The following is a 115,343-nucleotide window of genomic DNA, read 5'->3' as shown; positions in this document are numbered from 1 at the left end:
GCAGTCAGCGTAAGGGTGCCGGCGAGGAAATAGAGATAAGTTCGATATGTCTTGCGGGGGATCAAGGGACGGCCCTCACCCCGCACGTTAGCACAATTTTGTGTTGATTGTGCAGGTTTTAAGGCCCGGGACTTGCCGTAGTAACTTCTACTATTTGCTTTTAGAGCCGGTGGCTGCTTCGTCAGTGGCTAGCTGGCCCTGGGCTCGGAGCCATGTCTCGAGCAGATTGGGCCATTGATCCATGGATGGATCGCCTAAGCCCAGGCCGCTGCCGTGGGGGCCGTGGGCGAAGATGTGGATTTCGCTGCTCACGCCGGCCTTCAGTTCGGCCTCGTAGAAGCTTAGGGCTTGCTCCACCGGGACGGTTGCATCGTCGGTGGTGTGGTAGATGAAGGTGGGCGGGGTTTCCTTGGTGACGAAGAGATTGGGTGAAAACTTCTTCTGGAAGTCGTCGCATCTGTCCATAATGTCGACGAGTTTGCAGTAGGTCAGGTGTGAGGTGTCGGGGGAGACGCCGCCGATCCAGGGATAGCCGAGGACGAGATAGTCGGGTCGGCTGGAGACGCGATCGATCGGGTCTTCGGCATCGGGCCTGCCGGGGAGGAACTGGGTGCCGGTGAGACCGGCCAGGTTGCCGCCAGCGGAAAAGCCGATGATGGTGATGCGGTTGGGAGCGATGTGATAGTCACGAGCCCGGGCGCGGACAAGCTGCACGGCGCGGCGGGCGTCGACGAGCGGGATTGGAAGCAGGTATTTCTTGCCCAAGCGGTAGCGGAGAACGAAGGCGGTAAAGCCATGGGAGGCGAACCAGTCGGCCACTTCCCTGCCCTCGAGAATGGAGGCCAGCCCCATGTAGGCGCCGCCGGGCATGACGATGACGGCGGAGCCGTTGGCGCGGCCGGGCTGGGGCTGCAGGACGGAGAGCGTAGGGATATCGTCGCAGGCTGTCCCCTTGGCTTCAGGGGCGTCGCCCGGCCATAGGCGGAGCGTGGTGATGCCCAAGAAGGCATTGGTCGCAGAGGTTTCGGTACAGCCTGCTTGCAAAGTTGTCTGAGCTCGGGCGGAGAGGGTAGTAACAGCCAGGAACACAACAGACAACGGCAGACGAAATCTCACGCGTAGCCTCCGGGGATGATGGATCGTGACGGCTGGGAGTTGAAGCAAAAGCATAGCTTTCAGACCGGCGAATTATAGCCGAATGAGCTTGTGGCCCGGACAGCCGTCGCCTGCTTCGACGACTAGCTTTTCGATCAGTGCTGAGCCGTAGCGAGCGAGGTAATAGCCTGCACCGACCTCGCGTTCTTGCAAATTGGCGTGCGGATGGATCGAATTGGCGATGGCCTGGGCGTGGCGTCCGAGGGAGGCTTCTTTCTGGAGTTCGAAATTGGCGGCCATGCGGCGCAAGCGGTTCATCTGATAGCGCATCTTGCTGGCGGAGACCTGAGCGGAGCGGCCAAGGCCTTCGTCGACGGAGGTCATGTAGTCCGTAAGCGCGGTGAGCTCAGCGTCGAGGGCGTTACCGGCGGAGGCGAGGCGCTGTTTTCCCGCAACGGGCATAGCGCGGGCGGCGAGACGCTGGGATAGTGATTCTTCGGTACTGGCGAGGATGGTTTCGAAGGTGAGCTCATGGCGGTCGAGAAGTTCGGCAATTGCCGGCTCGACGAGTGTGGCCGAGAGACGCGGCAGGACTGGGGTGAAGCGGCCGAGGATGCGCTCATACAGAACAGCGGACTGGGCGAAGTAGGCGACTTCTGCCGGTCCGCCTATGTATGCGGAGGTGGGTAGGATCTGATCTTGAAAGATTGGGCGGAGGAGCGCCGATGGCGAGATCCGTTCCGGCTCGGCGGCGAGGATGGCCAGGAGCTCGGCGGTCGTGTACTTGTCGCGACCGGCCTGCCAGAGGCCATCCGGCTCGGAGGGGCTTGCTTCGGTTCTCTTGAGCGCGTTGCGGGTGCCTGCTTCCTTGTCGATCAGGAAAAGGAGACTACCTCGCTCGGCGACAGCAACCTGGGCATGGTAGCCGGCGGCTGCGAGTTCCTTGTTGCGGGCGATGAGTGCTGCATGGAGTTCGTCGGCGCGCTCGATGGCGGCCTGGAGGACGGGTGCACCGAGCGAGTGAGCTTCGCGACCGGCGGCGTCAAGCACGAGAAGACCTTGTTTCGCGAAGACTTTCCTGTAGAAGTCGCCAAAGGCCTGCGCGAGTGTCTGGCCGGGTTTGTACGCAGCAGCCAGCCATTCCATCGCATCTGAATAGCCGAGGAGTTCCCACGCCTGGTCGATGATGGGCAAAATCGTCTTGTCGAGAACGACGCTACCTACAGGGACCGCGTTATTCGGAACGGATGCATAAGTGAGCTTGGTCAGTTCTCTGCGCTTGGGGAAGGTGACGTAGTTGACTTCGGCAAAATCATGATCTTCACTGGCCAGCCAGAAAATCGGCACGTGCGGATTGCCAGAGGCGGTGGCCTGCTGCGCGAGAGCGATAGCGGTGGCTGCCTTGTGCGGCGTGAAGAGCGGACCGCCGAGGATGCCGACCTGCTGGCCGGTGACGACCGCACCAGCGCCGTTGCGCAGGGCCTGGAGAGCATCGGTCGCTTCCGGATTCTGGCTGGCGAGCAACTGGATGAGTTGCTCGCGATGCGCTACCGTGAGCTGGCGCCTTGACTGCTGCCATGCGCGGTCGCGCGGCGCGGCGCCAAACCAGGATGCGACTGGCGCGTGTTCTTCAGGGTCCGAGGAGCAATAGTCCAGGAAGAGCCGGGAGAGGCCGGGGACGACCGAGATTGGAAAACATTCAGCGTTCAAGTGACCTTCTCCGGGATATGGCTCATGACTTCAGGACCGGACAAACGTGATCGGTCCTCATTGAAGTCTAACGTGTTGCAATGCAGATGCAATGTAACGGATGCGCCGATGACTCCATGAGATGCAGGGAGTCATGGACCTATCAAAGAAACTGCAGCGCATCTGATCGGAAGCGGGCGTTCGAACGGATTGGTTGAGTGATACCGTAGGGATGGCGAGCAACGGGTATCGAATCGTGATGTACAGTTCGAATTTGGAGAAGAAACGCATGAAGTCGATCAAGAAGACAGATGAGAAGACGTTGGCCACGGCTGCCGTTGCGGAAAAGCCGATGAAGGCCGCGAAGGCTCCAAAGGCAGCTCAAGCAGGCAAGGCAACTAAAGCCGCCGCAAAGCCAGCCAAAGCCACGGCTACGTCGGCCAAGCCAGCGTCGACTGAAACAAAGCCTATTCCGAAGGCTAAGAAGCTGGTCGAAAAGAAGCCTGCAGAGGCGAAGACAGCGAAGATTCTGGATTCGAAGGTGGTGTACCAGGGACCTCTGTTTCGGGTGATGCACGATCACCTGATTGAGCCGGACGGGACTGAGTCGGAGCGGGACGTGATCCGGCACAACGGCTCGGTGGTGATTCTGGCGGTGGATCACGACAAGCACAAGAAGCACAAGAAGGACCCCTGGATTGTCATTGAGCGGCAGTACCGTCATGCCGCAGGGCAGTATCTGTGGGAACTGCCGGCGGGTAAGCTCGATGCCGGGGAGACGCCGGTCGAGGGAGCCAAGCGCGAATTGGCGGAGGAGACCGGCTACGCCGCAAAGCAGTGGACGCCGCTTGTGGAGTATTTCGCCAGCCCAGGATTTTTGGGCGAGGCGATGAAGGTGTTTCTGGCCGAGGGGCTGGTTGCTGGCGAAGCGCACCCTGAAGAGGACGAGCATATCGACTTCCGGCTGGTGCGGCTTTCGGAGCTGCTGGAAATGGTGGATAAGGGCAAAATCATCGACGGTAAGACGCTGACCACGGTCCTGCTCTATGCACGGCAGTTGGGAGTGAAGAAGAAAAAGTAGACTCAATAGCCACGAAACGGGCCCGGATGCTGCTCTTTTCGGAACAGATGCGCCCCGGCCCGGCCTGAATGCGAAATTCTGTGGAAAATCCTCACGGCAGGGGTTCAACTTTTCGTCGACTTTCTACGTCTTCCAAATTAGCGGCTTCCTCAGACGTCGCAAGTGCAGACAAGGAAGGATGAATTCCGGTGGCTCAATACAAAGGCACAGTCAAGTGGTTCAACAACGCCAAAGGGTTTGGCTTTATAGGCCGTGAAGATGGTCCGGATGTTTTCGTTCATTACTCGGCCATCCAGGTAGATGGTTACAAGTCGCTGAAGGAAGGTGACGAGGTTGAATTTGACATCGTGACCGGCCAGAAAGGTCCTCAGGCCGACACAGTTGTCCGCCAGAAGGATGCTTCAGCTTCCACTTCTGTTGCTGCTTAAGTCGTATCTGCTTTAACTTTTACAATCGTTCATCCATCGGGCCTGCCGGAATCGGGCATGTCTTTGTGTTGCCTGATTCCGGTATTTTGCCTGGTGCAGATCCTCCCTCCATGGGGCAATGGGATGAGTTCCTTGGATTTCTGCGCTCTGGTCGTAACCACCCGGCTGTCTGATCTGGCAAGGTCTCTCGACCTTCTGTTGCATGTGCTTCTAGGCCGCGAACTTGGCCGCCTTTGTAGCGCATGATGCCGCGCCGTGGTGATTCTGGCTTCCAACTGGTGAACTAGAAGATACTGTCCACGGAGAGCTTACGCCCATGGACAATCCCACACTCGCGCGGTTGCTGTCGGAGACGGCCGATTTATTGGAAATCAGTGGCGGCGACGCATTTCGCGTTCGCAGCTATCGCAATGCGTCCGATGCAGTTGAGCAGAGCACTGTGGATCTTGCGGCTGCCGCTGCAGAGACGGCGAGATTGCTAGCTGTTCCAGGCATTGGCAAAGGCATGGCTACCAATATCCAGGCGGCCGTGGCTACCGGATCGATGCCGCTGCGGGATGAACTCCTGGGACGCTACTCGATCACCATTCTGGATTTGCTTAAGCTGCCTGGGATGGGGCCGAAGACGGTTGCCCTGCTATGGGATACAGCTAAAGTATCTTCTATCGATCAACTTGCTGAAGCTATCGATGCCGGACGCCTTGCGGGCCTGCCGCGGATGGGCGAAAAGCAAATTGAAAAGCTGCGTAAGGGGATCGAGGATTTTCGGAAAAGTGCTGGGCGATTCCGGATTGATGAGGCGGAGGAATCTGCCGAGCGAGTCATACAGTATCTGCTGGAGTTTGAGGGCATCGACCGGGTAACACCGGCCGGGTCGCTGCGTCGCGGACGGGAGACCGCCGGCGACCTGGACCTGCTGGCAACCGGCCCGGCATGCGACCCGGCCAATCCTGAGAGAGCCGCGGCCGCCGTGGCATATACGGCGGCTTATCCGGGGATTCGCGACATTATTGCGAAGGGCGAGAACAAGGTCAGTTTCTATCTTGGGAATAGCCTTCAGGTGGATGTGAGGCTATTGCCTTCGGGATCCTATGGGGCCGCGCTACAGTACTTTACCGGGTCGAAGATGCACAACGTGAGCCTGAGGCAGCGGGCGCTGCGGATGGGCTACACGCTGAGCGAGTGGTCGCTGGCGCGGCTGGCGGATGGGCCGGAAGGGCCCGCGGGCTCGGTGGTGGCTGCTGAGACCGAGGAGTCAATCTACGCGGCGCTGGGCATGGACTGGATGCCGCCTGAGATGAGGGAGAATCTGGGCGAGATCGAGGCGGCGGCGAAGCGCCATTTGCCAAAGCTCATTGAGCAAGGCGACCTTCGCGGCGATGTCCACATGCATACCTACGCCACGGACGGGCGGAACTCGATTCGGGAGATGGCCGATGCCGCACTGGAGCGCGGATACGGATATATCGCCATCACCGACCACTCAAAGAACCTCTCGATGACCAATGGGCTGGACGATGTGCGCGCGATGGAGCATGTGCTGCGCATCCGGCAGGTCGATCGCGAGATGGAGGGGCGGATTCGGGTCTTTGCCGGAATTGAGGTGGACATTCTCGGCGATGGCGCGCTGGACCTTTCCGATGAAACTTTAGCGGAGATGGATGTGGTGATTGCCAGCGTCCACACTCTGTTCAATCAGCCGAAGGAGCAGATGACGGAGCGGGTGCTGCGGGCAATTGAGAATCCCTACGTGCGAATCCTCGGGCATCCCACTGGACGAATGTTGCTGCGGCGGGAACCATTTGCGATCGATCTGCCGGCAGTGCTGCGGAGGGCGGCGACGCTGGGAGTGGCTGTCGAGCACAATGCCGCACCGGCGCGGCTGGACTTGAATGATCGGGAACTACGACTGGCGAAAGAGCTTGGTTGCAAAATTGTGATTAACACGGATGCTCACAACAACTCGCATGACCTGGACAAGATGAAGTACGGGATCCGGCAGCTGCGCCGAGCCTGGCTTACGGCTGGAGATGTGCTGAATACGCTGGAGGCGGATGCATTTCTGGCGGCTTTGCGGCCGCGGCCTTAGTCGGTTCCGCATTGGGAAATCGCGGTGAAACCAGTTGGGATTTTGCCGCATTTTTCAGGCTAATTTGCTCGAATCGGAGTAAGATTAGTCCGCTATGAGCCTGCTGCAACTGAAGAACGACAAAATTCACGAAGACGATGCGAGCGCCCACGGCGAAGATTATGCCTCGGGCAGCAGCTACATTCTCTGGGCAGCGATTGTGGCGGCGGTGGTTGTTACAGTCGCTGTCACTCTATTTCTGCTGTCGTCACGGAAGCCGCCGGTGGCGGCCGGCGAGGTGACGCAGATCTGGACGCACTCGGTGCATCAGTTGAACACTCCACACGACGCTAACGGCGTAGTTATGCCGACAGAGCAGTTCGATCAGGTGCTGGTGTTCTCGCACATCCGGGTCCGGAACGAAAGCGATGCGCCGATAGTGCTCAAAGAGATGATGACGAATGTGACGCTGGCGGACGGGCCGCACGTGAGTATCGCGGCCGGCGCGTCTGACTACGGAAGAATCTTCCTCGTGTACCCGGAGTTGGCTAGCCTGCATGGAAAGCCACTGGATCGGGATACGGTGTTGAAGCCGAATGAGGTACTGGACGGGATGATGGTTTCAGCCTTCCATGTGACCAAGGATGAGTGGGCCGCTCACAAGGATCTGAACATCACTCTGCAGTTCAAATACCACCCGGATCTTGTCCTGCTGCCAACCAGCCCAATCACGGAACAGTAGTCGTGCTTGGGCTGGTAGCAGGCGTTGTTGCGGCTAGTTGATGGTGGGTGGTGCCGGTGCACCCTTTGGCGTTGAGATATAGCCGGTGATCTGGTTCTTGGAACCGATGGAGTTCACGACGATCTCGTAGAGGTTGCGGTCTTTGCCTGTGTAGAACTGCAGCGGCTCGTTGATGTTGCGATCCTTCTTCTCGACCTTGATATCGTCGGCGTATACGTTGAGAGTGAAACGGCTCTTTTTGGGATCTGACTTCTTGAGTTCAAGGCTGACCGTGGAGACAGGCTTCTTTTCGCCCTTGTTCAGGGTGAACTCGTAGTAGTTCCGATCGCCTTTGTGCTTCAGGAGTTCGAGCTCATCGTGATTGCGGGCGATGAGGCTGGAATGGCCGCTAATGTCGCCCTGCATGGACGTAAGCTGGCTCACGGCGGTGGCTAGATCGCTTTGGGTTTTGGCAACGTCCGTTTTGACGCCGCCGACGTCCGTCTTTACGTCAGTGACGGCGCTGGAGACACTTGCGATTTGTTGGTTGGCAGCCTTCTGGGCGGATTCGAGGCGTTTGCTGTCAGCCTCTTCGCGACGCAGAATGTCCTGGGACTTGGCCTCGAGTTGCTTTTGCGTGAGGCCGAGGGACTGACCCAGCTCTTCGGTTGTCACCTTGAGGCGGGCGTTTGTTTCGCGCAGGTCGGCCTGGAGCTTCATGTTGCGGTCGTTGGCCGCTGCGAGTTCGGCCTGCTGGTGGGTGAGGTGAGTAGAAAGGACGTAAGTCCAGACCAGGCCTCCGACGGCAAGCAGCAAGGCGGCTGCCACAACGCCTATCAGTGCACCGGAGACGGTTCTAGAAGGAGTAGTTTCGAATTCGCTCATGAGGGAAACCTTTCGTGACAGACTCTTACCTGAAATAGACGGCTGAGATGCCAGTGCGTACAAGCATACTCAAAAGATCTCGCAGCGAGGAACATTTACGTTGCAGGCTGTTTGAGTCTTTCAGGGTGCGGCAAGTGGACGCGGCCTTCCGGACGGCTCCAGCGTCAGAAGAACGCAGAGGGCGCGGGAATAGTTTCGTGAAGCGGGACAAGTCGGGGGTTTCCCCGGTGTGGTGTCTTAAGTGGAAGTGACAATCATGGAATCGCTGCGCTATAAAGAGTTTTGCTGAGTTGTTTCGAGATTGCGTGGCCTGCCCGATTCGGCCCGTCTCTTCCGTATTTCGCACATAACCTGATTGGGAGCATTTGGAATTATGGCCACTGCAGTTGCTGGGAAGGGACTCGAAGGCATTGTTGCTGCCAACTCGGGGATTTGCTGGATTGATGGCGAGGCAGGGATTCTCTCCTATCGCGGCATCGACATTCATGAGCTGGCCGTGCACTCGACCTTTGAGGAAACGACCTATCTGCTTTGGAACGGCCATCTGCCGACGGCTTCGGCGCTGACCGAGTTCAGCGCGCAGCTAGCGGCTTCGCGAGTGATCGATCCGGCGATCGTCACGCTGCTGAAGAGCTTTCCGAAGACTGCAACCCCGATGGAGGTACTGCGCACGGCGGTTTCTGCGCTGAGCATGTATGACGCGGACGAGGCTGACAATCTCCATGATGCAAATGTCCGCAAGGCCTTCCGCCTGACTTCGCAGGTCGGAATGATTGTGGCCCTCTACGACCGGCTGCGCAAAGGGCTGGAAGTCGTCGAGCCGGATCCGACGCTGAGCCATGCTGCGAATTTCCTGTGGATGCTGAATGGCGAGAAGCCTTCTGAAACGGCAACAAAGACTCTGGATGTAGCGCTGATCCTACATGCGGACCATGAGCTCAATGCTTCCACTTTTGCGGCACGGGTGATCGCCGCGACTCTGTCGGATATTCATTCGGCGGTGACAGGGGCGATTGGCGCGCTGAAGGGGCCGCTGCATGGCGGTGCGAATGAGGCCGTGATGCGGATGCTGTTTGCGATCGACAAGGCTGGCGCTGATCCGGTCGCGTACGTGCGGGAGATGTTGGCGGCGAAGAAGAAGGTTTCCGGCTTTGGGCATCGCGTGTATAAGACAGAAGACCCGCGCGCTACGCATCTGCGGCGAATGAGCGAGCAGCTCTCCAAAGACTCCGGCGTGACGAAGTGGTACGACTGGTCGCGAGCGATTGAGCTCTACATCAACGCGGAAAAGAAGCTGAACGCGAACGTGGACTTCTATTCGGCATCAACGTACACCACGCTGGGAATCGATGTGGACCTGTTTACGCCGATTTTTGCGGTGAGCCGCATCTCGGGGTGGGCGGCGCATGTGATCGAGCAACTGGATGATAACCGGCTGATTCGGCCACGTGCGGAGTATATTGGGCCTGCTTATCCTAGGCCGTATGTCGTGCTGGAAAAACGGTAAGCTAACTCTCAGCTACAAAATGGGCGCCGGTTGGCGCCCATTTTTTTTGCGAGAAGAAATTACATGCTGCCGCGGCTGGCCGGGGGGACGATACCGTTCATGCGGAGGTAGACGACCATCTGGCCGTAGTGATCCATCACGTGGGTCAGGCCCATGCTGGCCATGCCGCCGCGGGTGCCGTTGGCGGTGAGAACGAAGACATTCTCGTCAGTAATGCCGTTCATGTAAGTATGCGCGACGGCGAAGGAGTCCTTGATGGCCTTGATGATGTCAGCCTTGCTGGTGAGCTTTTCGATGGCTTCTTCCTTGGCCTGGGCATCTTTTTCCGGCATTCCACCGAAGAAGTAGTAGTTGGCTCCGGCGACGTGCTTGACCTGCGCGGCGAAGGTGCGGACTCCTTTGAATTCGCCTGCGCTGGCGGGAGGCGCGAAGTTGAACTTGTCTTCGGGCATGGCTTCGGCGGCGCTTACGAATTCCTGCTCGATGCCGCTGAGGAGTTTGTCATAGGTCTTGGACGGGGAGACGTGGGTGCCGACTGTAGGCTTTTCGGCGGCCTGGGCGTGGACGAAGGTGGATGGTGCGGCGAGCAGACAACAGCCTAAAAAGGCGATGGTGCGAGGCGAGAGACGCATGGGAGATCCTCCAAAGCGGGCGAACGGAAGTCCGGGCCGCGAGATGACTTTAGCAGTAGGGGTTGGGCCGCCGCCAGTGCATGGATTGCGGCGAATCACCTTTTAGCTGCGGTTTCTCGCCTTTGGCTTTGAAAAATCACCACTTGCGCCTGGGCGGTATCGTCAGAACGCATCTCTACGTATGATGGTAGAAAGGAGAAATCTGCCATGCGCCGAGTCTATATGGATGCCAATGCCACCACACCACTTCTACCGGAAGTGATGGAGGCGATGCGTCCCTACTGGATGGAGCACTTCGGCAATGCCTCTTCGATCCACCAGCAGGGCCAGCGAGCCCGGACTGCGGTGGACCATGCTCGCGAAATTCTCGCTGGGTTCTTTGGCTGTCATGCGGCTGAGGTGGTGTTTACCTCGGGCGGCACGGAGGGCGACAACACGGCGCTCTTTGGATTGCTGCATCCGGGCGATCACCTGATCACGACTTCGATCGAGCACTCTGCGGTGCTGGCAGCTGCCGACCGGCTGGCTCGCGACGGTATCACGACGACCAAGGTCGATCCGCTGCCGAATGGTTTGATCGATCCGATGGACATTCTTCGGGCGATCCGGCCGGAGACTCGGCTGATCTCCGTGATGCTGGCGAACAACGAGACTGGGGTGGTTCAGCCGGTTGAGGAGATTGGCAGGATTGCTGCGCAGACTGGTGTTTTCTTCCACATTGACGCGGTCCAGGGCGCGGGCAAGCTGCCGATGGATGTGAACAAGATTGGCTGTCATGTGCTCTCGATCAGCGGGCACAAGATGTACGCCCCGAAGGGCATTGGCGCGATGTACGTGCGCAAGGGTACGCCGCTGGACCCGCTGTTTGTCGGTGGAAGCCATGAGCGCCGCCGCCGGGCAGGCACGGAGAATGTGCCTTCGATTGTGGGACTCGGTAAGGCTGCCGAGATTGCCATGCATGGGCTGGAGTCTGGCGCGATGTACCGCGTAGCCCAGTTGCGCGATCGCCTGGAGCAGGGTTTGTTGGCGGCGATTCCGGGCACGGGCGTGAATGGCGAAGGAACATCGCGGGCAGCGAACACTTCCAATATCTGGTTTGAGAACCTGGAGGGTGAGGCGCTGGTGATTGCCCTGGACCTGAAGGGGATCGCCGTTTCCGGCGGGTCAGCGTGCCACTCGGGGGCAACCGAGCCTTCGCATGTGCTGATGGCGATGGGTCTGGACAAGACGCGGGCGCGGGCCAGCCTGCGCTTCAGCTTGATGAAGACGGCAACAGACGAGGATATTGATTACGTGCTGGAAGTTGTTCCGGCGGCGGTGAACCGGCTGCGGGAACTTTCGCCGGTTCTCGCTGGGACGTTGGGTTAAGCAATGGCAACTGCAAACGTAGAAACCGGAACGATCGCGGTAGCGATGTCGGGCGGCGTGGATTCTTCCACTGTCGCGGCGATGCTACGCGCCGAAGGCGCTGAGGTGATCGGGCTTACGCTGCAGCTTTGGGACCAAAACCGGCTGGCTGGAAAGCCGGGCGTGCCGGAGGGTCCGAAGACCGGGCGTTGCTGTTCGCTGGACGACGTATACGACGCGCGGCGGGTGGCTGAGACTCTGGATATTCCGTATTACGTGGTGAATCAGCAGGACCGGTTTGAAGCGGATGTGGTGCGGCCATTCGTAAACGAGTACCTGGCCGGGCGGACGCCGATTCCCTGCTCGCTGTGCAACAACCATTTGAAGTTCGACCAGCTCTTGCTGACGGCGCGGCAGATTGGCGCGGAGCGGATTGCCACCGGCCACTATGCGCGCAATGACTACGATCCGGCGCGTGGGCGGTGGATTCTGAAGCGGCCCGCGGATCTTGCGAAGGATCAGACCTGGTTTCTGTTTGGTCTGACGCAGGATCAGCTGGCCCATACGCTCTTTCCGCTGGGGCATCTGCAAAAGCCGGCGGTACGTGAGATCGCGCGGGCCAGCAAGCTGGCGCTGGCCGACAAGCCGGATTCGCAGGAGATTTGCTTTATTCCGGGTGGCGATTACAAGCAGTTCATCCAGAACTATCTGGAGGAGCAGGGCGAGGCTGTGCCTGACTCTGCCGGGGAGCTTGTTACTACTAGCGGCGCGCCTCTGGGCAAGCATGAAGGGATTCACAACTTTACGATCGGGCAGCGCAAGGGGTTGGGTGTCACTTCGCCGAACCCGCTGTATGTCTTGAATATCGACTCGGCCAGCAATCGGGTCACTGTCGGGCCGGAGTCCGAGTTGAATACACGCTCGTTCCGCACGCGGCGGAACAACTGGATCAGCATTGCCGGGCTGGACGCCCCGATGCGGGTGCAGGCGCGGATCCGGCATAGCCAGAGCCCTGCTCCGGCCTGGATCGCGCCCGACGGCGAAGCTGGAGACGGCGCAGTACTGGTCACCTTCGACGAACCGCAGCGTGCTGTAACGCCGGGGCACTCCGCTGTTTTCTACGACGGCGATGAAGTAGTCGGCGGCGGCTGGATTCTCTAGCCACCTGTAACAATCCAACTGAACTATTTCTGAACAGCCCAGGCGAGACCGTCCGGATTGCTGCCGGCATCGATGTGGCCGGTGATCCGCATGGATTTCAGATCGAGGACGGCTACGTAGTCGTCCGGGGTGCAGGCGATGAAGGCGCGTGCGCCGTCGGGCTGGATGAGGATACCGGCGGCGCCGTGGCCGATGGGGATGCGCTTCAGTTCCTTATGTGTGGCGGCGTCAATGACGACCAGATCGCCCGCGCCCAGCATGCTGACGAGAACGAAGCGGCCGTCGGGGGTAAATTTGAGCCGGTTGGCGCTGGCGACATTCGCGGGCAGTGTCGCGGTGACCTTCTTGCTATCGGTACTAACAATGGAGATGGTCCCGTCCTGGGCATTGGCAGTCCAAAGCTCGTGACCATCAGGCGAGACGTCGAAGCCTTCGTCGCCCTGGCCCACCGGAATGACGGTCTGATTCCACTCCATGCGCGGCGGACCTCCCATTCCCGGTGGTGGCGGGCCTGGCGGGGGATCCCCCGGCTGGCCGCTTGGGCCTCCAGGACCGGGCGGCGGCGGACGCATAACCTGGGCCTTCTTTTCCCAGATGGAGACCGTCGCTGAGCTGACATTGGTGGTGTAGATCTTTGCCGCGTCGGGCGTGACCAAGATCATGTGGGTTCGATTCTGGCCGGTACCCATGACCCAATCGATCTTCCCGGTGGCTGGATCGTAGGCGCCGATCACCTTGGCACCTTCGGCGGTGAACCAGAGCTTGCCCGCCTGGAAGTCCAGGCCGTGGGGAGCGTTGAGCACGCCGAGATCGATGTCCGGGAGAGCCTTCTGCGCGACGAGATCGATGACTGAAATCGTATGATAGGCGCCGCCGCCGTAAATGGAGACGTAAGCCGTCTTGCCGTCGGACGAGGCTACGACCTCATGCGGATCGGGGCCAACAGGCGCGCGGGCGACAACTCTCAGCGTGAGCGGATCGACGATCGACAGGGTGTGATCGTGCTTGGAGAGAACCAGCAGAGATTGCTGGGGCGTAGGCTGTGCCACCAGGCAAGAGGCGCTGAAAAGAGTGGCAATGATGAAGAGGCTGATTCGTGCGTTGAGTGAAGCCATCATGATCCTCGTGCAACAGTATTACCTTAGACGGCAACGAGGATGCGACCGAGTACGAATTAAATGCCGGAGCCGGTGCCGGTTTCCTGCGGATAGAGCTCTACCTCCGGAGCAGGAATCACCTGCGGACGGGCGAGCACGGGTTTTCGCGACGGCTTGTAAGAGAGGTAGGTGTCCACGATGGCCCGGGCGGCGGCGGCTATGCCGTTGGCTTGACGGATCGGTCCGGCCATTGCTGTTTCGACGAGCGTGCCTGCTTTTTCTACTGCATTCAAGCCTGTGGTAAGCATGGAATCAAGACGAGCTGTCTGGCGGCTAACGCGCTCCGTGATTTCAGAAACCGAAGTTCGCACGCCTTTGCTCTCGCGATGAACCAGCTCCGTAAGTTCAGCGAGGCCCTGGGAGACTGAGATGACCTGCGGGGTAATCCGTTCGATGAGTTCGCGCGTGGAATGCGCCATAGGGAGAATGGTGGCCTTCAAATCCTCAGTGGCCTGTGTGACCGACTGCGCAGTCTTACGGAGCGAAACAAAAATGGCGAAGAGAACGCAGGCTTGCAGAATCACTGCAGCGCCGGTAAGACCAACAAAGATGATCAGAAGGGTATTCGTATCCATGGATATCTCGCTCAAACGGGCTTTGCTGCAAGTTTCCTGTGCATGAGTAAAGTGCAGGGCGGCAAATGTATTGCTCACCCTGCACCGGGTTCTATGAGATGTCGATCAGGCCAACTCTTGAAAGCGCGCTTGCCTTATGAGAGCGGACCTTCTCCTGGCGCAGCAGTCGTTTCGACGTAGGCATTCTTGCCGGCGTCGACAGCGGCTGCGACCTTTACGGTCTGATCGTTGACGAAGCCCTTGCCGCGATCGACAAAATCTTCCCACTGGGCGCGACCGCGCTCCACGACTTCCTTGCCCTTGGACACATATTCCGCTGCCTGACCCTTGCCGCGCTCAACGAGCACGCCAGCCTGGTCAACGTATTCGCGGGCGCGAACCTTCACAAATTCCGTGCCATCCTTCGCGGTGGCGACGATGTCTTCGCGTGTTTCGCGTCCACTCTTGGGGGCGTACAAGATACCCACCAAAGCGCCAAGTCCCAAACCTGCAAGGAACCATCCGAAAGCCTGCTGATTGTCAGTTGCCATGTAGAAAACTCCTTTCACAAACCTGAAGTAGGACTGAGGGTATCAAATCCTTTGGACGTTGAATGCCAGTCATCTCTGCTCCGATGAGGTTTTGCCAGTGTAGCGCAAAACCCCGATGTGGAGATTGATTGCGAAATCAATTCATCTCAACCCTCCCCATTGGACGCTATGTTGCCGGGCTAAGTTGCTTCATAGTGCTCAAAGGTCCGGGCGTGAGAAACATTCCCGCATGGCGAAGACAGACCTTAAGTCAATCTCCGGCTCTGATACACTTGCAGCAACTTCTGCCGGGTGACGATGGAATGCGCCCTCGATTCGCCGGCGGGATAGACGCCTTCAGGGGAAATGTGCGAAGGTGATCCGTCACGCTAACCTCTCCCGGTCAGAGTTTTGGCCGGATCTTCAATGATATTTCCAAGCCAGTGTGGAGCAGAGCGTACCAATGACTAAAGGTCAACCTTCCGGTTATTTGACATTCACGTTGCATGCTCACTTACCCTACGTGGTGAATCACGGCACCTGGCCACACGGCCTGGAGTGGCTCTTAGAAGCGGCAACAGAAACGTATCTCCCTCTGCTGCGAGTGCTGGGCCGGTTACAAGCGGATGGGATCGCGCTCAAAGCGAATCTGAACATTTCTCCGATCCTGCTGGAACAGCTGGCGCATCCGGTCTTCAAGGCGGAGTTGCCGGAATACCTGAATCGCAAGATTGCCGCAGCGATAGTGGATGAAGAGCACTTCAAGACCACGGGCGAAGAGCACCTGGCGGAGACGGCGCAGTGGTGGCAGGCGTACTTTCAACAGGCGCTGGACGATTTCAACGCGCTGGGCGGCGACATCATCGCGGGCTTCAAGCCGTTCAATGACGCGGGGATGATCGAGATCATCACTTGCGCAGCTACGCACGGGTACTTCCCGTTGCTGGGCACGGACGAAAGCATCGTTGCGCAGATCAAGACTGGCGCGGCTACGCATCGAAAGCACCTGGGCAAACACCCGCGCGGCATGTGGGCTCCGGAGTGCGGCTATCGGCCGGCGGGCTTGTGGCAGACGCCGGTGATCCCCGCTGGTTCGGATAAGAAGTGGGATCCGTTTGAGCGCATTGGCGTGGAAGAAGCGATGTATCAGGGTGGGATTGGCTACTTCTTTGCGGATACTCACCTGATCGAGGAGTCGGTAAGCTACACACCCTACGACCTGCTGCACGGAGCAGAGGGTGCCGAACTCGAGCTGGAGTCTTCTGCATATCTCAAGACGGTTTACAAACCCTATATCGTCGACGGTCCAACCGCGATCGAGCACCACACGATGGTGTTTCCGCGCGATCCACGGACTGGTTTGCAGGTTTGGTCGGGGGACACGGGATACCCGGGCGATGGGGTTTACCTCGACTTTCACAAAAAGCGCTGGCCCGGTGGACACCGCTACTGGCAGGTGACCCACTCCAAGGCAGACCTTGGGATGAAGACGCCCTACTATCCGAAGCGAGCGGCAGCGCGCACCAAGGCCCATGCCGAGCACTTTGCGAATGTGGTGGTTGAAACCCTGAGGCCAAATTTCGGCAATGCCGGAAATCCGCCGATTCTGGTTTCGCCGTTCGATGCCGAGCTGTTCGGGCACTGGTGGCATGAGGGTCCGGAGTGGCTGGAGCATGTGGCTCGCTACATTGCGCGCGAAGATTGCCCGGTAGAGCTGATCAGCTGCGGTGAATACCTGGATAAGTATCCGCCGACAGCCTATCTGGGCATGAAGGAAGGCTCCTGGGGCGAAAACGGCAACAACCATGTGTGGTTGAATCCTGACACGAGCTGGAGCTGGACGCATATCTATCCTGCCGAGGCTTCGACGCGGGATATCGCGACCGAGGGAGCCTGGCGGGCAACGCCTACCGGAACGCGCATTGTGAAGCAGCTATGCCGTGAGCTTTTGCTGCTGGAGTCGTCAGACTGGCAGTTCCTGATTACGACCGGTCCGGCGAGGGACTATGCTGAGGCTCGCATCATGACGCATGTCGACCAGTTCAAGGCAGTGGAAGCGGCGTGGTTTGAGTTCAAGCAGACGGGCGCGCTGACACCTGAAACCGACGAGATACTGACGGCAATCGAAGTGCGGGATAGTATCTTTGCGGATATCGATCCATCGCTGTGGGTCAAGGGAAGCCAGTTCGGACCGCAGTTCTAATCTGATAAGTTAAACCAAATGCGCAGAGGCCATCCCTTCACGGGATGGCCTCTGCGCATTGTGATGACTGCGCCTGCTTACAGGACGTCAACCTGAACCGTAGACGTCTGGGTATTGGTAGAGTCCTTGGAGTCAGTACCTCGGACAGTGAAGGTGTACTTGCCTGCGGTGATCAGCTTTGCCTGGGTGCTGCAGGCGGAGAAGCTACTGAAGGCCACCAGGAGCAGGAAGACCGATACAACAGATTTCCAGCCGCGGCGGCGAGCCGGGATGCCGAAGAAGAAGCAGCATGCGAGCGCTGCTGTTCCCGCGCCGATGCCTATTCCCAGACCAAGAGCATTGGAGTGCATGCCGCCTGCCGTAAGACCCTTGGGAATCTTGGTGCCCTTACCGAACAGGAGAATTTGAGGGTGAATGGTAGCGTCGGCTGCCAGCGCTTCCGAACTCGGGGTGATGAGGCAGAGCGGCGGGGCCTTTGCAGTTGTCGTGCTGGTGAGGGAACACGTGAAGTTGATGGTGCCTGCGTAGCCACCCTCAGAAATCACTGGAATAGCGGCGGCCGCCGTCGTATGTTCGCCGGTAAGCGTCACGCTGATGTCGGTCATCTTGAAGGTTGGCTTGCCTGAGACGGCAACCGCGTTCGAGGTGGAACTCGCGTAGTTCACGTCACCGAGATATACGGCTGTGATTTGCGAATTGACCGGCGGCAGGTTGGAAGTCGCGATGGTAGCCGTTCCAAACGCCAGGTTCGGGCTGGAAGCGGCCGTCCCAACCAGCGGGCCGGTCGCGATGGTGACGCCGTCGGCCACCAACGCGACTGTGCCGGTGGGGGCAGCGGCGATGCTGATGGTGGTCAGGTTGACGGTGAAAACGATCGGCGTACCGGTGTACTTGGTGGCGCTGGCCGAGAGTGTGGTCTTGGTTACACCCTTGGAGATCACGATCGGGAGCGTTCCCACCTGGGGAAGAAAGCTGTTGTCCCCGGAGTAGGCAGCCGTCAGAGTGTAACTACCGGGCGAGATGTTGTAGTTGATGGACTCTGCGACTCCGTTGTAGCCAATCGGATCCGTGCCGAGGCTGTTACTGCCCGCGGAGAACTTCACTGTTCCCGTAGGAATACCATCCGGCTGAGAAGGGCTGGGAGAGTTGTGGCCGTAGGGCTGGGCGTCGTAACCGATGTAGTAGCCATAGGGCAGGCTGGTCCCGGTGGGAGCAGCTCCGGTAATCGGGTTGTAGGCAGTCGTGCTGACCAGGACGATGCTCGGTTCAGGAGTAATGCTCATGGTCGCAGTCGGCGAGACGCTTTGCGCGAACTTGTCCGAGCCGCCGTAGCTGGCCGTCAGCTTGTAGTTGCCGCCGGGCAGGTAATTCAGATCCAACTCGCCGGTCGAGCCGTCCGCAACGAGGGGGTAAACTCCGATGGACTTGGCCAAAGGAGCCGACGGGGGATTGGCGGAAGAGGTGAGAGCTATGTCACCGGTCGGTGTTCCTCCGGCGCTGGTCACGGTCGCGTCGACATGGGCGATGGTGCCGTGTTCAAAGGAGGTTGGGGTTACGGTTAGAGCCGTGGTGGTGCTGGCGAGGCCGGCGCTGGCCCAGTTCGTTACTAGGGCTGAAACATCGACACTCCCCAGACCGGAGGCAAGATCGTAGCCAGCTTTGGCGTCATACCCGGTGAGGTAGTAGGAACCAGCCGCGTTCTTGACACAGTCTGTCGTCCCCGGCGAACAGGGCACGGAGTTATTGCCGGTGGTGACATCGTGATAGACGCCGGGTGCTGCCGACGCGAGATTATAGAGTGCGTAGTCGGCCTGGCCCTGCCGTTCGCCTGTGGATTGGCGGATGAGAGCAAGCACACCTGCGAAAGCCGGGGCGGCTGCCGAGGTTCCGCCGACGCCGTAAATATAGAACTCGTTGGAGGGAAGTCCGTCGGAGCCGGGTGTGCAGTCGTGAATAGGATTCCCTGCGCTATCCTGGTCCTGATCGGTGCAGATGCCCCACGAGGCGGCGTACAGCCCATTCGCGGCAAACATGGATACGTCGGGAAGATCGCGGGCGCTGTCGCTGGCGGTCACGCCCGATTGCCAGGACGGCTTGGGATAGCCCGATTCGCAAATGAGATTGTTGCCATCCAGGTGCGCGACGACACAGTTGCTCTTGCCCCCGCCGGCAGCCACAATGTTGTCGTAAGGTGCAGGCTCGGTTTGTGTCGAGGAGATCGGACCGGGCGGATAGTTGGCGAAGGTGTTGTTCCAGGGAACTTCGGGGATGTAGCTCTTCGCTGAACCCAGGGTGCCGGGATTGCTGTTCAATGAGACGTAGTTGGTAAAGTCCGTGCCGGAACCGTCTGGGCCAACGAGTGCCGCAAAGTCGGTACCGCCGACGGCAATATTAAAAGGCGTCGAGGCGAGGCCGTTGACCTGGAGACCGTTGAAGGCAACAGTCTGTTTGTTGGGATCTTCACACGCGGCCGAACCGCTATCGCCTGTGGAGACGGTGACTGACTGCCCTTGGGCCGCGGCCTGCTCCCAAACACCTTCGTAGTACGTATTCTGGACCTGCCCCAAACCGCCTTCGCACTCGCCAAAGCTGAGGTTGAGGACGTCAGCGAGATTGTCGTTGACGGCGCGGAGAATGGCCAGATCGAGGCCGTAGTTCAGAGAGGTATCGGCGGCGGTGTAGAAGTAGACCTTGGCGCCGGGTGCGATTCCGTTGGCAACTTCCACATCCAGGTAGGCTTCGACAGCGTCCCCGTTTTCGCCGGGATCGGTGCCCCCGTCAATGATCACCGTAGGAACTTTGGGAGTACCGGAGGGATCGTGCGGAGCCAGACCGAAGAGTTTGCGGTAGTTCGCGGCCTGCGCAATGGAGATGTTGGAGTCGCCGATGATCCCAATTTTGGCACCGGTTCCGTCGATGGTCTTCCCGCTGGCGGATGCGTTCAGGTAGGGGATGGGCGAGTTATAAATTGTTGCCGCGTCAGCCGGACCGACGTAAAGGTAGTTCCCGAACGAGCCCGAGGATGTGAGATTCGGGCTGACGGCTGGTCGCGCGGTATGAGTCACCGTGTCGTAGATGCCGAGCTTGCCTTTCTTCGACATCGACTTGGGACGGAAGTCATTCAGCGCAGTGATGCCGGCAACGACCGGGGCCAGCGCCGCGGGAATCTGCGGGTTTGAGGCATTGGCGTGGTGCAGTTCGCCGTTGACCATGTAACTGTGAATCTCGGTATGGAAGGCGGACTGGATCTGGCCTGCGGTACCGGAGAATTCGATGACGGTACGGCCGGTCGAGGGTCCTTTGACTGTGAAACCGTGCGACTGGAGCCATGAGGTTACAGCGGCGATGTCCGAGTCGGCCGCGCCCCACTGGGCGCCGAACTGCTCCGGAGTGAGCCACTTATGGAAGTTCGGGGAATTCTTGTCATGCAGCGACTCGATCTGGGCGCGGAGGGCGAGTTCCTGCTCCGGGCTACGGCGCAGGACGAGAAGCATGCGCTCGGCGGGCATGGAAGCCGGCACGATGCCGCGATCGTTGGCGCGCGTGGCCTGGGGATGCACGTTTCCGGGGAGAACGACTCGCTGGGCTTCATTGACCGGCTGCGATATCTGCCCGGCACGGCCAGCCTGGGCTGAAGCAGAAGCACCGCAGAATAAGCTCAGAGCGGCCAATGCCGACGCGGCTGCGACGTTACGGACGTTGCGACGAGTGGAAGACAGGGCAGAAGAAATAACCAAGGGGAGGGAGACAGGGGGGAGGGAGATCATGAAATTCCTCGATACGGGCGTATTGGGCAAGGAGTTCGCACCTGGCCGTAATCGGTTAGCCGGGCAACTCAAGCCCGGAGGGGATGGCCACTTGTTGAGCCTGATCGCGTGGTGCGCCGCCTGCCTGCAGGCAAGCGACGAACTGCGCAAGAAATTGCTCCGATACGCATTGGTTTTAGTGCACTGCGATGGCGAAGTCAAGAACTTTGGCGTAGGTAGGGATGATCCGATTGGGTCATTGTCTAAAGACGGTAACGACCCAAATTGAGAAAATGGCCGGCGATGGTGCGGTTCAGAGCGATGGTGTCAGCAGGGGTGCTCCTCGTGAATCGGCGCAGAATCGCCAATTGAATGCCGAGCGTATCTCCCTCCGCGGATGCGGTGAGTACGCGGCGGGCGGCCTGCTCGGTGGTGGCAAGAGCTTCTTCTGCGAAGCTGCTGGTCATCGCGGCGGCTACCGAAGCGAGCGAGTGACGGGATCTTGCCAGCTTGCGGGCGCGCAGCAGCCCGGACTCCAGCGCATAGATAGCTGTGATGCAGTCCGCCAGATCAGCCATGAGCTCCTGCTGATCCTGCAGCGCGGCCATGTAGCGCTGCGAGGAAACTCCAGCGGCGAGCAGGAATATCTTCCGCAAATTGCCGAGAAGCTTTTCTTCGCGTTCGAGGAGTTCGCCGGTTTCCTCCGCGCCGAACTCGGGCGGCTGCGTGATTTCATCCATCAACTTCTTGATCGCTAGAAGCAGGGGCAAAGTACCTGTCGGGCTCATGGCCCGCTTCATTAGCCAGCCGGTGATGATGAGGCGGTTGATCTCGTTGGTGCCTTCAAAGATGCGGTTGATGCGAGCGTCGCGGTAGATGCGCTCGGCAGGGTAGTCTTCGACATAGCCATAGCCACCCATGATCTGGACGAGTTCGTCGGAGACCAGCGAGAGCATCTCGGAGCCGAAGACTTTAAGCATCGAGCACTCGACGGCGTACTCCTCGATACGCTTTTGTGTCTCGCGCGGGGAGACAGAGCCGCTTTCCGCCAGCGCGGCGAGGGCAGCGTCGATCATGCCGGAGGTGCGGTAGGACATGGTCTCGGTGATGTAGAGCCGCGTGGCGCAGGCGGCGAGTTTGCGCTGAATGAGGCCAAACTCGGCGATCGGCTTGTTGAATGCGACTCTCTCCTTGGCGTAGCGCAGGGCTTGCTCCAGCGCGGGCGGGCGCCGCCGATGCAGGCCACGCCGAGCTTGAGCCGCCCTATATTGAGGATATTGAAGGCGATGTGGTGGCCTTTCCCTGCCTCGCCCAGCAGGTTTTCGACCGGAATCCGGCAGTCAGCAAAGACGAGCGGACAGGTGGACGAGCCGCGAATGCCGAGTTTGTGCTCCTCGTTACCGACGGTGAAACCCGGGGTGCCGCGCTCGACAAGGAATGCGGAGAACTTCTCGCCATCGATTTTGGCGAAGATGGTGAAGAGGTCAGCGAAGCCACCGTTCGTGATCCACATTTTTTCGCCGTTCAGGATGTACTGCTTTCCGTCTTCCGAAAGCGCAGCGCGGGTGCGAATATTCATGGCATCCGAGCCGGAAGTGCTCTCAGACAGGGCATATGCGGCGACTAGCTCCATGGTGGCCAGCCGGGGCAGGTAGCGCTCTTTCTGCTCTTCGGTGCCGTACCAGACCAGCGGGAGAGTACCGATGCCGACGTGCGCACCGAGCGCCGTCGAGAAGCTGGCGACGACGGAGGTCTGGTCGGCCACGAGCGCTGAGGTCGTCTTGTCGAGGCCGAGGCCGCCGTATTCCTCTGGAATATCGACGGCGGCGAAACCGAGATCGGCGGCCTCGCGCAGCAGATTCCGCATGACGCCGGGTTCCTTTGCTTCGATCTGGGCCACGGCCGGGAGAAGCTGTTCCCGGGCGAAGCGGGCTGCGGTCTCGGCGATCTGGCGCTGCTCCTGGCTCAGGTCTTCCGGAGTGAAAATCTCCTCCGGCTGGCGGCTTTCGAGCAGAAAGCTTCCACCGGATGCGGCAACGATGGACGAAGCGGTGAGCGTGGACATGCGGTGACCTCTGATACGCAGAACGGTACTCTGTTGTCCTCGACAAATGCAACCGGACTCAGACAACTGAATCAGCTTCATGACAAAGCGCAGTATCTCCGTTATTCTGAATATCGGAGATACTGAGATGCAGACTGTATTACTCGGGAAACGTGGGACAGTCGTGATTCCGGCAAAGCTGCGAAAGCGCTACAAGCTGGATGAAGGGAGCAGGATGCTCATCTCCGAGCACGACGGCGGCATTCTGATGCGGCCAGCTGTAACGTCACCTGTTGACGTTGAGACCTATACTCCGGAACGGCTCGCTGAATTCTTCCTGAACAACGTGATGAGCAAGGAAGGCTATCTCGAAGCGCGCAAAGATGTGAAGGCGATGGGCATTGATCCTGACACCGTCGATCACATCCGGTGGCCTGAGTGACAGAGATTTCGCAGGCGGTACTCTTTCTGGACGCCAACATCCTGATTTCTGCCGCATGGAAGGAAAATGCAGAGATTCAACGCATCTGGCAACTGGAAGGAGTGAGGCTGGTGACTTCGATCTATGTGATGGCCGAGGTGCAGCGTAATCTTTTTCAGATTTCGCAGATTGAGCGCCTGCGCCGATACATGACGAACGTTACCGTTCTAGTGCTTCCAGACCTGCCCACCGAGCACGCAGCAACCGCAGAAATCCTGCTTCTGCCAGAGAAAGATCGTCCTGTACTCGCAGCAGCTGTGCAGGCTAAGGCGGACTATCTCATTACTGGAGACAAGAAGCACTTCCAGGCATTCTTTGGCAGAGTGATCAGCGGTGTTCGGGTCGAGCCGCCCAGCAACTTATTGACGATCTTCCAGTTGCGTTCTCTTTAGGCCAACGCGCAGTAAATTGCCGTATCATGATCGAGTAGCGGTTTACGGAAGTTGACGGGAGGTCTGTTCTGATCGCAGCGATTACCAACAGTCTGAATCTCGTCGGCGGCCTGCTGTCGCGCCTCATTACTCCGGTGCAACTGGCCTTGCTGGTACCGCAAAACGGCTGGCGCCACTTCGTCCGCACCCAGTTCAGCGACGACATTTTCAAGGGTAAGGGCAGTTGGAACGCCTTCGATTGGTGGCTGCTGATTCCCTACTTCACGGTCATGATCATCCTGGCCATCTACGGTGTTCACCGCTACCAGCTTGTTTACCTCTACTTCAAGCATAAGAAGGATTACAAGCCGGAGCCGCTGGGATACTTTGACGAATTGCCGCGCATTACGGTGCAGCTGCCCATTTATAACGAGCAATTTGTCATCGACCGCCTGCTGGAAGCTGTCTGCGCCATGCAGTACCCGAAGGACAAGCTGGAGATTCAGCTGCTCGACGACTCGACCGATGAGACGCAGCAGGTAGCCGCAGCGATGGTGGAGCGGTACGCGGCGCTGGGCAATCCGATCGTTTACATCCATCGCGAAAACCGGCATGGATTCAAGGCCGGGGCTCTCGACGCCGGGCTGAAGCTGGCGAAGGGTGATCTAATTGCGATCTTCGACGCAGACTTTGTGCCACCGCCGGACTGGCTGATGAAGGTCGTCCACCACTTTACCGATCCGGCGATCGGCATGGTGCAAACGCGCTGGACGCACCTGAATCGCGACTACAGCCTGTTGACGCAGGTGGAGGCAATCCTGCTCGACGGCCATTTTGTGCTGGAGCATGGCGCGCGGGCGCGGAGCGGGGACTTCTTCAACTTCAATGGCACTGCGGGCATGTGGCGGCGTGAGGCGATTTCGGATGCGGGCGGCTGGCAGCACGACACGCTGACCGAAGACACGGACCTGAGCTACCGGTCGCAGATTGCGGGATGGAAGTTCAAATACCTGCCTGAGATCGAATGTCCGGCTGAGTTGCCCATCGAAATGACCGCGTTCAAGACGCAGCAGGCGCGCTGGGCCAAAGGGCTCATCCAGACCTCGATCAAGGTGCTGCCGATCATCTTCAAGTCCGATGTACCGAAACGCATTAAGGTCGAGGCCGTGTATCACCTTACGGCAAACCTGAGCTATCCGCTGATGGTGCTGATGTCCGCGCTGCTACTCCCGGCGATGATCGTACGCTTCTATCAGGGCTGGTTTCAGATGCTGCTGATTGATGTGCCGCTATTCACGGCTTCCACGTTGTCGATCGCAGTGTTTTATGTGATGAGCCAGCGGGAACTCTTCCCCAAGTCGTGGATGAAGACATTCTTCTATCTCCCGATCCTGATGGCGCTGGGAATTGGATTGACAGTGACCAACACCAAAGCGGTGATGGAGGCTCTGTTCGGCATCAAGAGCGCCTTTGCGCGTACGCCGAAGTACTCGGTTGCGAAGAAGGGCGAGAAGTCGAAGGCGGGCAAGTACCGCAAACGCCTGTTGTGGACTCCGTGGGTCGAGCTGGCGATTGGCTCTTACTTCGCGATGGCGATTGTGTACACCTTCATCAATCACAACTACTTCACTGTGCCTTTTCTGCTGCTGTTTGTGCTGGGCTACTGGTACACCGGTTTGATGAGCCTGCTGCAGGGCCGGTTTGAGCGCTGGAAGAGTGGCGCGAATCCGGAGGAATCCAGCCCGAAGCCGTTCCCGATCGGGATCTAGCTTCGATCTCGTGCAGCTTGCACCGCCATCGGTGGCGGCTGATATCCAAAAGCCTGGTCAAGAATTCCCGCCACAGCCAGCACAGCTTCATCTTCAAACGGACGAGCGACGACCTGCACGCCGATGGGCAAGCCTTCCGGCGAGCGTCCTACGGACACAACGGCAGCCGGAGCGGCCAGCACGTTAAACCATTGCGTGTGCCGCACTACGTCGAGGTAGTCGACCTTTTCGCCATCAATGGACCAGCTTCGCTCGCCATGGCGAAAAGCAGGAATACTGGCCACGGGGCACAGCAGGATCGGATAGCGCTCCATCTCTTCGAGCATCTTGTTGCGCAGTAGATCCAATTCGGCCCATGACTGCAATAACTGCGTCGCACTGAGTGGACCCGATGCCTCCGCGAACGAGAGAAACTCGCGGAAGATGGGACTGAGTTGATCTTGCTTACCGCGAATGGTGGGCTCATAAAACATCGCGCCGCACTGCACAAAGAAGGTCCACCAAAGCCTGCGCAAGAGCTCAAGCGTGCGAGGACGAAATGGTTCGACTCGAAAGCCGGCATTCCGCAGCGCTTGCGCCGCAGACTGAACAGCCAGCCGTGTTTCAGCCGTCACTGGAACGAGCCCGTCGTCTTCGAAATAACCGATTGTTTGAGTGCGCAGATCGGCAAGCGATAGCTTGCGGAGCGCAGTGGGAGCGCTGCTAGGATCATGGATGTCTTGCCCTGACAAAGCCTCGAAGAGCAACGTCACATCTTCGATCGTACGAGCCATCGGACCAATTGCGCCGAGCACTGAGAATGGGCCAACGCAGGGTGGCAGATGGCCGCGGCCAGGCACTCTGCCGGGCGTTGGCTTCAGCGAGCAAATGCCTGTGAAATGCGCCGGTAGACGCACCGATCCGCCGCTGTCACTGCCAAGTCCGGCGGCCGACATGCAGACAGCAATCGCAGCTGATTCACCTCCGCTTGAACCACCGGGAGAGTAGTCTAGATTCCATGGATTCGAGGTGCGGCCATGCAGGAGATTGTCGGTCTCGTAGGCCATCAGAAACTCGGGGCAATTGGTTGTGCCAAGAATCAAAGCCCCGGCAGCACGAAGACGCTCTACGACGACTGCATCCTCCGTCGGGATGTTTCCGCGATGAATCGTGCTGCCGATCTCGCAGCGATAGCCTGCTGTTGCAATCGAGGACTTGATCGTGACAGGAAGACCATGCAATGCGCCCGTGGCATCGGCTACTGCATCAAGTCTGCGAGCCTCAGCACGGACGCGCTCTGCATCGAAATCGACGAGCGCGTTGATCGATGGATTGAGGCGTTCGATCTGGGCGATATGAGCTTCAGCCAATTCCAGAACAGAGACCCTGCCTGCTCGCAAACGATCCAGTTGCCCGGTAGCCGAAGCAAGGACTAACTCACTCATGCGGGCTCGTACCGGGCATTGGATCGTTGGGTGTTGACGGCCGCAGTTGATAGTCAAAGCGGAAGGTGCGGGAAGGATTACCGCTGTCGAAGCGGTCGTTCCAATCCAGTTGATACTCGATCGATTTGTTATCGTCCGGGAACGCTTCATTTGCCGGATACGGATATTTGCTCATGCCATGAAAAGGCAACTGTGATACGGTGAACGGCAAAGCATCGTAGAAGTCCATGTCCTTCACGTAGCCGTTGGCATAAAAGAAGTAATCGCGCTTCCAGTGCGGCGGTAGCGGGGGCAATGCGCTCGCATCGAAGTCCGCAGCTATCTCTTCACCGCTACCGAAGATGGCGAACTGATTGTCGATCCCACTTACCAGCGGAGTTACATCGCCGAAGCGCGTGTAGCTTCCGCGCTGACGCTGAAAGGGCCCTGTAAGACTGACTTCGTCATAGTGATAGTCAAGGTCGCCGGGGCTCTTGCCATCGATCTGCCGCGGATATCCATGGAAACGAAGGCCAGCACGTGCCAGAGGAATCTCAGTTTCGTGGGCAACGGATGCATTGACAGGGGAGTTGTCGATCAGAACCTGGTCCCAGTAAATCTGCAGGTTCGTGACGATGCGGATGCGACGCGAGCCGGCGGGAACCTTCCCCGTCAGGTCCACCACGATCGTGCGCTCGAGGCCTGCCGGAAAGCCCATTTCCTTGTCGATGCGCTGCCAGGAACCGTCGGCAAGTTGCGCTTCGACATAAGGCGAGACAGGCGAAATACCCGCTTGCCATGCGGAGTAGAGCGATGTGGCACTGAAGTATTCAACATATCCTGTGAACAGCAGCCGCAACGGGTTGCCCTGCTGCCACGAGCCTAAGTCAAGGGTAAGCGAATGCTGGTTGGCAAAGCCATCATAGGGCAGCTTGGCGAAGTCGCTGACAAAGATGTGATCTTTCTGCGCGAGGGATGAGAGCACATCCCGGCCTTCGCTATCCCATGCGCCCGAAGCCAAATGCGCTGCCCCCGTAACGATCAACTTACCTGATGCGAAGGGGGGTTCATCGAGGAAGCGCTCATCGGGATAGACCTCTGTGCTTTCGGGATGGTCAACCGCACGCAAGCGTAACTGGTCGACATAATTCACCTCTTCCATCGGCTCGGTGAAGCGCAGACTGAGTCGTCCATTGGCTGAAGCAAGCTGAGACCCGTCGATCTTCACCCATTCATCGGGATCAGGAATATTGCGCCGTGAAGGTGTGAACCAGTGACCAACAACAGCCGCGCCGATGGTATCGGTGACGAGTGTGAACTTTGAGCCGTTCCAAGCGAACAGGACGGGGCAAGAGCTGCCGCGGCGGTCTGCTTCCAGGTAAGTCACGACTGGTTGACGAGCGATATTGATCTCGTCCTGAGGAACGCCGGTAGGCCACAGCAGACGCAGCAGGTCAATGCCATCCGCGTCGCCGAGCCCTACGAGAATCTCCGTCGGGCCCTGGCTCATGTAGCCAGACGCGCCGGCTATCTCCCACTTTTGTCGCAGGCCGTCAGCGAGTGCTTCCACCTTGGTTCCGATGGCTGTCTTGTTATCGGCAAAGCCGGTCAGCTTGAGCCGCACGGAGTGATTGCGATTGCCGCCATCATTGCGCAGCCAAACCGGATCACCGCTTGTCGAAGTCACAAGAAGATCACTGTCGCCGTCGCCATCGATATCCATGGCGATCAGCGCTCGCGGCTTCACGAGCGGGACGCGATCGAGCCCAAGCGACTTGCTTACATCGGCGAAATGACCATCCGCGAGATTGCGTAGAACACGCACTTCAGCGCCACGCTTTGTCTCAACAATGATGGCGAGGTCGATCCATCCATCGTTGTCCACATCGATCGGCGTTACGCCCCACGCACGCGTTGCATCGGAAAGGGGCAGTGCAATACGCTCGAAACCGTTGCCCTGCTTGTTGCGCCACAGCGAAAGCCCTGGTGCTCCGTCCTGCGTAACCACCAGATCCATCCAGCCATCTTTGTCGAAGTCGAGCGCAGCTACGCCCAACGAGCCCTTCAATTCACTTGCTGGCGCCAACGACTGTTCGTTGAATTTACCTTCACGCGGATTGATATACACAGAAGGAGAGCCGCCATCGCCGGTTACGACAAGATCCACAGCCCGGTCGTTGTTGACGTCTGAAAGCAGAGCCGCATTCGTTGTGCCGGAACCGCCCAGACCTTCCTGGTTCGTCCATTCTGTAAACGTGCCGTCGCCATTGTTGCGCCAGAGGACATTGGCGTTTCCGCCAGCCTGCAACGGTGAGCCAGTGAGGAAAAGGTCGAGGTCGCCATCGTGATCGTAGTCGATCAGAGTGATGCCATTCGGGTGATTGCGCGCTGCCATACCAGAGGCCTTGGTACGGTTTTCAAAGTGGCCGTGACCGAGATTGTGGAAGACTTCGAGACGATCTTCGAGAGCGATGATGAGGTCTGGCAGGCCGTCGCCATCAATATCGCCGACCGCGCACGAGACAGCCTTCCCCGAAATCGCCAAGCCTGCGCCTTGGATATCCAAAGGCTGGAAGCGCCCACTAGCCTGATTGCGCAATATCCGAATGGCTGCGTCGCCCGATTGCATCAGCACCAGATCGTTCAGCCCATCGCCATCTACATCCATCACGCATACGCCGCCGCTCGAGGCAACCGGCGTGGCACTTGACTGGCCGGTCAGGGACTGCAAAGAGAAGTGAATCGGAATGATTGCGGGCCGTGGCAGCAGTGGGGCGGATACCGGAACGGCCGTTGAATAGCGCCCCTGGTCACCATAGCTCAGTCCAATCGGAAAGGAAACCTTGGCACCGGTGAGATGTTGGAACCGCTGAAAGTGCACCTTGGCTTCGTCGGCGTGACCAGATCGCTGCAGGGCGCGAGCCAGTGCAAACTCCGAAGAAGCATGTTGTGAATCGATTGCAATGGCGCGCTTAAACACAGCCATGGCCGGCTCGAACTGTTTCTCCTCCTGCAGACATACGCCTTCGAAGTAAAGCGAGTCAACGTCGGTGGGATCGAGCTCCGAAGCACGGCGAAAACTGGCCAGCGCTTCCGTGACGTTGTTGGCCGCGCGTTGCACCAGGCCAAGGTTGTACCATCCACGCGGGTCAGCGGGCTTGAGCGTAACAGCACGCTTCAACGAGGCTTCAGCTTCGGTGAGCTTCTGCATGTAGAGCAGCGCGATGCCGTCGTTCAGCGCTGCTTCTGCCATGGCGGGGTCGCGACGGGATGCTTCCGCAAAAGCTGCCTCGGCACGCTCAGTCTGCTGCTGATTCATCAGCGCAACGCCATTGTTATTGAGCCGGACAGCCTGAGCATCTGGGCCGGCGGCAGCAGAACTATACTGCAGCGAGATGCCGAGAACTGCGGCGGCGAGCGGGAGTCGATATCGTCGAGTCAACATTTCGGATCTTTCGGGCAGGAGATGAGATCAACTCCAAATCCCAGCACCTCTTAGTGTCTCAAATCGCCATACCTCACCGCATCATGCAAATCGGTAATTCTTCAGTGCGCGTTGGTATCGCGAACATCGGCAGACACTCCTGCGATAAGCGCACTCTTCCCTCGTTGGCTCACGCCAGAGCGCTAGTCAAACGACTATACTGAAGCGTGATTTCGCACTTCCCAAAGGCACCGGACGTAACAGCGATCAACTGGTATCCGTTCCTGCGCAGGCCGCGCATCGCGATGCCAGAGGAGGGCGCGCTTGAGACCCTGCTCGGTCGCTCCATTCTCGTTACCGGAGCGGGCGGATCGATTGGCAAAGCTCTGAGTCTTCGCCTTACGGCGTTGGGAGCTCGCCGGCTGGTGCTGCTGGACTCCTCCGAGCAAGCTGTCTACCGGCTGCAGAATGAGCTCACTGCGGCACACGCCGCGACCACGCCTGACGTGGTGCTGGGTAACGTTGCAGACGAGTCACTTCTGGACGAAGTATTCGCGACCAGAAAGGTCGACCTCGTGTTTCACGCTGCGGCTCACAAGCATGTCCCGCTCCTCGAGACGAATCCGTTTGCTGCAATCGCAACCAACGTGTTTGCCACACAAGCGCTCGTCGCTGCAGGTCAACGATATGGGGCGCAAACGATTCTGCTCTCGACCGACAAGGCCGTCGCGCCCACGAGCGTGTTGGGCGCAACCAAGCAGATCGCGGAGCATATCACGCTTGCTGCTGCAGGCGTAGTCGTCAGGCTGACAAACGTGCTAGGCACGGAAGGCAGCGTAGCGGAAACTTTCCTCCGGCAAATCGCTATGGGCGAACCGCTCTCCATTCGTCATCCTGAGGCGGCACGATACTTTCTTACACTGGAGGAAGCAGTGGACCTGCTGCTGATTGCCACTTATGCTGTGCGTTCATCTTCTGTGTTGATCCCAGCAATTGGACAGATGCACAGCATTGTTTCGCTGGCTACCTTCCTTGCGGAGGCTTGTGGTTCGACTTCAGATGTGACGGCGAGCACGGATGGATTGTATCCCTGCGAAAAGCTTCAAGAGTTACTGTGTTCTGCCGAGGAAGATGCAGTCGCGATACACAAGGATGGATACTCGTACATCGTCAAGGAGCCGTTTGACTCAAGCCTTGACCATCGATTGAAAGAACTCTGGAAAGCAGTTGCACAACGTCATCTGAGTGCTGCACTCGATGGATTGCAATCGCTCGTACCTGACTATCAACCGAGTGCAACGATCCTTGCGCTCACAGAACAATCCACAGCGGGAGCATCACAATCGTGAAGCGCCGGATCGCAGTCGTCACCAGCTCACGCGCTGACTACAGCCACCTCTATTGGCCCCTGATGGAGCTGGCGCAGCACCCTGACGTTGATCTTGGCATCATCGTCATGGGTCCGCATCTTTCGCCGGAGTTTGGCCATACGGTTCGTGAGATCGAGCGAGATGGTTTCAGGATTCTCTCGCGTATCGAATGCCTGCTGAGTTCCGACAGCGATACAGGGATGGCCAAAACGATTGGGCTTGCCACGCTCGGTCTAGCGGACGCGCTGAGTGCGTGGCGACCGGATATTCTTCTCCTCATCGCCGATCGCTACGAAATGTTGTCGCCCGCATCGGTGGCGCTCGCGCTGCGTATTCCCATCGCGCATATCGAGGGCGGCGAGGTAAGCCAGGGCGCAATTGACGATGCTGTGCGGAATGCTCTCACCAAGCTGGCGCATATTCACTTTACGTCGACGGCCACAGCGCGTCAGCGCGTCATCTCCATGGGCGAGGAGCCTTGGCGGGTCCATCACGCAGGCGCTCCGTCGCTCGATCATCTTCAGCGCAGTGTGCTGCTCGACCGAGACTCATTGCAGGACCGGCTTGGCATCAGGCTCATGCATCCTGCGATTCTCGTCGCCCTTCATCCAGTCACCATCCATTCAGACACAACCGATGAGGCGGACGCACTCTTCGCTGCTTTGCAACGGATTGAAGGGCAGATTCTCTTTGTGTATCCGAACTCGGATGCAGGCAGCCGCAACCTGATTGAACGCGCGCAGGCATTCGTTACAGCTCGCAAGGATGCTTATATCTTTATCAATCTTGAAGCTGTCGTTTACTGGAGCTTGCTGCGTTGCGTTGACGTGTTGGTTGGTAACTCTTCGAGTGGCATTATGGAGACGGCCTCGCATGCCCTGCCAACCGTCAATGTCGGTATGCGCCAGCAAGGCCGCGAGCGGCCCCCTAATGTGCTCGATGCGGACGCAGAGACCGGCTCTATCCTGCGCATGACACAGCAGGCACTCACGCCTGAGTTCCGTGCCAGCCTGGCCGGCATGAACAATCCATATGGCGATGGCGAGGCAGCAAAGAGGATCGTGAAGGTCCTCGTTGAGACTTCACTCGAAGGCTTATTGATCAAGGCGCCTGTGCCGCTGCGCGAGGTCGGCGAAACAGAATGAGCCAGTACATCCCACTCTCTTCGCCAGATATTACGGAAGTGGAAATAGCCGCGGTTACAGAGGTCTTGCGCACCAATACTCTGAGCATCGGCCCGCGACTGGAGGAGTTCGAAGACCGCCTTGCACAGATGCACGAAGTGCCGCATGCAATCGCTGTCAGTTCCGGCACAGCAGCACTGCACCTGGCTATGTGCGCCCTGGGTATAGGTCCAGGGGACGAGGTGATCGTTCCCTCTTTCACCTTCATTGCCGTCGCCAATGCGGTGCTATACGTAGGTGCTACGCCGGTTTTCGTGGACATCGATCCATTGTCTCTGAACCTAGATCCTGCACGTGTTGAGGCCGCTGTCACGCCACGCACACGCGCGATGATTGTTGTTCATACGTTTGGCATTCCGGCAGAGATGGATGCGCTTCTGGCTCTAGCACGTCGACACTCCATCGCCATCGTGGAAGATGCGTGCGAGGCTATTGGCGCTACGTACAAGGGCAAGCTGGTCGGTGGATTCGGAGACATTTCTACATTTGCTTTCTATCCCAACAAACAGATCACGACTGGCGAAGGCGGTGCAATCCTATGCCGCGACCATCAAATGGCAAGCCGCATGCGTGCCTTGCGCAACCAGGGTCGATATCCTTCCGGCGATTGGCTGCAGCATGCTGAACTCGGTTACAACTACCGGCTGTCTGAGATGGCTTGCGCACTGGGTACGGCACAGCTTGACCGGCTGCAAGAGATACTCGAACGTCGCAGCGCGGTGGCTACAAACTATGATGCCGTGCTTACTCCACTCAGTTCGATTCAGCGTCCGCCGCTGCTGTTGCCCGACCGGACCATCAGCTGGTTCGTCTATGTTATCCGGATTTCGAACGATCATCCTGACGGCTCACGCGACCGCATCCTCGCGTCTCTGCAGGAGCAAGGCATCGGATGCGCTCGTTACTTTGCGCCCATCCATCTGCAGCCGGCCTATGCGAACCATCCGAGTACGAAGGACGTCTATCTTCCGGTGACAGAAATAATTGCGCAGCGCACATTGGCTCTGCCGTTTTTCAACCGCCTCACTTCTGAGGAAATCCAAGTAGTAGCGGATGCTCTTTCGAAGGCTCTGTCTTTGCTCGACCGAGGTCAGGGCTTATCCATCGTGCTGCGCACCAAGTCGGTGAGCTGACGGCTGGTGAACTGATTCCCTTCTAGGTTCGCGGCGATCTCACCCCTACGATTGAGAATCACCGTGTGCATGGAGTGCGTGAGCAGCCCCTCATTGCTCCAGAAGTCCATGCCGAATAGCGCGGAAACCTCTTTGATCCGCGGCAGTGGGCCACTGAGGAAATGCCACACGTTTGGATCGGCGTGAAAGCTCTCCGCATACCTTGCCAGCGCCTCGCCCTTATCGTTATCGGGATCAATCGCGATGGTGAGCAGGACGAGATCGCGCCCCGCGCGGCTGCGTAGCGCAGACTGCACGTGAGCGAGATTATTTGAGAGACGAAAGCAGTAGTTTGGGTTTGGGCATCGTGAATATCCGAACGTAAGCGCCACTACTTTGCCCTGGAATTGCGAGAGACTGACTTCATTGCCTGATTGGTCGGTGAGAGTAAAATCCGGCACCGGCTGGCCAACCTTCACTGCTGCCTTCGCGATCGACGGATTGAGCGCCTTGTGCAACGCTCCGAGGCCCGAGGCATTCATGGGCTCCGGCTCAAAGACTGCTGCGGGTGCCGCATGAATATCTTCCGCGTAGAGTGTCTTGCCATGCTCGCTGATATTGAACGCTATCTTCGCACCAACCGCAAGGCTTGCGGCTGCATCCTGATTACGGAGCTTGAATGACATGGCCATCGCACTCATGTAGCCGGGGATGTCGTCGCAGGATACATCGACCGTATGACGATTTGCATTCACTCTCAGCACGATCCCCGTTGCCGCGTGCTTTGTCTCTTTGATGTGGTTCTCAGCTCGAGCGAAAGAGGCAATTATCAGTGCGAGAACGCAGACCAACAAGACATGGATAGGCACGTGGTAACGAGAGGCGAATCGTCTAGCGTGCGGCAATGCTCTTACCCTCCTTAATGCGAAACGTCTTCTGATCGAGAACGGCATAGTCCTTGGCGAACTCGCGGATGCTGAGCATTTGATTCTTCTTGACCGAAGTGAACTCCTGCGTTGTTCCTGTTGCCGGCCACCAGATTTTGATACTGACAATGCGCGCGTTATGGCCCAGACCAATATGCTGCTCCATCGGATTGCCACCGAAGGAACTGGTAGCACCAACAGTTCTGAAGATTGATCTTGTCTTGCTACCATCATTCTCGACACGCACTTCAATCTCAGCGCCGATCGCGGCACGATTGCTCTTGACGCCCGACAGGCGAAGAGTGATCCAATCATTTGCGTTCCCTGGGTTAAGAAACAGACGCAGTGAGTGTTTTTCAGACGGCACGGCTCCCGCCATATTGGCGACGATATCTTCGTGGCCGTTGCGTTCGAGATCCGCAAAGGCGATGCCATGACCTTTGTGGATCTCACCCAAACCTGAATCTGCAGTTACGTCTGCAAAGTGCTTACCCTCTTCATTGCGCAATAGGATATGAGGCATCATCGACACAAACGACGGATCACCCATGCCGAGATACATATCAAGATAGCCGTCGTTGTCAATATCGCCGAAGTTGGCTCCCATTGGCTGATAGACCTTGTCCAGCCCCACTTTCGCCGTTACATCTTCAAATGTTCCGTCATGCTTGTTTCTGTAGAGCTTGGGTGTCTCCATGGTGAATGGAAGCCCCGTCGCGCTGCGCATCACCTCATCCACGGAACTGAAGTAGTCCGTAACAAAGATGTCGGGCCAGCCATCGTTGTCGTAGTCGAAGAACCACGCGGCAAAGCTCAACAGCGGCGCTTGCACTCCCGCTTGCCTTGCGACATCGGTAAAGGTGTTGTTGTGATTGTTATGAAAGAGAAGATTGGCGTCGCTGATATTGGAAACATAGAAATCAACGTAGCCATCCTTGTCGTAGTCTGCTGCAACTACGCCCTTGGCGAAAGAGGCATGATCGATCCCAGCGGCGTGTGAGATATCTTCAAACGTGCCGTCACCCCGATTGCGAAATAGCTGATTGGGCGTCTTTTCATTGGCGATAAACAGATCGACGAATCCATCGTTATCGATATCAGCCCACACTGCCGTTTGCGATTCGCTAACTGTTGCGCCCAGCCCACTCTGATCCGTCACATCCGTGAAGGTGCCGTCGCAGTTGTTCTTCAGCAGCGACCGGCGCATCGGGAACTCCCAACCACCGCGTAGAATCAGTAGATCCATGCAACCGTCATTGTTATAGTCAGCCTCAACAAGATTGAGGCCGCCAAGTTGTCCAGTAAGTCCAGCCTCCGCGCTGCGCTCGGTGAAGGTGCCATCCCCATTGTTGTGGAAGAGTTGCAGCTGTTCGCACATGTCGTTGCTGGACGCTACGATGTCGAGCAGTCCGTCGTTATCAAAATCATCGACGATGATTCCTCCAGAGCTCTTGAAGGCATTCAGACCAGCCTGCGGGGCAACGTCGGTGAACCTTCCGATCCCGTCGTTATGAGGCTTACCCGAGGTGAATGCGCTTGCAGGAATGAGGTATTTTGCAGGGACTCCCGCGGGATACTGGCCAAGCGTGACATAGGCAAGATTGAGGAGCCATCGGACCTCGTAATCGTCTGGCTTTTGCGCCAGGTATTGATCGAAATACTGAATCGCCTCCTTGGAATGTTCCCGCTTCTCAAAGTGAAGATGCGGGTCAACGGGAGGAAAGATATCAATGTCCCCGTTGTTGCGGAAGACTCCGTTTTCCATCTCAGAAAGATGGAGATAACTGACTCCGATAGTCTCCTGCAGATACGGAATGGACGCCGGAAAATTTGATTCGGCGATCGTATAGGCCTTCTTCCATGCATCGATCGACGGCTCCATTTCACCGCGATATGCCAGCAACTCAGCCAATGCTGTGTAGCCTTCGAGCAGGTTGCGGGGGGGCACTTCTCCTGGCGGCTGCGCGACAGCTTCAGCAAGCAGCTGATTCATCTTCTGGATTGCATCGGGCATAGATTTCCTGCGGATTTCGCAGGGGCCAGCGAGTGTATGGTCCCAGCCTGCCGGCTTGGGGAACTCGTCGAAGACGCTCTTCGCTTCGCCATTGCCGGAGACGACCACACTCTGGCGTACCGCCTTGGAGGCCGCCAGTTGCTGGATCCGCGCCTTTCCAAGGTCGGGACGGTGTGGCGCCTGGGCAAAGACCGTGAGGACCGCGTACCCGTGAGCCGTCGGTACAACTCCGGAAAACTGACCCGCCTTCAGACCATTGAGGCCCTGGCTCAAGTCTGCGCGCAATTGTTGCGGATTCAAACGGCCCATGTATCCGCCTTCATCCGCCGTTGAATCGGTGGAATACTCCTTTGCGATGACGCCAAAATCCATACCCGCGCGAAGCTGTTTCAAAACTTGGCGCGCCTGCGCTTCAGTGCTGGTCACGATGATGCCAATCTCTTCTTCTGAAGATTGGGCGTAAGAAAGCAACGGAGCAGCGGCGCAAAGCACGGCCATCGCCATTCGGATGCCGAAGAGTCGCGCCCAGCTTACCGGGATGATGGTGGCTCGATACAAGGGATCCTTCTGCGCAGGAAGTCTGAAATGAGAATTTTGCGGAACTCTGCGAAGATAAGGAATACACGTAGCGGTTGTCTACCGACCAAAGATGGAGAGCATCCCCGTAACCCTCCGTCGCCGCCGTATTCCTTCGCCGAGGTTTGCTGCATGCGCCGCATTTTCTGTTCCAGTTTGCTCCTCGTATTGGTCTTTCTCGCGGGCGCGTCCCTCGCCTCCGCATTGGAAAAACAGCCCGCCGCTGCATACCACGGGCGCCGCGTTGCGCTGGCGCAGAAACTGCAGGGCGGAGCCGCCATCCTCTTTGCCGCAGAGGAGCCCGTATTGGATTTTGCGCCGTATCGGCAGGATGAGGATTTCTACTATCTGACGGGATGGAACGAGCCAGGCGCGGCGTTGATGATTGTGGCCGATGCCGGCACAGCGCGGAAGTACCGCGAAGTTCTGTTCTTGCCGACGCGCAACCTGCGCATGGAAAAGTACACCGGCATCAAGCTGGACGCGGCCACACCGAACGCCCCGAAGCTGGCGGGCGTGGACGAAGTGCTGCCGATGACAGAGTTGCCGGTGCAGCTCAACACGCTGATCAATGCGGACCGCAGGCTTGCTTACGATTTGTGGATGCAGCCGGATGCCCCTCAAGCCAAGGCTCTTTCCACCTGGACGATGACAACGCTAGGCGCGGGATCCGGCCCGGCTCCGCATGATGTGACCACGCTCACCACCGAGCTGCGAGTGGTCAAGGACGCAGGCGAGTTAGCGCTGCTCAAGAAGGCGGCCGATGCATCGATTGCCGCACAACGCGTAATGATGCGCAGCGCCAGGCCCGGCGTAACGGAACGCACCATCGCCGGCAAGATGATTGCCTCGATGATGGAGAACGGTTGCGAGCGTCCCTCCTATGCGTCGATTGTCGGCACCGGAATCAACTCCACGACGCTGCACTACTCCGACAATTCCGCCACGCTGGCCGACGGCGACATCATGGTCGTGGACGCCGCTGGCGAATACAGCATGTATGCCTCGGACATCACGCGCACTGTCCCAGTCAATGGCCACTTCACTGCACGGCAGCGCGAGATTTACGACGTAGTGCTCGGCGCGCAGCGGGCGGCGATTGCGGCCTTCGTCGCGGGCAAATCCACCATCAACGACCGCGACCATCGTGATCCCAATTCGCTCGATACGGCGGCGTGGAACTACATCAATTCCCACGGCAAGGGTCTCCATGGCGAGCCGTTGAGCGATTACTGGATCCATGGCCTGGGCCACATGGTCGGTATCAATGTCCACGATCCCTCGGGGTATCCTGCGGTGCTGAAACCGGGCATGGTCTTCACCATCGAGCCCGGCGTCTACATTCCAGGCGAGAAGATCGGCGTGCGCATTGAAGATGTCTTCGTCGTTGGCCAGGATGGAAAGCTCATCGATCTCATTGCCGATCTGCCGCACACCGCGGAGGAAGTAGAAGCCGCGATGAAAGCGGAGAAGTAGCACACGTATGACATGGCACGATGAGCGCGAACCCGAATATTACGAGCCTGAGCAGTACGAAGCTGAACACGCCCAGCCAGAGCCGCCGGAGCGCGAGTCTACGAAGTCGCAACTCCAGCCGCTGATTCAGGTCTTCCGCGAGGAGCTGCTGGCTTGCCTGCAAGAATGTGCCGCGGGGCGCAGGGGGCTGTTCTCGGACCTTGCACATCTCTCCGGTGATGCGGACGATGCGGCATGGCCCGAGGCTGCCAAGTTGCGTGAGTTAGCCTTCGCTCTGCAGGCGATCCTCGCGCAATCCGAAGAGCAGGACAAGCTCTGCGATCAGTTCCTCGATCTCTGCTCGATTCATGGCGAGGCCGATCCGGGTGAGCCGCGGCTGGCGCGGGCCTTTCTGGCCGAGATCGCCGGAGGCCGGTAATGGCGCTCATCCTGCGGACATTTCTTTCGCTTGCCGCGGGCTTCGCGGTGATGGCGCTCCTGATCGGCCTTGCATCAGCAGTCGCGCGCAAGCTCGTGCCATCGTGGTCTGACAATCAACGCCGGCTGACCGGCGGATACATCATCTTCAATGTGGGATTTTCCTTCGTAGCAGCGCTGATTGGCGGCTACGTAACAGCCTGGATTGCGGATAGCAACCCCCTCATTCAAACGCTGGCTCTGGCCCTGATCGTCCTGTTGATCGGAGCGCTGAGCGCCGTGCAACAGCGCGGACGCCAGCCGATCTGGTATTCGCTTCTGCTGGTTGCCTCCGCCCCGGTGGGCGTAGTGCTCGGTGGATGGATCCGGCTCAAGGCGACAGGCCTGCTCTAAGCAAAAAGAAAAGGACGGCCTACCACGCTGGGTAAACCGTCCTGGGTGAAACCCGCGATCGTTAGAAGCGAATACCGAAAGTCACAGGAACCAGCTTCGTTCCTGCGGCGACCGTGGTGGTACCAAGGCCGTTGGGCTCAGTCGTGACCGCAGGCGTATCGATGGACAGATAGCGCGCTTCGGCAAATATCCTCGTCCGGCCATCACTCAACTTGCGCGTGAACCCGGCACCCACATTCCAACCACTTTGATTACTGGAGAAGTGGCCCACCACTGTATCTACAGTCGTGATGCCGCAGTAGTAGTAGTCGCAATACTCGGCCTCCTGCGGATCGGTAAAGCTGGTGACCTTACGGTAGAAGCCGCCGCCGCCTGTTACGTACACATCGTTCTTCCGCTTTGGAAACAAGTAAACAACCGGCGAAACAGTAAGCGACCAGATGTGAGCATGACCACCGTTCGCGCCAGCCTCGGAGATGATACGACCGGGTAGCTTGTCATCGATGAACTGGTATTCGGCAAGCAAGCTGAAGTGAGGATTGATCGCATATCCGCCACCTACGGTGAGGTTGCCGCCCCAGGTGATGTAGCTGGAGGAATCGCTGGTCGGCGCATTGACACCGCCACCGGCTTCGATCGCGATCTTGCTCCACCTGTCATCATGCCGGCGGCCATAACGGTCGGAGTCCTGTCCAGCAGCAGAGGGAGCGACAAGATCATCCTTGGCTGCGCTGAGCGCGTCGGCGGAGCTCGAGAAGTTGTCGAAAGATGGAGTGGATGGAGTATCCGCGACTACAGAAGCATCGGAATCGGATTTGCTTTGTATCGATTGCGCTTTTGCGGAAGGCAGAGCGCTCATACCGACAATCAGCAGTGTTGGAAGGACAGTGAAAGTGGCCCGGCGCAGCATGGGCACAACAAAACTATCGAGCATGGGAGAAACCTCGGTTGGGGAAGTGTGTCGTGCTCACGAGGGGGGAAAGCATAGCTTTCTAGTAACACCCCCGTAACAAGTTAGACACGGATTTCCATGAAAAGTTGTCTGGCCACAGCTTCGTGCTTTCCGTGCAAACAACAAGGGCCAGGACAATTGTCCCGGCCCTTGTTGTTTCGGTTATAGATAAATCGGTCTATCCCTGGATGTCGAACTGCTCCGGGTGCAGGGTCGGATCGCTCTTCACCAGCACGTTCTTGCCTGTCAGGTCTTCGAGTTCGGTGAGCCACTTGGCGTTGTTGGACTTGAGCGCCTTGGCAGTCTCCGGGTTCACACGGACCATCACGTCCGTCTGATCGAAGTGCTTGCGCATCTTCCGCATCTCAACGTAGATTTCGTTCGCCACGGTCGCAGCCGACTTCACCATACCGGTTGCCTGGCAGACCGGGCACGGAACGGAGAGAGTGCGCTCGAGCGACTGCTTGACGCGCTTGCGGGTGATTGCGACCAGGCCAAAGTCGTTGAACTGAAGCACCTTGGTTGGCGCGCGATCCTGCTTGAGAGCCTCTTCCAGAGCAGCCATTACGCGGGTCCGATTCTTGCGCTCGTCCATGTCGATAAAGTCGATGACGATGATGCCGCCGAGATCGCGCAGGCGAATCTGGCGAACAATTTCCGGGATCGAGTCGAGGTTCGTCTTGAGGATTGTGTCCTCAAGACGCGCCGTCTTGCCGACGTACTTGCCAGTGTTGATATCGATCGCCACGAGCGCTTCCGTCTGGTTGATGACGATGGATCCGCCAGACTTGAGCCAGACCTTCGACCGCAGCGCCTTGGAGATTTCTTCCTGAATACCGAAGTGCTCGAACAGCGGCACTTCCTTGGTATAGAGCTTCACGCGGCGAACAAGCTCGGGCGAGAAGCGGTTCAGGAAGCGGACAATACGTTCGTAATCGGCTTCAGAATCAACCCAGATATGCGAGAAGTTGTCGCTGACCTGGTCGCGCAGGATGCGCTCGATCAGGTTGAGATCGTGATAGATGAGCGCAGGCGGCTTGGAACTGTCGGCGCGCTGCTTGATGTCGTTCCACAGATTGATCAGGAAGCGAAGGTCAGCGCGGAGCTCTTCTTCCGTGGCTCCTTCCGCAGCGGTGCGGACGATGAATCCGCCCGACGCCTCACCTTTTTCGCTGACCAGGATGCGCTTCAGCCGCTGACGCTCTTCATCCGAGGCAATCTTGCGGCTCACTCCAACATGGCTGACCGTCGGCATGAATACCAGGAACCGGCCCGGAAGCGCGATGTGGCTGGTAATGCGCGCGCCCTTCTTGGCAATTGGTTCCTTGGCAATCTGAACCAGGATTTCCTGACCCGGCTTGAGCAAGTCGCTGATGATCGGCAGATCGGAGGTCTGCGCGGTGCGGCGAGACATACCGGAACCACCGCGACGACCATCACTTCTGCCCTCGCTTCGGCCTTCACTGCGTCCCTCAGAACGAATTTCGGAGCGACCGTCGCCACGGCCCTCACCGCGACCTTCGTTGCGACCACGTCCCCCGCGATCGCCGCGTCCGCGGCCACGATCCCCACGGCCCTCACGGCCACCAGTTCCGGGAGCAGCAACACGGGCTGCCCCAGGAGCGGCCTCGGTTTCGTCATCATCATCGTCAGACTCGATCAGGATGCGATGGTCCAAGTGCGCTTCCTGCAGCATCTCGCCCAATGCTCCCGAGCGAATCTGCTGCTGCAGCGTCTCTTCTTCCATCTCTTCGAGATCGTGCTCGTCGCCGTGGTGCGCCTTGAGCGGAGTGAACTCGTACTCTTCCTCTTCGATAACCTCTTCTTCGACCAGCCCCTCGCCCGGCGAATAGGCGGAGACAGCAGGAACAGTTCGGGGCACCGGTGCCGGAGCAGGCGGCTCTTCCTCTTCCTTCTTGCGGCCACCAAAGAGGTCCTTCAGGCGGAAGCTGCTGGGCGGAAGTGGGTCTACGTTGTGGCTGGCAGAAGCGTTCGGATGCTCCTCGTCCCCGGACGCATGGGGATGCTCGTGCTCGGCGGACGTCTCATCGTGGTCTGCGTGAGCGTCGATCGGTGCTTCCGATTCCTCTTCTTCAAACTCGTCCGACTCTTCAAACTCCCCGGAAGGCTCCTCGATCTCGTGCTGGAGATCGCTCTCGACCAGCGCCTCAGAAAACTCAAAAGTTGCAGGAACGTGAGCAACGTCTTCCGTCGTTTCAGGCACTGGCTCCGGCTGAGCGAGCACTCCGCTCGGCTCGGCGTGCACCGGCGCGGATGGTGCTACAGGTTCAACAGGCTCAGCCTTGCGATGACGTGCGATCGACTCACCGGGAAGCAAGCCTTTGCCGTCCCAGACGATCTCGTGCTCGATCAGCGTCGATGGTTTGGTCACAGTCCGGTCAGGCAGCGGATCGGAAGTATCCGGCGGCAGTTCGCTGAGAACCAGGCGGCTTGGCGCGGATTTGACCGGAGCGGCGTTAGCATACTTCCCAAGCGACTCGCCCGGCAGCAGAAAGGGCGTCGGCGCGCCGGTGGATGAGGCAGGATCGGCCGCGCGGAAAGTCTCGCGAGTTTCGCGGGGAGCCTGATAAGCAGTAGGCTGGGGGGCGGCTGAGGCCGCGGCTTCAAACTCCAGCGGCGATGCTTCGGCTTCTTCAAACTCCTCTTCGACGCCCGCATCGGCGGTGACTTCCGCCTGACCCAAGGGTTGACCGGTGCTTTGGCCCGCAGACTGCCCTGACTCGTCGCGCCCGCGTCCACCTCGACGACGGCGGCGGCCACGCAAACGCCGATTGCCCTGTTCTTCCGTCTCATCCTGACGCACCGTGGCGTCAGCTACCGATGCCGGAATTACGTCTGAACCAAACGAAGAGACGGAACCATCTTCCAGTTGAACGGTGGGCAGAAACTGTCCCTGGAGTTCACCTTCGAGCGGTGCCGGACGGACTTCACCACGATTCTCGCCACGCCCATCGCGGCGTCCTCTGCCGTCTCGTCCATCTCGTCCTCCGCGGCCTTCGCGATCAGAACGGGGCTGTGACTGTGGCTGCGCCTGAGGCTGAGCAGCCTGCGGCACCGGCGGAGCAAGCCGAACCGTATCGCCCTGCGCAGAAGCACGCTCGACCTCGTCGGTATCTTCCTGGTCTTCCATTTCAAGGAAGTCAGTGACATAGAGAAACGCGTCGCGTTCCAGGCCGATGTCAACGAACGCCGACTGCATGCCCGGCAGAACCCGGGTTACGCGGCCCTTATAGACAGAACCCGCGAGGGTATATTCATTTTCCCGCTCGTAATAAATCTCAGCGAGCTGGTCGTCTTCCAAAATCGCAAGCCGCGTTTCGTGCGGCGTGCTGGAGATACAAATTTCCTTGGCCATGTTGCCTTTCCGCCCTGGAGCCTACGCTCATCAGGGTCTGCGGCAAGGCCGACTGCATGGTGCGAGCGGAACGCTGTTCCTGCTCTGAAGCATCCGAAAGGAGGGGAGAAAGTTGCCTGGAAGGCTGTTCGGGAAGGAGTCCTGCGCAGGAAAAATCGAGCGCCGGAGTAGAACCTTGTGTGCAAGCCCACGTCTGATAGGAGGGAACTACACTTCGCGATTCTCTATATCCATTTGACCCATGGCAAAAACGCCATTCACAGCTACGACCGGAGCCCAGAGAGTTTGTGGCCAACTCGACTTTTCCGAGACTCTCGGAAAATGTCGATGCCGTTAAACCCGACGCATTGAGCCGAAACTGCTTCCGCCAAACCGTGACTTCAGCGTCGTGCGACGTTGAAATTGCGGTTCCGGTGAGTTTCGTACCCATCCCTGCCTTATCGGCGGGGCCATGCATGGGGACTACCCGTCTCTGCGTGCTCATTCACCCAATCCTGCCGGGGCTGTTTGCAATCGAAACCCGCCGGCGAAGTGATTGATTTGATACTGCTTGTCTTTCGCGCCAATCGTCGGGCGAAAGTGAAAAACCGCATACTGCTCTGCTGCAACCCTTGGTAAATCTTGACGATAGTGCCAAAACTTCTGGTCCTGCATTCAGTCCTGCGTTGCCAGCCCCAAGTGAAATCGGGTCAGTTCACAAATCGGCGCATACGGACGTTCATCACAACGCCCAGCGCCAGAAATGTGAACAACACCGAAGATCCGCCGTAACTCATTAACGGTAAAGGAATTCCGGTGACTGGCATAAAGCCGATGACCATGCCAACATTGACCGCAATCTGGAAGGTCAACACGGCGACGACACCCATAACGAGCAGCGAGCCGGGCATATCTGCGGCAGTTTGAGCGTTTTGAATCAAACGCATCAATATCACGAAGTATAGCAGCAGTACAAGGAACGCGCCGATGAAGCCATGTTCCTCGCTGAAAGCCGCGAAAATGAAGTCAGCATGGGGGATAGGCAGGAAATCGCCCTGCGTCTGAGTCCCCTGCTGCGCGCCTTTGCCCCACACCCCACCCGAACCTACTGCAATCAGCGATTGCCGCACCTGGTAGCCAGAACCCTTCGGATCATTGTCAGGATTGAGGAAGCTTGTCAGCCTGGCCTTCTGGTAGGGTTTCAAAATCTTCCCGCTCGACCAGACGCCGACGATGGCGACAATTCCAACGGTTCCAAGAATCAAGGCCTGTTTCCAATGGATTCCTCCGAGGAACAAACCGGCCAGCAGAATCGGCGTGTAAGTCAGAGCAGTTCCAAGATCAGGCTGCATCAGCACCAGCACCATGGGAAGACCAACCAGCGCTATCGCCTTCAGCACATCCCGCCACGTGAGGCTTTTGCCACCCAGATTGGCAAAGTACCGCGCCATCAGCACGATCAGCGCCAGCTTGAACCACTCCGACGGCTGGAAGCTGATGGGCCCAAGCTTCAGCCAGCGCTTGCCGCCTAAAGCTCTGTGGCCAAACAGCTTGACCGCAACCAGCGCCAGCAGGAAGAAGCCATAGAGATACCAGACAATGTCAAGAATACGATGGTAGTCAATCATCGACATGATGAACATCGCCACCACGCCGCCGCCGATCCAATACAGCTGCTTGGTATGGAAGCCATGATATTTCGGCGTCAGATGGGTAGCTGAGTAAATTTCCAGAACAGAGATAGCGCAAAGGATGAGCACCATCCCCAGCAAAAACCAGTCGAAATCACGAAAAGTGCCGATGCGGCGCGCCACGTTAACGTCCCTTCGCAGGTAACGCTGTGGCTACCGCGATAGGTTTCGCGGCCAGAAACGTCGGTTTGGCCGCTCGCTCGGGACTGCTTATTCGAGGATTGCCCGGGTCAGGCGTCCTTCCGGCTACTACCTTGCCATCCTGTACCAGGAAATGCCCGGCATGCAGCTTCGCAGGCTGCCCGGCATTCTTTCCATCCGCCGGAGCAGAATCACCATCCGACCAGACCGCAGCCACATCCACAGGAACCGGCTTCACGCCTTTGACCGGCATCAGGTTCCCTTCCTTCCGCCGCTGCTTCTCAACATAAGCCGCAACCACCTGCGCCGAGATACGAGCCGGGTAGTAGCTGAATCCGCCATGCTGCCAGAGCGTCGCGATCACCAGCTCAGGATTTCTCCGCGGCACCACGCCGACGAACCAGACATTGGGGATGGTGTCCCGGGTCTTCGCCATCTTAGCCAAAGCTTCGTGGCCGACCACCTGTGCCGTCCCCGTCTTGCCCGCCAGATCGATTCCCTCAAGATGCGCCGAACCGGCTGTATGAAATGCACCGGGCTGCGTCACTTCGGCCATACCGTCCGTAATGGTGTTCCAACTCTCCGGGTCGATCGGGAAAGTCGCTTCGCCGGTGCCGGGGTAGCTGTCCAGCAATCCTTTGCGGAAACTCTCCGGAAGCTGGTTCGGGAAGACAGCATGCGGACGCATCATGTGGCCTTCCGAAGCAATGCCGCCGATGATGCGCGCCAGCTGCAGCGGCGTCGCTTCCACCGCTCCCTGCCCGATACCGACCGAAATCGTTTCGCCCGCATACCACTTGCGGTGGTAGTTCTTCATCATCCACTGCGGAGAAGGCATGAGCCCCGGCTGTTCCCCCGGCAAATCGACGCCAGTCTTCTGGCCATAGCCAAAAGCCGTCGCGTACTTCGCAATACGATCAATTCCCAGTCGGTCAGCCAGCGTGTAGTAGAACGTGTCGCACGACATCGGAATGGCGTTGTGGATGTCCACTCCGCCATGCCGCTCGTCGCAGTGGTAATAATGTCCGTAAAAATCCGCGCCGCCCGAGCAGTTCACGCGCAGGTTCTGCGCAATCCCCTCTTCGAGCCCCGCCACCGACATCAAAATCTTGAAGGTCGACCCCGGCGCAAGCTGCGCCTGGATTGCCTTGTTCATCAGCGGCCGGTCCGGGTCGGTGATGAGCTTGTTCCAGTCCGTGCGGCCAATGCGCACGGCAAAGGCGTTCGGATCGTAACTGGGGTGCGAAACCAGCGCCAGGATCTCGCCATTGCGCGGGTCCATAATCACAATCGCTCCGCTGCGATCGCCAAGAGCGTTCTCTGCTGCGCGCTGCAAATCAATATCAATGGTGAGCTTCAGGTCCTGCCCAGGAGTCGCAAGCTGAATTCCGCGGCGGCCAACTTCGCGCCCATGGCTATCGACCACCACATCCATCGAGCCATCCGTCCCGCGCAGTAGCTCGTCGTAAGTCTGCTCAATCCCCGCCTGCCCCACCACGTCGCCCGGCGTGTAGTAGGCGTACTTGGGATCGTTGAGCATGTCTTCGCTCACTTCGCCCACATACCCGATCAGGTGAGCCGCAAAGCCGTCGCGCGGATAGAGTCGCCGCTCTTCGTCCACAGTTTCCAGTTCCGGCAATTCATTCCGGTGCGCCTCGATGAACGCCTGCTCGTCTGGCGAAATATCCTGCTTGATCGGAATCGGCTGGTATCCGGGAGCAAGCCGGAAGTGGTGCAACGTGTTGCGCAGATTTTCAAGATCGAGATTCAACCCTTTGGCAATCAGCGGCAGATCGGCGTCGATGTTCCGATTCTGCTCGCGTACCAGGAAGCACGACACGGAAGGGTAGTTGTCCACCAGCAGACGGCCTTCGCGGTCCAGCAGTTTGCCGCGCGCAGCCAGCACCGGCACCTTGCGGATGCGATTCTGTTCCGCAAGCACCCGCCAGTTATCCCCGCCCAGCACCTGCAAACGCCACAGCCCGCCAATCAGGATCAGCATCATCAGCAGAATGCCGTACTGCACCGAGGCCAGCTTCAGCATGGGAAGCTTTTCTTCCCGCCCGGCGATATTGACGCGTTGGACCTTTTCGACTGCCATGAAACTCCAGCTGCCAGCTACTAGCTGCTAACTCTTAGCTTACCTGTTTTTGAATTCCGCATGGTTACCTTGCAGTTGCTCTTTATGCCTATTTTGAGCTGCTAATCACGCATTTGCATCCGGTCAAGTAACGGGAACAAGAACAGGCCGATCACGCCATTTCCTACCGCTTTGAGCAGCTCACTCAACCAGTTCCAATGCAGGTCAAGACCCAACAGGCCGGTCGTGATAAAAACAACAATTGCACTGCCCAGCGTCGTAAACAGAAAGTTCAGCAACATCCGGATAATGTTGTTATCCACCACAATCCGAAGTCCAATTGAGGCCGCCAGAAATCCGCAGACCGAATTCGCAATCCCATGAATCCCAATCGCACCCGACGTCAGCGCATCCTGCGCCATGCCGAGAATGGCTCCCAGAATCGTCCCGTGAATAGGACTGCGCCGGTTCAGCGCAAAATAGATCGTCACCAGCAGCGGCAGGTCCACGTACGCGTACTGACCTAATACCGGCACACGCGGCAACGATGCCTGCAGCACCAGTGCCACCAGCGGCACCAGCACATAGATATAGGACGGATAGCGGCGGATTTCGAAATCGCGCCGGTAGTCGGGAGTCAGCACTTGCGCCATTACTGCGTCCCCCCTTGCGGCTTTGAAGCTGGCTTGCCTGTGTTCGGCTTAGGATTGGCCGCCTTCGGCGCAGGCTTTGTGCCTGGTTTCGTCCCAGGCTTCGGTTGCGCAGGCTTTGCCGCCGGTTTCGCCGTATCGTCGTCGCTCACGGGAGCATCCGGCGAGTCCGGAACGTTGGCCCGAGGCGAAGGCTCCTGCGCTCCGCCCGGCGAAAACCGGTCCGGATGCTTGGCCGCAATCGGCCTTGGCGTTACCGGCGGCAGAGGAGGCCCGTCCGTTGGCTTCGACTCCTCCGCCTTGCCATCGGTTCCCTTGCCATCGGCATCCGGTGCATTCGGATCTTTCAGGCTCGGCAAGCGCTCCGCCATCTCCGCCGCAGCTTTCTTGCGCGCAGCATCGGCAGCCACTTCAGCGCCTTTCAACTGCTCGCTGGTCTGAATATCAGCCATCTGCTCTGGTGAAAGATGGGCATCCAAAGACGTGATCACCAACACTTCATCCAGGTGCTGCAGATTGGCCGCCGGCTTGATGATGACGTTGATAAATGCCCCGCGCTCCTGATCCCGCACCACCTGCTGCACCACACCAACAGGAAGGCCGCGCGGAAAGATCTGATCCCCGCCCGCCGTGAGCACTTTCTCGCCCGGCTGAATCCGCGAATCCGCCAGAATATTGATGACCTGCGGCTGGCCGCCCGCGTTCCCACGCAGAATGCCGCGAATGCGCGTCGTCTCCAGAACCACACCAGCGCCGCTGGTCTGGTCATTGATCAGCAATACCTGCGCCGTATTGGTAAAAACATCCCTTACCTTGCCCACGATGCCGTCCGCAGTAATGACTGCATCGTCCTGCGCCAGACCGTCTTTCGATCCCTTATCTAGCCAGATCACGTGGCTCTGGCTGCTGCCGCTGGTCCCAATCACCTGCGCCGGGGTCGTCTTGTAGATGTACTTCTGCTGAAAATTGAGCAGCGCCTGCAGCCGCTGGCCCTGCAACGCGTCTTCGCGAAGCATCGCCTGCTCCAACCGCAGCCGGTCGATGGTCTGCTGAAGTTCTTTGTTTTGTTCGCGCGTGTGGCGGAGGTCGAGATAGTCGCCCCAGAAACCGGTTGCGCCACTGCTCGTCCCGTGGATCGCGCGCTCGAACGGCGTCACAATCTGCACTGCCCACAGCCGGATCAGCCTTACGCCCTTGCCATCCTTCGTATCCAGACCGGCGTCAAGGCCTGGAAAACCCGCAACCGGCACCGTTTTGCGCACCTGCACCGCTAGACCGATGACCTGCAGCAGCACAGCCGCCAGCAGCACGATCAGGTTGCGATAGCGGCTGAAGAAGGATTCCATCAAGGCTCAGTGTGGGTGTGAAATGTGAGTGTGAGATGCGGATCAAGCGGTTGTCTTTCACACTCGCACTGCACACTCACACTCGACTTTAGTCGATCTTGATCTTGCGCAGGAGGCGGAAGTCGGAGAGCATCTTTCCAGTACCTAGCACCACCGAAGCCAACGGGTCGTCGGCCACCGAAACCGGCAGGCCGGTTTCCTCGCGGATACGCTTGTCGAGATTCTTGATCAGCGCACCGCCACCAGTCAGCACGATACCGCGATCGGAAATGTCAGCCGAAAGCTCCGGCGGCGTCCGTTCCAGGGCCACGCGGATCGCGTTCACGATGACGGCAATGCATTCTGCCAGCGATTCGCGAATTTCCGAGTCGTCAATGGTGATCGTCTTGGGCACGCCCTCGATGAGGTTTCGCCCTTTGATCTCCATCGTGATCGGCTTGTCCAGCGGGTATGCTGAACCGATCTCGATCTTGATCTGCTCTGCCGTGCGCTCACCGATCAGCAGGTTGTACTTCCGTTTGAGGTAGTTGGTGATCGCCTCATCCATCTGGTTGCCGGCCATGCGGACCGACCGCGAGTACACAATACCCGACAGCGAAATGACAGCGATATCGCTCGTCCCGCCACCGATATCGACCACCATGTTGCCGTAAGCCTCGGTAATCGGCAATCCGGCGCCAATGGCGGCCACCATCGCCTGCTCCACGAGATAGACCTCGCTGGCCTTGGCACGGTAAGCCGAATCCTCGACCGCCCGCTTTTCCACTTGGGTGATCTCCGAAGGCACGCCAATGACAATGCGCGGATGCACCAGCATCTTGCGGTTGTGCGCCTTTTGGATAAAGTAGTTCAGCATCTTCTCGGTGACCTTGAAGTCAGCGATGACGCCGTCCTTCATCGGCTTGATGGCGACGATATTACCCGGCGTGCGGCCGAGCATGTCTTTGGCCTCTTTACCGACGGCCTCCACTTCACCCGTGTTCTTGTTGATGGCGACGATGGAGGGCTCGTTGACCACGATGCCCTTGCCTGCCGCATAGACCAGTGTGTTGGCTGTGCCAAGATCGATCGCCAGGTCACTCGAAAACATACTGAACAATGAGCGAAAGCCGTGGGAACGCGAAGGACGCGAAGGATAACCGTTAGATGACATTTTTCGAATAAACTCTCTACCGATTATTGTACGGCCATACAGCCCCTAGTGCGGATAGTGGAGATCCATCTCAAATCGCGGGAGTACTCAGCGGGGTAATGCCCTTAGCAAGGGCGGAGAAAATGTCACCAGAAACGCCACTCCCAGCACAATTCCCAGCGTCATCGGTGCCGGTGAAATCGAAAATACTGACCAGGACACCAAAATCCAGAAAGCCATGTTCGCAGAAGCCGCAAGATAGACCCAATCGGAGAACCGGTGTTGATCGCGAAAGAAATCCATCTGCCCCAGTGCAGGGATCGGTGCCCTGTTGAACCCAACCGCCCGCAACAGCACCACCGGCAGCAGATTCGCGGCCAGCACCACCACGGTCCACACCACCGGAGCGTAAATCTGCGGATACCGGGGCACGAGCCACCAGGTGATCGTCACCGTCATCAGGATGTTGGCCGTCGCGCCCGCATTCACCAGCGCTGGAAAATGCGTCAGGTCGGCCAGACGATCCATCCGGTCAATCGGCTTGTCGGAACTCTTCAACTTCGCACTTCCATCCGCCCAAACAGGAGTAGTCCCAGCATCCGCTGCAACCCGCATCCGCGTCTACAGTGAAAGCAGGGGTCCGCTACGTCATGAAAAAATCCGGCGCTGAAGTTGCAAATCCAGAAGCCAATCCGGCACAAACGGAGTCCGTCTGGGACTACCCGCGCCCGCCGCGCCTCGAATCCACCCCTCGCCGCCTTCGCATCGTCCATGCCGGCATCACGGTCGCCGAAACCAACCGCGGCCAGCGCATCCTCGAAACCAGCCATCCGCCTGTCTACTACTTCCCGCCGGAAGACGTAGCGATGCACCTGCTTCGCCCCAGCGCCCGAGGTCGCAGCTTCTGCGAATTCAAAGGCCTGGCCACCTATTGGGATCTGGCTCTCCCTGGCCAAAAGCCAATCGCCGCCGCAGCCTGGAGCTACGCCACCCCAGCAAAGCAGTACGCAGCCCTGAAAGATCACCTCGCCTTCTACGCCAGTCGTGTTGACGAATGCTGGGTCGACAATGAGCGCGTCCAGCCCCAGCCCGGCGACTTCTACGGCGGCTGGATCACCTCCCACGTCACCGGCCCCTTCAAAGGCGCACCCGGCACCATGGGCTGGTAGGCTTCCCGCAGTTCCTGGCAGCAGGCATCGTCAATTAGATTGTGACTTGGTCGAAATTTAAGCAAACGACCACTTGCGATCCACCGACGAGAGGGCAACCGTGGCCGAAATGACGAAAGAAAACAACTCCCGCCCCAGCCGAAGAAATTTCCTCAAGACTTCCGGCCTTGCCGCGATCGGCTCAACACTCATCGGCGAGCGAGCCGCCGAAGCCGCCGTACCCGCCAACCCGGCTACCAGTCCAACACCCGGCCCGGCGTCCAAGGCCAGCAAGGACAGCTTCAAGACCGCAGTCGATGCCGTGAACATCCTGCAAGGGACAGACTCAACACCAGCCTTCTCGCGCGGCAACACCCTGCCCATCGCTGCCCTGCCCTTCGGCATGGCCCACTGGACGCTGCAATCCCAGGCCGGCTCCCCCTGGATGTTCAGCCCCGGCGTACGGCGCATTCAAGGCCTGCGTTGCACCCACCAGCTCAGCCCCTGGCTCGACGACTACGGCCACGCCATCTTCCTGCCCTTCTCTGGCGACATCGACCCCACAGCAGGCTCACGCGCCTCGTCCTATCGCCCTGAAGACGCAAAGCTCCTGCCCTACTCCATGCAGCTCTTCCTGCTCCGCTACCGCGCCAAGGTCGAACTGATTCCGACCGAGCGCTGTTGCCTGCTGACCGCGTCCTTCGAGAACAGCGACGGCCCGAAACCCACCGGCCTGGCCTTCGACGTTCTCGGCAAAGGCGCAGAGATCACGCCCCAGCCCGCCAGCAGGCGCATCCGCTTCACCTCGACAGCCAACGCCGGCGGCGTCCCGGAGGGCTTCGCCACCTACTACGTCATCGAGTTCGCCGAGAAGTGGGAGAGCTTCGACATCAAGAAGCCCGAGGAAGGTTCAGGCCGCCACCAGCAGGAAACACAGATCGGCGTCGTCAAGTTCAAGCCCGGCGCAGCCATCGAAGCCAGAATCGCAACCTCCTTCATCTCCTTCGAGCAGGCCGAGCTGAATCTCAAGAACGAGCTCGGCCAGAAATCGCCAATAGCCCTGCGCGATGCCGCCGCAGCCACCTGGAACGAGCACTTCCATCGCATCGAAATCGAAGGCGCATCCTCCGAGCAGCAGCGCACCTTCTACTCCTGCTTCTACCGCGCCCTGCTCTTCCCCCGCACCTTCCACGAGCCCGACGCCAGCGGCAAATTCCAGCACTACAGCGCTTTCAACGGCAAAGTCGAGCCCGGTCTGATGTACGCCGACCACGGCTACTGGGACGTCTATCGCGCCTGGTATCCCTTCATGTCAATCGTCTTCCCGGAAAAACTCGGCGAGATCCTGCAAGCCTGGGTCAACGCCTACAAGGAAGGCGGCTGGCTCCCGCAATTCCCCGCCCCCGGCTACCGCGCCTGCATGACCGGCAGCCTCATCGATTCGGTTCTTGGCGACGCAGCCGCAAAGAACATCCCAGGCTTCGACCTCCAGGCAGCGTATGCAGGCCTGAAGAAGCACGCAACGATGAAGGGCGATGCCGCGAAAGGCTACGGCCGCGTCGGCATCGAAGAATACCTCAAGTACAACTACCTGCCCGCCGACCAGATCGACCAGTCCGCCGCCGAAACCGTCGACGCGGCCTACGGCGATTTCTGCATTGCTCAGGTAGCCAAAGCCGCCGGCAAGCAGGACGACTACGCCATGTTCATGAAGCGCTCCGAGAACTGGCGCAACATCTTCGACCCCAGCGTAAAGTTCCTGCGCGGCAAGAACGCCGACGGCTCATGGATGACCCCGTTTGACCCATTCACCTGGGGTAATCCCTACGTCGAAGGCGGCGCCTGGCAGCATCGCTGGGACGTGCCGCACCAGCTTCCCGAACTCATCGAAGCCATGGGCGGAAGAGCCGCCTCGGCAGAGGCTCTCGAGAAGATGTTGACCACCCCGCCCATCTTCAACGTAGGCGTCTACGGCTCAGAGATTCACGAAATGTCCGAGATGGCCGCCGTCGAGTTCGGCCAGTACGCCCACTCCAACCAGCCCTCGCACAACATGCTCTACGTCATCGCCCACGCGGGCCGTCCCGACATCACTCAACTCTGGGTCCGCAAAGTCATGGACGAGCTCTACTCACCGGAGCAGTTTGCCGGCGATGAAGACACGGGCTCAATGGCCGCCTGGTACCTCCTCAGCGCCCTCGGCTTCTACCCCCACTGCCCCGGCAAGGCAGAGTACACGCTAGGCAGCCCGCTCTTCGTAAAGTCCACGCTTCGACTCCCCGGCAAAAAACCATTCGTCGTCGAAGCCCCCGGCAACACCGCTGAGAAGGTCTACGTCAGCAGCACTCAACTCAACGGCCAATCAGTCTCTGGGATCACCATAACCCACGCAGCAATCACCAGTGGCGGCACACTCCACTTCGAGATGTCCGCAACTGCAAAGGCCTAGCGCGGAATCTGTCGAATGGCTGGTAAAGTAAGGCCAGCCATTCGGAAGAGGTGAGAATGAAGTTCCGCAATCGCGTGCTGGTGCTTCTTTCTCTGCTGCTTGTCATCACGTATCTCGACCGCGTCTGCATCTCGGTTGCCGGCCCGCGCATGCAGCAAGCCTTGGGACTCGGCCCCTATGCGTGGGGCTGGGTCACCGGCATCTTCATCCTCTCCTACGCCATCTTCGAAATGCCCAGCGGTGCGCTCGGCGATCGCATCGGCGCCCGCCGCGTCCTCACGCGCATCGTGCTCTGGTGGTCCGTCTTCACCTCGCTGACAGGTCTCGTCTCGGGCTTCTATCCGCTCCTCGCCGTCCGCTTCTTCTTCGGCATGGGCGAGGCCGGAGCATTCCCCGTCGCCTCCGTCGCCGTCTCCCGCTGGTTCCCCGTGCACGAACGCGGACGCGCCTTCGGCATCATCATGATGGCCAGCCAGTTCGGCGGCGCCATCGCTCCCTTGCTCGTCGTGCCAATCCAGATTCACTACGGCTGGCGCGCGTCTTTCTTCGTCTTCGGCTTCCTCGGCATCGGCTGGAGCGCCATCTGGTTTCGCTGGTTCCGCGACTCTCCCGCCGAGATGAAAGGCGTCCCCGCATCAGAACTCGAAGAGACGAGCGGGCTGGTAGTTCGCTCCCACCACAACTTCCCATGGAAGGCGATAGCTCGCTCAGGCAATCTCTGGGCAATCCTCGGAGTAGCCGGCTGCTACGTCTACACTTACAACTTCTTTCAATCCTGGTTCCACACCTATCTCGTGAAAGCACACGGTTACAGCGAACACGACCTGCTGCTCTCGTCCCTGCCCTTCGTCGTGGGCGGCCTCGCAAACTTCAGCGGCGGACTCGCCAGCAATCGAGCCGTGAAGAGGCTGGGCCTGTGCCAGGGCCGCCGCGCCATCGGTCTCGCAGGGCTCGGACTTTCCGCGGCGTGCACGGTAACGCTGATGCTCACCCACAATTCCGCGCTCGCCCTCTCCCTGCTCTGCCTCATCTACGGCGGCATCTGCTTCCAGCAACCAAGCGTCTTCGCCGTATGCCTCGATATTGGCGGAGAATACGCCGGCGCCATCGTCGGAGCGATGAACACCGCATCGCAGGCCGGTTCATTCCTTTCCTCGATCGCCTTTGGATTCCTGGTCGAGCGCTTCGGCAACTACACGCTACCTTTCATCCCCATGGCAGCGCTGCTCTTGATCGGCTTCTGGCTCTGGTTCAAGGTGGACGCAAATAAACTGCTTTTTCAGAGGCATGATCTACCGTTGCAACCTGCAACAGCAAATCATTGATCCGGGTGCGCATCAACGGTACGAATTGTTTGCCTTCACGAACCAGCAGGATGCGCACCAGCCGAGGACGCCAGGGCTTCTACTCCGGCGCCGTCGGGCGCGAAGAAGCACACCTGGTCGCGGCCAAGTTTCTTAGCCTTGTAGAGTGCTACATCCGCCTCATGTAGCAGGTCAACGGCGGTCGCCACTTCCCGCCCACGCGTCGTCGTAGCCCCCAGGCTCGCAGTGACCTGCACCGGCGTTCCATCAAAAACGAAGGGATATTCGCGGATGGTCCAGCAAAGATATTCCAGCACGGTCACAGTTTGAGACTCATCTGTATGCGGCAGAATCAGCACAAACTCCTCACCACCATAGCGACCGACAACATCGGCCCCGCGCAACCGCCTACCCAGCAGTTCCGCCACCGTCGACAGCACGATGTCGCCAGCGGCGTGCCCGTGCGTATCGTTGAGCTGCTTGAAGTGATCAAGGTCGAGGATGGCAATCGTGAGGTTGTCCCCGTAACGCTGAAAACGCGCCAACTCACGATCCAGAGCCTGCTCCAACCCACGGCGATTGAGCACCTGCGTAAGCGGATCAACAACCGCCTGCTGCAAAAGATCAAACTCCAGCCTTGCGTGCATCATCCAGATAAAGGCCAGCGGCAGCAGCGATGTGTTGACGATATACGCAACAGCGCTCGTTACCTCCAGCCGGTGAGAGTAGCTATCCGGATCAGCATTGAGGAAGAACGCAACCAGAAAACGAGCTATCTCAATCGCCACAAAGATGACGAGGAAGCTACCCATCAGCACGCGTGGCGCTCGCGTAGACCGCTCCGTGCCTACGGCGAGGATCGCCACGGTGACCAGGCATTCCAGGGCAATAGCGCCATCGCCCAGCGCAAAACTATGAATCTGGCCAGGGTCACTCCTCCAGAGTAGAAAGAAAGGCAGTGTCACCAGCAAAATAGCCGCTGACATCCACACCGCCTTCCCTGTCTTGCGTTCGAATCGCACCAAAGCGACGTTGAGCAGTGCATAGGAGAGCGGGATCATCGCCTGGTTGATGCCATGGCTGACCCAGTTCGGCAGGTGATCGCCACTCAGGTCAAAGATAGCCCCGCCGCATTGGCCAGGAAGCTGAACCATAGCCACCGCCGAGTCGCATCACTCCAGCGCTGCAATGCCAGCACGCCGAACACCACCGTAAAGCACAGGAGTTGAACATCCTGGATCAGCAGCGCGGCATTGATGAGCATGTAACCAATCCTAGCGTGAGCGCGGCTTGGCTCCAATCTTCTTTTGCCAGATAAGGCGTTACCGAAGCGATGCCTGTGTTCCATCTACCCCATTTAGTTCGGACTGCATCCTCCAGCAATACCGGCCCGTGACCGCCTTGCTGATTGCGACACTTGAAATATCGGCGATTTCCAGGCCTGCAACCGACTACACGCAACCGACCTAACCATCGCAAGACACTTTGGCCGAATGACTAAGGCGCTGGTTCAAAGTAGAGCGCCGCCCCGCCCGCAGGCCTCATCGGAAGTGTGATCGCATCCCGCGCCGTCACCACTTTGGTGCTCTGACTAAGCGCCTCGTAATTCGCCTTCGGGTCCGCGGGATCCAGAAATAGATGCGCCGTGAACGTACCCTCTCCCAGAAAGCTGAGCGGGAGTCGATAGCTGTAAGCCTCATCCGCCGTCATCCCACCCACGAACCACTTCTTCCCGCTGCGCCGCGCCATCACGATGTGTTCGCCCACAGCACCATCCAGCACCCGCGTCTCATCCCACACCGTAGGCACCACGCGCAGAAAATCCAGCCCCGGCTGATTCGCATAATGCTCCGGATCATCCGAAACGCACATCAGCGGACTCCAGTACACAACAAACAACGCAAGCTCCTGCGCCCGGCTGCCCATCACCTCCGTCGGCATCGTCTGCTTCCACTCCGCGGGACTGCGATTCAAAAAGCCACCCGGCGTGTAATCCATCGGCCCCACCAGCATGCGCGTAAACGGCAGCGTCAGCTTGTGCGTCGGCGTCACGCGATTCGAGAACTTGTTGTACTCATTGCCCATCACACCCTCGCGTGTGAGCAGATTCGGATACGTCACGCGCAAACCCTTGTCCTTGAACGCCCCGTGATAATCCACCATCAGGTGATGCGCCGCCGCCAACTGCACCACGCGGATATACCAGTTCACCATCGCCTGGTCATCGCTATCCATGAAGTCAATCTTGACTCCGGCAATGCCCCACTTCTCATAGAGCGCAAACACCGCATCCAGCTTGCCCGCTTCCAGCGCTTTGTTGATATCCGTGCTGTGGATCCAAAGCCATTCGCGCACATGATGGTCCTTCGCGAACTGCAACAGCCCCGGCCAGTCGAGATCCGGCTTGGGCTTCATGATGTCCGTCGTAGGCTCGCCATACGGCCCGTACCACTGCCAGTCCATCAACTGGTAAGGAAAACCCATCTCCGAGGCAAACGCGATGTAGCGCTTGATCGTCTCGTTATCGACCTGCGTATCGCCGCTCCACCAGTGGTCCCACGCCATCATCCCCGGATGAATCCACGAAGTATCCGCAATCGCCGACGGCGGATTCAGATTCTCAATCAGCGAAGACTCAATTAGCGCCCCCGGCGTAGTCCCCAGCATGATCACACGCCACGGAGAAGCATGCGGCAGCTTCCCCGTCACCAGCCCATTACCATCTAACCTCGGTGACAAATTCGCTGCGAGCCCCGTATTGGTTGGCGTCAGGGACATACCCGCCCAGTCCGAAAGGTCCGCCTCCGCCAACGCCGCATAAACATTAGGCCTCACCTCCGCCAGCAGCGGCAATCCAACAATCGATCCGTTACTCAGATCAGATAACTTCACTTTCGGATAATGCTGCTCCGAAGAATTGTAAAACGCCGGATACGTCGTAGCCCAAACGGTAGGATCACCCGGAAAACGAAACCCCGTCAGCTCCGTCTTCACAACAAAATCCCCATTGCCACTCTGCTCCGGAAGCTGATAGCGAAACGCCACACCATCCGCATACGCCCGAACCACAAGCCCGATCCGATGCTCCGGCGAAGCAGAGTCCGCGAACAGCAGCGTCATCTCTTTATAGTGATTGCGCACTCCAGCAGACTTGGCCCACACCAGCACAGTCGGCTGATCCACAGCTTGATGCTTCTCCTCGATGACCTTCAATTTTGCCGCGGTAGGCCAGCCCTTCAACTCAAGGCCCAGAGGAGAATCAATGATCACCTGCTGTCCGTGGAACGCGACCGAATATGTCAGCGGAGCCTGATGCACCTGAACGCTCACATTGCCCTCAGGAGACGTCACAGTCCATGAAGCCGCAGCAGCAACAGGCTGCGCCACGGCAAACATCCCGCTCCCCAACACCAGACAAAGAACCGTAAATATCGTTCGACGCAAGTTCAACATTTTCCCCCGCTCCTGATGCCTGAAAAGAACGAATGCCTTTGCCCACCGCGAGTCTGGCACTGGCTGCCCGCAGCAAGCCTACAGAATCGATAGGAGAACGGGCTACATCAAACATGGGATAAGCTGGAGAGTTGGCACCTGCACCCTGCAGAGGCCCGTCTGTCTTCATAACGCAAAGCGAGGAATTCTGTGGCAACGAAGATCTATCACAATCTCATCGGCGGCGAATGGCTGCCCTCCAAATCCGGCCAGACCTTCCAGAACGTCAATCCAGCCGATCATTCCGACATCGTCGGCATCTTCCCCTCATCGAACGCCGAAGACGTTGACCTCGCCGTAGCGGCCGCCAAGAAGGCCTTCGCCACCTGGCGCCTCGTACCCGCGCCCAAGCGCGCCGAAATCCTCTTCCGCGCCGGCCAGCTCCTCGCCGAACGCAAAGAGCAATACGCCCGCGAAATGACCCGCGAAATGGGCAAAGTCCTCGCCGAAACCCGCGGCGACGTACAGGAAGCCATCGACGAAGCCTATTACGTCGCCGGTGAAGGCCGCCGCCTCTTCGGCCAGACCACCCCGTCCGAGCTCGCCAACAAGTTCGCCATGTCCATCCGCATGCCCGTAGGCGTCGTCGGCATGATCGCCCCGTGGAACTTCCCCATGGCCATCCCCTCGTGGAAGCTCTTCCCCGCCCTCGTCTCCGGCAACACCTGCGTCATCAAGCCCGCCGAAGACACACCGCTCTCCACCTACAACCTAGTCCAGACCCTCATGGACGCAGGCCTTCCGCCAGGCGTCATCAACATCGTCGCCGGATTCGGCCCTGAAGCAGGCGCCCCCATCGTCGAGCATCCCGACGTGCGCGCCATCAGCTTCACCGGCTCCAGCGCCGTCGGCTCGCACGTCGCCCAGCGCGCCGCCGCCAACTTCAAGCCAGTCTCTCTCGAGATGGGCGGCAAGAACGCCATGATCGTCATGGAAGACGCCAACCTCGAGCTGGCACTAGAAGGCGCGCTCTGGGGCGCATTCGGCACTACAGGCCAGCGCTGCACCGCCACCAGCCGCATCCTGCTGCACAAAGACATCGCCGCCGAATTCACCCAGAAGCTAGTCGCCCGCGCCGCCGCACTCAGCGTCGGTAACGGTCTCAACGACGGCGTCGAAGTCGGCCCGCAGGTCAACGAGCAGCAGATCGAAACCAGCACCAAGTATTGCGCCATCGCAGTTGCAGAGGGGGCACAGCTCCTCACCGGCGGCAAGCAGCTCACCGAAGGCCCCTACGCCAACGGCACCTTCTTCGCACCGACCGTATTCGGCTCCGTCACCCCAGACATGCGCATCGCCCGCGAAGAAGTCTTCGGACCGGTCGTCTCATTGATCGAGTTCAGCACCTTCGAAGAAGCCATCCAGATCGCCAACGGCATCGATTACGGCCTCTCCACCGCGCTCTACTCAAAGGACGTGAACCGCGCCTTCGCCGCCATCCGCGACCTCGAAGCCGGCATCACCTACATCAACGCCCCCACCATCGGCGCGGAAGTCCACCTGCCCTTCGGCGGCGTCAAGCAAACCGGCAACGGCCACCGCGAAGGCAGCGCGGCCATCGACTTCTACACCACGTGGAAAGCCGTCTACATCGACTACAGCGACACCCTGCAACGCGCCCAGATCGACAACGCCGAGTAATCGCCAATTCCTGCTTCTGGTTCATGCGCGCCAATGTTATCTTGGTCCGCATGAACCAGAGCTACCGCAGCGGGCCCCAGGTACCGCTCTTCCTTCTCCTGCAGATCCTCGGCGTCGTTGTATTCGCCATCGCCTTTTTCCTCCCCGCAGTGAACTTCGCCAATTCGACCCCCGGTGAGGCAATAAGCGGTTGGTTCTGCGCCCGCTTTGCCCTGTTGACCGTCTACCATTCAGAAGTCAAGGGTCTGAACGAGTTCCTCGTCGTCCTCAGCGGCTGGATCAACCTCATCACCGTCGCCTTCCTCATTCTCAGCCTCACCCGCAAACTGGCCCCGCTACGCATGATCCTCGCCGCACTCCTGCCCATCTTCCTGCTGGCAACCTGGGTCTTCCTTTTCTTCCGGGTCCACATGATCGTCTTCGCCGGCCACTACCTCTGGGTCATCGGCGCCCTGCTCATCTTCTCCCGCGAACTGGAACCGAACTCCGCTGTCTAGCAAGCAAAAACACGTCGATCCGGTGCCACACCTCTTGCTATGAGCCGCACCGCCGCCTGGATCCTAAGCGATACATCTCCTGCATATCCCCCAAGAAGACACAACCTACGTCACTTCGCTATCGCGGCAGCATCCGACAGCGAAGGTGGCGCATCTCCCGTATCCCAATGCGTCGGGCGGCTCGTCATCTTCAGCACCAGCGTCCCACCCCGCATCAGCTCATCATGGGTAAACCACGAGCGATGCAGAGGCTCGCCATTCCACGTCGCGCTTGCAATGTACAGGTTTGTGTCGGAGACATCCGTAGCCACGATTGTGAAGCTCTTGCCGTTCGGCAAATGCATCGTCATCCGCGGAAAGTAAGGGCTGCCGATGAGGTAAGTCGTCTGCGCCGCTACCGGGAAAAATCCCAGCTTGTTGAACACATAAAAGGAACCCATCGCCCCTGAGTCGTCGTTGCCCGGCAGCCCCTTCGTCCCGGTCGTGTACGTGCTCGCCAAAATGTTGCGGACCTGGAAAGCAGTGCGATCCTGCCGTCCCGCCCAGTTGTACAGATAAGGCGAAAGGAAGCCAGGCTCATTGCCCACATCGTAGCGGCCAACGGACTTGAAACTCGCCGCCGGCGTCTTCGAAGCTGTATCAAACCTGTTGTCGCGAATCGCAGCCACATCCGCAAAGAAGAGGTCGAGGCGATGCACAAAAGCATCCCTCCCGCCAGCGATCTCCATGAGCCCACGAACATCCTGCGGAACAAACAGAGAATAGGTCCAGGTGCTTCCCTCATAGAAATTGTTCTGATGCCAGGTGCCGCCAAGGTTGGCATCGAACGGCGTCAGCCAGCTCCCGTCGCGATGCCGCATCCAGATAAAGCCGCGCACATCGCCACCCTCCGTATGATCCATCGCATCCGCATCCCACAGCTTCTTCCAGTTCCCGGCGCGAGCGAGATACTTGGCTTCATCCTCGCGGTGCCCAAGCCCCCGGGCCATCAACGCAACGGCGTAATCATTGGCCGCATATTCCATCGAGCGCGAGCCAGGCCTGTCCGGCCGATTCGGGATCGGCGCCTTGTCCGCGCGCGCCGCTGAGTAGAGAGCGTCCGGTGATCCCTCACGCTTGGGCCCGGAGCCCTCCAAAGACAGGTATCCAAGAGAGTGCCACTCCGAGAGATCGCCCCGCCCCTTGAAGATGTAGTTCTCCGGCTCTACCTCCGCGTCCTTGACCACCGCGGCATACGCCTTGGCATAGTCGATGCCCGGCAGATGCTTCACGTAGGCGTCGGCAACCACCATGTCCGCATCGGACCCACCCTGCGTTACCCCGGTAAAGTTGCCGCTGCGTCCGTCTGGCAGATAGCCGTCATGCTCGCCAATATCCAGCAGCGAGTTGACGATAGCCACTTCGTGCTCCTGATCGATCAGCGTGAGCAAAGGGTTGGAGCTGCGAAACGTATCCCAGAGCGTATAAAAATCACCGTAATTCGGAGCAGCAGAAGTCCACACCGGATTCTCCCCCGTCAGGTCCACCGGCATCAGCATGCAGTGGTAGAGCGCCGTAGAGAGCTTGGCAAGCTCGGCATCGCTCGCGCCCGTTACCTGGATCGGCGCAAGCGCCTTATCCCAGGCGGCCACCGCCGCCCTGCGCGTGCCGTCAAAATCGAACCCCGGCACCTCGGCAAGTGCATTCTGCTTGGCCTGTGCCACGGAGATATACGAGATACCGATCTTCACCATCACACTCTGCTTGGCGCGCGTCGCGAAGCTAAGGTAAGCACCGTTCGAAACCATCGCACCAGCCCCCGGCAGATGGCCCGGTGCCTGTTGCGCAGCATAGTCTTCCAACTTGCTCTCGGCATGCACCTGCGCCTCCTGCCAGGTTCCATAGGCGGTCGCCGGCGTGTCGGTGACCGCATAGAAGAAAACCGTATACGGCGTATTCTGCCCGTTCCATCCACGAATCGCGGAGGTGGATCCGGCAACCTCCGTGGCCGACAAAACCTCCGCATGGCTCGCCGTCACGATCTGTCCTTCATATGTAGAGACAAGGATGTGACCCACGTCGAACAGCAGGTTCCCCTCTTGCGTCGCCGGATAGGTGAACCGGTAAACAGCAGTCCGGCGAGCAGCCGTGATCTCTGACTGAATCCCGTACCGCGCCAGTTCCACCGCATAGTAGCCAGCGGAAGCCTGCTCATTGCCGCGCGGAGAAGCAGCCGTTTTCGGCTTTACAGGGCCAGTCGTCGGCAGGATCAATACATTGCCATACTTTGGCGCGCCACCGGTGCCCGAAACATGCGTCTGCGAGAAACCCAGAATTTCCCCATCCGCATTCCAGCCCGAATTCGACGTCCCCGGCGCCATGTCCGGTCCCGGCTTAGCCATTCCGTAGGGCACAGCAGGGCCGATAATGACGTTCCCGCCACCATCCACCCCAAGTTTGGGGTCAATATGCGCTGCCGACTGGGTCCGGCCATCGGCGGGAAATATACACAACAGCGAAAGGACAGAGAGAGATCGCACCAGGAAACGCGCAGAATAAGGCATGTTGCTAACGGTAGAACAGCCGGGGAACCATTGAGAAGTGCACGCCACCAAAATCCGCAAATTCGTTGTGCCGTCTCAATCCCCGTCTGTCTGAACTGGCCGTCATTTCCAGAAATAAGAACTCAGACCAACAATTTTTCTTGAATCCAATTTGCGTTACGACAATCTTAGATATATCTTAAGATATATCGTGATCCATTCACGAAATGTATCGAGAAGATCAGAAACACACCACAAGGAGAATCATCATGTTTGGAAAAAATAAGTTTGAACGTTTCATGGCGCACCGCTTTGCGGAAGCCGAATTTACAGAAGGACAGCCCGCTTTCGGCCCCGGCAACCGGCGCGACGAGCACTGCGGCCATCATCGCGAAGAGCGTCACCGCGGCCGGCACGGCGGCTGGGGAGGATTCGGTCGCGGCTTCGGCGGCGGTTTTGGCGGCCCATTTGGCGGTGGAGGATTCGGCGGAAGCGACCGCGAACGTATGTTCGACAGCGGCGAACTTCGCCTGGTCATCCTCGCGCTGGTCGCCGAGAAGCCAAGCTACGGCTACGAAATCATCAAGGCCATTGAAGAACGCCTGTCCGGCGGCTACGCACCTTCACCCGGCGTCGTCTACCCCACCCTCACCCTGCTCGAAGAAGAAGGCTACACCACAGTCTCCACCGTGGAAGGCACCAAGAAGCTCTATACGGTGACGGAACAGGGCACAGAGTACCTGAAGACCAACCAGGCCACCATCAAGGCCATCTTCGGCCGAATGGAGCAGGCAGGCAAAGCTTTCGGACGCGGTAAATCGCCGCAGCTCATGCGCGCCGTCGCCAACCTGATGTTCGCGCTCAAGATGCGCGCCAGCCAGGGCAACCTCTCCCCCGAACAGATCCGCAAGATTGCCGAAGCGATCGATGCCGCTGCCCGGGTTATTGACGAAGTCTAAGTTGAGGCTAATCACGAGATGGAACACATCGCTTCAGCATCTTCCAAAGGAAGCAGCAATGCAACCCAGCGACGGAGAACGCAATATGCAGGCAGAGTTGCAGCTACTGGAGGCTCACTACCAGAGCCTCCAGATGCTCGTCAGTGAATTGCTTGTCACCAATCAGGAACTACGCAATGAAGTGGCCCGGTTGAAGAAGGCCAGCCAGCCTAACGCGTCGGCCACTCATCCACTACAACACCCAGATCGTTGAGCTGCGCAATCGCGGCCTCGATCTGCCGCCGAATCGCAGGACGCGCCTTGCGATCCGCCAGTGGGGATTCCTCAATCGCCACCACTCGCCCATACGGCCACGCACCTTCCGGCAACGACATTAACGCGGAGACAATGTCCTGCTGGCGAATCTGAATCTCGTTCCGCCGCGCCGCGTTCGGCCGCAGAATGCCGCCCTGGCCCATCTTGCTCGTATTCGCATCCGCCTGCGTCACGCGAAGATTGACCATCTTCTCGTCGAAGCTCAGAAACGGATTTTCCCACGCACCGGGCTCATGCACATCCACATAACGGCTCTTGGTCGGCAGCGAGATCTTCGCCAGCTGCGCCCGCTGTTGTTCATGCTCAGCAGAAGCTTCCTGGGCGCGCTTTTCGGCAGCCGCAGCGTTGCTCGCCACACTGGCTACGGCCTGCTCTTCCTTCTTGCATCCCGAAAGCCCGCAGAACACAATCAGAACCACTGCAGAACCGGCGATAACCTTCGGTGACAAAGTTACAAATCTCTTCACAAAACTCAGCATATCAGCAGAAAATCCTATTTCCCTGTCCACTGCGCAGGCCGCTTGGCGAGGAACGCAGCAGTCCCCTCAGCCTTGTCTTCGGTCCCACAGCAGTGTCCAAAATGCCGCGCTTCCTCGGCCAAACCATCCTCGAGCGACACATCCAGACCGCGATCCACCGCCAGCAGTGTCCGTTGCAAAGCAACCGGCGCCTGACCCGCAATCTCCAGCGCCAGCGCCTCAGCCCGCGCCATCAACTCACCCGCCGGAATCACTTCATCCACCAGCCCAATCCGTAAAGCCTCGCTCGCCGGAATGATCGCGCCGGTCAGCAGCAGCCTCAGCGCGGCGCCACGCCCCACCAGCCTCGGCAGCCGCTGAGTACCGCCAAATCCCGCGATCACACCCAGCTTCACTTCAGGCTGACCAAACTTCGCATCCTCGCTCGCCAGACGCAGCGTGCAGGCCATCGCCAGCTCGCATCCTCCGCCCAGCGCAAACCCATGAATGCAGGCAATCACAGGCTTGCCCAGCGTCTCGATGCGCCGAAAAAGCGCCTGCCCGCGCTCCGCATAAGCCCGCCCATTTGCCTCATCCAGCGCAGCCAGCTCGCCGATATCCGCCCCGGCCGCAAAAGCCTTCGGTCCCGCCCCGGCCAGCAGCACCACGCGAACCTCGGGATCAGCCGCCAGCGTCTCCACCGCCAGCTCAAGCTCAGCCAGCAGCGCGGCATTCAGCGCATTCAGCACCTGCGGCCGGTTCAGCGTCACAACGGCAATGGGCGCACGTTTTTCTACCAGAATGTTCGAAAACTCCATGGAACCTCCGCGGCAAACGAGCGCCTAAATCCTCTTCACAAGTTCCTTGGCCAAAGCATCCAGCACGCCATTCAGAAATCCGACCGACTCCGGCGCCGAGTACCGCCGCGCAATCTCCAGCGCCTCATTGATGATGATCGGAAACGGCGTCCCCTTGAACCCCAGCATCTCCGCCACAGCCAGCCGCAGCACGTTGCGGTCAACCCCTGGCATGCGCTCCAGCCGCCAGTTCACCAGGTGCGCGGAGATCAGATCGTCAATCTCCTCCGAACGTGCCGTGGCCACCCGGTAGAGATCCTGCGCAAACCCGCGCACCTCAAGATCAGACTCTTCCCGAGCCACCCAGAACGTCTTGCCAACCTGCTCCGGGGTCTGCTTCCCCATATCGCCCTGGAAGAGCATCTGCATCGCCAGCTCGCGCGACTTGCGCCGCGTACCCGTGCTGCTCATGCACCCTCGCTATTCAGCAGCTTGCGCCGCAGCGAAACCATCTCGATCGCAGCAACCGCCGCCTCAAAACCCTTGTTCCCCGCCTTCACGCCAGCACGATTCAGCGCCTGCTCCAGCGTCTCGCAGGTCAGCACACCGAAGGCATGCGGAATGCCCGTCTCCTGCTGCGACTGCCCGATCCCGCGCGAAACCTCGTTATAGATAGCCTCGTAGTGCGCCGTCTCACCGCGCAACAGGCAGCCAAGCGTAATGATCGCGTCCACACGCCCCGGCCCGCCATTGGCAGGAATCCGTTCCGCAATCGTCCGTGCTGCAGCAGGAATTTCCCAAGCACCCGGCACACGCACAATCTCAATATGCCGCCGCGCCGCACCACTCCGCAGCAATCCATCCAGCGCGCCATCGAGCAGGCGGTCCGTAATCACCGCATTCCAACGCGCCACGACGATGGCGAAATGCATTCCCTCAGCCGACAGGTCGCCCTCAACAGCCACAGGCTTGCCCGCAAACGGATCCGTCAGCTCCCAGAACGTAAATGGCTTCCCCGGCACCGGCTCAACCGTAAACAGCCGCGACTTCCAGTACGTCTCCGTCACATCAGACACTGAAGCCTCACCGCCCTGCTTCCGAACCCACGCCAGCGCAGCCTCGCGAATCGCATCCAGATGCGTCACTTCGACAAACACATCCGACTCGCCCGGCATCTTGCCCTGAATAATCTCTAAGTTGCCCAGAGGCGCCAGGAACGAAGCACCCCTGCTCTGCTCATCATCCCAGCCACTGCCGGGGCCAAAGCCCAGCGCGGAAAAGAAGCTGGCAAGGCGCTCATATTCGGCTGCCGTGCCCGCTGGGCGCAGGATTGAAATTCCTTTGATCATACTTTCGATTCTATCTCGCCATACCGCCGCATCCGTCCACCGGACGAAGCGTAAGCGCGCTGATCCCACACAACTGCGCACAGACAAAGGCCCGCTTCGCCGAAACGCGAAAGCGGGCCTTTCCCATGTGCGGGAAGGATGGTTGAATTAGGTCGTGGTACGCGGCTTCACCGCGATGAACGTAGCCGGAACAGGCTTACCGGTGCCATCCAGCAGGCCCGGATTGATCTGCTTGGTGTCCGTCAGCGACTTCACATCGATGTAGTGCACCAGGTTATCTCCGGACGTCGACACGAAGAAGATCGTGTCATCCAGGCTGAATGCACCGGCCACAGGAGCCGTCGGAGCGCCGGTCAACGTGATCTGACCAACCTTCCCAAGCGTACCCGGCGTGCTGGGCTCGTAGTAGGGCAACGTCGGCGAACCGGCTCCGCTCGCCAGATAGGTCACAAACGCGAGGCTCGAACCAGGCGAAGTCACCACCTGATTGATCTGGCTGGCAGAGAAGTTCAACGTCGTCTGCTTCACACCCGGAATCACAAACTGAATTCCCACCGTGTCCGGGGTATTGGCAGGCGAACACGCACCCGAATACAAGCTCGACGGAATATCCAGACCGATATCCGACAGTGTCGGTGTCGTTCCGCCGTTCAGGCCAACGCCGATCACGTGGTCACCATCGACCGTCGCCCCGAGCGCATCCGTCTGCGGAAGAGTCAAGTTAGCGGTGGCCAGCGGATATGCCTGGCCAGTGGTCAGGTCAGGGCACCATGCATGAGCGACTGTCTGCGTGCCGCTCTCAAATGCTCCCACGCTGGGAATCGTGATTGCGACGTTATTCGACGCGCTCGGCAAAGCGTAAGTGGTCCAACCCGTGTTCACATTGTTCACGAACAAAGTCGGAGCGCCGTTGGCATCGGTGCCAACAACGTACAGAGTCTTCGCATCCGGAGTCCACTGTGCCGCCGTACCAACGCCGCTGAACGTGGTGTACGTGGCTGCAGCCGTCTTGTACAGGTAGAAGACCTTGCGGATCGGGTCGTTGATCAGGATCGTCTGGTTATCCGGAGCCGCCGCGAGCACCACGCCCGGGACATTCGGATCTTCCTTGCTCAGCGCGTTTGAAGCGGTATTGTAAACCATCAGTTCGTGGCTCGAACCGAAATAGAGGCTCGTCGCCGTCCGGTCCAACACCATCGAATTCGGGAAGTACGGCATCCGGACCAACTGTCCAACCGTCCCCGTAATCAACTCCACCGGCACAAAGTACTGCGAAGCGGGGTTGGAAAGCCAGACAAAGGCGCTGGCAATGCCCGGCGTTGTAATCGTCACCTGGTTGCTGGTAATCGGCGTTCCGGTCTGGTTCACACCAATCTTGTCGATCGGAGCAGGATTGCAGGTCGTCGGCTGGCAGACCGCATAAATGTCGGCCTGACCGGCAAAGTTCGCCGTTACCGCTCCGCCCGAACCCACACTGATATCCAGCGGATTCGTCGACTGGTAATCGAGCGTCAAACCCTGGATCGGCTTGCCCTTGGTGTCGACAATGGTCGTCACCAGGTTCTGCGTCACACCCTGCGTCACCGTCCCTGAAGTAGACCCGTTCAGAGTTACATTGATCGAAGCGGGCGGGCAGGTGGAGAAGTATCCAGCCGACGATCCCGAACCGGCGACCGACGAAGTGATGTAAGTCGTACCCGGCAAGACGGCCGTGATCACGCCCAGCGGATCGATCGTCGCCACCGTCGTGTTCTGCGCGGTGTAAGTCGCCGGGCCAATTACCGTCGAGCAGCTCGGAATACCAGCCAGATTCGGGCCGCAAAGCTGAGTCTGGGTGCCATTGTTGCTGTAGAACGCGGACTGGTCCAATTGCGCCGTCTGCGTCTGCGAATAGCAGCCTTGCCCAAGTGTCGAACCTGTGGTCGGATCTTCCAGCACCAGTGATACAGCCGTCACCTGCGCATGGACGAAGACCTGAACCTGGTTGGACGTAACCGAAGAAGCAGCCGCGGTGACATAGGCCGTCTGATACGGCAGGCCATTGGTCGTCGGCAACGGGTTCGGCTTGTTGCAGATCGTATAGTCGGGAATACCGCCACCGCTGCGCCGGTTCCAGACGCCAGCGCAGATATTGCCGGTCGGCGAAAGATCCACCAGCTGATTGTTCGTCGTGCCGTACGAATAGCTGGACACCGATGCCGAAGTACCCTTGCAGGTCTTCGCCGTCGGCGTAGCAATCTGCTGCGTCTGGCCAAAAGCGAGAGAAATACCCGTGGTGCGCGGCTCGAGGTCGATCGAAGCGACATCCGTCAGCTTCAATCCATAGCCTTCACCGTTGCAATAATTTCCGGCGGGATTGCGTGTGCAACCGGAGATCGAGATGCCGGCCGGTATTGCCAGGCACAGCAGAAAAACAAGCGTCAGCAACCGCTGCATGAAACCTCCCCGCTCCGCTTTCGTAACGGCAGAACGGTCAACCACAATGTCGAAAATCCAAAAGAAGTCCGAAAGAAAAGTGTATCAGGACGCGGCTACCCTTCGCTGCCCCAACGAGGAAGAGCAGGGGAACCCGAAGAGCGCGAACACCCCGAAACTCCAAATCAGAGACCAAGGGGCAAGACACACCAATCCGTTATCTGATGGACGAATTCCCCCCAGAAACGCGAGCGAACCCAAATCTCATCTCCTGTTCTCGATTCTCTGCTCTCTGTTCTCTGTCCGCTGTTCTCTGTCTTCTGTTCCCTATTCCCTGTTCCCTACTCCCTGCCTTCCGGCATGTACTTCCCAAACCAGTCCAGCGCCCGCACCAGCACATCCGTCCGATGATCCGGATTCACAAACCCATGCCCCTCATTCGGATACACCACCAGTTGCGTCGGCACATGCTGATCCCGCAACGCGTGCCAGAACTCAAACGACTGTGGCGCCGGGCACTCCCCATCCCGGTCCCCCACCACCGCCAGCGTGGGAGTCTTCACCTTGTCGATGAAGTTGATCGCTGAGCTCTTGGCGTACACAGCCGGGTCTTTGTACACCGAAGCGCCAAAATAAGGAGTCATCCACTGGTCAATCGAATTCTCACCGTAGTAGCTCTGCCAGTCGGAGATGCCCGCTCCAGCCACTGCCGCTTTGAAGCGATTGGTCTGCGTCACGCCAAACATGGTCATAAACCCGCCATAGCTCCATCCGGTAAGCCCCAGGCGCTTGTCGTCCACCGGATACTTCGCCTCAACCGCGTCCACGCCGGCAAGAATGTCCCGGAGATCGCCATAACCAAAATCCTTGCGATTGGCTGCGGTAAACGCCTCGCCTTGTCCATAGCTCCCGCGCGGGTTGGGCTCCAGCACGAAATAGCCGAGGGACGTAAACACCGTCCAGTTCAGCCCCCATGTTCCCCACTGCGAAAGCGCGGCAGCCGCCGGGCCGCCATGTACCAGCACGATCATCGGATACTTCTTCGCAGGATCGTATGGGTTGGGGAAATGCAGCCAGCCCTGCACGTTGAATCCCTCATTCTTCCAGCTCAGCGACTCCGTTTTTCCCCGCACGTTCTTCACGCCGTCATTGAAATGCGTCAGCTGCTGCAACCCCGCGAGACCATGCACCGCAGGACCAGCAGTGTGCGCAGCATAGATCTCCGCGGGCTTGTCGAACGAACTGGCGTTGAAGACAAACAGCGAGTGATCCTTCGTCGAAGAGAGGCTCATCTCAAGCCGCCCGTCCGCTGGCGATCCTGAGAAGGTGTAGACCACCGTATCCGCGCCGCCTGCCACCGGGATCTTCGCCAACCGGCTGTCGCCGCCAAAAGTCTCGCTCACATAGAGATGCGCGTCGTCGCTCCACTCAATCCATGCCGGGCTGGCCGGGCGATTCGCGGTCAAGTCTTTTGGTTCGCCGCCCTCGGACGGCAACAGCCACACATCGCCACCCGTCGACCCCTGATCGCTCATCAGTCCGCCGATAAACGCAATCGACTTCCCATCCGGCGACCAGCGCGGCACGGCAATCTGCAACCCGTGCATCGGCCCAGCAGCCTCGGACGGCGCAAAAATCACCTTTGGCTCGGCATTCAGAGTCTGCGTATACAGCTTCGCCACCCACCAGTTGTTTTCCCCCGGTGGATTCGCGGCGACAAATGCCAGCGTCTTCGAGTCCGGCGCCCAGTCGAACTCATACACGTGCAGCTTTTCAGGCGTGGCCAGCGTCGGTGCCACGGCCTTGTGTGCATCCGCATCGACGAATGCAACCCGCTGAATCTCCACGCCATCCTCGCCGATGACACCTGCCCATGGCTTCATCGCCGCCAGCGCGCCGGCTCTGCGCGTTGCGTTCGGCACGTAGAGAAAACCAATCTTCGATCCATCCGGCGAAAAGACCGGATCGCCCACTTCGCCCTTCGCCTCGGTGAGCCGGTCCACATCCACCTTGGCTTTGCCCTTGGCCACGTCACCGCTGATGGTGGCCAGAAACAAGTTCTCCTGGTCAGCTGTCTGGCAGTTCCCGGTAAAAGCCAGCTTTTTCGAGTCCGGCGACCAGGCGATCGAGCCTTCACCGCAGTTCGGGTTCGGCTTCTTCGAAGCCGTGACCGCAGTCGTCTTCGTCGGATCAGCAAACGGGGCAACAGTCACGCCCCAGCCATCCTTGCCCTGCCGCACACTAGCCAGCATCGACCCATCCGGCGAAACCGCGACGGCACCGAGCCGGACGCTGTGGTTCACACTCTTCAGAATCTCTTCCACTTTGGCCTTCGTGCCCGTCTCTTGGGACCAAGCAGGCGACGTCAGGCAGGAAAACAGCAAGGCAGCAGTGGCAACGAAAACGAGGGAGCGCGAAGAAGCCACGCGCCCGGCCCACGAGGTGCGGCTCAATACAGGACTCGGCAAGGATTTAGACATGCAGAAATGCTATCAGCCGGAACCGCTCCACCCCCACGGTGAGCATAGCCAAATAACTGCACTTCGATTGCGCAAGGTCTGTCCTCCCATTGCGCAATGCACGCACGCCGATTGCGCAGTGTGCGACGCGGATTGCGCATCGTCGGACAGTTATTGCGCAACGTAACGCGCAATGTTGGTCACCGGGCTACAGCGTGAATCGCTAAAAGCGTCTCCAGCAGCGGTTTCAGACGCTTCAAATCCAGCGCATTCGCCCCATCGGACTTGGCATGCGCCGGATCGTCGTGGACCTCCAGAAACAGCCCATCCACACCCGCGGCCACCGCCGCTCGCGCCAGCAAAGGAATAAACTCCGGCTGTCCGCCACTCACACCGCCAGCCGCCGAAGGCTGCTGCACCGAGTGCGTACCGTCAAAAACCACCGGCCCAAACTGCCGCATCACCGGCAAAGAACGGTAATCCACCACCAGCGTGTTGTATCCGAAGCTCGCCCCGCGCTCGGTCAGAAACACCCGCTCATTGCCCGTAGACTTCGTCTTTTCAACGGGATACTGCATATCCCACGGAGCCACAAACTGCCCCTTCTTGATGTTCACAGCGCGCCCGGTCTTCCCGGCAGCCACCAGCAGATCCGTCTGCCGGCAAAGAAACGCCGGAATCTGCAGCACATCCACAGCCTCAGCAACCACCTCGCAATGCCCCGGCTCATGCACATCCGTCAGCACAGGAAGCCCCGTAGCCTTCGCTAAAGCGCCCAGAATACGCGTCCCCTCCACCAATCCCGGCCCACGAAAGCTCTTCACCGAAGTCCGGTTCGCTTTGTCGTAGCTGGCTTTGAAAATAAAGGGGATACCCAGGTCCGAAGTGATCCGCTGAATAGCATCCGCCATCGTCCGCACATGTGTTTCCGACTCAATCACACATGGGCCAGCAATCAGGAACAATTTACCTGCGCCAACTTCGACGGGTCCGATCTCGAAGCTATGCCCCATGGCTAGCTTCCACTTCTGCACTTACGGCTGCAACCTTGTTCGGGCGGTGGGCATAGCTGGCTGCGACAAAGTCGCGGAACAGCGGGTGCGGCTCCAGCGGCTTGGATTTGAATTCCGGATGGAACTGACAGCCGAGGAAGAACGGGTGATCCGGGATTTCCACGATTTCGACATAGGTCGAATCGGGCGTCGTTCCGGTCAGCCGCAGTCCGCCGCCAACCAGCAGCGCTTCATATTCACGGTTGAACTCGTACCGGTGCCGATGGCGCTCGCTGATCTCGGTCGTGGCATATGCCTTTGAAGCCAGCGAATCAGGCTCCAATACGCAATCCCACGCGCCCAGACGCATTGTTCCTCCCATCTCTTCTACGCCGAGGAGTTCACGCAGCTTATAGATCACGCGGTGTTCTGTCGCCGGATCGAATTCGCTGGAGTTGGCCGTCTTCAGCCCGCAGACGTTGCGCGCAAACTCGATGCAGGCCGTCTGCATGCCTAGACAAATGCCGAAGTAAGGAACCTTGTTCTCGCGCGCATAGCGGATCGCATTCAACATGCCTTCAATGCCACGCTTACCAAAGCCGCCAGGGACCAGGATGCCGTCAAATCCGGCCAACTGCGACTCATAGGACTTGTCTCCAGGCTCCTTCGACTCGAGGCCTTCCGCTTCAATCCAGGTAACTTCAAGCTTCAGGTTATGCGCCAGCGCGCCATGGACCAGAGACTCCTTCAGAGACTTGTAGCTATCCTCATACTCGACATACTTGCCGACGATGCCGATCGAGACGCTGTCCTTCGGGTTGTAGGCGCGATGAACAATATCCTTCCACTTGGTCAGGTCGGGTTCTTTGGCATCGATATGCAGGTACTTGAGCACCAGCGTGTCCACGCCTTCCTGCCCAAACGCGACAGGAACCTCGTAGATCGAAGCCACATCTTTGGCCGTGATCACAGCGCGCTCTTCGACGTTGCAGAAGGCGGCGATCTTGGACTTCATATCCTTCGGCAAGTGGCGGTCAGTGCGGCAGAGCAAAATGTCCGCCTGGATGCCGATCCCGAGCAGTTCCTTGACCGAGTGCTGCGTCGGCTTGGTCTTCAGTTCCTGCGCGGCGGCAATCCAAGGCACGAGAGTGGTGTGAACGAAGACCGTGTTCTCGCGGCCAAGCTCCTGGCGCATCTGGCGGATCGCTTCGAGGAACGGTAACGATTCAATATCGCCCACAGTGCCGCCGATTTCGACGATCACCACATCCGCGCCGTGCGAGGCTACCTTGCGCATTGCGTTCTTGATCTCGTTGGTCACGTGCGGGATGACCTGGACAGTCTTGCCCAGGTAGTCGCCGCGGCGTTCCTTGAGGATGATCTGCTCGTAGATGCGGCCAGTCGTCAGGTTGTTCTCCCGCGACAGGTGAGCGTGGGTAAACCGCTCATAATGACCAAGATCGAGGTCCGTCTCAGCTCCATCGTCGGTAACAAAAACTTCGCCATGCTGAAAGGGAGACATGGTTCCCGGGTCCACGTTCAGGTAGGGGTCAAACTTCATCAGGTTGACCTTAAGTCCTCTGCATTCAAGCAGACAACCGATAGAGGCTGCGGCGAGCCCCTTGCCTAAACTGGACACGACTCCGCCAGTCACAAAGATGTACTTTGCCGACATTGCTGCGACCTCTAAATTGGATTGTGTGGATTGGCCGAACGAGGGGTGCACAATCAAGTATGACAGATTCTTCCCCGCGATGGAAGTCTCAACTCAGAGCCTAAGCAAGCGGATAGTCCCGGCCTCACAGGGAGACCGGGACTTGTTGTATCTGCCAAGAGTTCGCGTTTAGAAGTGGAACCCAACCTCCGCCGTCAGCGCACGAGGACTTACGTAGTGCGTTCCGCTGAAGGTTGAGAGGAAGTTATACAGAGCGTACTTGTTGGTGATGTTGACCGCTGAAAGCCGCAGGCTCCACTTGTTCTTGTCTCCATGGAACAGGTTGTCCTGCCCGATGGAAGCATCGAAGAGGCTTCGGGAAGCGATGCGCGGCGGGTTCTTGTCGTCATTCTCGGAGTTGATCGCTGGAATCTTCACCAAGGTTGACGTGAACTCGCTTGCCGGGCAGAGATTCGGAAGCGCCATGTTCGGCGTCGCCTTTGCGCCGTTGCAGGTGAAGCCGGCCTGGAACTCCTCGTCGGCCGTGAAGTGACTCAGGTCGATAGCCGGTGTACCATCTGGCAACGTCGCTGAACCGCAGCTGGAGTTGGGATCGCCGTTGTCGCTGTAGCATGGCACGGATCCAGCCACTAGGCCGCTGTCAAATCGCCAGTTAAAGCCGACCCAGGGCGCAACCCAGTTTCCGATCTTGAACGGCGTCTGGTACTGCACATGTGTCGTCTCGTTGAACTTCTCATCGTGATCGATGCGGAACGGCAGCCCGCTCGAACCAACGGTTGCACCCGCACCGCCGGTCTGCGGAGGAAAGATCCTTGCCGCTACGGACGACATGACAATATAAGCGGAAACGTGATGGAAGTCGGGCACGTCCGCACGCAGAGCGATACCGGGAACCTTCGAGTTGTGCCAGTCGATGGGGAAGGTGATCGGGGTATTACCCAGCACGCTGAAATCGAACGCGTTATGGGTGTACTTCCAGATGTAGTCTCCGCTGAAGACGAAGTTCTTGCCGAAGGCCTGCTGCAGCCCGGCGTGAAACTCGTTGCGGAATCCCGGCTGCAGCGTTCCAGCGACTCCGGGGCTGCAGGCGAGCAACGGATTCAGCACTACGTTCGTGCATCCGGTGCTCGACAGAACGAGATTTTCGTTGAACGGAGTTTCCAGTGTTCGCGCGTAAGAGATACGCAGCACCGTATTCGTGGGCTTGATTTTGTAGGACGCTCCCAGGCGAGGCTCAACCTGCCGCGCGCTGGTCAATCCGTTGTACAGATCGCCACGGATGCCGAGGTTAAACAGCCAGTTTCCCGCCGTGATCTGATCCTGCGCATAGAGAGCAAGCTCCTTCACGTCGGTGTGTCCGTCAAAGCTGAACAGCCCTCCGCCGCGCGTCAGGTCGTAGGGCGAGAGCACGGCAAGGAAGTTGGGATTGGCCCGGTTCTCTCCGCAGGCGCCAGGGTCAGCATAGCCAGCAAGAGGGGTTCCTGCAGCATTGACGCAGGGCGCGTTGTACGTCGAATCAACGATTCCGAGCGTGTCATTTTCCCGCAGGAAGGTCTGCGAGTACACGGCGCCGACTTTGATGTTCTGCCCGCCTCGGACGTAGGAAATATCAGCATGTCCGCCGGCGTTGGTCAGCGTCCGGAACTGCCCGATGGACGAAGTCTGCAGGTTGGCCGGACCGCGATCCGCCAGCGGGTTGTTGCTTGGATAGTAGTGGTAGGCATCGCGCCGCACATACGGGCCGAAATTGAAGACCATCTTGTCGCTGATGATCCGGGTGTAGGTGGGAGCAATATTGAAGGTGCCAATTTGCGACCGCTGATCCGCATCGCCAACGCTGCCGAAGACAGGCGACGCACTGGTTCCACCGCTCAGGACGTTCTGCACGTTGAGGTTGTCGTATGTATTCGGCGTCTGAAACCATGAGCGGCTGTAGCTCAGGTCGACATGAACGGAATCGTTCTGCGTGATCGACCTGTCGACACGGTCGAAGACATTCTCCTCATTGCCCTTGGCGTGGAAGACGCGAAACTCGGGCGGATCGAGGAATCGTCCGGTGTTCAGTCCGTCCACCTCGACGAAGTTGCCCCAGTCCTTGCCGCCGTAGCTCAAGTCGACCCCGCCCGTAGCGGATCCAAAGCTGCCAAACGATGAGGTCACACTGCCCGTTGGCGTGGTGACGCCCTGGCCGGAACGCGTGGTGACCTGGATGACCAGGCTGGTCTTGCCACCAAACTCCGCCGGAGGCGCGCCAGAGATCACTTCCATCGATTGAACGGAATTGGATGGGAGCTGGTTCGAAAATGCCTTGCTCTGCTGGTCAGAAATGCTCTGGCCGTCAATCGCAAAGGTGTTTGACGCGTGATCGCCTAAACCATGCATCTGCCCGTTGGAGTCCGTCGCCACACCTGGCGAAGTCTCGGTCACAAGCGAGCTGAGACCGGACGACTGGCTCTCCAGAGGAATCTTTTCCATCGAGCCGCGATCAATATCAGTGTGGAAGGTCGAATCGTTCTCCAGCAGATCGCCTGAATTCACGGTTACGGTATCCACGGCGCCGCCTGCCTTGAGCGAATCAGTCAAGGTGATGGCCACGGTGGTACGGACCTCGACATCGCGATGATAGGCATCGAAACCCGGCGCGACGATGGATAAGTGGTAAGGATTGAAGGGCAGATTGGGGAACTGATAGTGCCCGGTCGGATCCGATACAGTGGATCGGGAATACCCGCTGACGGGGTTTTGAATAGTCACCGTGGCGCCAGGAACAACTGCCCCGGTACCGTCGTCCACGGTTCCGGAAAGCGTTCCGGATTGAGCTCCAGACTGAGAAAAGCAAAACGTGCCCGCAGTAAGAATAAGAAAGCAAACAAGCCGAAAGACACGGCCGCGAATAGACGGCATGAAAAAACCTCCGCAATGGTAAGAAATGCGTCGAAGGTAGTGTTTCCTGAGAGACTGCCCGAAACTCCGACTCACCAGACTGGCTCGAAGTCGGACGTTGCCTGTTCTCTCCGGAAGTGCGCCCACCGCACGTACGAGCTTGCGGGGCGCTGCATCGAGGGCTTCTTAGGCTTGCGCGGGAGGGGGCCGGTTAAAAAGAGTCCAGTTCCAGGGACGAATCACTGTCGGAAGGACTGGAACCGGCACCGCTGTTGACCTGCCTGCAGAAACGATGACTGCGGCCACGACTGCCACGGGAGCGGCCGAATGCATGACCACGCAGATCGGACAACGATCCGCGTCGGCAGCGGCCGGGTGAACGTGGGCCACCTGAACGAATGTGACGAGCACCAGCAGCATTACACAAAGCAACGTTGTGGCGCGCGCGGCCCACGGCCTGCGTCCATCCAACATCTGTCCTCGTAATGCGCGGTTTTCGCTCATCATCTTCTACAAGAATACACATATTCCAAAATCGGTACCCGAAAGGGCGTATCAAATTGAACGCCTTCCATATCGTCAATGTGTCAGCGACGATCCCACGCCCGCGTCGTCTAAACTGTCGAACATGCCTGCATGGCCCAACCCGCGGCTCTCTCGCCTGGCACTTGCATTGGCAGCCGGAGCTTTTCTGCTGCCCACATCGGCGGCGATCGGCCAGACAAATGAGCCACAGCACAGTAAGACACCCCTTACCGTCAAGCCTGACGTTCCGGGGGTTCAGGTCAACCACCGCTTGATCCTGAAGGACGGCACCTACCAGATCGTCCGCAAATACGAGATCGTCGGTAACCGCGTCCGCTACATCTCGGTCGAGCGTGGCGGCGACTGGGAAGAGCTTCCGGAAGAGCTGATCGACTGGGCTGCGACAAAGAAATTCGAACAGCATCAGGCCGAACAGGCCCAACAGCAGTCGCCCGCCATGCAGGAGGCCGCCGACCTCGACAAGGAAGAAGCGACCGAGCGCGAGAACCAGAAAGATCGCAGGCCGGAAGTCGCGCGGGGGCTTAACCTCCCCGATCAGGATGGCGTCTTCGTTCTCGATGAATTCCGCGGCACTCCGCAGTTAATCGAAATCGTTCCCACCACCGGCGATCTGCAAATGGCCCGCCAGCATGGCCTGCGAGCCGTTCTACCGCTGCAGGGGCAGTTGGCGCATGTCGAGCTGGAGGGCGCGGCCGCTAAGGTGGCCATCCACGTGAACGAGCCGGTGATTTATCTCTCCCTGGATGACCGCGACGACGGAAAGGATATTGCCGAGCAGGTCGCGTCGCACTCTGTCACCATCGACACCCACGGCGCCGCCGGTGTACAGCACCCCAAACGCGGAGCGACCTCACCCACATCGGGCTTCGCTATCGTTCGCGTGGATAGCCGCAAGGCGGTGCGCATTGTCGGCACGGTGCATGTCAGCCCCACGGGCAACATCACACAGAGCGAAGATGTCATTCCCATGACTGCCGAAGTTCTCCCCGGCAAACACTGGCTCAAACTCAAGCCGAGCCAGGCGCTGCTCATCGGCGAATACGCGCTGGTCGAAATCCTCAGCGCAAAGGACATGAACGCCAGCGTCTGGGACTTCCAGGTCAATCCCCGCGCCCCGCTCAATGAGGCTGCGATCGTCCCGCTCGACACACGGTAGCAACCGTCTCCGCCCATCTCCAAGAGCCATTCGCCGGCCGTTTTCTGTACACTTGGCAGGCTGTGTTTGGGCCTCGTCCTAATGGTCCAGAGCGACATGAATTCTTCCGGAGATACTGCCGCAATGATCCTGCGCGCGCCGCAATCCCTGTTGCTCCTTGCCTGCCTGACTACCCTTGCTCCTTCCTGCGCCTCCAGTCAGAAATCGGCGCAATTGAAAAATGAGAAAGTCTCACTTACCTGCACTGCAAAGTCCGGTACGTGTCTCATCCGCTGGCATGACGGGACAGAACTGGGTCCAATCGCCGCGAATGTCGAAGTCGATGGAGACAGGCGCTGGACAACCACAGACTTCCCGAGGCATCAGCTTCAAAGCGGCAAGAGCGCGAACGAGCTGATCCTCCGTCACACCGGGCTGCCGGGCGCGCCTGAACTGACGCAACACATCTCGCTCCCGACTGGCAGCTCCTTTTTCCTGATGGACGTCGAGGCCACCAGTGGGCATCCCATCCGCACACGGCATATCTCACCGCTCGTTCTCACTGCAAACGGCTCCGCGCACTTCGCGCAGGGCGAGACTCCGAGCGTCATTTTCGTTCCCTTCGACAATGATATGTGGGTTCACTACAACGAACCAGTCGATCCGGCGAAAGACCCGGACAGCTACGAAGTAACAGCCATTTATGACAACGCCAGCCGTCACGGTCTGGTGCTCGGATCGATCACGCATGACCAGTGGCGCACCGGCATTCTGGCCCGCAAGCGCTCCACGATGCGCATCGAAGAACTGGAAGTGTATGGAGGCGCCACCGGCCATTGGACGCACGATATCGAGCCGCACGGCCTTGTCTCCGGCACAACGGTGAAATCTCCGCAGATCATGGTCGGCTACTTTGCGGACTGGCGTGATGGTCTCGAAGCCTACGGCCGCGAAAATGCCCGCATCAAGCCGCCGCTTCCATGGAAAGATGGAGTTCCCTTCGGATGGAACAGTTGGGCCGCTTACGCCATGAGCATCGATGTGAAGAAGTACAACGCGGCCGCCGACTTCATCCATACCGAACTGGAACCCAGGGGCTTCCAGAACAACCACACGACTTACGTGAACTGGGACGCGGGATGGAATGCGCTCAGCGAAGCCGATCTGATTGCCGCCGCAAGGCGCATCCATGCGCAGGGGCAGAAGGCAGGTATCTACTACACGCCGTTCTCTTACTGGTCAGATGATTTCTCTAAGCCCGTCGAAGGTACTGATGGCAAATACAAGTACAGCGACCTGCTCGTGCGCGATTCGCACGGCGAGCCGCTGCCTAAGGTCGATGGAGCGCGTCCGCTCGATCCTACGCATCCCGGAACCATCGAGCGCATCGATCATCAGCTCGCGCAGTTTGTCGCCTGGGGTTACGATTCCGTCAAGCTGGACTTCCTCAACTGCGGCTCCATCGAGGGACAGCACCACGATCCTAAGATCACCACCGGGGTGGAAGCTTATAACTCCGGCATGAAGCGCATTGAAGACGACCTGAGCCCTGCGAAGATCGGCCGCCCGTTCTTCATCAGCCTTTCCATTGCTCCTCTCTTCCCCGCTTACGGACACGGCCGGCGCATCTCCTGCGACGCCTTTGGCCGGATCGAAGACAGTGACTATCTTCTCAACGCAGTCACTTTCGGATGGTGGACCAACGGCACACTCTACCAGTTCAACGACCCCGACCACACAGTCATCGCAAAGGACCTCGATCCATACCACTCTCAGTCATTACCCGGCAGTGTGCAGACACTCGAAGAAGCACGCAGCCGCGTGAACGCTTCCGTCATAGCCGGCACTATGCTCCTTGACAGCGACGACCTCAGCGACCCTCGCGCACAGGCTCGCGCCAGGGAGTTGCTCACCAATCAAGCTGTGCTGGATATTGCACGCTCTGGCCGCAGCTTCAGGCCGGTCGAGGGAGATAGCGGAATCCACGCTGCATCTGTATTCCTGCGCGAAGAAAAAGATGGCAGCATCTATCTCGCAGTCTTCAACTACAGCGAAGTCAAGCCATCTGAACTGAATATCGAATTTACCCGCCTGGGACTGAAAGCCAATCGCAAATACCGCATCACCGACCTGTGGACCGGCGATCGGCAGGAAGCTTCCAATCAACTCAAGTTATCCCTGACCGCAGCGCAATCACGGCTACTGCATCTCACTCCAGAGTAGCCGCGAAGTACTCTAATGGAATGGGGCAATCAGACCCCTAGAGCTACTTCATAAACTGTGGCTTGGGAATTTTCTTCACACCGCGAAGTTCCTCGTCGGTGCGCTGGATGTCTGGTTCCGCAAACTCGGGAAAGCCCCACGACGCATACCTGGCCTTCACTTCGGGAAGCACCGTCTTGAGCAAGGCATCGCCCTGCTGTCCTTTCGATTGCGCATCAGCCACGGCCTTCCTCACATAGATGAGGTAGTCGCGAAACGCGCGGACATCCTCTGCATGACCGGGCTTGTCGCCGTGTCCGGGGATGAACGTAGCGCTGGGATAGTCGGTGAGAAGCTTATCCAGTGTTTCGATCCACGCCTTCGTGGATGCGTCGATGAGATTGGGCAAAGTATGGTTCCAGAAGAGATCGCCGCAATAGACCACATTGGCCTCAGGATCATAGACGACCGTATCGCCGCCGGTGTGTCCGGGCATAACCCGCAGTGTGAGGCCACGCTTATCGCCTATGTAGATGGTCGCGCCCTCTGTATACGTGACGGTGGGCAGTCCAAGGGTTTCAACGAAGTGGCGCTGCTCCGCCGTTACCTTGTCGCCGAAGAACTTCAGGTTTTCTGTATGCTCCCACGCGCGAACATTGTCCTGAGCCATGACAACGGCCCCGGTAGCTGCGAATACTTCATTCCCGGCAACATGGTCGAGGTGATAGTGCGTGTTGACGACGAAGCGGATGGGCAGCTTCGTCTTCTCATGGATTGCTTCAAGCATCTTCTTTGCGGCGGCGGGATTTTCGAAAGTGTCGATCACTGCCACGCCATCCGAGCCAATGACAAAGCCCGCGTTGGCTCCCGATTCAGCCTCCTTCGCTGCAGGGTTGTCAATGGTCGCCCATGCCCCATGATCGAGAGAGATAAGCGTGAATGCTGGCTCACTCTGACTGAATGCAGGCGCAGCAGAGAACAGAGCGGAGCAGGACAACAGGACCAGGTGCGAGATCTTCATCCATTGAATATCCCATCCGCATCAGCGATTCGCAATGGCAGAATTCAGTTCGAACCGAAGCAGAGCGATGTGGATTGACCATGCGATGAAGACAGCGGCCCGCAGGCGATGGGCGCAATACGAGACTGCCGAAACTACTCCCGCACAGCAATCCCCAGTGCTTTCATCTTTCGGTAGAGATGGCTCCGCTCCAACCCGAGCAACTCTGCCGCGCGGGAGACGTTGCCTTTGGCTTCTTCGACTTTTTTCTGAATGTAGTCGCGTTCATACGCATCGCGTGCCTGCTGCAGCGTCGAAAAGTCCTCGGCATTCCGCGCAGAACTTCTCTGCGTAAGCGGCGGAAGGTGCTTGCGCTCAATGCGCAGGATGCGCGGGTTTAAAATCAGGATTCGCTCGACCAGGTTGCGCAACTCACGCACATTGCCCGGCCAGTTATGCTGCGCGAGGATCTCCAGCGCCTCCTCGCTCACGTCCATGCGAGGCCGCCCATACTGGTATCCGAACTCGCGGAGAAACTCGCGCACCAACGGCGGAATATCCTGCTTGCGCTCCCGCAGCGGAGGCACAGAGAACGGCACAACGTTAAGCCGGTAGAAGAGATCCTCGCGAAAGTTCCCCTTCAGGATTTCCTCTTCCAGATTCTTGTTCGTTGCCGCGATGACACGCACATCCACACGGATCGGCTGCGTACCACCCACCGGCGTAAAGAGCTGTTCATCCAGCGCCGACAATACTTTGGCCTGGGTCTTCAGGCTCATATCTCCGACCTCGTCAAGAAAGAGGGTGCCTCCGTCTGCCCGCTCCAGCGTGCCGCGTTTGTCTGCGGAACCAGCAACAGGCCCAGATCCAGGCGCAGCCGCCGGATATGCTCCATGCCTGACCCCGAACAATTCCGCCTCGATATGTGACTCAGGAATCGCAGCGCAGTTTAATTCAACAAACACGCTGTCTCGCCGCAGGCTTTCCGCATGGATGGCGCGGGCGATTAGTTCCTTGCCCGTCCCCGACTCGCCATAGATCAGCACCCGGCCATTGGTCGGCGCCATCAGCCTGATCTGCTGCCTGAGAGCCTTTGCCGGAACGCTTTCGCCGGTGAGCGCGGTACGCAGAGAAAACTGCCGCGTGAACTCCATGTTGTCACGGCGCAATCTGCGCGCCTCAACGGCATTCTTCAAGACAATCAGGGTCCGGTCCAGAGAAAGCGGCTTCTCGAGAAAGTCATACGCGCCCAGCTTCGTCGCCTTCACCGCTGTCTCGATCGTGCCATGCCCGGAGATAATCACCACCTCCGGCCGCATCTCCGCCTGCAATGCGTGAATGTCTCCCAACACGTCAAGCCCGTCGCGGTCTGGCAACCAGATATCGAGCAGCACTACGTCGTAGGGCGCATCCTGCAGCAGCACAATCGCTTCAGCAGCCGTTCCGGCAGATGCTACACCGTAGCCCTCTTCGCGCAGAATTTCTTCGAGCGATGCCCGGATCTCCGCTTCATCATCCACGATCAAGATATGGTTCATTGCGTCCCGCTACTCCCGCGAAACCACAGGCAGCACCAGCACGGACTCATGCTCGCTGTCGTGATAAATCGTATTTGTCGCTTTCACGAACTCGGAACTGGCTCCAGCACTTTTCCCCGTATTCAAGTTGCGATCGAAGCGCGGAAAGTTACTGCTGCTCACCTCTAGCCGGATCGTATGTCCCTTGAGAAAGACATTGCTCGTCGACCATAGATCGATTTCGAATTTGTATACTTCGCCAGGATTCATCAGCTTCGCCACTCCTTGCGTAGACTCCCGATATCGCGCCCGAAGAATACCCTCTGTAACGTTCCGAGCGAAGCCATCCGGACCCACGTCCACGAGCTTGCCTGTGAAGTCCGTATCCACCGCGGACGACTTTGCGTACAGGATCAGCTTCACCTGCCCTGTTACCTCGGTATCTTTATCCAAGGGCGCAGTGGAGTAGATGAGCACATCATCGCGCTTCTCAATGTCGCTCTGGTTCTCCGGTCCCAGCTTTCCGTTAAATGCCCCGCAGCACAGTGGCCCGCCGACCGTCGGCACAGGCTTGGCTGGATCGTAGATAAAGCTATCCAGTGCCTCCTTCTGCGGCTCTTTCACGTTAAGAGAGCCTTTGCCTGCGCTGCCGTTGGCCTTACCGTCGGAGTGCAGGTAGAACTTCGTCTCCTGCGCGCGTTTGAGTGGCCAGTCATCTTCCCAGCGCCACTTGTTTTCGCCCATCACAAAAAGCTTCACACGGCGGTCCGTTGCAAACTCGGTCTGCTTGCCCTGCAGGATGTAGTCGTACCATTCCAGCGTAAGCCTGTGCTCGTCAAAGTCATTCGCAGCCGGACCAAAATCGACAGAGCCGATCTTCTGTCCGCCGCCGGCATGCCCGCCAATCGTAATCAGCAGCCGCTGCCCTTTGCGTGCTGCCTCATTGCCTGCGTGATCACGCAAGCCTTGGTAGTTCAGCAGCGATCCACCCTGGAAGATGTCGTACCAGGCGGCAATGGTCAGCGCCGGAACCTGGATGTCTCCGTAGCGCTCGGCAATTGCCCATTGCTTCCAGTAATCGTCGTACTCAATATGCTTCGCCCAGTCGGCAAAATATGGCGCCAGTTCCTGCGAAGTCTCGGCAGAGCTCGTCTGCATCTTGGACTGGATCACCGGATAGTCGGTCAGTGGCAGTGCCATCACTCCGTCTGCGGGTTTCGCTTCGTTGCGGATCTTGCGATTCAGCGTGTCCTGCGCCAACCCTGTCGTCCATGACTCGTTGAACCACTGCTCAAACGCGCCGCCCTGGTATGTCCAGTTCTCGTGATAGTTGCTCGCCGTGACTACAGGGCAGATCGCAGCCAGGTGCGGCGGATGGGTGACCGCAGCCAGCATCTGGGTGGCCCCAACGTAGGAGCCGCCAAACATGCCCACCTTACCGTTTGAATCCGGCAACGCCGCGGCCCACTCAATGGTGTCGTAGCCATCATTCATCTCGTACTTGAATGGATACCACTCACCATCGGAAGCAAAGCGGCCACGCACATCCTGCACCACCACAATGTATCCGTGGGCTACTGCTTCCATGGCGAAGTCCGACGCGCCGTCTTTGTTGTAAGGAGTGCGCTGTAACAGAACGGGATACTTGCCCTGCGCCGCGGGACTGTACACGTCCGCTCGCAGCGTTATCCCGTCGCGCGTTTTCATTGCCACGTTGCGCTCGATATGAGGTGAAGGCGGTAGCTGCTGCGCATGGGCATAACCACTTAACATCAGCACGACAACACCCAACAGGCTCGCTGCACGCGAAGCCCAGTTTCTCCTACCCATGGCACGCCCCATCCATTTCTCCCTCAATTTTCAAGATTTTTCAATCCGCGACGCTCGATCCCAGTACGGCGACCTCGGCCGTGCCGGGGACTGCCGCCCTGCCTGTTTCTGCCTGCTCCATCGCCGGCAGACACAGGATGAACCGTGCGCCCTTGGGAGCGTTGGACTCCGCGCGAATCGAACCATGATGTTCCTGCGCAATCTTGGCCGCAATCGACAGGCCCAATCCGGTCCCACGCTGCTTAGTGGAATAGAACGGCAGAAAGAGCCGCTCGCGAATCTCATCCGTCAACCCGTGCCCGGTATCCGAAACCGCTACCTCCACCGAAGTCTCATCTTCGCTCAGGCAAGTTTCGACTGTGAGAACCTTCAGTAAGCTTGTCTGCATCGCCTCGGCCGCATTGTCAATCAGGTTCGCAAGTGCCCGCTTGATAGCGTCGGGGTCCGCCATAACCTGGGGCAAATTTGGTTCCTGGGTCTTTCGAATGGTAATCCCGTCCATACGCCCCGAGAACAGCAGCAGCGCATCCTCGGTGATGGTGTTCATATCACATGGCCGGGGCTGCGGTGCTGGAAATTGCGCCAGCGCCGCGAACTGATCTACCAGCGTGCGCAGTGTTCCCACGCAGCCGAGAATCACTTCGCTGCATTTGCGAATCACCGAAGGCGAATCGGGCGAATCCTCGGCTGGGCCTTCCGCCATCCGGTCCAGATGCTTGCGAATTCGCTCAGCGGAAAGCGCAATCGGCGTCAGCGGATTCTTGATCTCGTGCGCGACCCGCTGCGCTACTTCCTTCCATGCCAACTGCCGTTGCGCCCGCAGCAGTTCGGTCGTATCTTCGACAACCAGCACGGCGCCCTGCCGCCCCGCTCCGGAACCGTTCTTCAACCCCACGCCTAATTCAAGCCGCGCGCTGGTCACCGCCAGATGCACGGCACGGCCATGCGATTGCATCTCAAACTCCGTCGATGCCGCACCCATCCGGTAGCTGCGCCGAATCACCCGCGCGAGATCATCGGAGCAATCCGCTGGAAACAGCGTGGCAATCGGCAAGCCTCGCAGCCGGCCCTCTTCCGCGCGGCCAACCAGCGCGGCGAATGCACGGTTCGCCAGCAGAATCGCCCCATCTCGGTCCAGCGTGACCACACCGCTGGGAATGGTCTCAAGAATCGTCTCTAGCTCTCGCCGTCGTTCCTGGAGGGCCTGGTTCGCAGCAGACAACTGTTCGCGTGAACTTTCCGCCATGTGACGGCTGGTCTCGAGATCCTGCGCCATGTGGTTAAAGGCTGCCACCAGTTCCGCCATCTCACCGACCGACTCAACCGCCACGCGCTTGTCCAGCTTGCCGTCTGCAATCTCATCCATCGCATCCGCCAGAGCTTCCACAGGCCGCGTAATCTGCTTCGATAGGAACAACGCGAGCCACATGCTGGAGAAGAAGACCAGTGTGGTGATCAGCAGCAGCATGAAGAAGTACGTGGTGCGAATACTGTTGCGGGACCGGAACAGGGTCCAGTACTCACTCGCGCCAACGCGGATCTGGCTCGCCGTCTCGCTCAGGCCCTGCGGCATTGGCAGTCCCACAACGACGAGCTTGCTCTCAGGAGTAGCGGCCAGTCCCACAGCAAATTCGCGCTTCTCCGGGCCATCTTCCACGATCAGGATTGGCTCATCGGTGCGTTGCGCAATCGTTAACAGATCGCCAAACACCGGCCCTTGCAGAGGCACAGCCTGCGACTTCCCATCGTCCAACCACGGCAGCAGGCTGCGATGCGTCTTCTCACCCGGCAGCTGATACCCGAGAACGCCCTGCTTGTCCGCACCATACACGGCCACAAAGCCGCCCTCAAGTGTGATCCGCCGGGAGCGAATTTCCGCATTGGCAGCGGAAGCGTCCTTGTCCACAGCGCCGGAAGCAGCAATCGCCTCCGCTTCCAGCCGCGCATTTGACGAAGCGTAGTGCGCCAGTTCCAGTACGACCCGTGTCGAGTTCTCCCGAAGCTCGGACGTAGGTTGCGAAAACCACCGGTCCACCGAGCGGTTCAGCAACTGAAAGCTGAACAGAAACATGAACGCCGCCGGGGCCAGTGCAATCAGCGCGGCGCCAATCACCAGGCGCGTCCGCAGCCGCGAGCCGAGAGCCCGGCTCCGCTGGTCTACAAACAGTTTGAGGATATTGCGGATCAACAGTACCAGCAGCATCAGCAAGAGCAGGAAAACGATCACCGACATCGCGGTGAATACAAGAATGTCCCCGGTCGTCTGCGGCGTAAGATATGGATACTTGCTGGTATTGAACGAGTACAGAGCCTGCAGCGCCGCCAGAATCACAAACACCCCGGCGGCCATCCAGCCAATCGTGCGGCGCCGCGAGCTCCCGAAAAGAGACATGCCCCAGATTATAGGCCGATCCGGCATGAAAAATCCGTCGGCGCTGCATCCCGTCGTTCTCCGTAAGTCGTTGCCTTTGTTGCTGTCTGTGTCGAAGCAAGACCGCTTTTGCACTCTCCGCGCTGACCGGGATGCCCTGGAACCACTACAATCCACCCATGAATGAGCTCGCCAAAGCCCTCATCAGCACCAGCGCCTTTGCCGCTCCCGCGAGCATCCTTGAGTCGATCGCGGAAGATGCGGTGCACTCTCGACCCTCCCCGCTTGTCACGCACTCCATCTACGCCGAGGTCTGGCACATGGACTTCTGGCAGAAGATCAGCTTCGACTGGATCGAAGGCAAGCTCACCCCTGTCCCGGAACACGCCAGCGAAGGCTTCCCCGCCGACACCAGCGAGCCGTGGGACAGCCTGCGCAGCCGCTTCCTCAATGGCATCCAATACGGCGCCGCCATCTCCAATGATCTCGATCTGCTCGGGAAAGTCGTCGCGTGCCCAACCATCGGCGACGAAGGCCGCAAGATGACGGTCCACGATCAGTTGGTCAGCCTCGCCGCCCATAATGCATACCACCTGGGCCGCATTGTGCTGCTGCGCCAGTTACTCGGCGTCTGGCCGCCGCCAAGCGGCGGCTATACGTGGTAGCCCGTAAACAGGTTCGGCGATCTTCAGCGTCTTTGTGTTCTCCACGCTCGTCATAGCTGAAGGAGCGAGCAATGCAAGCTACTTTACTCACACTTCTACTTATCCTGGGATATCGAAAACATCAGGAGCCACCAAACCCTGCCGAATACTCGATTACTGTCCAGGTTCAATCCAGCCGACTCATCCACGAATGCACGGCTGTGGGATCGGGCAACAATACTTGCGGTTACGCGCAGCACTTAATCGCTACCATCGAAGGGAAAACAGTTGAGTTGGAGCGTCATGTTGAGTCCAACATGCTTCATACCGGCACCTATAGAGCCAAAGTTGTTATCGACAGCAAGCCACGGCCTGAGGAATACACCAAAATGTACGAGTTTCTGTTTTCCGATGGAAAGACCGGCCAATTTTTACAAGTTGGCGCGCAAGACTGATTTCTCAATTCCATGTGAATATCGCAGCCCTAAATCTGCGAAGCTGCCAGCGGACTCAGCACCAGGTTCGCGATGTTGCTCACCGTAGGCTCAAACGAATACCGAGGATCACTCGAAAGCTTCTTCCAGTCCGGATCGTCACGGAACTTGTCCCAGTGCCCGTTCAACTGGTCGAGGCTTTCCATGCTGAGCATGTACGTAAGGCAAGGCAGCCGCGCACCCACCAGGACATCCCCGTAGAACACCGAGTGAAATCCGGCCTTGGCGAAGATATCGAACTCTCCTTTGTGGAACATTTCCACCTTGTTCACATGGTCCCGGTAGCTTGGGCTCTCATAGGTCCGCAGCTGAAAAATCCGTTTGCTCTTCGTTGCTGAGGCAGGCGGCAACGTCAGCTTCGGCCATCCCTCAAACGCCTTCATCAGCGAGCTCTCCACCCGCGCAAACGCAGGAGAAGCAGCCGGCGCGCTCCAGAACGGCGCAGCGATCTTCTGGAATTCAGCATCCTCGGCCAGATGTAGATCGACTTCTACGAGGGTCTCCAGCGACGACCCTGGAATCAGCACATAGTAGGCGGGCGTATCCGGCCCGACATCCAGCGAGAACGCACCCACCGGTCCAAGGCCCAGCCGTCCCAGCGCCGGGACAAAGGCATCGGCAAGGTAACTCTGCATCAGCTTGGTCTGCGGTCCCTGTGAAAGCTTGTACTCGCGGAGCTGGTAATACTCTCGTCCCGCCTTGGCCGGGGATTGTGCCTCAGCCTTACGCGCCATCGTCAATGCCGAAGCTGCCAGGGAAGCCGCAAGAAACTGCCGTCGCTGCATATGTCACCTCAAATGAAGTCGTCCTGCAATCCCCATAACTATAGATGCCCCACCCCCGATACGCATCACGCGACAGGAATGGGGCATCTGGCTTCAAACTGCAGGCAGCTTAGCCAATCACATCCGCGGGAGCAGTAAACGCCCGTCCCTGCGATTCGGCCACGCCCTTGTGCGTCAGAACACCCTTCCAGACGTTCAGCCCTTCCGCCAATCCTGGATCAGCCTTCAGTGCAGCCGCCGCTCCAAGATTCGCCAAGCGCATCAGGTATGGGAACGTCGCATTGGTCAGCCCGAGGGTCGACGTATGCGGGACAGCGCCAGGCATGTTGGTCACGCAATAATGGACCACGCCATCCACGACATAGGAAGGATCGGAATGCGAAGTAGGCCGCGCCGTCTCCACGCAACCGCCCTGGTCGATCGCAACATCCACGATGACCGCGCCCTTCTTCATCTTGCTCACCATCGACTTGGTGACAATCTTCGGAGCAGTGGCACCCGGAATCAGCACGCCGCCAATCACCAGGTCCGCCTCGCGTGTCGCCTTCGCGACGTTGTAGCTGTTGGAAGCAAGCGTATGCAGCCGTCCCAGGAACATATCGTCGAGTTCCCGCAGCCGATTCAAGCTCAGGTCAACGATGGTCACATGCGCGCCCATACCGACGGCAATCTTCGCCGCGTTGGTGCCCACAATCCCGCCACCAATAATGCACACATTCGCCGGAGGCACACCCGGTACACCACCTAGGAGAATACCGCGCCCACCCTTTTCCTTTTCGAGATAGCTCGCACCAACCTGTACGCTCATCCGCCCGGCAACCTCGCTCATCGGCGTCAGCAACGGCAGAGTATTCGCCCGGTCGCGCACCGTCTCGTAAGCAATCCCAATCACCTTGGAGTTCAACAGAGCATCCGTCAGCCCCGGCAGCGGAGCCAGATGCAGATACGTAAACAGCACCAGTCCTTCGCGGAAGAAGACATACTCCTTCTCAACCGGCTCTTTCACCTTGACGACCATCTCGGCGTTGGCCCAGACGTTGCCGGCCTCGCCCACGATCTCCGCCCCGGCATCCTGGTATTCATGATCCGGAAAACCCGATCCCGACCCGGCATGTGTCTCCACCAGCACCGTGTGTCCCGCCTCCACCAGCGCCTTCGCGCCTGCCGGAGTGACGCCGACGCGCGCCTCGTGGTCCTTAATTTCCTTGGGAACTCCAATAATCATCAACCTTCTCCTCTGCCGTTGGCGGAACTCAATGCTCTGCACCCATTGTAGATGCCGAAGGTCACAACTTCGTTTCGGGGATCCGGTATCAGAACTAAGGCCCAATCAGTTTTCGATGGCAGAGAAATCCCTCAAAGCGCCTGGGCCTGCAGCGTCAGCGTCCCACTATACGACCCGGCAGGCTGCAACGGCAGACTCGTCAAATCAATCCGCAGATTGAGACTATCCGTCCTGCATGAAGCGGTAGAAGGAACACATCCCAGCGAGAGCAGACTGGTGGTGTTGAACAGCAAAAGACCTGCGCCCGCCGTTCCCAGAGTATTGGTTTGTGTGAACGCTGTGTATGTGGTCGGCACTCCCGTCGTCATCTGCCCAAAGACTGCGGAAGACGGAATCTTATCCGGCGTGGGCCTGCCATCGGTCAGCGCCGACGTCGCAGAACTGAAGTACCCGTACAGCTTTAAGCTACTCAGCAGCGTAACTCCGCTTAACGTCGTAGTAATGACAACAGGCGCAGACCCCGTGGCGATTCCGTGCTTGACCAGCGTGAAGTTCACGGTACTCGGCGTAGCACTCACCGTAAGAGTGCACAGGACGCAGCCCAACTCAGGGCGTGGACGGACAAACTTCTGCTGCATGCGCACCGCCTGCCCTGCATCCACCGCCGCAGTGCAGGCAAAGAGCCCGCATAGCAGACAGGATCGAAAGATCGCCGGGGCAGTAATGCGAAAACCGAAGCGTCCTATCATAGATTTCTATTCCCTTCTCGGCCACGACCCGCGCGTGTTCCCCTAGAACTTCGATGGTCCTCCGCCGCTCGGCGAAGCTGTCTTGTCTTGAACTCCGGAAATTTCCCTCACCTTGCGGAGCGTCACGGTCACAGTCTCCTCCAGGCTCTTCTCTTCCGTCGTGCTCTTGATCGTCGTTGGCATCGAAGTAATCTGCCAGTTTCCTCCCAGCAGAAACTCACCGATCACGACCCGCAACTGATGTGTGCGCGGCTTATTCTCACGCATGTAATAGCAGCCCGTTGTGTCCGTATAAATCGGCTTCTCATCGATCAGCACCGCAGCGCCCTCGACAGGATTTCCATCTGTATCCATCACGCACCCATGCAACACATAGCGCCCCAGCGGCACATGCTCTTCTCGCGCTGCCGGTTGATGAGAAAACACTGTGTTTGCATCCGTGGTGTAACGCAATCGCCCAACCGGATCGACAAACGTAGCACTGTGAACCAGCAACCGGCCCAGCAGCCTGAACTTCACATCCAGCAACAACGCCTGCTGAAACGGCTGGGTACTCGCGACCGGCACATAGAAGGTGTCGTAGTTCGCGGTGAACGTCAGCAGATTTGAATCGAACTCCCCGCCGAACCGGACACTCGTGGCGCCATTCGATGTATTGATGCTCTCATTGACCGAGATGCGCGAAGTCAATGTTTCTGCAAGCGTAGTGACCCAACTATCCGTCGAACCATACCCTTTCGGCTTGCTCAGGTAATAGCTGCTCGTCAGGTGCAGCCGATGTCCTAAATCTCGCGCTGCGGAAGCCGCCAGTGCATTGTTCGATCCCTGCGTCAGGGCAGTCTGCTTGTAACTGGAATGAAAGACCGTACCCGTCAGTTGGGTGCCCAGCAGATTCAACGAACCTGAAAGCTGGTCGATCGAACTGTGAATATTGTCTACACCCGTACTGTCCGGCACTAGAAAGTTCTGATGACTGGCCGATAAGGAAGAGATTCTCGACAGGTGCCAGGTGAACATCACGTTTTCCCGGTCCGGCTCGGCGAACAGCGTGGCACCGACAGTGATGCGCCGAAACTTCTCCCCTGTGGCGATATACGCCGCATCCAGGTCAAAACTTGGACGTGACATATGCAGACTGGCCGCCGCGAATGGCTGCTTGGCACCTATCCCTGCCGCCCAGGCAATCTCCATCTTCGGACGTGGAGTCCACTGCAACGCAAAAATCTGTGTTGGCGAAGTTGCAGCCACCGTATCTGAAAACAACTGCCACTGCGGACTTAACTTCTTCTTCAGGAAGAGCACACCTACGGGATCGGTCGATTTCGACGCATCGAAAATCGGACTGCTGTATTCCAGCGATGACGCCCCTGCATAGGCAACGACATCGACATCATGGCGAACACCGCTGAAACCCGCTCCCCGCACCAGGAGAAAATGGCTTGTATCAAAGATATCCGTCGGTAGCCGAAAATCGATGCGGTCGTCCCCTGCGATATAGGTTCCATGCTCCGTCTTCTTCAACATCCGCAAGCCACCCAGCAAGTGGCCATCCACCGTACCTGCACCGATGTTGAAGTCATAACTCTGAGCGTGAAGCGTAACGCTTCCGCCACCGGCCTGATAGAGAGAAGAGTTGCCGCCTCCGACTTCGACTACCTGCGCAATCGCCGGTGTCGTTTTCACCGCGCCCGCGGCAACTACCGCCAGACTAAGCCAGAGCGAGCGAGACGCCCGCATACCTCGCAGCATGGATGTTCAACCTAATGATCATGTTGGTCTGTTGGCGCGTTCGCGGCCACGTCTGTGAGCGACGTCTTTACATCAAAGTGGGGAAAGTGAAAGAGAAGATACTCCGGCTTGCCCTTTTCTTTCCAGTCCACCGAGATATGTCGCGAGTTGCCAGGAAGCAGAGGAAACCCTGCGGAAACCTCCGAAGTCTTGCCACCGATCGCCCGAACCTCCTGCACGCGCACCAGGCCGGTTCCGTCGTTCTCTACAACGCAGGACAGCTTACCCGTATCCGGCGAATACGTCGCGGCTCCGGCGTGAATCGATTCTTTATCGATCATCTTTTTCTGATACAGGTAGACCGTGTGCGGCAGCATGATTCGCACGTTCATCCCATCGCCGTGCCGTATCGGCGAGAAGGTCGCGTAGACCGTGAACCAGGCTGGCAAGGTATCCGCGCTTGCCTTGTAGAACACCATGTAGGATTGCTTGGGTTCCAGCCGAAAGCTGCTCGCCGACAATGAGATATGTATGCCGTGATCGAGCGCTCGAAATGTTCCATGTCCTTCTTGATTGATCGTGAAACTCTTCGGCTCAAGAACAACCGCCATGGGGGTCAACGTATCATTCGTGACCTCAAAACGGCTGTCCGCCTTTTCACCGTACTCCATGATCACGGGCTGGATCGTCTGCGCCCATGTTCGCTCAGCGCAGACAACCCAGCTCACCGCACACAAAATGATCGAGAAGATCATCCGCTTATGATTCACGTACGTGAATCTCATCCCGCTGTAGGTCATAACTCGACCTTTCCTGCGCATGCAATTAGAGTGCCTGCGCCTGCAGTGTGAGGGTGCCGGTATACGTGCCTGCCGGGAGCAATGGCTTCGACGTAAGATCAATCTTCAGATTCAGATTGTCTGTCCGCGTGCCAACAATGTTCAGCAGCGTGAGCGGCAGCGTAAACAGAGTTAGTCCAGCGCCCGACGGTCCGAGGGCCGCAGTCTCCGTAAAAGCAGTAAACGACGTGGGCGTTCCTGTCGTCACCTGGCCAAATACATCGGACGTCGGAATGACATCCGGCGTTGCTCTCCCATCCGTAAGCGCAGCAGTCGCGGATGCGAAATACCCATCCAAAACCAGGTTGGCGCGGGTGGGCAGCAGCAGCCAGTTCGTAGTAATCGCTACGGCGCTCGAACCGGTTGCTGCGCCCCCACCGACAAGAGTGAAGTTGACTGTTGAGGGTGTGGCGGAGATCGAGAGTGTTTCTGCGAGGGTTGCGTTCAGTGTAACTGTGGAGGCAGTGGACGTTATTTGGCCTGATGCGTTCGCCGAGAACAGGCCGAAGATCATAGCTGCTGTCACGACGCCCAGGGAAGCAATTCGGGGCTGCATGGATTTCATCAAGGCTCCTTGTTAACTCCCATGTAACTGACCGTAGCTCTCATAAGTTCGCAAGAGCGGCTAGCTGGGTCGGCTCTGGGGTAAGTTGCAAGATTATGGATTACCTTTGATTTAAATTCATACATTACCTAGGTAATAGGAGGTTGATAAATCGAGAAATGAGTTGCGTTTTCAAACCGCAAGCTCAATCGAAAGAGAACGATACGGAGTGAACTATTTCTCACAAATTGACATGGAAAGTGCATGCTAGAAGGCATGCGCCTTAAGAAAATTCTCACGACAATCGTGATCGCAACGGCTTCCCTCCCTGCCCTCAGCCAGTCCGGCGTCAATGCAATCCTTCCCAACGGCCGCCAGATTCGACCCGTAGGTAACTGGATTCCCGTTGCACCGTTTCCGTTCGCCATCGCCCTCAAGCCCGATGGCTCCGAAGCTGCCGTCCCCTCTATTGGCTTCCCCTTTGCGCTCAATGTGATCAGCCACCCGGATAGAGAACATCCCACAGTCCGCCGCATGCCGGATGGCGAAAACAACGACCCTGCAATTGAGACCCATGCTGGCCTCGCCTACGCGCCGGACGGGAAAACTCTCTATGTAGCCACCGGGAATAGCGGCAAGATCGACCTATACGACACCTCAGACTGGCACCAGACGGGGCAGCTCGCGCTCGACGGAAGCATCGCCAGTAAATCCGGCGCGACAACCTACGCACACAGCTTCGCCGCCAGCGTCATGCTCTCGGCCGACGGCAAGATCCTCTATGCCCTCGATCAGGCCAACTGGCGCATCGTCCTGTTCGACGCCGTGGAGAAGAAGATCCTCTCCAGCATCCCGACCGGCGCCTATCCCTTCGGGCAGACGCTTTCGCCCGACGGCACGCGCCTCTACGTCACCAACACTGGACTCTTCGAATACTCGCCCATTCCCGGCGCCAGCAAAGAAGACAAACTGGGCACGGGCCTGCACTTCGTGCCCTACGCTTACCCGAGCAAGGAAGCGCGCACAGGCGCAGTCATGGAAGGCAAAAAGATCCCGGCGCTCGGCGATGAGAACTCCACCCGCGGCAGCTCCCTGTGGACTTACGACGTCCACGATCCGAGCCATCCGGCCATTACCGCCAAGCTCCGCCTAGGCGCACCGATCAAGGAACAAGGCCGCAATGAAACCATTGGCGGCGCTGCTCCCACCAGCGTCGCAGCCGGTACGGATGCAGTGTATGTATCTCTGGCGCACCAGGACTCTGTCGCCAAAGTCTCCTCGGACGGCACAAAGCTTCTTACCGAAACCCCTTTGAGCCCCTTCACCGGCGCAAGATTCCAGGACGCTCAACATCGCCCGTTGCGCGGCGTCATGCCCAGCGGCCTTGCCCTGCATGACCAGACCCTGTATGTCGCTGAATCGGGCATCGACGCTGTGGCCATGCTCGACTCGGCCACCATGCACGTCACCGGGCACATCCCGGCTGGATGGAATCCTTCCGCTGTCGCCTTCTCGCCCGACGGCAAAACACTCTATATCGTGAACACCAAGGGCAAGGGCACCGGAGCCAACGCCGGCAAACTCCACGACGCCAACACGCCCACCTACGTCGGTTCCCTGGAGTTCGGCAGCATCACCGCCGTTCCGCTCGCTTCACTCAACGACCCCACAGCGCTCACCGCTACCGTCGTCGCCGCCAACACCTACGCCATCGCCAACCGACCGCAGCTCCCGAGACTGAAGCACACCTTCCTCGTCATTCGTGAAAACCGCACGTATGACGAGGTTCTCGGCGACCTGCCCAATGCCAACGGCGACCCGTCCCTCGCCCGTTACGGACTCGACGGCTGGGCCGAAGAGAGGCACTCCACCAAGGTCGAAGCCGATCACCTCAAAGTCACTCCCAACCTGCATGCGCTCGCCCACCAGTTCGCCATCAGCGACAACTTCTTCGTTGACAGCGATGTCTCCGCGGACGGCCATCGATGGGTGGTCGGCATCAATCCGACGCCGTTCTTCAACACCGCGTGGATGAGCGGTTATGGCGGTCGACGGGACAGCGATCCTGGCGCGGCCGAACCCGGCCGTCGCGCGCTCTTCGGAGGAGCCGACGCCCCCATGCCCGAGGACGAACCTCAGTTCGGATCACTCTGGGAGCACATCGCCGACTCCGGCCTCGGCATCCTCAACTATGGCGAAGGTCTCGAAGTGGAAGGCGGCGACGAGATCGACGGCGCAGCTCCTGAAGGCCAGCGCCTCATGCTCAACTCACCCGTCCCGAAGCCCATCTTCGAACACAGCGATCGCAAGTACCCAACCTTCAACATGGGCATCCCTGACCAGTACCGGATTGACGAATTCGAGCGGGACTTCAAACGACGCATGGCGCAGGGCAAGATCCCCGGCCTCATCGTCATTCGCCTGCCCAACGATCACACCTCCGACCCGCGCCCGCAGGATGGCTTTCCCTATCGGGTCTCTTATGTTGCTGACAATGACCTTGCTCTGGGCCGCATCGTCGCCTTTCTCTCGACCACGCCTATCTGGAAAGACTCTGCCCTCTTCGTCACCGAAGACGACGCGCAGGGCGGCGTGGACCATGTCGATGCGCATCGCAGCATCCTGCTCATCGCAAGTCCATGGGTCACGCCAGATTCCGTAAGCCACCAGCACAGCAGTATGGGCAGTATTACGCGTACCATCAACGAACTGCTCGGCCTCAGCCCGCTCAATCTCGAAGACGCATTGGCCGGCGAATTTACCGGCATCTTCTCGCCCACGCCTCATCTCAATCCCTATCTTTTACAGCCCAGTGACCTGCGCGCCTTCGATCCAACCAAGGCAAAGCTCGCCAAGCCCAAGACCAAAGAAGAAGCTGCCAGCCTGCGCGATATGGACAACTCTGAAGAGATACGCAAGCATATGGAAAAAACCAAGGGCAAGCTGCGCAAATCCAAAGATAAAGACGACGACTAACTCTCAATCCCGATAGCCCTTCATCCCTACGATGGAAACAAACGTCGTTCGCATGACGGGCTATCCAATCCATCGAGGTGACCAAGACGAAAACGCATCCGTCCACTAACTTGGGGACGCTGAAGTTACTCACTTTTTTCGTCATGAGCTTCAGCCATCTGGAGGCTGCTTCTTGCTCATGTCCATGTCCCGCGTGTCCCCCGCGCAAGCAGTGCATTATTTCTGCATTTCACTTTTCATTTGCTTTGGAGTCGCGCTGAACGCGCAATCCGGCAGCACGACGCACGCCGAACACCTGGGCATCATCGTCATGCCAACGGAAGCAGAAGCGCAGGCAATTCTCGCGCAGTTGAATGCAGGCAAGGACTTCGCGATCCTTGCCAAAGAGAAGTCCATCGACCCGACTGCAACCGACGGCGGCTATATGGGCAAGCTTGATCCCACGCAATTGCGTTCAGATTTACGGGAAGCTCTAAACGGACACAGCGCAGGCCAGATCACAGGTATAGTCGCCATCTCCTCCGGCTACGCGATCCTGAAGATACTTCCCAAAGCACCACAGATAGAGGACCTTAACCCCAAACGCATCGCTTCCCTCGTCACATCGAGCGCGATCCACTATGGCGCCTCCGTCTCCGGACTCGTCGAATCGAACGCCATGATCCAGGACTATCCTCATCCAGCGGACTGGAATCGAAATCTGCGCACGGTCTGCGATGTGCGCGTCAAAGCGATTGCGTCGGCACAGGATTATCTTCTCCGTGCGCTGCAGCCCGGCTATGTCAGTGAAGACGGACAATCCTTACCAAACAATGGCTTGAATGCCCACACTCTGCTGGCCCAGGTCTATGGCTACAACGGGCAGATGCACAACGCCACAAAAGAGTGGAAAGCGGCTCTGGATATTGCTGAATCTCTCACACCGGGCGCAGTGCCCAATCTCCAGGAGAGTTTGGGCGCTGCATATCTGCACTACTCAGAGATGGAAAACAATATCTATCGCAACTCAAGCGATTTGGATATATTTCCGCCGCTGCATCCTCATGCCAGCTATGAACGAAAGGATGAATCGAAACTGGCGATTCAATACTTCACGCGCTATCTCGATCAGCATCCCAATGACCTCGAAGTGAAGTGGCTCCTCAATCTGTCGTATATGACGATTGGAGAATACCCACTTGGAGTCCCTGCAGCATATCGCATCCCCGAGTATTACTTTCATTCGAAGGAGAGTGTTGGCGTCTTCCGCGATGTTGCTCCAGCAGCGGGACTCAACGTCTTTCGCCAGGCTGGTGGAGTCGTCGTCGATGACTTCGATAACGACGGTCTGCTTGACATAGTTGTGTCGAGCAACAACGTCTGTGACCCCCTTCGCTATTTTCACAATGACGGAGACGGCACCTTCAGCGATCGCTCGGAACAGGCCGGACTCACTGGACAATTGGGTGGCCTGAACATCGCGCAGGCCGACTACAACAATGACGGATGCATGGACATTCTCGTGCTTCGCGGAGGCTGGGAATTTGCACAACGCAAGTCGCTCCTGCGCAACAACTGCGACGGAACATTTACCGATGTGACCGAAGCCAGTGGGCTAGCCAATACCATCACCTCAACGCAGGCTGCTGCATGGGCAGACATCGACAACGACGGACTGCTCGATCTCTTCATCGGCAACGAACTTGCCCCAGCGCAGCTGTATCACAACAAGGGCGACGGCACGTTTGAAGAGATTGGCATAGCAGCAGGCATTGCGCAGACGGCCTTCAGCAAAGGCGTTGCAGCGGCTGACTATGACCATGACGGTTTCGTCGATTTCTACGTCACCAACAACAACGGGATCAACTATCTCTACCACAACAACGGCAACAACACATTCACTGAGATCGGCCGGCAGGCAGGAGTCCAGGCTCCGACATTCAGCTTTGCCACCTGGTTCTTCGACTATGACAATGACGGATGGCCAGACCTGTATGTCGATGGTTATCTCACCGCGATTGACGAAACACTTAACACCTACGTCGGACTGCCGCACCAGGCTGAGACATTGAAGCTGTATCGCAACAAACACGACGGGACATTCGAAGACGTCTCCGCCAGGGTCGGCCTTGACAAGGTTCTCATGCCCATGGGCGCGAACTTTGGCGACATCGACAACGATGGCTTTCTCGATATCTATCTGGGCTCTGGTCAGCCATCGTTCACCGCACTGCTGCCGCACGTGCTGCTGCATAACAAGGAAGGCAAGTCGTTTGTCGACATCACTCAATCTTCAGGTACCGGCGAGCTGCATAAAGGCCATGGCATTGCCTTCGCTGACCTGAGCCGGCGAGGGGAGGAAGACATCGTCGCCGAGATCGGCGGAGCTGTCCCCGCCGATGCGCATGCGATGCGCGTCTTCGAAAATCCTGGCAACGACAACGATTGGATCAACCTCCATCTGATTGGAGTCAAGACCAATCGTTCCGCAGTCGGCGCTCTCGTTCATGTCACCGTGCAGGACGGCACAGCAGCTCCGCGATCCATCTATCGCACCGTCGGTGAAACCAGTTCCTTCGGTGGAAATCCGTTAGAGCTGCACATCGGCCTCGGCCATAGCGCCCGCATCCTTGCAATCGACATCGCATGGCCGGTATCAGGCACGCAACAGCACTTCACGGCTGTCGAAAAGAATCAGTATCTCGAGATTAAAGAGCTCGAAACGAACTACACGAAACTGGTGCGGCATCCATTCCGCTTAGGCGGCAAGGCGCGTCCGACGGATGCAGCCGTCGCGAAGGCAACCGGCAAATAAATCTGTTCCACAAAGGAGGGGAAAGATGATTCGAAGACTCATGGCCACGTCTGCACTGCTCATTGTCGCAGCGTCCAGATCGCATGCCGCCGATCAGCACAACGTTCAAGGAATGCTCTTGACCATCGACGATGCAAAGCATGTCATCACCGTCTCCTGCGATCCCATTCCCGGCTACATGGAAGCTATGGTGATGCCATTCGCAGTACGCGATACTGCCGCGTTGAAGGGACTTCATCCTGGAGTCAACGTACGCTTCACCATGACCGAAAAAGGCCATGAAGACTACGCAGAGGGCATTCAGGTCATCTCATCCACGAACTACGAATCAGAGCCGACCGAGGCTGCGCGGCTGACCTTACTGCATCAAATCATCGCTCAAAAATTGACGGAGAAAGCCGTGCCCATAGGCCATGCAGTCCCCGACTTCACGCTGACCGATCAGCAGCAGAAGTCCACAAATCTTGCACAGTTCAAGGGCAAGGTGGTGGCTCTGACCTTTGCGTACTCGCGATGCCCCAATCCCAACTATTGCTTTCGCCTGTCGAATAACCTGTGGCGCCTGAGCCGGCGCTTTCATGCTGTCGCAGGCAGCGACCTCGTCCTGATGACAATCGTGATCGACCCCGACAACGATCGCGGCAAAGCACTCGATCAGTACGCCGATACGTGGAAGGCCAATCCCGCAGCATGGCACTTCCTCACCGGTCCTCTGTCGGAGGTGCGAAGCGTAGCGGAACTCTTCGGCATGAACTTCTGGAGCGACGAAGGTTTCCTCACCCACACCTTCCACACAGTGGTCATCGATCGCGAAGGCCGCCTGGCCGCGAACCTCGAAGGCAATCAGTTCAACGCTGACCAACTCGGCGACCTCGTTGAGACGGTGCTGCACGCGCCCGCCTCAACGAAGATGGCAAGCTCTTCCGGCGGCGACTAAACACAAGAGGCTCAATCTGCGAAATAATGGGGAGATGCGGTCAAAGGCAAATCCCCTCGCAATCGGCATCGACTTCGGCACAACCAACAGCTCCATCGCGCTGGCCACGGGCGCTGGTCCGGTTGATCTCGTCCGCTTCCCGCGCCGCGGCGGCGAGACCGAGTCATTCCGCTCCGTTCTCTACATGGAGCGCGTGCGCCAGGGCGGTCACTTCCGCATCGGCTCCTGGACCGGCCCCGACGCGATCGATCACTATCTCGACGCCGACAAGAAGGGCCGCCTCATTCAGTCGCTCAAGAGCTACCTGAGCGCGCGTAACCTTACCGGCACAGAAATTCTCGGCCGGCACTTCGCTTTCGACGACCTCATCGCCCGCATCCTCACCGACCTGCGCCTGCAGGCCGAAAAGCAGTTCGGGCAGGAGATTCGCACCGCTACCGTCGGTCGCCCCGTCCGCTTCGTCGGCGCCGAATCAGCCGAAGACGATGCCTTCGCCGAATCGAGGCTGAACGATGCCTTCACCCGCGCCGGCTTCGAACACGTCGACTTCACCATGGAGCCGGTCGCGGCCGCCTACGCCTATGAAGCCACGCTCGACCACGACGAACTGATCCTCATCGGCGACTTCGGCGGCGGCACCAGCGACTTTTCCCTGCTCCGCGTCGGCCCCGGCATTCGCAAACGCGGCCGCCGTGCGGATGATCTCCTTGGCAACAGCGGCCTCGGGCTCGCCGGAGATGCCTTCGACGCCCGCATCGTACGCAAACTCGTCTCGCCCGAACTAGGCGCTGGCACGCTGCTGAACCCTGCCAGCAAGATGCTTCCCGCTGTTCCCGCTTGGATCTATCTCAACCTCGAACGCTGGCACTACCTCTCGTTCCTGCGCACCCGCAACGTCACTGAAATCCTCAAGAGCGCACGTGCCCGCGCCATCGAGCCCGACAAGATCGAAGCTCTCATCACACTCGTGGACGAAGACCTCGGCTTCCAGCTGCACCAGGCCGTCCAGCGGCTGAAGTATGAGCTCTCAAGCGCCGAGTCCGCCGAGTTCCGCTTCATCGACGGAACGCTCGAACTGCGCAAGCCCGTAACCCGCGCTCAGTTTGAAGAATGGATCGCCGATGACATCGCCGCGCTGGAGCAATGCGTCGACTCGCTCTTCACAACCAGCACGGTCAGTTACAAGGATGTGGACCGCGTCTTCCTCACCGGCGGCACCTCATTCGTGCCCGCAGTGCGCGCCATCTTCGAGCGTCGCTTCGGCGCGAACCGCGTGCGCACCGGCAACGAATTCACCTCAGTCGCCCGCGGCCTCGCCCTGCGCGCTTTGGAAGCGCAGAAGCAGTGAACGCTTGCAGCATATCCTTCACTTGGTCGCGAAATACCGTCCAGCAAAGGTATAGAAACTAGCCCAGTTCGGCGCGGGAGTATGACCCCCGCTATGCTGGCGAAAACCAAGATCGCGATCGATCAACGCCGTCTCAATGGGAGGATATTGATCCGTTCCAAGATCCCTTTTGCCCAGCAGCTTATATACCGGACCGGCAGCCGCCTCAGCCATGAACATCCCCCGAGCATCAGCCCATCCATCCGCAGAGCTCGCATCAGCACCAGCCCCGATAAACACCGGCCGCGGCGCACACAGCGCAATCAGCTCATGCGCGTCCACCGGCAGATCGTCCCAATGCAGCGGTCCGGCGTACTTGAGAAAATTCCCCGCCATCCAGTGGTATTCATTTGCCCCTGCCACGTTTTCAACCGTTTCACCCCAGTTGCGCCGGTACAGCTTCGCCCCACCCTCGCCCGAAGAGCTGATATACGCCACGGCGAAGCGTGAATCATAAGCCATCGTTACGAGCGCCGCCTTGCCATACCGCGAATGCCCGCTGATGGCCACAGCCTTCGCATTCACCGCCTTGTCCGTCTCGAAGTAGTCAAGAGCGCGGCTCGCTCCCCAACCCCAGGCCCGCAGTGTGCCCCAGTCATCCGGCTTGCGCGGCTGTCCTTTGTTCACCAGCCCGATAATGCCCTCCGTCAGGCCCGCTCCGTTGTCTGCCTGGTAACTCGTTGGAATCAGCTCGGCATAGCCCCAGCCCTTGGCCAGTGCCTGCTCTTTCCAATCCGGCCCAGTCTCCTTGGGCATCGTGAAGTTGGGATATCTCTTTCGCATTGCCGCCATGAATGCAGGATCGAAAACATATTGCATAATCACCGGCACCGGCCCCTTAGCATCGGCCGGCGTAGTCAACGTCAGATCGATATGCACCGTGATCCTGGGATAAGACGAATTATCCACGTGACCCACTAACTTCTGAGTGATCACCGCGAACTCGCCAACTTTCTCATTCGTGATGCTGGCAACTTCCCACTTCACTTTGGGCGTGTGCGCAGGCATCCGCCCATACACTTCGCGATCGAAATCCTCAACGATTTCCGGCCTCCGCTGCTTCCACCACACCTTCGCCGTAGTCACTTTCTCGCCGTTCTTCAGCACCAGGGGATCGGGGAGCTTCGGAAACGGGTTGGCCTTCGACTCGTCATAGTTGGCCGCGCGCTCTGACTTGGGATCACCATCGACCCCGCGCCGCAAGCTGGTGATATGCAGCAGATCCATCATCCGCTGATGATCCGCTTCCGAAGCCAACTGCTCCGGCGACGGCGGCGCCGCCTGTCCGGCAGCGTACACCGCACCCGACAGCAAAGCGAGGGAGGCAAGACGGGACAGAAACCGTGTCCGAAGTGAACTTTGCACAAGCATCTCCTTGGCGCGTTTCTAAGTTACAGCTATCAAAGCGCGCCAAGAATATCGATTTACTTCAGCTTTGGCAAACCGAGATTGGAAGCAACGCAAAAGCACCGTGGGACCAATGCCTCATGCCTTTCGTCCACACAGGAAAAAACTTTCCACCTACTGAGGGGGTTTCACTGCCGCCGACGCAGTTCCCATCAGAAGCCCGATGAAGCCCTTACGATCCGAATGTTCCGGGTTCCTCAGGCACAGCGATTGAGGAGAAAACGATGCGAAAACTCTGGATATCCGCATGTGGACTAGCCACAGTGGTACTGGCCAGCGCCGGAATCATGTCCTGCCAGCAAAAGCCCAGCAGCACCCCCGGGCACGCAGCAACCGGGCACGTTGCAAACGCGTCCTGGTCGAGCACCCGCAAGGAAAACGTAACCGACCCGCAATACCAGATGACCGCCTACACCATGCAGGTTCCCGCTAACTGGAAGTTCGCCGGCACCATCGTGCGACCCGGCGGCTGCCACGCCAACGGAGCCGGCCTCAGCTACACCATGCAGAGCCCGGACGGTGCGACGGCAATCGTAGGCCTGCCCGGTGTCGCCTGGGCATGGAACACCAGCGAGCAGCGGCGCAAATTCATGGATCAGGCTCACTGCCCCGGCATCGACATCGACTCCGCCGCCAGCTTCCTTGTCAACATCGCAGTTCCCAACCTGCACCCCAACGCCAAGGTCATCGAGATGCTGCCCTTGCCGCCTGAGGCGCAGGCGGCACTCTCAAAGCAACTCGACCAGATGCGCCAGGCCAACGCCACCATGGCCGCGCAGTATCATCAGCCGCCGCAGAAACTCTCACTCGATGGCGCCCGCGTGCGCATTCAGTACGATCGCAACGGCCAGACCATCGAAGAGATGATCAGCACCGTCGTCAACTGCACCTCGTCCCAACAGATGGCCATGTTCAAACAGCCCGCCTCGGAGCAGCGCAACTGCACCTCCCGTGGCACATGGATGACGCGAACCCGCCAGGGCCATCTTGATGAGCTCATCACGCGGGCCGACTACCTGGCCCTGCTCAAAGGCGCATCGATCAACCACGACTGGGACAACCGCGTAGCTGCCGATATGCAGGCGAACTTCCAGAAATTTCAGGCAGCCAACAACGCCCAGTTCCAGGCCAATTTGAAAGCAAACCAGGCGGCCTTCGACCAGCGTATCCAGCAGCAAAAGCAGTTCGATGCCAACCTGCGCGAAAGCACCAATCGCGCCATGGCCCAGGACCGCGCGCGTCAGCAGGCTATCGACAACTCAGCCCACCAGACCGCCCTTTACTCACTTGACCGCGCGGAGTTCAAGAACCCGAATACCGGCCAGGTCATCGAAGCCAGCAACCAGTTCAATCATCAGTGGATCTCGTCCGACGGCAGCACCATGATCCAGACCAACGACCATACCTACGATCCGAATGGGCAAGTCTACCCCGTAAGCCAAAGCTGGACAGAGCTGGTTCCCAAGTAGACCTAAGCGAAGGTCTTCGCCTCAGCCTCAGGAATAGTCTGCGGCGCATCGTCGTTCCATCGCGGAGCGACGATCGCCGCAGCGATCAGCGACGTGATCAGGAAGAGATTGAAGAGGTTGTCCCACCCGTAGTGCAATGCAAACCAGGTCACCAGCAGCGGCGAGAGCATCTGCCCAACCGAACCCGCTCCGTTCACAGCTGCGATCGCACGCGCCGAGCAGGCCAGTGGAACAGATTCAAGCACCGCCACCGAGACCATCAGCGCGTCGACCGCATACACCAGCAGTCCCATCGCGGCAATGCTCAAGGCAGAAACCCACCATCCCAGCGTCGAGATCAGCGGCTGCACCAGCGCCAGAAACCCCAGCGCAAACAGCAGAATCGCAGCCACCGGATACCGTCGCGAGCCGAAGTAGCGCAGCGAAAGATGCACCGCCAGCAGCGCCCCGGCAAAACCAAAAAACTCAAACAGCGCAGCCGTTGAAGCAGCCCGGTTATTGGAAAGATGAGTCGTCTGCACCAGGTACAGCGGCAACCAGAAAAGCAGTGCATACCGCGTCATCTTCAGGAAAAAGTACATTGCCGCAATGGTGCGCACGTGACCATTGGCAAGCACCTGCCACCATCCGGACCACAACCCTCGCGCAGCAGCCTCTTCCCGGGCGTCAGTCTCGCTCAGCTGAGCCAGCCCAGCCGACTGCGGATCGTCGCAGGTCGTCCAATAGAACCATGCCGAAATGGCCGCCAGCAGAATCGGCGGCAGGATAAAGCAGCGCTCCCATCCCCAGCTGGGCATCAACCACTGCGTCGTCGCGCACCAGAGCGTCAAACTCGCAGCCAGCACCCCGCCCAGCGAGTAGCTCGCCGACCACCACGCCAGAACCCCCGGCCGCTCTTCGCGGCGAAACCAAACCGCCAGCATCCGCGCCAGCGCCGGAAACCCAAGCCCCTGCGCAAAACCATTGAGCAACTGCAGCGCCAGCAGCCCGTGAGGAGCATGGACAAAAAGCATCGCAGCCGTCGAAGCAGCCGAGATCAGTCCACCCGTCAGCGCGACCTTGCGCGCTCCGCGGAGATCCGCCACGCTGCCCGACACCAGATGCCCAACCACATACGCCAGCGCAAAATTGAAGAGCAGTCCGGCAAGATTCCCCTGGTCGCTCGGAGCCCCAGGCAACGACCGCACCGTGCGCAGGTTTTCGCGGCAGAGATAGTACCCTGCGTACAGCAACCAGCTCGAACTGAAAGCTGCCGACCGCCAACGCCCATACCGCACGGATTGTGTCTCCAGAGACAAGTTAGGCGCCTCCCAGCGAAATCTCGCGGTGCCAGTCGCCCGAAGGTTCACGCATCAGCAGAATCTGCAGCGGCTGATGTCCATCCAGACGGTCCACCAGATCCGGTGGGAAATTCCGCTCGACTGTCAGTTGTTCGAGCAGGCGGCGGATCGCCTCCGCATCGGTGCCCTGAACAAAGAAAGTGGAAGCGTCCTCTGGAAGAATCGTCAGCACCGCAAAGGAAGAACCAGCCGCCTCCGCGGTTTTCTTGTCTCTTAGGTAAATCAGCCTGTCCGCCTGCGTCCCCGTACTGGGCGATGTGCCACCCCGATCCGATGCCGCGCTGCCGGTACCTGTACCGAGAATCGTCCAGCGCAACCGCCCATCCGAAACAATCTCCGGTGGTGAGACATAACTCACCTGCACCGATGCCAGCGCCTCCTGACGAAACCCGGTCAGCGAATCCGACTGCATCGTCGCATCCACCCCGTAGCGGCCAGCCACCCAGACCAGCGGATAGAGACTCGACGCCAGGCTCAAATGATCCTGCGGCGCGATGGCCAGAACCATCGCGCTCCGCCCCGAGAGCAGTCGATCCCAGAACCGCAGGTAATCGCCGCGATTCTCCAGTTGATGTCGCAGCAGCAAGGTACAAACCAGCAGGGCCAGCAACGCCGGACGCATGAGAGTGATCGCCCGAATCGGCGGGACAACCGACGTAGGCGTCACAGTCAAAGACCTGAGTGCCCCCGCGTCGTTCCCTGTCACATCGAGCGAAGCGGGGGAAGTGACGAGCGAAGGCAGCGCAGCCGGAAGGAACCGGGGAATATAACTGCCCGTGGGCAGGTCGATCCGAATCTCCACCGGAACGGTTGCGGAGGCGTAGTACGAAGTAAGCCGCTTCCGGACCTCGTTGGCCCGAACGCGCACCGTTGCATCGGAGCTGGGTTCGTAGGAGGTGTCGCGGCCAAACAGATCGATGCCGATCGACCGCTCCTTGAGCGAGTCCATCCGGCCATCCAGCGTCACCCGCACAATGTACTGCAGAAACTCGCAGGACCGCTTGCTGGTGCGAAAGTGCGCACTCTCGCAAACTCGCTCGAGCTCCTCCTGCACGGCGAGGTGGTGGCGCGCAGCGTCTTCAAAACTCTTCGGCAGCGGTGGTACGGCAGCCAAGTGGGAACTCCTGGAGAAAACCTAGCCGGATAAGGACTGCTCCTAGCATAACGAAGTTCGATGAAAACACCTTCAACGACCAGCCAAATCGCATACGGAATTTAACAGCGAAATGAACACTCTGCGAATTCTGCCCAGCTAAGTCTTTAAAAATCAGTAATCCATTCGGATGCTGAACCGTTAAGAACCTGTCTTTCCGTGTAGAACTGCTCTTATATAGAGCTACGCTTCCCAACGGACCGGAGCGCGGCGCATTTCCCGAAAGCTCAAAGGGTCAAAAGAAGCCCGCAGATTTTCCGCTGCAGACTCAAACGTTGCAGTACTATCCATGCATATTCAGCACTCAACCATTCCTTCACTTGCACCATCTCAGGAGGCATCACTGATGCACAAAGCCATCCATCCAAAATCTCTTTGTCGCCTGGGCTTGTCCGCCCTGACCGTGTTGTTGGCGATTCTGCTGACAGCCACGGCAGGCTTGGCCCAGTCTACCCAGGGCGCGATCCTTGGCACGGTTAAGGACGCCAGCGGCGCTGTTGTCGCCGGCGCCACCGTCACCCTCACCAACGCCGACGCCGGTGTCAGCCGAACCACCAAGACCAGCTCCAACGGCGACTTCCAGTTCCTCGACGCAGCCGCAGCCAACTACAATCTTGAGGTCTCCGCTCCCGGCTACGAGTCCTGGAAGATCAACGGAGCCCAGTTGGCAGCCCGTCAGCAGCTCCGCATCGACGTTCCCTTGACCGTCGGCAGCGTCTCGGAATCGGTACAGGTATCGGGCGAGAACGCCAGCGCGATCGAAACGGAATCAGCCTCGATCAATGCGGTCTACACCGCCGACGACGCCATCAATCTTCCCACCAACTCCCGCGCCGGTTCGGGCGGCACCAGCGGCCTCAGCCTCATCGGCACCCTGCCCGGCGTGCAAACCGACCAGGGCAGCTATGCGTTGCAAGGCGGACTTCCCTTCCAGACCGAAGTTTCGGTCGACGGCATCACCGTCCAAAGCGCAACCGGCAACTCACCCATCGCCGACGCACTACCCTCCACCGACGCTATTTCTGAGCTGCGCGCTGACGGCGTGCAGAACAACGCCGAATTTGGCCAGCCCGGCGAAGTTACCATCACCAGCAAGGGCGGCTCCAACAAAATCCACGGCGCAGCCTTCTGGTATCACCAGAACGCCGCTTTCGACGCCATCCAATTTGGCGCTATCTCCAAACCGCACAAGGTCGGTAACACCTTCGGAGGCCGTTTCTCCGGTCCTGTCGTCATCCCTCACCTCTACGACGGCCACGACCGCTTCTTCATCTACGGCGGCTATGAAGGCTACCGTTTTCCGCAGCAGGCGCCGGAGCAGTACACCGTCCCAACGGCCGCAATGAAGAGTGGTGACTTCACCAACTACCTTGTTGCCGGTCCCGATGGCACAACCGTGCCGCTTCCAGGCCTGTTCGATCCTTTCACCGGTACCGTCACCGGCCCGACAATCGCCAGCCCGAACACCATTGCACAAAAGTTCCTGCAGTTCTACCCAGACCCCAACCACGGAAACACCACTAGCTACACACAGGGCCAGGGCGCGAACTACTACGTCAACCAAGACACCAGCCAGCACTCGGACCAGTTCGACATTCGCCCCGACAAGTACTTCGGCGCGAATCAGAAGTTCCTCCTGTGGGGCCGTTACAGCCACAAGAACTTTCCCGCCAACGGAGTCGAACCGCTGAACGTTCCGTCTTCGCAGAACACCAACGTCAACAACACCCTCTCGACCAGCTTCAACTGGACCATCAAGCCCACGCTGATCAATGAGTTCAAGTTCGGCTTCACGTTGACCAAGACCGGCACGACAAACGGCTTCGATGGCAACGCCTTCACCAAGGGTACTGGCCTGGTCGGCTTGCAGAACCTCTTCTACAACGGCATTCCGGAACTGGATTTCGGCAATATTTCCAGCCTCAACGCCGATCGTCTCACCTCGGTGACCCAGTCCAAGACCTATGTCTATCACGACGTAGCAACCTGGTCCAAAGGCCGCCACACCCTGAAGTTCGGCCTCGACATTGACACGCTCGAAGCGCTCACCCCGCTCGGCTTCAACGGCGCCGACAACTACGGTACCTTCTACTATCCCGGCGCGGGCGGTGAGTCCGGTTCGTTCACCGGCGTCGATTTCGCTGACTTCCTGATCGGCGTTCCCGACGCAACCTTCTATGACGTCGTACAACAGGACAACGACGGCAAATCCAAGCACTACCACTTCTTCGCTCAGGATGAGTGGAAAGCCACCGAGCGCCTGACGCTGAGCTACGGCTTACGCTACGAACTCCACCCTGGCTACTTCGACCCCAATGGCGACATTGGCAACTTCGACCCGAGCGTGGCTCTTTCTGGCCGTGCAATCTACCCCGACGGCAAGAATGCCCTTCTGGCACAGGGCTTCCTGGCCAGCGCCAACGCCTGCGATCCTGACGGTGTGCATAACACCAATTCAGCGGTAGTCAACGGCGCACCCTGTATGCCTGTCGAAGGCAACAGCGCTGCCGGATATCCCTCGGGCCTGAAGAAGTATCCCCACCTCCGCTTCATGCCTCGCCTCGGCTTCGCCTACCGGCCCTTCGCCGGTGACAAAACCGTGGTCCGCGGCGGATACGGCATTTACAACATCACGCTGCTCGGTTCCAGCTTCTACTCCCTGACTGGCACCCTGCAGGCACAAACCTCGCAATACAACAACACCTACAACGCCGAGACCAAGACCGTTGGCTACCAGTGGCCGCAGATTTATGCCGGCGCGGGCGGCGCGGCCGGTGTCGGTGGATACGGTACGGCCTACTTCGGCACAGCCAACTCCACCAACTGGAAAGACCCCTATACGGAGCAGTGGTCACTCAGCGTTGACCACGACTTCGGCGGCGGCTACGCGGCGCGCGCTTCCTATATCGGTTCCGAGACGCATGACCTGGTCTGGGCTCCGGACGAAAACGCACTGCCTTTTTCGTCAACCGTAGCAGCTTTCAACCAGCCCAACAGCGCTCGCATCTTCCCCAACTGGGGCCGTATCAACACCCGTGAAACGGGCGCCAACGCCAGCTACAACTCGCTACAACTGGATGCAAGCCATCGCTTCCAGCACGGCTTCCAGATGGACTCTTCGTTCACCTGGGCCAAGGCTCTGGCCGATAACCAGGGGCCCAACAACAGCGGTTTCGCGAGTGAAAACGGCGGCCAGCGTGCCAGCTCAATCCTCGACCGTACCGTTGACTTCGGCAATGTAAGCGGTACGCGCCGCCTGCTCTGGAACACAGTCGCTCTCTACGACCTGCCCATCGGCCGTGGCAAGATGATTGGTTCCAACATGCCCCGCGTTCTGGACCTGATCGTTGGCGGATGGCGTGTCAGCAACATCTTCAACTGGCAGAGCGGTGCCTACTTGACGCCGTACTTCCCCTCCGGAGAAACCGATCCCTCCGGCACCGGCTCGGGTCTCACCTCTTCGGCAGCCGGCTGGGATCCCAGCCACCGCGCGCAGAAGCCCGACACCGTCGCCGGTCAAAGCTGGAAGCCCTCCGGCCAGAACCGCAACAACTGGGTCAACAAGGCTGCGTTTACCTGCGCAGGCCAGCCCGGTTGGTCCCTTGGTGAAGCCTGCACCACCGGCAGCGGCGCAGAAGGCGCTCCGCTTCCGATTGGCCGCTTCGGCAACGCCCAGGTCGGCTCGGTCGAAGGTCCGCACTTCATCAACCTGAATAGCGGTCTGGTAAAGACCTTCAGCATCACGGAGCGTTTCAAGCTCCGCGCTGAAGGCACCTTCACCAACGTCCTCAACCACATCAACCTGGATGAAAACAACCTCGCCGGCCACCTGAACCTGGGCAACGGAGCAAGCTACGGCACGATCACCTCCGGACTCGCACCGCGCGTCGGACAGGTCTCAATGCGGTTGGAGTTCTAACCCAACTCGAACCAAACGCAAAGAGCGCGGACCTTCGGGTCCGCGCTTTTTGCGTTTGTTAAAGGGCATGACTCCAGTCGTACCGAAATTCTCCAGTGATATCCATGCCACCGAAAGAGAGAATGCCCCTTGTTAGAGAGAGGCTCACAAAACAAGCTTTCACATCAGAGAACAAAAAGGCCCGCCTCTCTCGCGAGAAGCGGGCCTTCAGTTTGCAGCGAACTACAGGTTAGGTAGTAACAGCCTCTTTTTCCTTCGCAGCAGCCGCAGCAGCTTCCTTCTCCGCCTTGGCATTCGCCGCAACGGTGGTAGCAAGCTGTCCAAGGTCACTGGCCATGCGCTCGGTGGTGTAAGCCTCGATCACATCGCCTTCCTTCAGATCGTTGAAGCCGCCCAGACCGACACCGCACTCCATGCCGTTCGTGACTTCCTTCACATCGTCCTTGAAGCGGCGAAGTGAACCGATCTTGCCCTTGTAAATCTGCTCCGTTCCGCGCATGAGGCGGATTTCGGAATCGCGGCGTAAAACACCTTCCGTCACGCGGCAGCCGGCAATGGCGCCGACCTTGGGAATACGCATGACGTTGATGATCTCCGCACGGCCAAGGAAGTTCTCCTTGAACGTAGGATCCAGCAGTCCCAGCATGGCCTTGCGGATCTCGTCCTGCAACTCGTAAATGATCGAGTGCAGCCGGATCTCCACATTCTCCTGCTGTGCCAGCTCCTGCGACTTGCGCTCAGGCCGGACGTTGAAGCCGATGATGATCGCGTTCGAGGCCGAAGCGAGCAGAATGTCGCTTTCGGTGATCGCGCCCACACCAGAGTGAATGACCTTGATGCGCACCTTCTCGGTTGACATACGAACCAGCGAGTCGGCAATGACCTCGACCGAACCAGTAACGTCGCCCTTGATGATGAGCGGCAGATCTTTGACGCCTGCAGTACGAATCTGCTCGGCAAGACCTTCCAGCGAAACGCGGCTGCTCTTGGCCAACTGCGACTCGCGCTCCTTGAGCTTGCGATATTGCGCAATGCCCTTGGCCTTGTCGCGATCCGCAACCACCAGGAACGTATCGCCCGAATCCGGCATGCCTTCGAGACCCAGCACTTCGACCGGGGTTGAAGGTCCAGCTTCGGTGATAGCCCGTCCGCGATCGTCAAACATGGCGCGAACCTTGCCGAACGTGTTGCCGACAATGTAGCTCTCGTTGACCCGCAGCGTACCGTTCTGGACCAGCACCGTGGCAACTGCGCCGCGGCCGCGATCCAGCTTCGCTTCGAGCACTGTACCCACAGCCTTACGGCCAGGGGTGGACTTGAGTTCCTTCACATCGGTCACGAGGCAGATCATTTCCAGCAGTTGATCGAGACCAATCTTCTTCTTCGCCGAAACCTTCACGAAGACCGTATCGCCGCCCCACTCTTCCGGAACCAGACCGCGATCCGCGAGCTGCTTCTGAACCTTCTCAGCATCAGCCTCAGGACGGTCGATCTTGTTGATCGCCACAATGATCGGCACACCGGCAGCCTTCGCGTGATCGATCGCCTCAAGCGTCTGAGGCATCGGACCATCGTCCGCCGCAACCACGATCACGACAACGTCCGTCACCTTGGCTCCGCGAGCACGCATGCGGGTAAACGCTTCGTGACCCGGGGTATCCAGGAAGACGATCTCGCGGCCATTAGCCGGGGAGCCTTCCTTGGTGAACTTCACCTTGTATGCGCCGATATGCTGCGTGATGCCGCCGGCTTCGCCAGAGGCGACATCGGTTTCGCGAATCGCGTCGAGCAGCGAAGTCTTACCGTGATCGACGTGGCCCATGACCGTGACCACCGGCGAACGGGAAACTTCAAGCTCGTCGATGTTGTCGCTTTCCAGAATCTCT

Annotated in this window: 84 protein-coding genes (1 of these 84 running past the window's edge); 34 read left to right on the top strand and 50 right to left on the bottom strand. The window is 58.8% G+C overall.

The window, feature by feature from the left end; genetic code table 11:
• Nucleotides 1-150: 150 nt before the first annotated feature.
• Together AC5S27_RS06440 and bshC are read right to left on the bottom strand one after the other, a co-directional pair.
• Entirely contained in the window at nt 151-1,116 is a 966-nt protein-coding gene (locus tag AC5S27_RS06440; RefSeq protein WP_493933737.1) for an alpha/beta hydrolase, read from the bottom strand.
• A 72-nt stretch (nt 1,117-1,188) separates the two neighbouring features.
• A complete protein-coding gene (gene bshC, locus AC5S27_RS06435) occupies nt 1,189-2,805 on the bottom strand; it encodes a bacillithiol biosynthesis cysteine-adding enzyme BshC (protein ID WP_493933736.1) in 1,617 nt (538 codons plus the stop codon).
• A 268-nt stretch (nt 2,806-3,073) separates the two neighbouring features.
• Between bshC and AC5S27_RS06430 the strand changes: the two genes are divergently transcribed.
• The 4 genes from AC5S27_RS06430 (at nt 3,074) to AC5S27_RS06415 (ending at nt 7,103) form a co-directional block, all read left to right on the top strand.
• On the top strand, nt 3,074-3,865 hold the full coding sequence (locus AC5S27_RS06430) for an NUDIX hydrolase (RefSeq protein ID WP_493933735.1): 792 nt from the start codon (nt 3,074-3,076) through the stop codon (nt 3,863-3,865).
• A 188-nt stretch (nt 3,866-4,053) separates the two neighbouring features.
• Nucleotides 4,054-4,293 (top strand): cold shock domain-containing protein, encoded by a 240-nt coding sequence (locus tag AC5S27_RS06425; protein ID WP_493933734.1) that lies wholly within the window; start codon nt 4,054-4,056, stop codon nt 4,291-4,293.
• Nucleotides 4,294-4,609: 316 nt separating this feature from the next.
• Nucleotides 4,610-6,382 carry a DNA polymerase/3'-5' exonuclease PolX gene (gene polX / locus AC5S27_RS06420; RefSeq protein ID WP_493933733.1) on the top strand — a complete coding sequence of 591 codons (1,773 nt, stop codon included), beginning with the start codon at nt 4,610-4,612 and terminating at the stop codon, nt 6,380-6,382.
• Between the two features lie 94 nt (nt 6,383-6,476).
• Complete coding sequence (locus tag AC5S27_RS06415; protein ID WP_493933732.1) at nt 6,477-7,103, top strand: hypothetical protein; 627 nt, start codon at nt 6,477-6,479, stop codon at nt 7,101-7,103.
• A 33-nt stretch (nt 7,104-7,136) separates the two neighbouring features.
• Here the strand turns inward: AC5S27_RS06415 and AC5S27_RS06410 are convergent, their stop codons facing one another.
• A complete protein-coding gene (locus AC5S27_RS06410) occupies nt 7,137-7,967 on the bottom strand; it encodes a hypothetical protein (RefSeq protein WP_493933731.1) in 831 nt (276 codons plus the stop codon).
• A 373-nt stretch (nt 7,968-8,340) separates the two neighbouring features.
• On the opposite strand from AC5S27_RS06410, the gene AC5S27_RS06405 reads away from it, so the two are divergent.
• The gene (locus AC5S27_RS06405; RefSeq protein ID WP_493933730.1) at nt 8,341-9,474 is read left to right on the top strand and encodes a citrate synthase; all 1,134 of its coding nucleotides are present in this window, start codon (nt 8,341-8,343) and stop codon (nt 9,472-9,474) included.
• A 59-nt stretch (nt 9,475-9,533) separates the two neighbouring features.
• Here the strand turns inward: AC5S27_RS06405 and AC5S27_RS06400 are convergent, their stop codons facing one another.
• Nucleotides 9,534-10,106: a DinB family protein gene (locus AC5S27_RS06400; RefSeq protein ID WP_493933729.1), complete on the bottom strand. Its 573-nt coding sequence runs from the start codon at nt 10,104-10,106 to the stop codon at nt 9,534-9,536.
• 207 nt (nt 10,107-10,313) lie between these two features.
• On the opposite strand from AC5S27_RS06400, the gene AC5S27_RS06395 reads away from it, so the two are divergent.
• A complete protein-coding gene (locus tag AC5S27_RS06395) occupies nt 10,314-11,474 on the top strand; it encodes a cysteine desulfurase family protein (protein WP_493933728.1) in 1,161 nt (386 codons plus the stop codon).
• 3 nt (nt 11,475-11,477) lie between these two features.
• Entirely contained in the window at nt 11,478-12,614 is a 1,137-nt protein-coding gene (gene mnmA, locus AC5S27_RS06390) for a tRNA 2-thiouridine(34) synthase MnmA (protein ID WP_493933727.1), read from the top strand.
• A 23-nt stretch (nt 12,615-12,637) separates the two neighbouring features.
• Here the strand turns inward: mnmA and AC5S27_RS06385 are convergent, their stop codons facing one another.
• From AC5S27_RS06385 to AC5S27_RS06375, 3 genes are all read right to left on the bottom strand, one after another.
• On the bottom strand, nt 12,638-13,732 hold the full coding sequence (locus AC5S27_RS06385) for a YncE family protein (protein ID WP_493933726.1): 1,095 nt from the start codon (nt 13,730-13,732) through the stop codon (nt 12,638-12,640).
• 56 nt (nt 13,733-13,788) lie between these two features.
• Nucleotides 13,789-14,346, bottom strand: a complete 558-nt coding sequence (locus AC5S27_RS06380) for a hypothetical protein (RefSeq protein ID WP_493933725.1) — start codon at nt 14,344-14,346, stop codon at nt 13,789-13,791.
• A gap of 134 nt (nt 14,347-14,480) precedes the next feature.
• The gene (locus AC5S27_RS06375) at nt 14,481-14,876 is read right to left on the bottom strand and encodes a YtxH domain-containing protein (protein ID WP_493933724.1); all 396 of its coding nucleotides are present in this window, start codon (nt 14,874-14,876) and stop codon (nt 14,481-14,483) included.
• 442 nt (nt 14,877-15,318) lie between these two features.
• Here AC5S27_RS06375 and AC5S27_RS06370 point away from each other — a divergent pair, with 442 nt between their 5' ends.
• Nucleotides 15,319-17,058 (top strand): glycoside hydrolase family 57 protein, encoded by a 1,740-nt coding sequence (locus tag AC5S27_RS06370; RefSeq protein ID WP_493933723.1) that lies wholly within the window; start codon nt 15,319-15,321, stop codon nt 17,056-17,058.
• A gap of 77 nt (nt 17,059-17,135) precedes the next feature.
• Here AC5S27_RS06370 and AC5S27_RS06365 read toward each other — a convergent pair whose 3' ends face one another.
• Nucleotides 17,136-20,825: a protease pro-enzyme activation domain-containing protein gene (locus tag AC5S27_RS06365; RefSeq protein WP_493933722.1), complete on the bottom strand. Its 3,690-nt coding sequence runs from the start codon at nt 20,823-20,825 to the stop codon at nt 17,136-17,138.
• Here AC5S27_RS06365 and AC5S27_RS06360 point away from each other — a divergent pair.
• A complete protein-coding gene (locus tag AC5S27_RS06360; protein WP_493933721.1) occupies nt 20,824-21,093 on the top strand; it encodes a hypothetical protein in 270 nt (89 codons plus the stop codon). The genes AC5S27_RS06365 and AC5S27_RS06360 overlap by 2 nt on opposite strands.
• On the opposite strand, the gene AC5S27_RS06355 is transcribed toward AC5S27_RS06360, so the two are convergent.
• Complete coding sequence (locus tag AC5S27_RS06355; protein WP_493937278.1) at nt 21,068-21,970, bottom strand: acyl-CoA dehydrogenase family protein; 903 nt, start codon at nt 21,968-21,970, stop codon at nt 21,068-21,070. The two genes, AC5S27_RS06360 and AC5S27_RS06355, sit on opposite strands and share 26 nt — an antisense overlap.
• Nucleotides 21,877-22,869: an acyl-CoA dehydrogenase family protein gene (locus AC5S27_RS06350; protein ID WP_493933720.1), complete on the bottom strand. Its 993-nt coding sequence runs from the start codon at nt 22,867-22,869 to the stop codon at nt 21,877-21,879. The genes AC5S27_RS06355 and AC5S27_RS06350 overlap by 94 nt, the downstream gene beginning before the upstream one ends.
• Nucleotides 22,870-22,996: 127 nt before the next feature.
• Here AC5S27_RS06350 and AC5S27_RS06345 point away from each other — a divergent pair, with 127 nt between their 5' ends.
• From AC5S27_RS06345 to AC5S27_RS06335, 3 genes are all read left to right on the top strand, one after another.
• Nucleotides 22,997-23,290, top strand: a complete 294-nt coding sequence (locus AC5S27_RS06345) for an AbrB/MazE/SpoVT family DNA-binding domain-containing protein (protein WP_493933719.1) — start codon at nt 22,997-22,999, stop codon at nt 23,288-23,290.
• On the top strand, nt 23,287-23,721 hold the full coding sequence (locus AC5S27_RS06340; protein WP_493933718.1) for a PIN domain-containing protein: 435 nt from the start codon (nt 23,287-23,289) through the stop codon (nt 23,719-23,721). The genes AC5S27_RS06345 and AC5S27_RS06340 overlap by 4 nt, the downstream gene beginning before the upstream one ends.
• Nucleotides 23,722-23,867: 146 nt before the next feature.
• Nucleotides 23,868-25,469 (top strand): cellulose synthase family protein, encoded by a 1,602-nt coding sequence (locus AC5S27_RS06335; protein ID WP_493933717.1) that lies wholly within the window; start codon nt 23,868-23,870, stop codon nt 25,467-25,469.
• Here the strand turns inward: AC5S27_RS06335 and AC5S27_RS06330 are convergent.
• Together AC5S27_RS06330 and AC5S27_RS06325 are read right to left on the bottom strand one after the other, a co-directional pair.
• Nucleotides 25,466-26,893 carry an amidase gene (locus tag AC5S27_RS06330; protein WP_493933716.1) on the bottom strand — a complete coding sequence of 476 codons (1,428 nt, stop codon included), beginning with the start codon at nt 26,891-26,893 and terminating at the stop codon, nt 25,466-25,468. The two genes, AC5S27_RS06335 and AC5S27_RS06330, sit on opposite strands and share 4 nt — an antisense overlap.
• The gene (locus AC5S27_RS06325) at nt 26,886-30,317 is read right to left on the bottom strand and encodes a CRTAC1 family protein (protein WP_493933715.1); all 3,432 of its coding nucleotides are present in this window, start codon (nt 30,315-30,317) and stop codon (nt 26,886-26,888) included. The genes AC5S27_RS06330 and AC5S27_RS06325 overlap by 8 nt, the downstream gene beginning before the upstream one ends.
• Before the next feature lie 206 nt (nt 30,318-30,523).
• On the opposite strand from AC5S27_RS06325, the gene AC5S27_RS06320 reads away from it, so the two are divergent.
• The 3 genes from AC5S27_RS06320 to AC5S27_RS06310 are packed head-to-tail and all read left to right on the top strand — an operon-like array spanning nt 30,524 to nt 33,983.
• Entirely contained in the window at nt 30,524-31,645 is a 1,122-nt protein-coding gene (locus tag AC5S27_RS06320; protein ID WP_493933714.1) for an SDR family NAD(P)-dependent oxidoreductase, read from the top strand.
• A complete protein-coding gene (gene neuC / locus AC5S27_RS06315) occupies nt 31,642-32,811 on the top strand; it encodes a UDP-N-acetylglucosamine 2-epimerase (RefSeq protein ID WP_493933713.1) in 1,170 nt (389 codons plus the stop codon). Before AC5S27_RS06320 ends, neuC begins: the two co-directional genes overlap by 4 nt.
• Nucleotides 32,808-33,983: a DegT/DnrJ/EryC1/StrS family aminotransferase gene (locus tag AC5S27_RS06310; RefSeq protein WP_493933712.1), complete on the top strand. Its 1,176-nt coding sequence runs from the start codon at nt 32,808-32,810 to the stop codon at nt 33,981-33,983. The genes neuC and AC5S27_RS06310 overlap by 4 nt, the downstream gene beginning before the upstream one ends.
• Here AC5S27_RS06310 and AC5S27_RS06305 read toward each other — a convergent pair.
• Together AC5S27_RS06305 and AC5S27_RS06300 are read right to left on the bottom strand one after the other, a co-directional pair.
• On the bottom strand, nt 33,941-34,915 hold the full coding sequence (locus AC5S27_RS06305) for an SCO family protein (RefSeq protein WP_493933711.1): 975 nt from the start codon (nt 34,913-34,915) through the stop codon (nt 33,941-33,943). The genes AC5S27_RS06310 and AC5S27_RS06305 overlap by 43 nt on opposite strands.
• Nucleotides 34,854-37,460: an FG-GAP-like repeat-containing protein gene (locus tag AC5S27_RS06300; RefSeq protein ID WP_493933710.1), complete on the bottom strand. Its 2,607-nt coding sequence runs from the start codon at nt 37,458-37,460 to the stop codon at nt 34,854-34,856. The genes AC5S27_RS06305 and AC5S27_RS06300 overlap by 62 nt, the downstream gene beginning before the upstream one ends.
• Before the next feature lie 150 nt (nt 37,461-37,610).
• Here AC5S27_RS06300 and AC5S27_RS06295 point away from each other — a divergent pair, with 150 nt between their 5' ends.
• From AC5S27_RS06295 to AC5S27_RS06285, 3 genes are read left to right on the top strand one after another with little or no spacing between them, the layout of a single operon-like run.
• The gene (locus AC5S27_RS06295; RefSeq protein ID WP_493933709.1) at nt 37,611-38,954 is read left to right on the top strand and encodes an aminopeptidase P N-terminal domain-containing protein; all 1,344 of its coding nucleotides are present in this window, start codon (nt 37,611-37,613) and stop codon (nt 38,952-38,954) included.
• Between the two features lie 7 nt (nt 38,955-38,961).
• Complete coding sequence (locus AC5S27_RS06290) at nt 38,962-39,372, top strand: hypothetical protein (protein WP_493933708.1); 411 nt, start codon at nt 38,962-38,964, stop codon at nt 39,370-39,372.
• Complete coding sequence (locus tag AC5S27_RS06285; protein ID WP_493933707.1) at nt 39,372-39,764, top strand: hypothetical protein; 393 nt, start codon at nt 39,372-39,374, stop codon at nt 39,762-39,764. The genes AC5S27_RS06290 and AC5S27_RS06285 overlap by 1 nt, the downstream gene beginning before the upstream one ends.
• A 61-nt stretch (nt 39,765-39,825) precedes the next feature.
• On the opposite strand, the gene AC5S27_RS06280 is transcribed toward AC5S27_RS06285, so the two are convergent.
• From AC5S27_RS06280 to AC5S27_RS06240, 9 genes are all read right to left on the bottom strand, one after another.
• Complete coding sequence (locus tag AC5S27_RS06280) at nt 39,826-40,698, bottom strand: outer membrane beta-barrel protein (protein ID WP_493933706.1); 873 nt, start codon at nt 40,696-40,698, stop codon at nt 39,826-39,828.
• 196 nt (nt 40,699-40,894) lie between these two features.
• Nucleotides 40,895-44,092: an Rne/Rng family ribonuclease gene (locus AC5S27_RS06275; protein WP_493933705.1), complete on the bottom strand. Its 3,198-nt coding sequence runs from the start codon at nt 44,090-44,092 to the stop codon at nt 40,895-40,897.
• A gap of 480 nt (nt 44,093-44,572) precedes the next feature.
• Nucleotides 44,573-44,746 carry a hypothetical protein gene (locus AC5S27_RS06270; protein WP_493933704.1) on the bottom strand — a complete coding sequence of 58 codons (174 nt, stop codon included), beginning with the start codon at nt 44,744-44,746 and terminating at the stop codon, nt 44,573-44,575.
• Nucleotides 44,747-44,781: 35 nt separating this feature from the next.
• Nucleotides 44,782-45,885 (bottom strand): rod shape-determining protein RodA, encoded by a 1,104-nt coding sequence (gene rodA / locus AC5S27_RS06265; RefSeq protein WP_493933703.1) that lies wholly within the window; start codon nt 45,883-45,885, stop codon nt 44,782-44,784.
• A 1-nt stretch (nt 45,886) separates the two neighbouring features.
• A complete protein-coding gene (gene mrdA, locus AC5S27_RS06260) occupies nt 45,887-48,004 on the bottom strand; it encodes a penicillin-binding protein 2 (protein WP_493933702.1) in 2,118 nt (705 codons plus the stop codon).
• Nucleotides 48,005-48,105: 101 nt separating this feature from the next.
• Nucleotides 48,106-48,636, bottom strand: coding sequence for a rod shape-determining protein MreD (mreD, locus tag AC5S27_RS06255; protein ID WP_493933701.1), 531 nt, complete (start codon nt 48,634-48,636; stop codon nt 48,106-48,108).
• Nucleotides 48,636-49,979, bottom strand: a complete 1,344-nt coding sequence (gene mreC, locus AC5S27_RS06250; RefSeq protein ID WP_493933700.1) for a rod shape-determining protein MreC — start codon at nt 49,977-49,979, stop codon at nt 48,636-48,638. The genes mreD and mreC overlap by 1 nt, the downstream gene beginning before the upstream one ends.
• An 88-nt stretch (nt 49,980-50,067) precedes the next feature.
• On the bottom strand, nt 50,068-51,132 hold the full coding sequence (locus AC5S27_RS06245; RefSeq protein ID WP_493933699.1) for a rod shape-determining protein: 1,065 nt from the start codon (nt 51,130-51,132) through the stop codon (nt 50,068-50,070).
• A gap of 87 nt (nt 51,133-51,219) precedes the next feature.
• A complete protein-coding gene (locus AC5S27_RS06240; protein ID WP_493933698.1) occupies nt 51,220-51,669 on the bottom strand; it encodes a hypothetical protein in 450 nt (149 codons plus the stop codon).
• A 92-nt stretch (nt 51,670-51,761) separates the two neighbouring features.
• Between AC5S27_RS06240 and AC5S27_RS06235 the strand changes: the two genes are divergently transcribed.
• The 3 genes from AC5S27_RS06235 (at nt 51,762) to AC5S27_RS06225 (ending at nt 56,033) form a co-directional block, all read left to right on the top strand.
• Nucleotides 51,762-52,280: a DUF427 domain-containing protein gene (locus AC5S27_RS06235; protein ID WP_493933697.1), complete on the top strand. Its 519-nt coding sequence runs from the start codon at nt 51,762-51,764 to the stop codon at nt 52,278-52,280.
• Between the two features lie 109 nt (nt 52,281-52,389).
• Nucleotides 52,390-54,708, top strand: coding sequence for a GH92 family glycosyl hydrolase (locus AC5S27_RS06230; RefSeq protein ID WP_493937277.1), 2,319 nt, complete (start codon nt 52,390-52,392; stop codon nt 54,706-54,708).
• Between the two features lie 56 nt (nt 54,709-54,764).
• Nucleotides 54,765-56,033, top strand: a complete 1,269-nt coding sequence (locus AC5S27_RS06225) for an MFS transporter (protein ID WP_493933696.1) — start codon at nt 54,765-54,767, stop codon at nt 56,031-56,033.
• 35 nt (nt 56,034-56,068) lie between these two features.
• Here AC5S27_RS06225 and AC5S27_RS06220 read toward each other — a convergent pair whose 3' ends face one another.
• The 3 genes from AC5S27_RS06220 to AC5S27_RS06210 form a co-directional block, all read right to left on the bottom strand.
• Nucleotides 56,069-57,166, bottom strand: coding sequence for a GGDEF domain-containing protein (locus AC5S27_RS06220; protein WP_493933695.1), 1,098 nt, complete (start codon nt 57,164-57,166; stop codon nt 56,069-56,071).
• The gene (locus AC5S27_RS06215; RefSeq protein WP_493933694.1) at nt 57,121-57,276 is read right to left on the bottom strand and encodes a hypothetical protein; all 156 of its coding nucleotides are present in this window, start codon (nt 57,274-57,276) and stop codon (nt 57,121-57,123) included. Before AC5S27_RS06215 ends, AC5S27_RS06220 begins: the two co-directional genes overlap by 46 nt.
• A 233-nt stretch (nt 57,277-57,509) precedes the next feature.
• The gene (locus AC5S27_RS06210; protein WP_493933693.1) at nt 57,510-59,465 is read right to left on the bottom strand and encodes a glycoside hydrolase family 97 protein; all 1,956 of its coding nucleotides are present in this window, start codon (nt 59,463-59,465) and stop codon (nt 57,510-57,512) included.
• Between the two features lie 189 nt (nt 59,466-59,654).
• Between AC5S27_RS06210 and AC5S27_RS06205 the strand changes: the two genes are divergently transcribed.
• Together AC5S27_RS06205 and AC5S27_RS06200 are read left to right on the top strand one after the other, a co-directional pair.
• Nucleotides 59,655-61,145, top strand: a complete 1,491-nt coding sequence (locus AC5S27_RS06205; RefSeq protein WP_493933692.1) for an aldehyde dehydrogenase family protein — start codon at nt 59,655-59,657, stop codon at nt 61,143-61,145.
• A 23-nt stretch (nt 61,146-61,168) separates the two neighbouring features.
• Nucleotides 61,169-61,642 (top strand): hypothetical protein, encoded by a 474-nt coding sequence (locus tag AC5S27_RS06200; protein WP_493933691.1) that lies wholly within the window; start codon nt 61,169-61,171, stop codon nt 61,640-61,642.
• Between the two features lie 110 nt (nt 61,643-61,752).
• Here AC5S27_RS06200 and AC5S27_RS06195 read toward each other — a convergent pair whose 3' ends face one another.
• Nucleotides 61,753-64,185, bottom strand: a complete 2,433-nt coding sequence (locus AC5S27_RS06195; protein ID WP_493933690.1) for a GH92 family glycosyl hydrolase — start codon at nt 64,183-64,185, stop codon at nt 61,753-61,755.
• 248 nt (nt 64,186-64,433) lie between these two features.
• On the opposite strand from AC5S27_RS06195, the gene AC5S27_RS06190 reads away from it, so the two are divergent.
• Complete coding sequence (locus tag AC5S27_RS06190) at nt 64,434-65,123, top strand: PadR family transcriptional regulator (RefSeq protein ID WP_493933689.1); 690 nt, start codon at nt 64,434-64,436, stop codon at nt 65,121-65,123.
• Between the two features lie 209 nt (nt 65,124-65,332).
• On the opposite strand, the gene AC5S27_RS06185 is transcribed toward AC5S27_RS06190, so the two are convergent.
• The 9 genes from AC5S27_RS06185 to AC5S27_RS06145 all read right to left on the bottom strand — a co-directional run bounded on the left by AC5S27_RS06185 (nt 65,333) and on the right by AC5S27_RS06145 (nt 78,487).
• Nucleotides 65,333-65,887: a hypothetical protein gene (locus tag AC5S27_RS06185; protein WP_493933688.1), complete on the bottom strand. Its 555-nt coding sequence runs from the start codon at nt 65,885-65,887 to the stop codon at nt 65,333-65,335.
• Between the two features lie 44 nt (nt 65,888-65,931).
• Nucleotides 65,932-66,714 carry an enoyl-CoA hydratase-related protein gene (locus AC5S27_RS06180; RefSeq protein ID WP_493933687.1) on the bottom strand — a complete coding sequence of 261 codons (783 nt, stop codon included), beginning with the start codon at nt 66,712-66,714 and terminating at the stop codon, nt 65,932-65,934.
• Between the two features lie 24 nt (nt 66,715-66,738).
• Nucleotides 66,739-67,164 carry a transcription antitermination factor NusB gene (gene nusB, locus AC5S27_RS06175; protein WP_493933686.1) on the bottom strand — a complete coding sequence of 142 codons (426 nt, stop codon included), beginning with the start codon at nt 67,162-67,164 and terminating at the stop codon, nt 66,739-66,741.
• Nucleotides 67,161-68,042: a 6,7-dimethyl-8-ribityllumazine synthase gene (ribH, locus tag AC5S27_RS06170; protein ID WP_493933685.1), complete on the bottom strand. Its 882-nt coding sequence runs from the start codon at nt 68,040-68,042 to the stop codon at nt 67,161-67,163. The genes nusB and ribH overlap by 4 nt, the downstream gene beginning before the upstream one ends.
• A 147-nt stretch (nt 68,043-68,189) precedes the next feature.
• A complete protein-coding gene (locus AC5S27_RS06165; RefSeq protein ID WP_493933684.1) occupies nt 68,190-70,478 on the bottom strand; it encodes a hypothetical protein in 2,289 nt (762 codons plus the stop codon).
• Nucleotides 70,479-70,798: 320 nt separating this feature from the next.
• Nucleotides 70,799-72,937 carry a S9 family peptidase gene (locus AC5S27_RS06160; protein ID WP_493933683.1) on the bottom strand — a complete coding sequence of 713 codons (2,139 nt, stop codon included), beginning with the start codon at nt 72,935-72,937 and terminating at the stop codon, nt 70,799-70,801.
• Between the two features lie 179 nt (nt 72,938-73,116).
• Nucleotides 73,117-73,929, bottom strand: a complete 813-nt coding sequence (gene kdsA / locus AC5S27_RS06155) for a 3-deoxy-8-phosphooctulonate synthase (protein WP_493933682.1) — start codon at nt 73,927-73,929, stop codon at nt 73,117-73,119.
• On the bottom strand, nt 73,919-75,583 hold the full coding sequence (pyrG, locus tag AC5S27_RS06150; RefSeq protein WP_493933681.1) for a CTP synthase: 1,665 nt from the start codon (nt 75,581-75,583) through the stop codon (nt 73,919-73,921). The genes kdsA and pyrG overlap by 11 nt, the downstream gene beginning before the upstream one ends.
• A 168-nt stretch (nt 75,584-75,751) precedes the next feature.
• Nucleotides 75,752-78,487, bottom strand: coding sequence for a carboxypeptidase regulatory-like domain-containing protein (locus tag AC5S27_RS06145; protein ID WP_493933680.1), 2,736 nt, complete (start codon nt 78,485-78,487; stop codon nt 75,752-75,754).
• Between the two features lie 607 nt (nt 78,488-79,094).
• On the opposite strand from AC5S27_RS06145, the gene AC5S27_RS06140 reads away from it, so the two are divergent.
• Both AC5S27_RS06140 and AC5S27_RS06135 read left to right on the top strand, forming a co-directional pair.
• Entirely contained in the window at nt 79,095-80,168 is a 1,074-nt protein-coding gene (locus AC5S27_RS06140; protein WP_493933679.1) for a hypothetical protein, read from the top strand.
• A 213-nt stretch (nt 80,169-80,381) separates the two neighbouring features.
• Nucleotides 80,382-82,370: an alpha-galactosidase gene (locus tag AC5S27_RS06135; RefSeq protein ID WP_493933678.1), complete on the top strand. Its 1,989-nt coding sequence runs from the start codon at nt 80,382-80,384 to the stop codon at nt 82,368-82,370.
• Between the two features lie 43 nt (nt 82,371-82,413).
• Here the strand turns inward: AC5S27_RS06135 and AC5S27_RS06130 are convergent, their stop codons facing one another.
• From AC5S27_RS06130 to AC5S27_RS06115, 4 genes are all read right to left on the bottom strand, one after another.
• Complete coding sequence (locus tag AC5S27_RS06130) at nt 82,414-83,370, bottom strand: MBL fold metallo-hydrolase (protein ID WP_493933677.1); 957 nt, start codon at nt 83,368-83,370, stop codon at nt 82,414-82,416.
• A gap of 134 nt (nt 83,371-83,504) precedes the next feature.
• Nucleotides 83,505-84,887, bottom strand: a complete 1,383-nt coding sequence (locus AC5S27_RS06125) for a sigma-54-dependent transcriptional regulator (RefSeq protein WP_493933676.1) — start codon at nt 84,885-84,887, stop codon at nt 83,505-83,507.
• Nucleotides 84,888-84,896: 9 nt separating this feature from the next.
• Nucleotides 84,897-86,696, bottom strand: coding sequence for a CocE/NonD family hydrolase (locus AC5S27_RS06120; RefSeq protein ID WP_493933675.1), 1,800 nt, complete (start codon nt 86,694-86,696; stop codon nt 84,897-84,899).
• Between the two features lie 40 nt (nt 86,697-86,736).
• Nucleotides 86,737-89,115 carry a sensor histidine kinase gene (locus AC5S27_RS06115; RefSeq protein WP_493933674.1) on the bottom strand — a complete coding sequence of 793 codons (2,379 nt, stop codon included), beginning with the start codon at nt 89,113-89,115 and terminating at the stop codon, nt 86,737-86,739.
• A gap of 131 nt (nt 89,116-89,246) precedes the next feature.
• Between AC5S27_RS06115 and AC5S27_RS06110 the strand changes: the two genes are divergently transcribed.
• Together AC5S27_RS06110 and AC5S27_RS06105 are read left to right on the top strand one after the other, a co-directional pair.
• Nucleotides 89,247-89,732 (top strand): DinB family protein, encoded by a 486-nt coding sequence (locus AC5S27_RS06110; protein ID WP_493933673.1) that lies wholly within the window; start codon nt 89,247-89,249, stop codon nt 89,730-89,732.
• 71 nt (nt 89,733-89,803) lie between these two features.
• Entirely contained in the window at nt 89,804-90,166 is a 363-nt protein-coding gene (locus tag AC5S27_RS06105; protein WP_493933672.1) for a hypothetical protein, read from the top strand.
• 29 nt (nt 90,167-90,195) lie between these two features.
• Here the strand turns inward: AC5S27_RS06105 and AC5S27_RS06100 are convergent, their stop codons facing one another.
• The 6 genes from AC5S27_RS06100 to AC5S27_RS06075 form a co-directional block, all read right to left on the bottom strand.
• The gene (locus AC5S27_RS06100; protein WP_493933671.1) at nt 90,196-90,990 is read right to left on the bottom strand and encodes an NIPSNAP family protein; all 795 of its coding nucleotides are present in this window, start codon (nt 90,988-90,990) and stop codon (nt 90,196-90,198) included.
• A 109-nt stretch (nt 90,991-91,099) separates the two neighbouring features.
• Nucleotides 91,100-92,215, bottom strand: coding sequence for an alanine dehydrogenase (gene ald / locus AC5S27_RS06095; RefSeq protein ID WP_493933670.1), 1,116 nt, complete (start codon nt 92,213-92,215; stop codon nt 91,100-91,102).
• Nucleotides 92,216-92,346: 131 nt separating this feature from the next.
• Complete coding sequence (locus AC5S27_RS06090; protein ID WP_493933669.1) at nt 92,347-92,964, bottom strand: hypothetical protein; 618 nt, start codon at nt 92,962-92,964, stop codon at nt 92,347-92,349.
• A 42-nt stretch (nt 92,965-93,006) separates the two neighbouring features.
• Nucleotides 93,007-94,701 (bottom strand): peptidase associated/transthyretin-like domain-containing protein, encoded by a 1,695-nt coding sequence (locus AC5S27_RS06085; protein WP_493933668.1) that lies wholly within the window; start codon nt 94,699-94,701, stop codon nt 93,007-93,009.
• Between the two features lie 23 nt (nt 94,702-94,724).
• Nucleotides 94,725-95,492 carry a fimbrial biogenesis chaperone gene (locus AC5S27_RS06080; protein ID WP_493933667.1) on the bottom strand — a complete coding sequence of 256 codons (768 nt, stop codon included), beginning with the start codon at nt 95,490-95,492 and terminating at the stop codon, nt 94,725-94,727.
• 25 nt (nt 95,493-95,517) lie between these two features.
• Nucleotides 95,518-96,096 (bottom strand): hypothetical protein, encoded by a 579-nt coding sequence (locus tag AC5S27_RS06075; RefSeq protein WP_493933666.1) that lies wholly within the window; start codon nt 96,094-96,096, stop codon nt 95,518-95,520.
• Between the two features lie 255 nt (nt 96,097-96,351).
• Here AC5S27_RS06075 and AC5S27_RS06070 point away from each other — a divergent pair, with 255 nt between their 5' ends.
• From AC5S27_RS06070 to AC5S27_RS06055, 4 genes are all read left to right on the top strand, one after another.
• Nucleotides 96,352-99,051: a bifunctional YncE family protein/alkaline phosphatase family protein gene (locus AC5S27_RS06070; protein WP_493933665.1), complete on the top strand. Its 2,700-nt coding sequence runs from the start codon at nt 96,352-96,354 to the stop codon at nt 99,049-99,051.
• A 178-nt stretch (nt 99,052-99,229) separates the two neighbouring features.
• Complete coding sequence (locus AC5S27_RS06065; RefSeq protein ID WP_493933664.1) at nt 99,230-101,845, top strand: FG-GAP-like repeat-containing protein; 2,616 nt, start codon at nt 99,230-99,232, stop codon at nt 101,843-101,845.
• Nucleotides 101,846-101,870: 25 nt separating this feature from the next.
• On the top strand, nt 101,871-102,782 hold the full coding sequence (locus AC5S27_RS06060) for an SCO family protein (protein ID WP_493933663.1): 912 nt from the start codon (nt 101,871-101,873) through the stop codon (nt 102,780-102,782).
• 34 nt (nt 102,783-102,816) lie between these two features.
• The gene (locus AC5S27_RS06055) at nt 102,817-104,130 is read left to right on the top strand and encodes an Hsp70 family protein (RefSeq protein WP_493933662.1); all 1,314 of its coding nucleotides are present in this window, start codon (nt 102,817-102,819) and stop codon (nt 104,128-104,130) included.
• An 18-nt stretch (nt 104,131-104,148) separates the two neighbouring features.
• Here the strand turns inward: AC5S27_RS06055 and AC5S27_RS06050 are convergent, their stop codons facing one another.
• A complete protein-coding gene (locus AC5S27_RS06050) occupies nt 104,149-105,534 on the bottom strand; it encodes a glucuronyl esterase domain-containing protein (protein WP_493933661.1) in 1,386 nt (461 codons plus the stop codon).
• A 266-nt stretch (nt 105,535-105,800) separates the two neighbouring features.
• Between AC5S27_RS06050 and AC5S27_RS06045 the strand changes: the two genes are divergently transcribed.
• A complete protein-coding gene (locus AC5S27_RS06045) occupies nt 105,801-107,045 on the top strand; it encodes a hypothetical protein (RefSeq protein ID WP_493933660.1) in 1,245 nt (414 codons plus the stop codon).
• Nucleotides 107,046-107,047: 2 nt separating this feature from the next.
• On the opposite strand, the gene AC5S27_RS06040 is transcribed toward AC5S27_RS06045, so the two are convergent.
• Together AC5S27_RS06040 and AC5S27_RS06035 are read right to left on the bottom strand one after the other, a co-directional pair.
• Nucleotides 107,048-108,343 carry an MFS transporter gene (locus AC5S27_RS06040; protein ID WP_493933659.1) on the bottom strand — a complete coding sequence of 432 codons (1,296 nt, stop codon included), beginning with the start codon at nt 108,341-108,343 and terminating at the stop codon, nt 107,048-107,050.
• 1 nt (nt 108,344) lies between these two features.
• Nucleotides 108,345-109,499 carry a hypothetical protein gene (locus AC5S27_RS06035; protein WP_493933658.1) on the bottom strand — a complete coding sequence of 385 codons (1,155 nt, stop codon included), beginning with the start codon at nt 109,497-109,499 and terminating at the stop codon, nt 108,345-108,347.
• A 385-nt stretch (nt 109,500-109,884) separates the two neighbouring features.
• Between AC5S27_RS06035 and AC5S27_RS06030 the strand changes: the two genes are divergently transcribed.
• Nucleotides 109,885-113,457 carry a TonB-dependent receptor gene (locus AC5S27_RS06030; RefSeq protein WP_493933657.1) on the top strand — a complete coding sequence of 1,191 codons (3,573 nt, stop codon included), beginning with the start codon at nt 109,885-109,887 and terminating at the stop codon, nt 113,455-113,457.
• Between the two features lie 229 nt (nt 113,458-113,686).
• On the opposite strand, the gene infB is transcribed toward AC5S27_RS06030, so the two are convergent.
• Nucleotides 113,687-115,343 carry the 3' portion of a translation initiation factor IF-2 gene (infB, locus tag AC5S27_RS06025; protein WP_493933656.1) on the bottom strand. It continues 1,766 nt past the right edge of the window, so only the last 1,657 of its 3,423 coding nucleotides appear in the window; its start codon lies off the right edge, out of view; its stop codon occupies nt 113,687-113,689.

This window comes from Acidicapsa borealis, assembly GCF_059115245.1.
Note: the sequence above shows the minus strand (reverse complement) of the source record. Positions and strands in the feature narration are given on the sequence as shown.

Coding starts and splice junctions, on each gene's coding strand:
- AC5S27_RS06130 (WP_493933677.1), bottom strand. CDS start 83,370: ATGAAGATCTCGCACCTGGTCCTGTTGTCCTGCTCCGCTCTGTTCTCT.
- AC5S27_RS06065 (WP_493933664.1), top strand. CDS start 99,230: ATGTCCATGTCCCGCGTGTCCCCCGCGCAAGCAGTGCATTATTTCTGC.
- AC5S27_RS06100 (WP_493933671.1), bottom strand. CDS start 90,990: ATGCAGCGACGGCAGTTTCTTGCGGCTTCCCTGGCAGCTTCGGCATTG.
- AC5S27_RS06280 (WP_493933706.1), bottom strand. CDS start 40,698: ATGCTCGATAGTTTTGTTGTGCCCATGCTGCGCCGGGCCACTTTCACT.
- mrdA (WP_493933702.1), bottom strand. CDS start 48,004: ATGGCAGTCGAAAAGGTCCAACGCGTCAATATCGCCGGGCGGGAAGAA.
- AC5S27_RS06210 (WP_493933693.1), bottom strand. CDS start 59,465: ATGTTGAACTTGCGTCGAACGATATTTACGGTTCTTTGTCTGGTGTTG.
- AC5S27_RS06080 (WP_493933667.1), bottom strand. CDS start 95,492: ATGACCTACAGCGGGATGAGATTCACGTACGTGAATCATAAGCGGATG.
- AC5S27_RS06160 (WP_493933683.1), bottom strand. CDS start 72,937: ATGTCTAAATCCTTGCCGAGTCCTGTATTGAGCCGCACCTCGTGGGCC.
- mnmA (WP_493933727.1), top strand. CDS start 11,478: ATGGCAACTGCAAACGTAGAAACCGGAACGATCGCGGTAGCGATGTCG.
- AC5S27_RS06360 (WP_493933721.1), top strand. CDS start 20,824: ATGAAATTCCTCGATACGGGCGTATTGGGCAAGGAGTTCGCACCTGGC.
- AC5S27_RS06045 (WP_493933660.1), top strand. CDS start 105,801: ATGCGAAAACTCTGGATATCCGCATGTGGACTAGCCACAGTGGTACTG.
- AC5S27_RS06285 (WP_493933707.1), top strand. CDS start 39,372: ATGGCGCTCATCCTGCGGACATTTCTTTCGCTTGCCGCGGGCTTCGCG.
- AC5S27_RS06290 (WP_493933708.1), top strand. CDS start 38,962: ATGACATGGCACGATGAGCGCGAACCCGAATATTACGAGCCTGAGCAG.
- ald (WP_493933670.1), bottom strand. CDS start 92,215: ATGATTATTGGAGTTCCCAAGGAAATTAAGGACCACGAGGCGCGCGTC.
- nusB (WP_493933686.1), bottom strand. CDS start 67,164: ATGAGCAGCACGGGTACGCGGCGCAAGTCGCGCGAGCTGGCGATGCAG.
- AC5S27_RS06430 (WP_493933735.1), top strand. CDS start 3,074: ATGAAGTCGATCAAGAAGACAGATGAGAAGACGTTGGCCACGGCTGCC.
- AC5S27_RS06090 (WP_493933669.1), bottom strand. CDS start 92,964: ATGATAGGACGCTTCGGTTTTCGCATTACTGCCCCGGCGATCTTTCGA.
- AC5S27_RS06245 (WP_493933699.1), bottom strand. CDS start 51,132: ATGTCATCTAACGGTTATCCTTCGCGTCCTTCGCGTTCCCACGGCTTT.
- AC5S27_RS06180 (WP_493933687.1), bottom strand. CDS start 66,714: ATGGAGTTTTCGAACATTCTGGTAGAAAAACGTGCGCCCATTGCCGTT.
- AC5S27_RS06085 (WP_493933668.1), bottom strand. CDS start 94,701: ATGCGGGCGTCTCGCTCGCTCTGGCTTAGTCTGGCGGTAGTTGCCGCG.
- AC5S27_RS06330 (WP_493933716.1), bottom strand. CDS start 26,893: ATGAGTGAGTTAGTCCTTGCTTCGGCTACCGGGCAACTGGATCGTTTG.
- AC5S27_RS06380 (WP_493933725.1), bottom strand. CDS start 14,346: ATGGATACGAATACCCTTCTGATCATCTTTGTTGGTCTTACCGGCGCT.
- AC5S27_RS06055 (WP_493933662.1), top strand. CDS start 102,817: ATGCGGTCAAAGGCAAATCCCCTCGCAATCGGCATCGACTTCGGCACA.
- AC5S27_RS06385 (WP_493933726.1), bottom strand. CDS start 13,732: ATGATGGCTTCACTCAACGCACGAATCAGCCTCTTCATCATTGCCACT.
- AC5S27_RS06235 (WP_493933697.1), top strand. CDS start 51,762: ATGAAAAAATCCGGCGCTGAAGTTGCAAATCCAGAAGCCAATCCGGCA.
- AC5S27_RS06115 (WP_493933674.1), bottom strand. CDS start 89,115: ATGCCGGATCGGCCTATAATCTGGGGCATGTCTCTTTTCGGGAGCTCG.
- AC5S27_RS06365 (WP_493933722.1), bottom strand. CDS start 20,825: ATGATCTCCCTCCCCCCTGTCTCCCTCCCCTTGGTTATTTCTTCTGCC.
- AC5S27_RS06030 (WP_493933657.1), top strand. CDS start 109,885: ATGCACAAAGCCATCCATCCAAAATCTCTTTGTCGCCTGGGCTTGTCC.
- AC5S27_RS06105 (WP_493933672.1), top strand. CDS start 89,804: ATGCAAGCTACTTTACTCACACTTCTACTTATCCTGGGATATCGAAAA.
- AC5S27_RS06375 (WP_493933724.1), bottom strand. CDS start 14,876: ATGGCAACTGACAATCAGCAGGCTTTCGGATGGTTCCTTGCAGGTTTG.
- AC5S27_RS06270 (WP_493933704.1), bottom strand. CDS start 44,746: ATGCAGGACCAGAAGTTTTGGCACTATCGTCAAGATTTACCAAGGGTT.
- pyrG (WP_493933681.1), bottom strand. CDS start 75,583: ATGTCGGCAAAGTACATCTTTGTGACTGGCGGAGTCGTGTCCAGTTTA.
- AC5S27_RS06145 (WP_493933680.1), bottom strand. CDS start 78,487: ATGCCGTCTATTCGCGGCCGTGTCTTTCGGCTTGTTTGCTTTCTTATT.
- AC5S27_RS06075 (WP_493933666.1), bottom strand. CDS start 96,096: ATGAAATCCATGCAGCCCCGAATTGCTTCCCTGGGCGTCGTGACAGCA.
- AC5S27_RS06410 (WP_493933731.1), bottom strand. CDS start 7,967: ATGAGCGAATTCGAAACTACTCCTTCTAGAACCGTCTCCGGTGCACTG.
- AC5S27_RS06215 (WP_493933694.1), bottom strand. CDS start 57,276: ATGCTCATCAATGCCGCGCTGCTGATCCAGGATGTTCAACTCCTGTGC.
- AC5S27_RS06070 (WP_493933665.1), top strand. CDS start 96,352: ATGCGCCTTAAGAAAATTCTCACGACAATCGTGATCGCAACGGCTTCC.
- AC5S27_RS06230 (WP_493937277.1), top strand. CDS start 52,390: ATGACGAAAGAAAACAACTCCCGCCCCAGCCGAAGAAATTTCCTCAAG.
- AC5S27_RS06370 (WP_493933723.1), top strand. CDS start 15,319: ATGACTAAAGGTCAACCTTCCGGTTATTTGACATTCACGTTGCATGCT.
- AC5S27_RS06110 (WP_493933673.1), top strand. CDS start 89,247: ATGAATGAGCTCGCCAAAGCCCTCATCAGCACCAGCGCCTTTGCCGCT.
- AC5S27_RS06350 (WP_493933720.1), bottom strand. CDS start 22,869: ATGTCCACGCTCACCGCTTCGTCCATCGTTGCCGCATCCGGTGGAAGC.
- AC5S27_RS06325 (WP_493933715.1), bottom strand. CDS start 30,317: ATGTTGACTCGACGATATCGACTCCCGCTCGCCGCCGCAGTTCTCGGC.
- AC5S27_RS06405 (WP_493933730.1), top strand. CDS start 8,341: ATGGCCACTGCAGTTGCTGGGAAGGGACTCGAAGGCATTGTTGCTGCC.
- AC5S27_RS06190 (WP_493933689.1), top strand. CDS start 64,434: ATGTTTGGAAAAAATAAGTTTGAACGTTTCATGGCGCACCGCTTTGCG.
- AC5S27_RS06310 (WP_493933712.1), top strand. CDS start 32,808: ATGAGCCAGTACATCCCACTCTCTTCGCCAGATATTACGGAAGTGGAA.
- AC5S27_RS06120 (WP_493933675.1), bottom strand. CDS start 86,696: ATGGGTAGGAGAAACTGGGCTTCGCGTGCAGCGAGCCTGTTGGGTGTT.
- AC5S27_RS06225 (WP_493933696.1), top strand. CDS start 54,765: ATGAAGTTCCGCAATCGCGTGCTGGTGCTTCTTTCTCTGCTGCTTGTC.
- AC5S27_RS06295 (WP_493933709.1), top strand. CDS start 37,611: ATGCGCCGCATTTTCTGTTCCAGTTTGCTCCTCGTATTGGTCTTTCTC.
- AC5S27_RS06220 (WP_493933695.1), bottom strand. CDS start 57,166: ATGGTTCAGCTTCCTGGCCAATGCGGCGGGGCTATCTTTGACCTGAGT.
- AC5S27_RS06345 (WP_493933719.1), top strand. CDS start 22,997: ATGCAGACTGTATTACTCGGGAAACGTGGGACAGTCGTGATTCCGGCA.
- AC5S27_RS06125 (WP_493933676.1), bottom strand. CDS start 84,887: ATGAACCATATCTTGATCGTGGATGATGAAGCGGAGATCCGGGCATCG.
- AC5S27_RS06305 (WP_493933711.1), bottom strand. CDS start 34,915: ATGCCGTTCTCGATCAGAAGACGTTTCGCATTAAGGAGGGTAAGAGCA.
- AC5S27_RS06195 (WP_493933690.1), bottom strand. CDS start 64,185: ATGCCTTATTCTGCGCGTTTCCTGGTGCGATCTCTCTCTGTCCTTTCG.
- ribH (WP_493933685.1), bottom strand. CDS start 68,042: ATGATCAAAGGAATTTCAATCCTGCGCCCAGCGGGCACGGCAGCCGAA.
- AC5S27_RS06060 (WP_493933663.1), top strand. CDS start 101,871: ATGATTCGAAGACTCATGGCCACGTCTGCACTGCTCATTGTCGCAGCG.
- AC5S27_RS06200 (WP_493933691.1), top strand. CDS start 61,169: ATGCGCGCCAATGTTATCTTGGTCCGCATGAACCAGAGCTACCGCAGC.
- kdsA (WP_493933682.1), bottom strand. CDS start 73,929: ATGGGGCATAGCTTCGAGATCGGACCCGTCGAAGTTGGCGCAGGTAAA.
- AC5S27_RS06275 (WP_493933705.1), bottom strand. CDS start 44,092: ATGGCCAAGGAAATTTGTATCTCCAGCACGCCGCACGAAACGCGGCTT.
- AC5S27_RS06415 (WP_493933732.1), top strand. CDS start 6,477: ATGAGCCTGCTGCAACTGAAGAACGACAAAATTCACGAAGACGATGCG.
- polX (WP_493933733.1), top strand. CDS start 4,610: ATGGACAATCCCACACTCGCGCGGTTGCTGTCGGAGACGGCCGATTTA.
- AC5S27_RS06140 (WP_493933679.1), top strand. CDS start 79,095: ATGCCTGCATGGCCCAACCCGCGGCTCTCTCGCCTGGCACTTGCATTG.
- mreD (WP_493933701.1), bottom strand. CDS start 48,636: ATGGCGCAAGTGCTGACTCCCGACTACCGGCGCGATTTCGAAATCCGC.
- AC5S27_RS06400 (WP_493933729.1), bottom strand. CDS start 10,106: ATGCGTCTCTCGCCTCGCACCATCGCCTTTTTAGGCTGTTGTCTGCTC.
- mreC (WP_493933700.1), bottom strand. CDS start 49,979: ATGGAATCCTTCTTCAGCCGCTATCGCAACCTGATCGTGCTGCTGGCG.
- AC5S27_RS06165 (WP_493933684.1), bottom strand. CDS start 70,478: ATGCAGCGGTTGCTGACGCTTGTTTTTCTGCTGTGCCTGGCAATACCG.
- AC5S27_RS06395 (WP_493933728.1), top strand. CDS start 10,314: ATGCGCCGAGTCTATATGGATGCCAATGCCACCACACCACTTCTACCG.